Below are 115,001 nucleotides of genomic sequence, written 5' to 3'. Positions count from 1 at the left end.
TTGTTTTGGATAGTATGTGTGGTTGGGGAAGGAAACATTTAGAATATATAAATAGAGATAAACTATAAATTTATTATGTAAACAAAAGTGTGGAAAGCTACTATTTTGATAATCTATATTTTATAATAAAATGATGTTATCGTACATAAAGTATTAATTGCAGCGGGATAGATGAAAACGTGTATTGCTCGAGGTAAGTACTTGTTCGGGACTGAAAAATGTGTACCAGATATAAAAAGGGATTTACAAAAATATAAATTATGAGTCTATTTCGGGGATCATCATGATTAAACATTTCATGTATAGTAACAAGGGGGAAATAATAAGATGAACGAATTAGAGTACAAAAACTTTTATGATAAAGTAGGAAGATTAAATGGATGGGATTTTAGTAAGGTAAAATGTGAAACTGTAGGAGATACATGGGACTTTTATGGAGAAGTGAAAAAAAGATGTAAACCATCAGACACTCTACTTGATGTTGGTACAGGTGGAGGAGAGAATGTGCTTAACATAGCACCTTCAGCTAAATTTTTAATTGGAATTGATAATTCTAATGGGATGATTGAAACGGCACATTCTAACTTGAAAAAATCAGGTATACAAAATGTCGAGTTTCTTCAAATGGATTCTGAAGCGTTAACGTTTCAGAATGCCTATTTTGATATTGCTTCTAATTGTCACGCACCGTTTATAGCATCTGAGTTAGCAAAAGTAATGAAACAAGGTGCTTTTTTCTTAACGCAACAAGTTTGCGAACATGATAAATTGAATCTTAAAGAAGCATTTGGAAGAGGACAATGCTTAGGTGAAAGAGATGGCACATTAAAAGAAAAGTATATGAATGAACTTATTAGTGTAGGATTTGAACTCGTGCAAGTACGTGAATATGATGTTATTGATTATTACAGTACGCCTGAAGATCTTATTTTCTTATTAAAACATACGCCTATTATTCCTAATTTTGGAGAAGAGGAAGAGGATTTTATTATTTTGCAAAAGTTCATTAAAGCTAATAGTTCTGAAAAAGGTATTCGTACGAATTCAAAACGGTTTATGATAATTGCTGTTAAATTATAACGTATTATAGCGTAAAAACTGCTTTTCTTGTATAGAAAGGCAGTTTTTTGTGTAAAAAAGAATGCAAGGAAAACATAAAAATGTACCCTTATTGATGGTAGATATCAAACAAAAAGACTTTTGGGGCTAGCATATTCATACTAAAGTTGTAGTTTTTATATAAAAAATCAATCCTTCCGTTTGATTTTATCTATTTATAAATGTAATACAATACGAATAGATAATAAGAAATGAGGGGGAATGTAACGTGATTACACATATTTCAGATATAAAACTACAAACGGTTTCTATAGAAGGGGTAAAACAAGTTTATAGGGACATATTATCTTTTCCAATAAAAAAAGAAACAGCATCGTTTATTCAATTTGAAGTAACACCTTATACAACAATTAGTTTCCAAGAAGTGTATGAACCAATTGCACCTGCGCACTTTGCTTTTGAAATTCCATATTCAAAATTTCATGAAACAGCAAGATGGCTTGAAAAGTCTGGATTACTTATTGTGAAATGGAAAGATGGAAATACAATTGGTGAGGAGAACGGTTTATTTAATTTATATTTCAAAGACGGTGATGGAAATCTTCTTGAAATTATCACACATAGTTATGTTAAAGAAGATGTATTAGTACCGCAGTCACCTTTAAACATTTTATATGTAAGGGAAATCGGTCTTCCCGTTAAAAGTGTACCTGTTTTTACGGAATGGTTAAAATCAAATCTAGATATGAGAACGATGGAGGATGGGGATATTTTCAACTTTGTAGTTGGCGGCACTGCATATATCGTCGCGACATGGTGGCAGCGACCTTGGATTCCAATTGCGATGAAAGCTTTACAACCGAAAGTACATGTTTCTTTCGGAACACCGGATCAAGATTTTTTATACCGAATCCAAAATAACTTTAAGGAAAATAGTGTTCCATTTGAATGTAAAGGTAATGAAGTATCATTTATTCAACAGGGATATGCATTTACTGTCTCGCATACACCAGAGTTGCATTCAAATATTCCTAAAGAACTAAACTTACCACTTTCTATTTAAGGATAGAAAGCGGTAAGTTTTTGTATCTTCGAGAAGAAGGTTTTTGTTATGTTTACAGTGAATGTAAAGAAAGGGAAAAGGCGCTATTCAAATTTATTTTATGGAGGTAAACAAAATGAATCTAGGTAATCCGATTGCAAAAGGGAATACAGCAGACATTTATCTATATGATAATAAGATTGTGAAATTATTTAAAGATTACCTCCCAGATACAGAGTCTATGAATGAAGCAAAAAAACAAAAATATGCTTATTCATGCGGATTATCAGTTCCAAACGTATTTGCAGTGACAAAGATAAAAAATAGACAGGCAATTATTATGGAATACGCAAAAGGTGACAGTATAGGTGATCTCCTGCTTAATAATCTAAATGAGGCAGAACATTACATAAATATTTGTGTTAATCAACAAAAAAAGATTCATGCTATACGTGTGAATACGGATGAAACGGAAGCAATGGGGGAAAGGTTAGAGCGTCAAATTAAATCTGTACATAAATTGGATGAAAACCAAAAGGAAAGTATATTGAATAAGTTACATTCAATCAAATTTGAACCTAGATTATGTCATGGCGATTTCCATCCATTTAATCTAATTTTGAGTGAAAAGAATGTAAATATTATAGACTGGGTAGATGCTTGTTCAGGTGATATTCGTGCAGATGTGTTTCGTACATATTTATTGTATGCGCAGTCTTATATAGAATTAGCAGAAATGTATTTGCAAATATATTGCAGTAATACCAATCTAACAAGAGATGAGATCTTTCAATGGGCTCCTGTTATGATTGCAGCTAGATTGTCTGAGAAATTATCTCCGCAAAATGAAGTGTATTTAAACAGATTATTGACTCAGTATTTATAAGTAATAAAACAAAGTTTGTCTAGTAGCTAATTAATAAATATAGTTGTTTAACTAAAGTTGCCTTGTGGTTAAACAACTGTATTTTTAAATATTGATATAGGTATATTTAGTTTCAATCTTCATCCTATAAAGGTTCATAATCCGTACTTGTTCCTCAGTTAATTCTTCTTTATTCCAATACATATGCATTAAACTATATTCAAAAAGCTCCTTTAATTTTATAAACAATGGAAACTTGTCTATTATCTCTTTAGGTAGTTCATTTTCCTCTTGATACCCTTCAAATAGTGCTTTTGTAATAGAATACTCATAGTCAACAATATTCCCATTTCCAGCAAATGAATATTCTATCGCACTATAAATAGGAACGGCTAAATCGAATATATAAAAATGTTTTTCGCAGTCTTGAAAATCTATCATTGTTAAGTTTGAATTATTTTCAACTAAAATGTTTTCTAACCATAAATCTCCGTGTATTAAGCCGTAATTTGAAGGGGATTTTTGTAGTTCCTTTATGGAAGTTAAAACGTCAGATGCCATCTCTCTTATAGTCGTCTCTTCTTTAGGGATATATTTAAGAAAATTATATTCTTCATTTTCATACCAATCGTTTATATGTTTTACTGGTTTAATCTTTTCAAAGCTTTTAGAAATACGATGTAGTTTTCCAATTTGTTTACCAAGCTTTCTAAATATATTAGAATTCCATTCGCACCTTGGTAAATGTATTCCTGGAGCAGCTTTATATAATACGGCAAGAATCTCCTTGTCTAATGTTAACCTTTCTACTAAATTCCCATTAAGAGAAGGTATGATTGGAGGAACCGCTAAACCATTTTCATATAAAAAGTTCGTATATGTAACTTCTTCTAACTGTTCTTCATATGTTTTGTAGTTTGTAATTCTAATGAAGTATGTATCTAGTTCTGTAAGACATTGATACATTTCATTCGTTATTGGTTTAATGTTAATAAAATTTAATGGATATCGTTCATTTAGTAATCTAAGTATTCCTTTTTCTAACTCGTTCATTGTAACGCCCTTTCCAAACTTTAATTTTTTACTAGAGAATTAAAAGAATCTTAATTTACAACATTCGTGTTTTATTTTTGATATCCTTTAAAATGAAGCATTTTGTAATGAATGGCCCATGTTATAAAACACAAGAAATATCAAAAGAAAGAAACGAATCTCTTTTATACTTTTATATAAGGAGTGAAGGAAATGAATGAACATATACAGCAGATGATTGATTGGATTGAGAGCAGTTTAAAAGAAGAATTTTCATTAAATGAATTATCTCGTTATATGGGTTATTCTCCGTATTACTGTTCTTTTAGATTTCACCAAGTAACAGGCATTAGTATTAGACGCTATATTCTTTTGAGAAGATTGTATTTATCTACGGGGGATTTGACGAATGATAGAAAGATAATAGATATTGCATTGGATTACGATTATTCTTCTCAAGAGGCTTATAGTAGAGCTTTTAAGAATGTTTTTGGAATGAATCCAAGAGAATTCCAGCTTAACAAAATGCCTATTCAGTCATTTATTAAACTAAAAATAGAAGAGGAGTTAAAAATGAATATTTCTAGAAAATTAGAGGTTGAGCAGTTACGTAGCAATAATAATGAGTTGTTTGATAAAGATGTACTTAACATATTGAATGGTCAAATGATGTATGAAGAATTTAAAACGGAGAAACTAATGGGTGAGTCTGATTATGTCCCATTTAACGAGGCCATGTGTGTAAATAGGGCTACTGCACAAGTTTTTGATGAAGAGTTTATTAAAAAAAGAGCAGAAGGTCATAACAGTTCAGTAGAAAGTTATACAAAAAAGGTCATAGATCCGTTAAAAAATCTTTTTACAAAAAAGTATAAATGCATTGTTTTATGGTTTGGTGAAGATATGTTCTGTCAAATGAACCTACTTACCATACTTTCTTACCTTGAACAGTCCTCTTATGAAGGGAAGGTATACTTAAATAGCTTTAGAGAAGATGAATTTAAAGTAAATCAAATTGAACTTGGATTGGGAAATTATTCTTCGGTATACAATGAAGTATTAGTAAACCATAAAAAGGCTTCCCATAAGGTACCACCAGTAATGTATCAGTCTATAGACTTATATTTAGAAATGCTAAAACAAGATAATACTTTAATGAAATTTATCTCTAAAAATAAAGATTTATCAACTCAAGAATTATTAACAAAGTTGTTTCAGCTATTTCCAACAATCGGATATGGGGATTCTCAGTACATAGAACTGATAAATAAAATAAAGAAGAAAGCTGCACCTAAAATATAGGAACAGCTTTCTTTTTACAATTGTTCAAGTAACTCTAATTCACTCTCTACAAATAACATTAGTTCTTTAATCGTTTCTCCTGTAAAATCAAAACGAATTCCAGCAGCTTCATATACTTCAGTTAAAGGTTTAGAGCTACCTAACGATAATGCTTTTTTATAATTTTCTATTGCTTGTTTAGGGTTTTCTTTATATTGTTTATACATTTGCAGCGCACCAAGTTGTGCGATAGCATATTCGATGTAATAGAACGGTATTTCGAATATGTGTAATACAGGTAACCAGCCAGTTGCAATCCAATCTTCATACCCTTCAATATTTACGACGCTCGATTGGTAAGTGTTATGTAATTCTAAATACTTTTCGTTTCTTTCCTTAGCAGTATGATTAGGATTTTCATACATCCAATGTTGGAATTGATCAACGATAAGCATCGGTGGTAAATACTTAACAATATCTTTAAAGAAATCTAATTTTGCTTTTATAAATTCTTCTCTATTCTCATAAAATGTATCCCAATATTCCATCGAAAATAATTCCATTGTCATGCTAGCGAGTTCTGCTGATTCAGAAGGGATTTCCAAATATTTTTGAAGTTCTAACTGCTTCATACATTCATTATGAATACTATGGCCCATTTCATGGAGGAAAGTAGTAACATCATAATGTGTATGATTGAGATTCATGAAAATGAAAGATAATTGAGAAGCAGGTAAATATTCGCAAAATCCTCCTGGTCCTTTTCCTTTACGACTTTCTAAATCCAAGCAATTATTTTTATGCATACGGTCCAGTAATGTTGAAAATTCAGGGTCTAGTTTGTGTAAAACGTGAGAACTTTTTTCGATTAAATCGCTCGCGTCTTCGATAGGTTTTAATGCTTTTTGATTTGGTGCGGTTGCTTTTACATCCCACAGACGAAGGAAATCTACTTGAAGTTCAGATTTTTTCTCATTCAATATTTTATCGATAAGTGGTACAACGTATTTACGAATAGATTCAGCCAGCTCATAGCAATCATCAGGTGTATAATCAAAACGTTCATGTTTTTTAAACATATAATCACGATAATTATGTAATTGAATGTTTTTTGCTTTTTGGTGACGGATTGCGATTAATTCATTTAATATATTTTGTAATGTATCTTCAACAGATAAGAATGTCTCAGAAATGAGTGTTTTTGCTTTTTTTCGAATATCACGATTCGGATCTTGTAAGTAAGACTGTAGTTCGGTAATTGTCTTTTCTTCACCGTCCCATAGTGCAGTTAAACCACCTGTAATTTCGAAGTACTCTGTTACTAGTTTGTCTTCAGTTATCTCTAAATCAATGTTCTTTTCACAAAATAATGTTTGCGCATTCTTAATTTTTTTATCTAGTAAGCTATACGTTTTTGGATCAAGTTCCATTCGAAAAGGAGATTCTAAATATTTATTATCAAATGAATTTTGATAACGTTTCAAAAGTGGTCTCACAAATTGTTGATCATATTCAAAAGTATCTTTTATTTCTTTATTATCCGTATTACATTGAAAGGCGATGTAGTGTAATCTTAATTGTTCTTCAATTTCCAAAATGAATGTAGATTGTTTTTTTAACCAGTTTTCAAGTTCTAGTTTTGAAGAAATCACTTCATTTAATAAAGTAGAAAGAGCTTTTTCTAATTCTAATACATTATTAATATCAATCGTATTTACACGTTGCAATATTTATCCCTCACTTTTTATTTACTTAAGGAAGTATTCTTCTTCTTTACTACAATCCCTTTTTTTCCTAGGAAGTTTGTGCCCACAACTCCAAGAACAATCAAAATTGTTCCGATGATGTGATAGTATGCGATTTGTTCATGTAAGAATACAATACCCGCGATAATTGTAATAAGTGTAGATAAGTTGCTGAAAACACTTATTTTAGCTGCTTCAATATAAGATAACGAATAGTTTAATAACAATGCGGTTAGTAAAGAAGATAGCAAACCTAAATATAAAATGGAAATAAGAAATGTTCCGTTCATAAATGGTTTAAAGTATATAGTTAATGTCCCTTTGTTTATATGGCTGACGATAGCAATTAAATTAAAACTAATAAAACCAATCGCTGTCATTGTATAAGTTAAATCCATAAGCTTGAAATTATTTGCCATTTTCCGTGCTAATACATTATAGAAAGCAGATGATAATGCCGATAACAAAATAAGAATAACGCCGATGATACTAGTTTCATAAGCCCCTAGACCATTCATTATAAATATATAAATGACACCAATGACGGAGATGAGTACAGAGATTTTTTGTGATGTATTCGAATACTCTTTTAAAAAATAGGAAGCTAAGATCATCGTAAATATTGGGATCACCGCTTGTATAATTCCTGCTTCAGATGAACTTGTATACACTAATCCAAAAGCTTGAAAAGCAAAAAAAAGTGCTGGATAAAAAATCGCAATTGGTAAAAGAGAAAGTATATTTTTAAATGATATATTTAACTTTATGAATCCAAAAATAACCGGAATATTTGCTGCTATGAAAGCAACTGTAAAACGATGAGCCAGAGTATCAAGAGGGCTTGTAATGGTTAGTGTTAGTTTCACGAATAAAAAAGAAAACCCAATAATAAATGAATAGAGTAATGCTGATATATATGCTTTTGTTGTATTTTTCATAATTTCACCTCATAGTAGTTGATTTCTTACTGGCCAGTATACGTACATAGTAAACTTTCTGATCTAATGCTACAATGTGAACAAATACAAACTGTACCGGTACAAATTAAATGATGAGGTGGTAATGATGTATAAGTATTTACATGTTTTCAACGACTTAGAAAGTATGATTCAAAATGGGGAGATAAAAGAAGGTAAGAAACTACCGTCTATTCGGACACTAGTTACGCAATATGAGTGTAATAAGGCAACGGTTATACGGGCGCTACATGAATTAGAAAAGCGTCATATTATTTATTCTGTGCCTCAAAGTGGGTACTACGTTGTTAAAAAATCTGGGAATACCATAGAAAATAACGAGATAATTGATTTTGCTTCCTCAGCACCAGATCCAGATGTTTTCCCATATTTAGATTTTCAGCATTGTATTAATAAGGCCATTGATACGTATAAAAATGACTTGTTCGTATACGGAACGCCGAAAGGTTTACCGTCTTTAATTCCGGTCATTCAAAAACAATTAGCAAATTATCAAGTCTTCACGAAAGAAGAAAATATTTTTATAACGTCAGGTGTACAACAAGCGCTAGCGATACTAACTTCTATACCATTTCCAAATGAGAATGAAACGATATTAATTGAACAGCCAACATATCATTTATATATTGAGTATCTAGAAATAAATAAAATTCCTGTAATCGGTATTAAACGTACGAATGAAGGTATTGACTTGCATGAATTGGAGCGTATATTTCGAACAGGTAAAATAAAATTCTTTTATACGATACCGAGATATCATCATCCGCTTGGAACTTCTTATTCTAAAGATGAGAAAGAAAAAATCGTGTTATTGGCTAAGAAATATAATGTATTTATAGTGGAAGATGATTATTTAGCAGATTTAGAAACAGATTCAAAAGCAGATCCGTTATATAGCTTGGATAATTGTAATCACGTAATATATTTAAAAAGTTACTCTAAGATTATTTTTCCAGGTTTACGGGTTGGAGTTGCGGTCATTCCACCATCCATCGCAAATGATTTCCATACATATAAAAAGATATTAGATATTGATAGTCCGATGATTTCTCAAGCGGCTTTAGAAATTTATATAAAGAGCGGTATGTTTGAACGTCATAAAAACAAAATTAAATCTTCCTACTACAATAGATCAATAAAATTAGCGGAAACATTAAAAAAAGTGCAAAATGAAAATCCATCATTATTTGCATATAATAGAAAAAACACATTGGGAATACACACTTGTTTAGAAATAGAAAAAAACATAGCTATAGAAACAATCATAAAAAATTTAAGAGAAAATCAAATTAGTATCGATTCAGTTGATAAAAATTATTTAAATGATTTTCATAAAGAAAAGTTGCTAAAGTTAAACGTATCGAATGTAAAAGAAGATAAAATTGAAGAAGGTATTCGTAAATTGATTGAGGAAATCAAACAAGTGGGACGGATAACCTTTCAATTTAAAAAAGAAAAAAATAAATAAGGAGGTTTGTTGTGAGACGCAAAATAAATCTCTTGTTTGTGTGTATCGTTATAATAATTGGAGCTATCATTGTGACTAAATATTATAAAGAAGATGATCAATGTATTGCAGTTGGTAAGTATTCAAGAGGTATTATCGTAGATCAAAATAACGAACCTATATCTAATGTGAAAATTTATGAAGATTCAATTGAAAGTAAGGAACGTAGTATTTCAAATACACAAGGCGAATTTGAAATACTAAATGGAGTTTGTGGTGAGATTGTATTACAATTAGTTACTCCAGATGGAGAAATCTATACGAGGAAATATGATAGTAAGCATATACCGGAAGTGATAGAACTGAGTTATAAAAAGTAAGGGGAATTACATGCAACCAGTACAAGGAAAATGTGTTAAATTGATATTTTTTAGAGCACTCAATAGCTGCGTGTTCTTTTTATTTTGGACATAAGCAATTTAAATGGAAATAAACTACCAATATATGGTACTCTTTATGTATAGCATTTATTATGAATAGGAGGGTGATGGAATCTATGGGGGTACGTATAGTCGATGATTTACAGCAATTATCGCTATTACTAATGTTTTTAAGTACATTAATATTTTACAGATACTTAAAGAAAGTGAAACGAGAGAGAAAATTGACTGGTTTTGAATGGACCATGTATTTTGTCACTCAATTCGCGACATTAATTTGGGCATTTACTTATTTTATTAAACACTTAGCTGAATCGTAATTCCTATTCTTTTAATCTAATGTATTGTTATCTATTAGGGATATAAATATAGTCCGTATCTAAATCAATGACAACATCGCTCGTGACGTCTTCTCGTAGTAATTTTGGGATTTTTTTATAATGGTAATGTACACAAAATAAGCTTAGAAGATCTTCGTTAGATATCTCTTCATTTTTCACATTTAAATACATTGTTCTTAATTCGTTTAGAGAACGGTTAAGGCCAATAACATACTCATTAATTCCATATCCATCAAATTCAATTATCATATTATCACTTTTGGTTGCTAGCCAACTTTATAGCTTAAATTTTAGATGAATCTATTATACATTTTTTAAAATTTAGTGAGAATATATTTTTATAAAATGTGAGGGTCATAGATGGAACAAAATAAATTAGTTTTAGAAGGACCAAAACGTCTTAAGTGGGAAACTTGTAAAATTAAGTCTATACAGGATGAGGAAATTATCATTAAAACAATTGCAGGTGCAATAAGTATTGGAGCAGAGTTACCACAGTATAAAGAATCGGATGTTTCAGATACAAATCCTATGTATCCTAGAAAAACTGGATATGAAAGTTATGGTGAAGTTATTCAAGTTGGTAATAAAGTAACAAATTTAAACGTAGGTGATAGAGTAGTTTCTTTTTATGGACATGAAACGATAGGAATAGTTAAGGGGGATAAAGTAATTCGAGTGCCTAGTTATATAACACCTAAAGTTGCTTTATTATCTATTCTTTCGTGTGATGCTGCTAAAGGAGTATTAAAACTAAATCTGCGACAGGATGAAAAAGTACTTATAACTGGAATGGGAGTTATTGGTTTACTCGCTTGTTATTTTTTAAAATACTATGTAGGTGTTAAGCAGGTAGATGTTGTTGAACCTAATAAAAATAGAAGAGATTTTGCAAAGAAATTTGGTGCGAAAAACATATATGAATCAGAAGAACAAATAATAGAAACATATAATTACGGTTTCGAATGTTCTGCTACAAATAGTGGGTTTCACACATTACAAAAGGCTATTAATAGTAATGGAGAAATATGTATTCTTTCTGATGGTAATATAGAAGACCTAACATTAACCGCTGACTTTTATCGAAAAGAATTGCAAATCATTGGTTCAAGTGACGGATATGATTATCAAAAACATGCAGATTGGTTTTTTAATCAAATAGAACAGACGCCATGGATAGAAGAGATTTTTCAACATGAAATTCATTATTCTACACTCGAGCAATGTTTTGCAGAATTGAGTAAAGGGACAATAAATCCATTGAAAGTATTCGTTTCATATGAATAATAGGTCAACTTATAGCTTATAATTCATCCTTTAATGGAGAATGCTAGTAACATTCACCATTAAAGGATTGGGCTATTATGAATATGATTTTGGAAAGCATAATTTTAATTCTTACTGGAATGATTGCATTAAAAATGACAGGTAGTAAATCTGTTAGTCAAATGACGAGAGCGGAAATAATTATAGTAGTATCAATCGGCCGTATTATTGTAGAACCAGTATTAAGTAGGAAAGTAGTCCCATCTATATTTGCAGCTGTAATATTTGCAAGCGTACTTCTTATCATTCATTTCTTTGAATTGAAATCAAGGAAGGTGGAACAATTCCTAAATGGCAGTAGTGTTGTTATTGTTGAAAACGGAGAAATTGTAAAAGAGAATTTGATGAAAGCAAAAATGTCGGAACAACAACTATATATGCAATTAAGAGAAAAAGGAATTCATGATTTAAAGAGTTTACAACAAGTTACAGCTGAACCGAATGGGCGTATTGGTTATCAATTAATAGAGAAAGCTCAACCAATAACTTTAGAAGTGTTAGAAAAAGTAATAGATCAGTACAATATAAAAAGATAATTTCTTATGTAAAAATGCCAATATACAATAGAAGTATTGGTATTTTTTATTTTGTCTAAATGTAAAAATTAATATTTAGAATACATATTCAACCAATCTTTAAAATAGATATAGGCTTATTAATATGCTATATTCAATGGACCTATAGTGACTGTGGTGAAAAAAGCAGCGTTAAAATGAATAGGTCTTTCAGGTGATGCTATACAAGAGATAAGAATAAGGAGATAAAAATAAAATGGAATTTTGGGAATCAAGTTTTATTGAGAAACAAACAATGTGGGGATTTGAACCTACAGAATCTGCAATTTTGACAAAAGATGTTTTTCTGGAAAAGAACGTTAAAGATATATTAGTACCGGGTATTGGATATGGAAGAAACGCAAAGGTGTTTATCGATAATGGTTTAAATGTAACTGGAATTGAGATTTCAAAAACAGCTATTGATTTAGCGAAACAAAACGGACTAGAAGATGTTAGTATATATCACGGTTCGGTAAACGAAATGCCTTTTGATAACAAACTGTATGATGGGATATTTAGTCATGCACTTCTTCATTTGTTGAATGAGCAGGAAAGAGAGAATTTTATTAAAGATTGTTATAATCAGTTAAAACCAGGTGGATATATGGTTTTCACAACAGTTTCTCAAAAAGCTCCTATGTATGGAAAAGGAAACCAGTTGGATAAAGACTATTATGAGATAATGGAAGGCGTAAAAATGTTCTTCTATGATTCTGAATCTATAAAACAAGATTTTAATAAGTATGGATTAGTACAAGTTTCGGAAATTGACGAACCAAATAAGAATGTAGAAAATAAACCTTCAATTAATTTCTTAATGATAAAATGTAGAAAAGACCTGTGAAAAATTAGTATATATTGATTGTATATTCTGCATAAATAATAAAGGCAAACATACTAGGAATTATAAATGAACTAGAAGTCTTAATAGAGATAAATCTAGAGAAACAAGACTAGATAGCGCTTAAAATATGGGGAAATACAGTGATAAAATTAGAAATAAAATGCGTTTGATATTTTTTGTGGAGTTTTAATGTCAGAAAAAGAAGAAAAGGAGAAAAAATGGTTTCCTAGAAGGTGGGGGAAAAGAAAAGTTTCAGAGCATTTATCTCAACTAAACAAAAAAAGGATTTGGGTTACAATCTATGTTATAGATTTGTATATCGTAACTATTCCTTGTACAGTAAAAAAATATAAATCTTAATACATATATATTTATAGAAGCGACTGTTTCTTATAAAAGATACGATCGCTTCTATAAAATTGTCAATTTTATGCAATTAAGTGATGCCTAAGAAGTCGTATCGTTATCTCAAAGTATCGCCTTAAATACTTTTAATGAGTTTTATCCCCTCAACAAAGAAAAGTATTAAGTGTATAGTGTTCATTACAAACCATAACATGAGCTTTGAGTTCTTCACAGTTTTCAACTGACTTGATTTTGTATTAGACAATTCTATCTTTAAAGACATTAATATAATAGTATTAGACATAAAGCCTAACAATATAAATCCGAATAAAGGTAAGTTTGTAATAGCGCCTATTACCATAATTGCTATGTATACTATAGTTAGCTTTTTAATATACTGTTTATCTTCTTTTAATTTATCTATATTTTTGGTTTTGAACCAGTTTCTTACTATTCTTACAAAAATAATAGTTTGAAATACTAGTACAATTATACTTACAAAGAGAAGGAACAAAGTTCTTAAATTATTTTCCATTAAACCGTTCATTTCGTATGTACCCCTTTTATTTATGTTTATAGTATGAAAATGTAATTTTCAAAGAACCTGCATGTGATTAGTAACGGTACTCGTTCTCTATTTTCATGTTACTCTATCCTTGTTAATTATGGCAAAGGACAAATCTAAGCATTTAACTGTTAGTATGGTATACCCTTTATATATTTTAGGTTAATTTTGATTGTTTGCATATAATTTTATATTGGAATAAGTAATACGTCAAAATGTTTTGTGAAAATTACGGCTATTAATTGCTTGTACAAAAGAAAAAGATTAGTAGGTAGTCATATCGTAACGGGCGAGGTATACCTTATCTGTTGTCTGTTTAAAATGAAGTTTAACCATGTTGAAAATATGATTTTCATTTAGTATTTCTAGAAACAATAATGTGGTTAATTTTGGTGAAATTTAAAATGGAGGAAAAACGTTAGACCACTAGAGTGAATATATTCAAAGCCATATCATGTGTAGTGTTTAATATAATTAGGGGGAACTACATGACAAGAAAACAGATAATCATTACCTTATTTTCAATTACAGCGTTCATACTAATTTTAGTATCACTTGGTGTTTTTGAGGAAGAACTAAAAGAAACAGATTATAGTGAAGTTGTACAATTCATGGAAGATATGAAAAACAAAGAAGAAGTTGAGATTGATGTAGTTACTTACTATTCAGATAAGGCCTCTTTAGAGAATAGTGTACTCAAACAACCAAATGGTTGGATTATTTATCGTTTAAAAGCTCGTTATGATAAAGTAACAAATCAAAGTTGGATAGATGTGACGCCTGATCTTAGCCGTTTTAAGAATGTGGAGAAAATTTCTGAGGATATCATTACCTCGCACCAACAATGCGGCTATATTAATCATAATACAGACGAGAATAAAGGAAAAGTAGGATACATGTTAACAGAATGCTTCCATAAGTGGGAATACGATGTGAAGCCATCAGGGTTTGAAGGATATAGGATTAATTACACAATCTTACCGATTTTAGGTTTAAAATAAATTTAGTATTTGTTAATCAATTAGCTGATAATGTAGCTGAACAAGTAATGTATGATATTAAACTTATATTTTAATAATAGTTTTGGCTTATCTTTTTTAGGCTATTTGCAATGAGTTGAATAACCTTTATTCTAAAACAGTAATTAATAAAATTATTTAGTGTTAATATAAATTCTTATATATGGATTATGCACAAATAAAAAGGACAAGCATATAATAGAAATACCTATTAACTTTAAGTAACCTTAACTTTCTTTAATAGGATATCTCAAAATCCCCAAAAAGAGCACTTGCGGAAACAAGTGCTCTTTTATTTTTTTGTTTATTGAAGATGATTAAATTTCGTCCGACTAATATGGAATTTTAAACCACTATTTTATATAAAGTGGTAAAATAAGTAAGGGGAATTTGTAAGGGGGCGAGGGATTTGAAACTAAAAGAGCTGGCGGATTTGTTATTGATTAAAGATACCAATGGAGATATGAATGTAGAAATTACGGGATTAGAAATGGATTCTAGAAAAATAACTAGTGGGAATTTATTTATATGTGTATCAGGTATCGATGGTTTTCTTGAAGATCGACATCAATTTGTTGAAGATGCAGTGGAAAATGGTGCTGTGGCGTTAATTGTAGAAAGAGATATAAATATTGAAATACCTAAAATAATTGTTAAAGATGCTAGGTATGCTATGGCAGTTATTGCATCACATTTCTATGGTTACCCATCTAATAAAATGAAGCTAATTGGAATTACAGGAACAAATGGTAAAACAACTACTTCCTATTTACTTGAAAAGATTTTGACTGATTATGGATTTCAAACAGGGCTTATGGGGAATAACGGAGTGAAAGTTGGTTCGAAATGGTATCCTACTAATATTAATACGCAAGAACCACCGATACTTCAGCGGAATTTGCAAACGATGAAAAATCATAATACAGATTATTGTGTTATGGAAGTTACCTCACAAGGTTTACACATGGAAAGAGTTAAAGGGTGTAACTTTAAAACCGCTATTTTTACAAATTTAACGCAAGATCATTTGGATTACCATGGAACATTTGAGGAATATAAGCATGTAAAAGGCCTTCTATTTTCAAGATTAGGAAATGATTTTTCTATTACAGATAAAAATTTTGCTATATTGAATGCAGACGATCCATCGGTAGAATACTTTAAAAAAATTACTTCAGCTGAGGTTATTACATATGGGATACATAATGGAGCAGATGTTCAAGCGAAGAACATAACTTTAAGCCCAAAAGGTATTCGTTTTTTAGTTTCGTCCTTTAATGGAGAAATAGAAATCAATCTAAATCTAGTAGGCCACTTTAATGTATATAATGCATTAGCAGCAATAACAGCTGCATTGGTTGAAGGTATTCCGCTTACAAATATTAGTGACAGCTTATCTGATTTAAAGAGCATTGGAGGTAGAATGGAAATCATAGACGAAAATCAAGATTTCCTTGTAATCGTGGACTATGCTCATACGCCTGATGCGTTAGAAAATGTCCTTACTACAATTAGCGAGTTTTCAAAAGGTAAAATCATTACTGTTTTCGGCTGCGGTGGGGATAGAGATGCAAAAAAACGACCTATAATGGGTGAAATTGCTGGAAGTTATAGCGATTTTGTTTATATTACTTCTGATAATCCACGTTCGGAAGACCCGCAGGCAATAATGAAAGATATTGAAAAAGGATTTTCACAGAATAATAATTTGAATTATAAAGTTGAAGTAGATCGTGAACTTGCTATAAAACATGCAATAAACATGGCATCTTCTAATGATATTGTTTTGATTGCAGGGAAAGGGCATGAAACGTATCAAATTTTAAAGGATTTGACTATTCATTTTGATGATAAAGAAAAAGCTCGACAAGCAATTATAAATAATAAATAGATTATCTTTTAGAAAAGATTAGATTAAGTTGTGAATGGAGTGTTATTGAATGCAAACTAGAAAAGCTTATTTATATGTATTTCATACGATGTCCGATTGGGAATACGGACATTTAATTGCTGAACTTAATACAGGTAGATATTTTAAAAAGGGTTTAGCACCTTTTAAAGTAGTTACAGTTGGAATAAATAAAGAAAGGGTTATTTCAATGGGAGGCTTGAACGTAAAGCCAGATATTTCCCTAGATGAATGTGTACTTGAGAGTAATGATTTATTGATTTTACCTGGAGGAAATACTTGGACTGAAAACATACATAAACCCATATTGCAAAAAGTTGAAGAAGCTTTAAAGATTGGTACTATTGTGGCTGCAATTTGTGGTGCAACAATAGGCCTTGCAAATTACGGATACTTAAATTCTAGAAAGCATACAAGTAATAGTTTAGATTATATGAAAATGGTTTGTCCTACATATAAAGGGGAAAATTTATATGAAATGGGATCTGTAGCGTCTGGTGAAAATCTTATTACTGCATCTGGAGTAGCTCCTTTGGAATTTGCAGTGGAGGTACTGAAAAAATTAGATGTATTTGCGCCAGATACACTCCATTCATGGTATGAATTAAATAAGACACATGAACCTGAACATTTCTTCCAGTTAATGAATTCATTAAATAGCTAAGCAATTTAGTATGATCAATAATAAAAACCATGTTTCTAATGATACTGAAGCATGGTTTTTGTGTTTTGATTAATAAATATATAAAGTAACAAATTTTGTACAATAAAAATGAATTTGAGAGAAAGAGTCACATCTTAATTATACGATTATTTCTGAACGACAAACGTAATAGCATTTGTTTTTAATTGAATGTGTCTTTCGTTTCGGACTATATTATAAGCTATTTCTTTTATTTCAACTTTTATTTCTTGCCATTCCTTATAAATGCTTTTTAATAGATATATCATATGTTCAGTTGGAAGGTTAATTTCAATTAAAGCATCTAATTCTTCTTTCGTATGTAAGTCAATTTCTTGTATGTTCGAGTTAATAATTAAACAATTGATACCACCAGTCTTTGTACCTTTTTTCATAGAATGGAGCACGTTTTTTAAATCTTCTTCTGATTGAACATGCTCTAAACTTGATATTGCAACGATATAATCAAAAATATCAGGTTGGATGTAGTAGTTTTCAATTGCTGCTTGTTCTGTTTTTATAACTTCAAAAACATCATGTTCTTTACTATAAATTTGTAATTTTGTTAAAGCGGAATCCAGTAAGTCCACACAAGTAACAGTGCCGTTATTATTTTTTATTATTTGTGCAATTGGAATGCTATTTCTTCCAACGCCAGAGCCTAGATCAAGTACTTGTAAGTTATTTTGTCCTTCAAAGTACTCCATTAAGTCCATAACTGTTTTAACCGGTTTGTAAAGCCAAGAGCCAGTTTCAAATAGTTTGTATTGTTCATAGCAAAGGTCATGATATTTCTTTTCTTCTTGTCTTATGTAATTAATACGATTCATTGTATTTCAACTCCAATACTTTCATTCTAACGAGGTCCTTTAGCAAAACTTGCTAAAGCATCTAAAACTAATTCTATATTACTAATCAAGATTTTCACCTCGCTTTATAAGATATTTATATAATTCGATTAGAATAGAGATAAACCTTTTAGTCAGAAGATATTAAGATTTGTACTGTAGAAAATTGATTTTCTCAAGAGATAAAAAAATGTATAAACATGGAGAGGAAAATGCATATGATGTTTTATGAAATTGTTTGCTTTTCTTGTAAAAATATATTTCGTGTTTACGAAGGTAGTGAAAAATATAAGCGATTTAAAGAGAAACCGAAAGGGACATATTGTTGTGATGAATGTATCCATAAAATTCAATTAGAAGCGATAAAACATTTTTTTAGATAGCTATTTTTTAGAAAAGTTTGACAATAAAAGTTTTATAAATTATCATATAAAAAAATAATATTTAAAATGGCATGGAAGAGAAGAGTAGTTAAGAAAGGATACGTACAGAGAGCTCTGGTAGCTGAGAAAGAGCAGTATACATCTTAATGAAAAAAGACTTGGAGCTGCGCAAGGAACTAATTTGTTTAGGGATGGTGCGACGGATTCTCCCGTTATAGAGATAGGGTATAAGCATATTTTGCCGTACCTGAAGAGGTTAATATGGCGACGTATTAACAAACTGAGGTGGTACCGCGAAGCTAACAACTCTCGTCCTCAAGATGAATAATCTTGGGGGTGGGAGTTTTTTTATTGCATAAATTTGAAAATATGAAAACAAATAATAATTGAGGTGAATAACATATGCATTGGGCGTATGAAGTAGCACATGAATTAATTAGAAAACATCCAAATAAAGAAACTTTTGTTTGTGCATCTGGAATCAGTCCATCTGGTTCTGTTCATATCGGGAACTTTCGCGAAATAATAACGACTTATTTTGTTGTAAGAGCACTTCAAGATTTAGGGAAAAGGACTCGTTTTATATTCTCATGGGATGATTATGACAGGTTTAGAAAAGTTCCTAAAAATATTGATCCATCTTTTGCAAAATATATTGGTATGCCATACTGTGATATTCCAGATCCGTATGGATGTCATAATTCGTATGCAGAGCATTTTGAAAAAGAGTTTGAGAAATCGCTTCAAGTATTTGGGGTTGATGTGGAATTCATATATCAACATGCTGAATATAGAAGCGGAAGGTATAACAAAAACATATTAGAGGCTTTATATAAAAGAAAAGAAATATATGATATATTAATAAGATTTAAAACTGGAGAGTGTAGTGAAGAAGAGCGAGAGAGCTTTTATCCGGTTACGTTATATTGTGAGAAATGCGGGAAAGATGCAACAACGATTACACATTTTGATAAAGTATTAAAAACAGTTCAGTATGAATGTGTATGTGGAAATCAAAATGAATTATCAGTATTAAATACAAATAAAATGAAACTGAATTGGAAAATCGATTGGCCGATGAGGTGGATGATAGAGGATGTTATTTTTGAGCCGGGCGGAAGAGATCATTCATCGGAATCGGGTAGTTATAATGTATCGAAGGAAATTGCAAGGGAAATATTTAATCGTGAAGCTCCTCATTACGTTGCTTATGATTTCATTGGAATTAAAGGGAATCATGAAAAAATGTCTAGTTCTTCAGGGAATAGTATTACACCTAGTGAGTTGTTGAAAGTGTATTTACCAGAAGTGATTCTATTTATGTTCGCTAAATATAGACCGAACGCAGCTTTTCATATCGGTCTTGATGAAGATGTGATTCGCAATTATACAGAATATGAACGATTGAAAGATAGTTATGAGAATAAAACGCTCAAAAACGAAGATTTATTTGATGCAATTAAACTCTCTAAAGTTGATAGTGGGTTTAAAGAGTATCCAAAGTTTAATCAGGTTGCTGGAACGTTACCGCTATTAAATTTTGATTCATCTATTTTACAAGGTATATTAGAAAAAACAGATAGGAGTTATGCAATAGATGCTATGATAGCGATATGTAACCGTGCAGAGTATTGGATAAGAAACTTTCAATCTGAAAAATTAATTGCGGTAAATCAAGAGAGAAATACAGAGTTTTACAACACATTAGATGAGAGGCAGAAAGAATGGCTAGTAGAAGTTTGTAAAATACTTCGTTCTAATAAAGATTACTCTAACTTAATGGAACAATTGTATTCGATTTGCCATCATGAAAATAAAAAAATAATGAAAGAAAATCAAAAACAATTATTTATTATAATTTATAGGCTCATTATGAATCAGACTAGCGGCCCACGTATACCGTTATTAATACATGTAGTAGGCGTTGAAAAATTCATCACATTATTAGATTTCTAAAAAATAAAGGAAACGCAAGTACTCAGTGGTCTAAGTACTTGCGTTGCAAACTTTACTATCGTGAATACATTTTCGGACATTCATCACCACGTGGTTCATAAAAGCAATGGCTTTTAAATTGCCCTGCAAATGGCTGGTTATACCATTCAGGCGGACAAGCTCCAGTTGGACGGAAATACCAAAGAGCCCATCGTGCAGGCCATCTCCACTCACCTTGTAAAACTTTTCTTGCAATTTCTTTTTCTGAATCACGAGCTCGCTGATAAAAATATCCGTATTGCACGGCTTCGAATCCGCCGGGGCTTTGATATACTGCATCACGTACAGACCGAAGTTGTTTAAAATCTAAGCAATCACAAAATACACGATTTACTACTACGCAACCGACAAGTTGTTCACCTTGTCGACCTTCTCCTTCAGCTTCAGCGCGAATTAAACGAGCTAGTAAATCAACATCACTTTCGTTATACGGAATAAGGGGCATAGTGATACCACCTTTCTTTACCTGTTATAGTAAAGAGTGTATGTATGAAAATAAGCTAAGTGCTTTTCTATATGTAAATTCAATAATTATTAAAAGGAGCTTTTATGAAAAAAGCTAATTAGTAATTGTAGACCAATATAAAAGGAGAGAGATACTATGTATCGAATTCATAAAGAACATAGCATTTACGCAATGTCACCAGAAAATAAACCATGTATGGAAGTGGAAATTGGGAGTCGCCTTGTATTTGAAACATACGATTGCTTTGAAAATCAAATTGATTCTGAAGATGTTGTGTTTCAAGAATTAGATTGGAACCGGATTAATCCAGCGACTGGCCCAGTATATATTAATGGTGCAGAACCTGGTGATATATTAGTTGTAACAATTGAAAAGATAAAAATTGCAGAGCAAGGTGTTTTAACTACAGGGGCAAATCTAGGCGTAATGGGTGAAGAGCTACATGAAAATACAGTGAAGATCGTCCCAATACATAATGAACATGTTTTGTTTTCAAATGAACTACAAATCCCGATTAATCCAATGATCGGTGTAATTGGTACTGCGCCGAAAGAAGAGAGCATTTCATGTGGCACACCTCATGATCACGGCGGGAATATGGATTGTAAAGAAATAAGAGAAGGGACAACATTATTATTACCTGTAAATGTTCCTGGTGCTTTATTAGCATTAGGTGATTTACACGCAGCGATGGGTGATGGTGAAATTGGTGTTAGTGGAGTAGAGGTTGCTGGTGAGGTGACAGTAACAGTTCAGATTATAAAAGGAAAGAAATGGCCATTACCAATGGCTATCCAAAAAGAAAAAGTAATGACGATTGCTTCAGAGAAATTATTAGATGATGCAGCGAATCGTGCTGTACGTAATATGGTGACATTTTTACATGAAGAATTAGAAATGTCTAAGGCTGAAGCAACTCTTTTATTGTCAGCTGCAGGCAATTTAAAAGTATGCCAAGTTGTGGATCCACTGAAGACTGCTCGGGTGGAACTAGGTATGAATTATGTGGAGAAACTGGGATTTACTTTGAGTGAATTTCATTTTAAATAAGAATAATGGAAGAAGGGTGCTGTTGTATAAAAGTATCCTTTTTTAATTTACGAATTAAATAAAAAAAGGTAGTATTTAATTTATATAATTGTATATAAGATTGTGGAGTGAAAAAGGAGTTAACAAATGGTTAAAATTATGATTGTAGAAGACGATATGAAAATTGCAGAACTATTATCAACACATGTTGCGAAATACGGGTATGAAGGGATTATCGTATCGGATTTTCAAAATGTATTAAACATTTTTTTAGAAGAACAACCAGAGTTAGTTTTATTAGATATTAATTTACCGAGTTTTGATGGGTACTATTGGTGCCGTCAAATTCGCGGAGTTTCTACATGTCCGATATTATTTATCTCGGCCCGTGAAGGTACGATGGATCAAGTTATGGCGCTAGAAAACGGTGGCGATGATTTTATTTCAAAGCCCTTCCATTACGAAGTTGTAATGGCTAAAATTCGTAGTTATTTAAGACGTGCTTACGGGGATTATGCACCGAAAGTAGAAGAACGGATGGTTGAGCAACAAGGACTTTGTTTATATCCCGAAAGGCTTGTATTAAAGCTTAAGAATCAAGAGATTGATATAACGAGAAACGAAGCCATTTTATTAGAAATGTTAATGAAAAATTATCCGCGTGTTGTGAGTAGAGAAGTGTTATTAAATAAATTATGGGATAGCGAATCTTATGTTGATGATAATACATTAAGTGTAAATACAACACGTGTGCGAAAAAAGTTAAAAACGATGCAGATTGAGGATGCGATTGAAACGATTCGTAGTGTTGGATATAGATTGCATATTACTTGGGATACTGGTATGGAAAAATGATAAGGCTGTTTATACGTGATCATATACCACTTATTTGTTTTACAGCGATCCAACTACTAGCCATATTCCTCGTATATTGGTTTGATGGACATAATCACATTTCAACTGCATTATATGCAATGTTTTTAGGTGTTTTCTTTATGGGAAGTTATTTAGTATTTCGTTATTTTACACATCGTTCTTTTTATGAGCGCTTAGCAAACCCAATGCAATCTTTAGATGAATCTGTTCAAAAATCTGATTTTGCAGCTGTATCGATTGCTCTTCAAGAACTACTTGAGGTGCAATATAGACATTATCAAAATCAGCTGCAAATACAAGAGAGAAAAAATAATGACCATTTAACCTTTATGAATCAGTGGATCCATCAAATGAAAACACCTTTATCTGTAATAGAATTAATTACACAGGATGAAGTAGATTCGCGTTTTGAAAGTATAAATGAGGAAACAGATCGATTAAAAAAGGGATTAGAAATGGCTCTGTATGTCGCACGTTTAGAAGCATTTACACAAGATTTTTATGTAGAAAGAGTACAACTACATAAAATAGTGAATGATTCCGTACATGAACATAAACGCCTCTTTATCCGGAACTTTGTATATCCAGAGCTTAAAATTGAGAAGGATATTACTGTAGAGAGTGATGCGAAATGGTTACAATTTTTAATTGGACAAATACTATCGAATGCAATTAAATATTCATCAGGTAATAGAGAGAAGATCAAAGTGAAAGCTTGTAAGGAAGATAATACAGTTATACTTGAAATTGCCGATAATGGTGTAGGGATACCGAAGCAAGATTTACCAAGAGTGTTTAAACCTTTCTTTACAGGAGAAAACGGTAGAGCTTTTAAAGAATCAACTGGTATGGGGCTCTATCTTGTATATGAAATTACGAAACAATTAGGACATAATGTAGAAATTCATTCAGAAGTTGGTAAAGGTACCGTTGTACGAATTAAATTTTGTAATGTGTAACAAGTGAACAAGGCTAAAGAACTTTGGAGATAAGTTTTTTAGCCTTGTTTTGTACCACTTAAAAATAAAAAATTATTTACCTAACAGAAGTAAAAGCGAATTGTTTATTATTCGTTTATGGTAGGGGGGATTGTAATGGATATTCGTAAAATGACATATTTCATAACAGTGGCAGAAGAATTAAACTTTAGTCGTGCAGCAGAGCGTCTTATGATGGCACAACCACCTTTAAGCCAAGAAATTCGTAAATTAGAAGATGAATTAGGGGTTCAACTTTTTCATCGTACAAAAAGAATAGTTGAGCTTACCGATGCTGGGAAAATATTTTTAGAAGGTGCGCGACAAACGCTGCTGCAAGTAGATAGAACTATTAAAGAAACACAGCTTGCGGATGAAGGAAAGGTAGGACATTTAATCATCGGTTTTGTCGATTCTACAGAAACCGTTATAGACATATTAAAAACATTTCGAGAACGGTTTCCTAAAATTCAGCTTATATTACGCGAGATGACAACAGACCAGCAAATAAAAGCACTCTATGAAAAACAAATTCATATTGGATTTATTCGTTCTAAGCAGAATAATGAAATATTGTCTTCCGAAGTTTGTTCTAAGGAACGTTTAAAATTAGTGTTACATCAAGATCACACTTTCGTTTCGTTACCTAATATTTCTATTAAAGAACTAGTGGATGAACCATTTATTTTATTTCCTCGTCATTTTGGTACTAACTTTTATGATTTAATTATTAGTTACTTTTGGGAACATGGAGTAAGTTTAAATATTGTTCAAGAAGCGATTCAAATGCAAACGATTGTGAATTTAGTTGCTGCAGGAATGGGGATTTCTGTCGTTCCATCATCGGTAGAAAGTTATAAAAAATCGGGAGTCATTTATAAAGAGATTAAAGAAAAAACACCAATAATAAATTTATATGCCGGATGGAGACAAGATGAAAAGTCTGTCGTGTTAGAGAACTTCTTAGCAGTTGTTAGAGAGGTTTATATGACTTCACAATTTGAATTTGAAAAGTAAAGGCCCATCTTGATGGGATGGGCAGTAGGTAATTTGGAAAGGTATTATTTTTATTGTAAAGTCACTGACGATTTAACCTGTTTTACTTGGATCGTACTCAATGAAACTTTTTAGCACGCTATCAATTTGATCCATACTTTCTGGTGATAATTTTACACTAGAAGCAATTACATTTTCTCTTATTTGCTCCGGATTGGAAGCGCCAATAATAGCAGAGGAAACAGCTGGATTTTGTAGTACCCATGCAACTGCGAGTTGAGGTAGGGTGAGATTATTTTCTTGTGCAATAGGATTAAGTTTCTGGATACCAGTAAGTACATCATCATTCATCCAGCGTTGTACAAGTTTATTGAAAAATGGTTTTCCAGCATCTGAATTAGCACGGGATTGAGTTGGGATTGGTTTACCAGGTTGATATTTTCCAGTTAGAATACCTTGTGCGAGGGGAGACCAAACAATTTGACCAAGTCCTTCACGTTGACATGTTGGTATTACATCAGTTTCGATTACTCGCCACAACATCGAATATTGAGGTTGGCTAGCAATAAGAGGGATGTTCAATTCTCGTGCAAGTGCTGCACCGCGGGTGATTTGTTCCGATGTCCATTCACTTACACCTAAATAAAGGACTTTCCCTTGTCTTACAAGATCTGAGAAACCTAACATCGTTTCCTCAAGGGGAGTTGTTGTATCGAATCTATGTGCATAATAGACATCAATGTAGTCTGTATGTAGCCGTTGTAACGATGCATTACAATTTTCTATAATATGTTTTCGTGATAAACCTCGATCATTTTTTCCTGGTCCGGTCGGATGGCATACTTTTGTACAAAGTTCTATACTTTCTCGGCGAACACCTTTCAAAGAGCGGCCAAGTACTTCCTCGGCTATCGTGTCAGAATAAACATCAGCAGTATCGAACGTTGTAATTCCGACATCTAGTGCGGCTTTTACACAATCATTTGCAGTATCTTCATTTACTTTTCCGCCATGGTTTATCCAGTTTCCGTATGCAATCTTACTTACTGTTAATCCACTGTTTCCTAGTTTGCTAAATTCCATTGTAGAATCCCTCCTAAAAAATGATAACTTTATTATAAGAACTGAAATGTAGTATGTATAATATATAATTAATCATAAATTTATATAAAAATTATATAAGAGAGGGTGCTTAGAATTTTTTCTGCTAGGGAAATCTAAAGGAAGTAGTACAACAAATGTAGTTTATGCTTGTTCAATATGAAGTTAAGAAATGATAAATAGACCTAAAAGAAAGCGATCTTTTTAGCAGCACAAATAATTGCATTTACTCATACAGTACTATCATGGTACAATATGGTTACTAATGACGGAAAGGAATGATGGGTGGACGATGATTAACTAATCTTATTTTTAAATGTTGAAATGAAATAAATTTCAATTTCTAAAAAATAGGATTAGTCTGCCCAATTTCCAAACAACGGTATCGCTATTTATGTTGCGCAATAGCTTATTTGGGTATAAATATTTTAACGACTAATCCTGCCAAATTTATTTGGGAGGATTTTTTTATTCTCCCTTAATGAAAGGGATCGGTATTATGAAAGAACTATTAAAATTAAATGATGTTTATGTTGAAATAAAGGAAAATATGTTGTTAGAGAAAATGAATGTGACAGTAAAACAAGGGGATGTTATCGGATTAATTGGTAAAAACGGTGCTGGTAAATCAACGTTACTTCAATTAATAAATGGAAAGATTGAACCGACAAAAGGTACTGTTGAATGGATGCAAATGAATATGACAACAGCATATGTTGAACAAGAAAAAGAGTCTTTTGTTAGTAAGGATATGATTGCAAAAGAAGCAGAACTTCTTGCGAAATGGGGCGTGCCAACGAACGACTTTCATACTTTAAGTGGTGGCGAAAAGCTAAAAGTACGATTAGCAAAAGGATTTGCTGAAAATCCTAATGTCTTAATATTAGACGAACCGACAAATCATTTAGATGAGATGAGTACGGAATTTCTCATTAAGCAAATTAAAAATATGAAAGGTACAGTTATCGTCGTATCGCATGATCGATATTTTTTAGATGTTGTCGCGACTAGAATATGGTCAATTGAGGATAAGAAATTAATTGACCATAGCGGTAATTATACAAGTTATATGAAAGCACGTGAGCATAAAAGAATGACGCAGCAGCGTGAATATGAAAAACAACAAAAAAAGATAGAACAAGTAGAAACTCATATAAAAGAATTAAGTTCATGGTCACAAAAAGCACATGCGCAGTCTACAAAACAAGAAGGAGTGAAAGAATTTTATCGTGTAAAGGCGAAGCGAATGGATGCACAAGTTAAATCGAAACGAAAACGCCTCGAAAAAGAGCTGGAGAAAACGAAAGTAGAACGTGTGAAAGAGGAGTATTCAGTTGAATTTTCTATACAAGCGAGTAAAAAAGTAGGAAAACGTTTCTTAGAAGTGAAACAATTGCGGAAAGAATTTAATAGACGAATATTATTTGAAAACGTTAATTTTACAATTCAGCATGGTGAGAAGGTCGCGATTATTGGACCAAATGGTAGCGGGAAAACAACTCTACTGAAGATGATTATGGGAACAGAAACTGTTGAAGGAGAAGTATGGATTTCACCTTCAGCAAACATCGGTTATTTAACACAAGAAGTATTTGATTTACCACTTGATAAAACACCAGAAGATTTATTTTATAAAGAGACATTTGAAGAAAGAGGAAAAGTTCAAAATTTAATGAAACATTTAGGATTTGAATCTTCCCAATGGACAGAGCCGGTTCGACATATGAGTATGGGGGAACGAGTAAAATGTAAGCTCATGGCTTATATTTTAGATGAAAAAGATGTACTTATTTTAGATGAACCGACGAATCACCTTGATCTACCTTCGCGTGAACAACTTGAAAATACATTAGCTGAGTATAACGGAACACTCGTTATCGTTTCTCACGATCGATATTTTCTGGAGAAAACAACTAACACAAAACTCGTATTTTTAAACAATACGGTACAAAAGCAGCTCGAAGAATCTACGAAAACAAGAGATGAAATTGAAGAGATACGTTTAACGTTAGAAACAGAAAGACAAGAAGTATTAGGGAAATTAAGCTTTTTAACTTCTAAAGACAAAGAATATAAAGAACTAGATGAACGGTTTATGGAACTTACGAAGCAGATCAAGGCGCTTTAACGTAAATAAGGGGGATTAAAATGGGAGAAGAGAGTTTGACTAAGTTATTTAGAATAGATTATGGAGACATATACTTGCAAGAGTTTACGGTCAAAGATGCAGAGAGTATTTATAAAATAGCAAATCAACCAGAAATAGAAAAATTTTTACCCGACTGGAAATCAACGAAAGAACAAAGGGTTAATTGGGTTACAAATGATGAAATACCAGCAAACAAAGCATTTCTTGACGCAGTGACAACTACGACTAACATAGATGATCATATATTAAAACTAGGAATATTTAAGAAATCGACTAATGAATTTGTTGGATGGTGCTGCACAGGTATGAAAGATGAGCTTCCTGCACCGAACAGAGAAATCATGTATGCTATCTCAAATGAACATCAAAATCATGGCTATGCTACAAAAGCGACTAAAGGCTTAATTGACTATTTGTTTAAAGAAACAAATTTAAATGTCCTCAACGCAATCGCTTTAATTAACAATGTACCATCAAATAAAGTCATTAAAAAATGCGGGTTTACTTATTTGAGTGAACAGAAGATAGAAAATCAACTATATAATCATTATTTATTGAGTAAATCTGAATGGAAAGAAAATATTTCTCTGTAAAAGGAATTAAAACGAAATCATTAAAAAGCTTAGAGCTAAAACTCTAAGCTTTTTTACATTCATTTTATACCTGTTAACATATGAAGGGTACAATTGTAAGGAATTCTTGATAGAATTGCTTTTCAACAAAATAGGGAGATCAAGCTGTACATGTGATAACCAGTTTAAAAAATCATTTATGAAAAGGGAATTGGAATATTTTGTCGAATTCGTGTATCAATGATAATACAAATTTCTTACTCAAATCATACTACAAACGAATTACTTTAAGCTCAATTAGAAGAATGGAAGGGGAAAAATGGGGTGATATAAAGAAGAATTTGGTCTTAGTCAACAAAAAATGCAGCTAAGTCTATTAAAGAGCTGCATATAAAACTTACGGTTGATTGCTATTAAATTAAATCTTTAAGCCAGGAATTAGTTTAAATGAGGGAGGGGAACACATATTATTATTTGGTTTCGTCACTTACCACAAATAGGTATGGATTATTCAGAATGGACGCCGTTTATACAGAATAATTGGTACCAAAAACATTATATGAAGTTTGTATATTTATTTCAGATTATCATTTTTATGATACCTTATTTTTTTGAAACAAGTTTCACTCATATTAATATATTCTATCTTATCATAATAGGTATCCTAGTCTTCATCATTCACGAATGTCTACACATTTTAGTAATAAGTAAAAAAGGAGATATTAGCTTAACATTTAGTGGGATATTCTTTTGGCTAAATACAAATGCAACCTTATCCAAAATTAGATTTTGGGTCTTTATGAGCTTTCCTGTTATTGCATTATCGGTAGTTCCTGCCATGATGTCTTTCTTTGCATCAGGAAATATTAAATCAATTTTATTATTTATATGTTGGATAAACACATTCATTTCCGCCTCAGATATTTACAATTCATTTTTGATTGCAATGAAACCGAAGAACTCATTTTTTTGCAGAGGGTATTATCAAGTGAAATAGTATTTAATGGGTAACTCAAATATGCTTCAAATAATGCAATAGTTAAAAATATAATATTTGAAAATAAAAAGACCGATAAAAAATCGGTCTTTTGTTATTAATAAAATAAATATTAGAAAATAGAATTGTAATTTAAACCAATATGCAAATATTATAAGATAGATATGCTTTGTTTATAGATTGAGAATAGGTTTATTATCAGTTTTTTTAGAAATCTTACAAACGTGTAAGATAAATGAAAGATGAATCAATATGAGCTATAAGACAATTCATTTACACTTTATTGTGAGCAGTGGAAATGAAGGGAGAATATACATGGAAATTTTACATGCAAAAAGTATTAGTAAAGTATATAAAGGGAAAGTACCTTATAAAGCATTAGTAGATATTGATTTATCAATTCAAGAAGGTGAATTCGTAGGAATTATGGGTCCATCAGGTAGCGGGAAAACAACGTTATTAAATATGGTATCTACTATTGATTCTCCATCATCGGGAGAAATTTTAATTAATGGCACAAATCCTTTTCAATTATCATCAGAAGAATTAGCGTTATTCCGCAGAAAACAATTAGGATTTGTTTTTCAATCATTTAATCTTCTTAGCACACTTACTGTAAAAGAAAACATTTTATTACCGATGACTTTAGATGGTGTTTCTGTGCAAGAAATGAACAAACGAGTGGAAGAGATTGCTGAGAAATTAAATATTACAGATATATTAAGTAAAAGGACGTTTGAAATATCTGGAGGGCAAGCTCAGCGAACAGCAATCGCTCGTGCGATTGTTCATAAGCCGCAATTATTACTTGCGGATGAGCCAACAGGGAACTTGGATTCTAAATCTTCAAATGATGTAATGGAGATGCTCGATACGCTTAATAAAGAAGAAAAAGCAACGATGATGTTAGTGACACATGATCCGTATGCAGCGAGCTTTTGCAGCAGAGTAATTTTTATTAAAGATGGTCAACTATATAATGAAATTTATTGTGGCGAAAGCAGGCAAGCGTTTTATCAAAAAATTATGGATGTCCTTTCTTTGTTAGGAGGGAAAAGGCATGACTTTTCGTCAGTTCGCATTTAATAATATTTTTCGTAATAAGCGTACATATGCAGCTCATTTTTTGAGTAGTGCATTTTCTATTATGATTTTCTTCACGTATGCTCTTTTATTATTTCACCCTGATTTACAAGGGGAATTAAAATCGACAAGTGCAACAATAAGTGCATACGGTACATTGGGATTTTCAGTTTCGCAAGGCTTGATTTTTGTATTTTCATTTTTCTTCATTCTATATTCAGTGAGTTCATTTTTAAAAACGCGTAAGAAAGAATTTGGCATATTAATGATGCAAGGTATGTCAATGAGACAACTTAAGAAGTTATTGTTAATTGAAAATATGTTAATTGGACTTGGTTCAATTTGTATAGGGATTTTCATTGGACTCATATTTTCTAAACTAGTCTTATTGATAAGCGCAAGTGTATTAATGATTAATAATGGTTTACCTTTTTATATACCAGTGCAGGCTGTATTTTTAACAGTTATCACATTCCTTTTCTTGTTTTTAATCGTTTCACTTTTTACATTTAAAATGGTAAAAGTAACAGAACTTGTGGAACTTATTCAAGCGGAGGAAAAGCCAAAACCTGAACCGAAATCTTCAATTTTATTATCACTATTTTCTTTAATTAGTATAGGATATGGATATTTTTCAGTATTTCGTTTCATCCCAAGTTCCAATTTTATTACACTTGGAATAGGTGTGATCCTAGTAATTATAGGAACGTACTTTTTATATACACAGTGTAGCGTTTATATATTGCATCTTGCGAAAAAGAGTGAATCTTTCTTTTTAAAGAGAACAAATATATTAACATTTTCTGAATTAATTTACCGTATGAAAGATAATGCAACGATGTTTTTTATAGTATCTATTGTTTCAGCAGTTGCATTTACAGCGATTGGTACAACAGCTGCAATTGGAAATAGGGATTTGGTAAGGATGACAAATCCGTATACCTTTTTGTATGGAAGTTTTGAAAACGACAAAGTATTAAATAAAAATCTTTCTATTATAAAAAAACACCTTTCTGATGCTAATATTCCGTATCGAATGGCTTCATCTTCATATATATACACAGAAAGTAACGTGAATATAATGAAATTAAGTGAATATAACGATCTTGCAAAAGCACTTGGGTATCAACAAGAAACGATTGAAAAAGAAGATGAAATTATATTAATTCCTGGAGTTGTATCACAAAAACAAGAATTTAAAAATGGCGAGTATAAAAAGAATATAGAAGTCATTCAAGGTGACTGGACAAAGACATTTCATGTGAAAAAAGCTGTAGAAAATTTAGTTTTACCACATGATTCTAGAACTATTTATATCGCTGTTCAAGATCAGGTATATGATGGAATACCTCTTATTAGTGACCCAGTTAATCAAGACAGTCCATTTCGTACTTACGGATTTGTTGTAGACGATTGGATGAAAACGAAAGAGATTTCAAACCAATTAAATAATATATTCGATAAAGATCCAAGAGACACACATTTCGAATTTAGAGCTTTAACAATCGAGTTGCTAAGTGCAAAACAAACGAATGGGTTATTACTTATGGCAAGTGTTTTAGTCGGAATCGTCTTCTTTACATTTGCCGCTAGTTTTATATATTTCAGATTATATACAGATTTGGATCGTGATCAACAGCAATATAAAATGATTTCGAAAATGGGATTAAGTAAACGGGAATTAAAAAAGGTTGTAACGAGACAGTTAGTATTAATGTTCTTCTTACCAATTATTGTTGCAGTAATTCATACTATAGTCGCTTATATGGCATTACAACAATTAGTAGACTTTTCTATTTTAAATAGTTCTATCGTTATTTTAATTTCATTTATATGTATACAGGTATTATATTTCTTTATAACCCGTTGGCGTTACCTGCAAAAGCTGTATAAGGTTATGGAGCAATAGAGTATATTAGCTTGTAAGATTACACAAAAATATGTGAAAAAATGAACTGTATGATGAAAGGAAACGCGATGAAAAGAACTTTAACTATTTTTATGTTAACGATACTATTTTTAATAAGTTTTAGTGCATGTTCTAAAAAGGAGAATTCATTTCCTGCAAACGGTTTAATAATCATTGGGGATGAAAATAAAGCTTCACCAATTATTAGTCGTTATCAAGAAATTACGAAAGAAAATGAAGTGTTTTCTGTGAAAAAAAGTAAATATGGGAATGGACAGGTATTAATTTTAAATGAATCCACAGCACAAGCGATGATTAAAGCAAATGTTTTTCGTAAACGAGATAATGGATCCAATTTAAAACTAATAGATAAGTTACCGAAATTCCCGAAAGAGGGCTCGCTGTTGTTTACACATGAAGATGAAAAGAGTATGAAAAGTATTGAATTAGAAGGAAAAGAGATTCCTGTTTCATACGATAGTGACGCTTGGATAGGTAACACTCGTAAATATCCAACGCAATGGTATGTAATGGTATCAAAAAATAGTGTGTATAAAGAAATAAAGGCAAATGAAACGAAAATGCACCTTCTTCATTTGAAACAATCACTAGGTGACGAAAAGCCTAAAATGTCGACAGATAATACCTTGGTTAATGAAAATGTCAAAGTAAAAAAGCTAATTAAAGGTTTGGAAGAAGAACTATCTTTTCAGTTTGTAACGATTGAAGAAAAACCTTAAAAAAGAGTTCGAGGCTGATAGAAACTTTATCAACCTCGAACTCTTTTTAGTGTATAGGCCATTCATATAACATATATTACATTACTTCATTTAATCGAGTCTCATGCGTTTCTTCAATCGCATTTGAATGTTGAACTGAATTATTTTGAGCTTCTTTTTCTTTACGGACTTTTTGTAGCATTTCAAGGATGATCCATAAAGGAACACCTTTATCCTTTAACGTCTTCCATAAATCTAATTCGTTAAATTTATGCTCAGGTTGTTTCATTTCTTTTTCAGATGAACGAATATCAAATTTGATAGGATCATTTAATTTTTTAACTTCAAGTTTAGTAGAAGGGATAGTATTACGCTCAAGATTAGATGGAGTTATTTTAGTAGGTTGAGATAATGTATGAATATTTAATTCGATTTGCATGACTTTTCCTCCTTCTTAAGTAATGAAATTAGTTTTCTTATGATTTTTAAATCCATTTAACATGAAGAAACTAAATCTAATTATAAATTCAAATAATCGGATTTACAAGTTATATTGTAAAAAGTAAATGTTCACTTGAATTAATATTTATCAACATTTGTGTATGTTTTCTATATATACAATGTATATAAAATACTTTACATTATGTTTAAGTTATAAACTAAATATGTATATCTTATTTACAGAAAAATGTAAACGTTTTATTAGGGGGAGGAAGCATGGGGAAATTATTTTTAAAAATATGTTTATTCGCAATAGGGACTGTGCTTTTATTCGCAGCAAAAACAACTCACGCTGAAAAGAGACAACAAAATAATTATCCTATCATATTAGTGAATGGATTTGCTGGGTGGGGTAGAGAGGAAATGTTAGGGGTTAAATATTGGGGTGGTGTTCATGATATACAAGAAGATTTAAAAAGAAATGGTTATACAGTACATACTGCTGCAGTTGGACCTGTTTCTAGTAACTGGGATCGTGCATGTGAATTATATGCGCAAATAAACGGTGGTACAGTAGACTATGGTGCCGCACATGCTGAGAAACATGGACATAATCGTTTTGGCAGAACTTATAGTGGTTTTGCACCAAATTGGAGTGAAACAAATAAAGTTCATTTAGTTGGGCATAGCATGGGTGGACAAACGATTAGAACATTAGTACAGCTATTAAAAGAAGGCAGTTTTGAAGAAAAAAATTATGTAAACAATCATCCGAACACGAATATATCACCACTATTTGAAGGCGAGAAATCATATGTTCATAGTGTTACAACATTAGCAACTCCTCACAATGGGACAACACTTGCGGATGGTAGTCTTCTACTGCCGTTCGTCAAAGATTTACTCATTACAGCTGCAAGTTTTGGAGGAAACAATAATTTATCGTTATATGATTTTAAATTGGATCAATGGGGTATAAAGAAGAATACTGGAGAGTCTTTTTTCCAATATACTGATCGCATCCTAAATAGTTCACTTTGGAAAAATACAAAGGATATAAGTCAATGGGATTTAAGTACAGATGGTGCAAAGGAGCTCAATAATTGGGTAAAGACGCAATCAGATGTGTACTACTTATCTTATAGTGGACATGCATCACAAGCGGCGCCTATAACAGGTTTACATTTGCCTCATATAACAATGAATAAAGTGTTAATGGGGAATGCATTTTTCTTAGGGTCCTATGCAAGATATGAAGAAAATCGTCCATTAATTGATACTTCTTGGTGGCAAAATGATGGTGTAGTAAATACAAATTCTATGATTGCACCATCATCTAATGCTACTGTAAATAGTAATGAGCCTTTACAGATTGGAAAATGGAATCATATCGAAACGAAAACAAATTGGGATCATCTCGATATGGTAGGACTTAGTGTTTCAGACACGTTAGGTTTTTCTAGTATTCAAGAGTTTTATAGAACAATTGCAGAAAAGCTATCACGTTTACCAAAATAGGTAATAATAAAGCGCTCTCGATGGAATTCGAGGGCGCTTTATATTATATTGAAAGAGGGATATGGTAGAAAAAATGGGGGGATATTATGAAAATTAAAGTTGTATTATCAGGATATGGAACAGTAGGAAGAGAGTTTATAAAATTATTAAATGAAAAATATTCATATATATATGAAGCATATGGAATAGAGTTAGTTGTAAGCGGCGTATTAGGTAGAAATATTGCAATACATAATGAGGAAGGTTTGTCTATTCATCATTTATTAAAGTATGGTGGCGGTAGCGCTGCAATTGAAGAATATATTGAACATTATCCGGAGGAACGAGCGACAGATAACATAAGTGGTACTGTACTAGTAGAATCAACCATTACAAATCTTAAAGATGGAAATCCAGGGAAACAATATATAAAACAAGCGATTGAGAAACAAATGGATATAGTAGCAATTTCAAAAGGCGCACTCGTTACAAACTGGAGAGAAATAAATGAAGCGGCAAAAATCGCAAATGTACGAATTCGATATAGTGGTGCAACTGCGGCCGCATTACCGACGCTTGATATTGGTCAATTTAGTTTAGCTGGTTGCCATATTGAAAAAATAGAAGGAATATTAAACGGGACTACAAATTATATTCTTTCGAAAATGAATGAGGAGGATATTACGTTTGAAGAAGCACTGAAAGAAGCACAAAGTAAAGGAATTGCTGAAACGAACGCAATATTAGATGTAAGTGGTTCTGATAGTGCGTGTAAATTGATACTTTTGACAAACAGTTTAATGGGAACAGAGAATACACTTGCCGATATACATATAAAAGGAATCGAACAGGTTACAAAACAACAAATTCGAAAAGCTAAAGAACATAATAAATATATTAAATTAATAGCTTCAGCATATAAGGATAAGGATGGTAAAGTGGCTCTTCATGTGGAACCACACGAAATAGATAAAGATCATCCGCTAGCAAATGTAAATGGGACAGAAAAAGGGATTACGTTCTTTACAGATACGATGGGACAAGTTACTACAATTGGTGGTGCTTCTAATCCACGCGGAGCCGCAGCAGCAGCTTTAAAAGATATAATTAACTTATATCGTAAAGATTTGTCACGTATTAACGGGTAGTAAAATTATCAATTGGTGAAGGGTAATAATCAATGGTCGGGACGAATCACCATTGATTAAAGTTTCACTTTATAAAACCGTACCGCCCTTAATAAAAAATACATATGTAGTGGACCTTTTGAGAATGAAATTAATATGCAAAAATAATTGCAGGGGGTAAGGATTTGTTTAAAGATTTTAAAGTTGTCAAAGATCGTCCCGTTTATATTCAATTGAAAGATTATTTAAAAAAGATGATTATGAAAGGGCACTTGCTCGGGGAACAAAAAATACCTTCAACGAGGGAACTAAGTGAATTATTAAGTGTGAGCAGAAATACTGTACTCGCTGCCTATGCAGATTTAGAGCAAGAAGGACTCATTTATGCAGTTAAAGGAAAAGGGAATTTTGTTGCGAAGGTTGATATTTCAAACACTTCGTCTGTTGAAATAGATTGGAAAAATAAACTTAATACAGTTACCTTATTAGCGGATGAATTAGATTTAATGAAACATGGTGTTCGCTGGGAAAAAGGAATGATTGTTTTTAACAGCATCGCTCCAGATGAAAAGCTATTTGATGTGGAAAATTTCAAAAGAGCTTTTCTTACTCGTATGTCCATTGAAGGTGATGTCGTATTAAACTACGGTTACGCAAAAGGGTATAGACCGCTAATGAATTATCTACTTCATTATATGGAAATGAAAGGTGTAGATATTTCAAATAAAGATATTTTAATTACAAATGGATTTACAGAAGGATTAGACATTGTACTATCCTCGTTATCGAAGAAGTCAGGGCGGGTTATTTGTGAGAATCCGACTCATCATGCTGCACTAAAGCTTTTCCGTTTACATGGACTTGAAGTGCATGGAATTAATATGAATGAAGATGGCATTGATACGAACGAAGTTGAAAAAAGCTTGCGTGAAAAAGAGTTTGATTTTGCGTATTTAATTCCTTCCTATCATAATCCAACCGGCATTGTTACGAGTTCGGAGAAAAGAACGGAACTGATGAGATTATTTTCAAAATATAAGATTCCTATTATAGAAGATGGATTTAATGAAGAGCTACGTTATTCAGGATCACATTTAGCACCATTATTAACTTTTGCTGGCGCTGGTAATAATGTGATTTATATTAGTAGCTTTTCAAAGGTACTTTTCCCTGGTTTACGTGTAGGCTGGATCATTGCAGATAAAGAACTGATTCATTATTTAGAAAGTGTAAAAAGAGCAAGAACAATTCACACATCTACTTTAGATCAAGCTGTTCTGTTTCAATATTTACATGAAGGATATTTTGAAAAATATTTAAAAAAGGCAAGATCTGTTTATAAGAAAAAATATGAGTTAGCTGTTAGGGCGTGTAACGAGTACATTCCGTTTCAAAGAATGACCGGTGATGGTGGACTTCATTTATTTATAGAGTTAGAAGAAAAAATTCATGCCCGTACTCTTTTGCAAAAGTGTTATGAGCAGGGGGTTACATTTTCTCCTGGAGATGTTTTTTATTCTAATGGAGAAGGAACGAACACTTTTCGATTAGGATTTTCACGTTTGAAAGAAGAAGAAATTGTTCGGGGAATCAAAATAATCGGTGATACAATAAAAAATGAAATTTGGAGTTGAGGAAATGAGAATTGGCGTTATTATGGGAGGAGTATCCTCTGAAAAACAAGTATCAATTATGACTGGAAATGAAATGATTGCACATTTAGATAAAAGTAAGTATGACATTGTTCCAATTACGTTAAACGAAAAAATGGATTTAATCGAAAAAGCGAAAGACATTGATTTTGCGCTGCTTGCATTACACGGAAAATACGGAGAAGATGGGACTGTTCAAGGAACGCTTGAAAGTTTAGGTATTCCTTATAGCGGGAGCAATATGTTATCTAGCGGTATATGTATGGACAAAAACATTTCGAAAAAGATTTTACGTTATGAAGGAATAGAAACACCAGATTGGATTGAACTTACAAAAATGGAGGATCTAAATCTTGATGAATTAGATAAGTTAGGATTTCCGTTAGTGGTAAAACCAAACTCTGGTGGCTCGAGTGTCGGGGTAAAGATTGTATATGATAAAGACGAATTAATTTCAATGCTGGAAACTGTGTTCGAATGGGATTCTGAAGTAGTAATAGAGAAGTATATAAAAGGTGACGAGATTACATGTTCCATTTTTGATGGAAAACAGTTACCCATCATTTCAATTCGACATGCGGCGGAGTTCTTTGATTACAATGCGAAATATGATGATGCTGGTACTATTGAAGAAGTTATTGAACTTCCAGCTGAATTGAAAGAACGTGTAAACGAAGCGTCACTGGCTTGCTATAAAGCATTAAAATGTAGTGTTTATGCAAGGGTTGATATGATGGTGAAAGACGGTATTCCATATGTAATGGAGGTTAATACATTACCAGGGATGACACAAGCAAGTCTATTACCAAAAAGTGCAGATGCAGCGGGAATTAATTATAGCAAACTATTAGATATGATTATTGAAACTTCATTAAGAGTAAGGGAAGAAGAAGGGTTTTAAGTAGCAGTATCATGAATACTTTTGACAGTAACATGAAGTATGTTATGATGAATACAATACGAAAATTAAATATTTATCCACTAGGGGGGCCTATTATAGGCTGAGATCAAATGGGAATTTGAGACTCTTAGTACCTGATCTGGTTAATGCCAGCGTAGGGAAGTGGGAAAGACATTGCTATTTCATGAATAAATACTGTCAATTTCACTTTCTTTACGCCTGTAAAGAAAGTTTTTTTATTTTACAGATTTAATAATTGTGGGTAAATACTTAAATTTTATACATTATGGGAGGGATTTAAATGAAATTTTCACAATCATTACGTCAAGAAGTAGATTCAATTTGGGAAGCTAGTTTTCATCACCCTTTTGTAAAACAACTTGGTGAAGGAACGTTAGATTTAGCTAGTTTTCGCTATTATGTGCTGCAAGATTCATATTATTTGAGTCATTTTGCTAGAGTACAAACTTTAGGAGCTGCAAAAGCACTGGAATTAGAAACGACAGCTCGTATGGCACATCATGCTCAAAATACATACGAGGCGGAATTATCTTTACATGAGAATTTTGCGAAGAAACTAGGGATAACTCAAGAAGAAAAAGATAGTTTTATCCCTGCTCCAACTGCATACGCTTATACTTCACATATGTATCGTGCTGCGTATGAAGGACATTTAGGCGATATCATTGCAGCAATTTTACCTTGCTATTGGTTGTATTATGAAATTGGTGAGCGTTTAAAAGAGTGTCAGCCAGAAGAACCAATTTATAACGAATGGATTTCTGCTTATGGATCTGATTGGTTCCGTACGCTAGTTGAAGAGCAAATTACAAGATTAGATACTATCGCTGAAAACGTAACAGAGTCTGACCGTAAGCGAATGAAACAGCATTTCATTATTAGCAGTCAATATGAATATTCATTTTGGGAAATGGCTTATACTTTAGAAAAGTGGCCAGTGAATACAGAAGTAAAAGATGTAATCGGATAAAGAATGGAAGTAATGTTATAGATAGGTATGGATAATACCTATCTATATATTTTTTCTTGTCAGATTTGCGTAAAGTCGATAGTGCTGCGGATATAGCAAAATGGCATATCGATAAGTTAGTTAATTTAATTTTCTACGCATTAACTGGATAAACTTCTGCGACTTTTATTTTACAATCAAACTTCGTTACTGCTCCAACTTCAGATGCACAACGTAATGGAATGAAATTCTACCTTGAACGTAAAGATTGGTGGTTTGAAGTTAAACAAGAAAGAAATCGGCTCTGTTAACTGTAACGGAGTTGTTTTTTCTTGCAGGAATTTCTAAATCATTATGGAATGCTGTTAATACAATATGTAAATATGCATATTGTATCTTTTGGAGTTCTTGATGTGTTAAAATTAAATATATAGATGCATAAATGAAAAAGAAGCAAAAGTAGGAATATCCAATGAATTTTGAGAGGTGTTACATGTTTACAAATAAGAAATTAATTCGATTTGGTCTATCGTTGTTTGTATTTTTAGGGATAATTAATTTTACGATTAGTTATTTTCAAACATATCTTGAAACAGCAGCAAATATTAAATGGGTAGTTCCAGAAATTTGGAAAACTATTTTGATAGATGTTCCTCAAGGTATACTTGTTCTTTTAGGCGCAATTGCTTTATATGATTTCACAAAAGAGGTATCACAAAAAGACGCATCAATCTAAGTGCGTCTTTTTTCAATTTTTTTAATTAGCAATTTCATGGAGAGCTTGCTGGAAAAGTAGAATGAAAAGCCCTAATCAGGGCTTTTTTTGTAGGAATTTCTTCACCGTCATTGAATTCCGTAACTAGTAGTTTTTTTGATGATACGACGGACGAGATTTTTTATTCTGCTAGTGTGAAGTATATAAAAGGTTAGGAATATCAGATGGTACGCTCAGTAAGTATATGGGAGTGTTATAACGAGAGGTATTTACAGTACAGAAAAATCTAAGCGGCAGACGGGAATACATAGGATACGGCATCATGGTTATTGAGAAATGAATTGAAATTAGTAAGCATGAAGATATGATGCTAGAATTCACATTTTATAATTTCTATTTATAAAAATGAGCCCATAGTAAAAATAGGTATATGAACAAGGTGCATCATCTAGTGATAAGTCATACTTTGTTGGTGTATGTATTGAACTTAGTTTATAGCGCTATTTTTACTTAGATTTAACGATCAGAAATATAGGACAGCATTGATAGGGTTGTATTTTATAAACGGAGGTCATGAAAATGAATAAGTTTCAACAAGAATTACAAGCGTTAAGCCTTAATGATTACCGGTCTGGAAATATTGTGTATTGGGACCAGCAAAACCAATATCCATATTACTATTTTGAAGATGCTGCTCGTCGCTGTGGTGGTTGTGGCGGTCGTTGCGGTGGTTGTGGCGGTCGTTGTGGTGGATTCCGTTGTGGTGGATTCCGTTGTATTGGTTGCTTCGGTTGTTTTGGTTGTGGCGGTTGTGGTGGCTGTGGCGGTTGTGGTGGTTGCTCTAATTGTTTTAATGGTACTTCTGATACTACTGGTACTATTGTAACATATGAATATTGACTACATTTATTAATTAAAAAACATTAGCTTTATACATGTACATGCCGACAAAGAATATAGCCATCGTTAATGGAAATATTCAGTCATTCAAACGAAAGGGGAACAATAAGATATATAGGTGTAAATCAAGATGAGATAGATAAAGCAATGACTAGATTTAAAATCTAATCGTTGCTTTTTTCTTATAGTTTTACCATCAAATGTATGTCTAATTTAAGGATTGACTTCTTTTAGTTAGTGTGTAGCTCATGAAATTATTACAACTGTGTAAGTTTAATGTAATGTTAATCGATAGTAAATTAAGATGTTTGAGTGTATTTTAAATAGGATTAAAAAGTACTGTTTATCTATAGAATAATGGGTAAATAATATTTAATTAGGAAGTGTATTAAAATGATTGAATTTAAATCTATTATCCATTCGTACAAAATAAAGAGAAAAATAGCTAAAGATTTATACGGAAAAAGAGATGAATTGACAATGTTATTAAATGAACTTAATAACATGAAATGTACAGTAACATCTGAAAAAAAGAAAAATAATCTATTATCTCGTTTAGAATTAATTTATCAAAATATGAAATTAGATAAGCTGTATCCTCTTCCAGTTGCTTTTAATAGTAAATTATTGGAGCGATTAGAAAAAGAATCTCTACATACTATTGAGGATGGTGTAACATGTCTACATTTCATGTTAGATATGAATTATGAAAAAATAAAAAAATATGGATCGAGTACAAGTAGGTCATTTGTTCCATTATCGCAGTCTTCCATTTGTCTAGCCGATTGTATTTGTTTAACAGGATTTGTAATAGGTTTAATAGGAGCAATTTCATTTGCAGGATTAATGTTATCTATATGTTCAATTACATAATGGTTGATATTTGAAAGGAGAGCATCGACTTAAGGTGTTCTTTTTTAGTTTTATTGTAAAGTTATTGTAAATGATAAATACAATACATTATATATATTGTATAATTCGTATGTATAAAAATAATGATTTAGGAGGTGCTGTATATGATAACTACTTTTAATTTTTAAAAGAGTCGTTTTGGTAATGTTTTATTTGGATAAATAGTTTTTACTTTTCTTTTAAATACTTGGTTTAAATTGATTAGATTAAGTAACTGTTTTTCTAGTTTTTGATGATCAAGATAAATGAAGAAAGGAAGTAATCATTTTATGGAAAAATTAAAGTTGTTAACATTTGATAATATAGTAGAACCTCTATTAAACGAAAGCGTATCATTTATATATTTCCCTATTGAATGGCTCGATATTGTAGAAATACATTATAAAACATTTTTATTAACGAGTAAGTTGAAACGATTGAATGAAAGATTATATGATATGTTTTCTGATATATTATTTATTCAGCATAATCCATATGTATTAAATGAAAATACACCGTGGATTGTATCGAAAGAACCTATTAGAAAAGAACAACTCGATTATATTTTTCAAAGTTGGTATGAGATTATTCATGATTGGAAACCTAATAAATTAATAGAATCGCCAAAATATGAATGGCATTACGATTTAATTTCTAATTTAACAGTACTACATGATAATGAAACATATTCTAAATGGGTGCCCGCTTTAATTTCACATATTTTTTGTGAGAGTCCCGTACAATTAGAAAACATAAACGAAGAAGATATATACTTTTCTCCACTTAGATCACAAAATATTTGTGAGGCTATGTCAGAGCCTATTAAAGATGAAAAAACACAAGATTATTTCGCCTACGTATATCGGTTCGAATGTATAACGCGCGGAGGCGAGAATATTCCATTATTAAATGTTTCAATAGGCATTCGGAGGTTTTATCAAGAATATAAGATGTTGGGTCAAACAAACCTTGATATAACAACGTTTGTTTGACTTATTTTTATAAAATGCAAACATTTTGCAAACATAAGTTATCCAAAGATGCTTTTACCGAAGTTTTTAACAGCTTCTTCTTGCATATTCGGTAAAATATGCGAATACACACTTAATGTCATTGAAATGTCTGTATGACCTAATCGCTCACTGATAATTTTAGGGTTAACTCCTTGTTTCAATAGTAGGGTAGCGTGTGTATGTCTTAAATCATGGAATTTAATTTCTTTTATACCCGCTTTGTGTGTATCTCTAATGAAGCTTTTTCTGAAATGGGCTTTTTTTATTATTCTTCCAAACTCATTACAATTAATTAAATCTTGATCCTGATAAGCAGAGCCAAACCTTAATTTCTCTTTATTAATTAAAAGCTTATGTCTTTTTAAGGATTCTATAGTTTCTTTAGGTACAGGAATAGTACGCTTTGATGAATTTGTTTTTGCTGTTTTTTTGATTTTATTGTCATGGCCAGATGTTTGGTTTATTGTAACAGTGTGTTTTTCAAAATCAACGTCCTGCCATCGTAAGCCTAGAACTTCTCCCATACGCATACCTGTAGTTATTGCAAGTAGATACCCAATGTGATATCGTGATTCTTGTGAATGCAAAAGAAACTTTTTTACTTCTTCCTCTGTCCAAGTTTGGATAGAGGTTCTTTCTTTTTTCGGTATCTCTGCAAAAGTAGCTGGATTTCGAGAAATAATATTTTGTTTTACAGCTAGATTTAAAGCGCTTTTTAATATTCTATGCATAAGCAGAATAGAATTGTTTGCAATACCTTTATCTATCGCAGTTTTATAGCATTTTTGAATGTGCATAACATTTAATTTATGGAGTGTGACCATTCCAATGCTAGGTATAACATGTTGGTTGATAAATGCCCTATAGCCGACAAAGGTACTCCTTTCTATACTCATACTTTTAATTTCTAGCCAATGGTTTAGGTATTCCTTTAACGTAACTTTAGATGGTTCTATAAAAGTTCCTTCATTTAATTCCGTAATCTTTTTCGCTACATCTTTTTCAGCTTCTTTTTTTGTCTTATAACCAGAGAACCACTTCTGTCTTCTTTTTCCTGTCTCTGGATCAGGTCCAATGTCGACCACAATACAATATTTATTTCCTCTTTTTCGAATATGTCCTTTCACTTAAAACACTCCTTCATTTTGTTTTGAATCATGGTGTATAAGTCTAGTTGTAATTTTGCTGCTATGAAAATTACAAAGTTGGACATATCAGCGATGGATACATTTTACCATATATGAACAAATTCAGTTATAGGATATGATTGTCAGTCGATGTTAAATAATAGTAGAATATTAGTAGATTCAGATAAAAGGAGGGGAGAACATGGGAGAATTCACGAAGGACCCTGGTGGTCACAGAGTAACTGATCCAGGAGGATGGAAAGTGATTTTTGATCCAGGTGGCACAGGTGGAAGTCCGTTATCTTCAAATCCAGAAACATGAGTATAAAAAAGAGGGCTATGAGCTCTCTTTTTTATACTCATGGAAATAAAATTAAAATCGTCTTATATGCAGCTGCCATAGTACACATTGTCGCAATCACACTAGCTAACTGTTTAGGAGCATGGATTTTTAACAGTGTGTAGTAAACTAAGCTACTGGTAATTATCATGATAACAACCATAATAGCCGCCTGCATAGCAAGGTGATTAACTGGTGATTGTATAGAACTAAAGTCAATTTGATTCATATAATATACTCCTTATAATCGTTTTATAAATATATTAATATATTTAATTTATCAATGGAAGTATATACTCCTACAAAATACCAAAATAGTTAATTTACAGATGCAGAACGTATGAGCTAAAATAATTGCAGATTCAAATTAGGAAGGAGGGAAGAAATCATGAGAAATACATATACAAAAGATCCAGGCGGATGGAACTACGCTCAAAAGAATAATGAAGCAGGTCCTGGAGGTGGTGCAGGATATGCCGATCCAGGAACGGGAATATAAAGAGAGAAAAAAGCACAGTGCTTAATGCTACTGTGCTTTTGATTTACAGAAATTTATTTTTTAAGTAACCAATCTTGAACTTCGTCTTTCAAATCAATTCCTACAGTTATAACGCCTAAGATAACGCCCTTACCTATAATGTTAAGGTCTACACTCATAGATTCTTTTACAAATTGTAAACGGCAAATGTTTGACGTTTACTGTCAGAGTATAGGTTACAATTAATATACTTGCTAATAGTTTTGGGGCATAGACTTTTCGAAAAAACTTTCTCAACATGAATTGACTTTAAGTGGAATGAAGATTCTAAATCTTGTGATAAACTTATTTTAAGTGAAAAATAAGAACAAAAAAGACCCATAGCGCAGCAAAAGTAGTGTGCAGCCACTCTTTCGCTGTTCCCTAATACGGATAGGGAAAACTTTTGCCATGAGTCAGCCCAAGTATAACATAATATTCCAAAAGAAATCCCCTATGGTACAGTTTTTCTATTGAGAAAATTCGGGTAGGTGTCTCGCGTTCAAGGAGGCGTTAGTATGAATAAGGCAATTGGCTTTGGAGGTATTGTTTCAAGTGATGATTTGAATTCAGCGAAATTATCAAAAATAACAAATTTATCGCAGTCAAATTTATGGAAAACATTGAATGGGAAAGTTCCTATGACTTTCACAAAACTAATGAAAATCTTGGGTGGACTTGATTCTGAAGAGAAGAAAATGGAAGTGGTTCAGGAATTTTTAAAGTGTACTGATAAAGAAGCTGATGTACGGCTTGCTATGTATTACTTATATTTATCAGGTTATACAGAATTACTGCATGATCTTATTGGGAAAGAGTATAAACAATCAGTTACTAATAATTATAAAGAGATTTTTCGCGTTTGTTTAGAAAGACAAACTGGTTTATTAAGGTCAGGAGAATTTCTTAAAGAAATAGAAGAGTTACGCACAAAAGTCAATTTAAATAAACCAGGGGTGAGCATACTTGTGAACACCCTAAGTATATATGGTTATTTTGATTTAGGAGCATACAATGTTTTAACAGTGTTACAAGGGATGATACAAGATAAAATAAATGATATGCCAAAAGGTTTGGAAAGAACCTTAAATGAGGTAGAGTTAAACATAATATGCTCATATGCGTATTTAATGCAGGATGAAGTAGGTATGGCTAGAGAATTATTAAAAAAAGTGCTAGAAGAAGAAGGGGTTCCAAGTCTATTAAAAGCTACAGCATTAAGTATATTTGCGGAAAGTTATATTTTCTGCGACCCTGATAAAGCATTGTATTATTTTGAGCTTTCACTTGTAGAATTGAAAAAAATAAAAAATAACAAATCATTACTTAAAAGAAAATTAGTGGAAAATACCATCTCTTTTTGTTGTATTATTCATAATTTTCCCGTAAAATCAGAATATATACATCATAACGCTGAAAGGGCGTTACAGTATATTCGTCAGAATAAGAATAGTAAAGCTTCTGCAATTTTACATCAAATTGATAATCGAACTGCAATTCAAGACTTTTATTTATCAATAGCAACAAAGGATGAAGTATTGCGCAGAAAAGCATATCATCGATTCTTAAAAGACGGCAATTTATTCTACATAAAAATCTTTGATATCTTAAAGTGAGGGACAATGAGAATGAAAAAAATAGTAGCTAGTTTAGTTATTGCATGTACGCTTACATTATCAGTGTTATCTGTTAGTTCGGTATCAATTAAAGATAATCAAGCCACTGAAAAAGTAAAAGAAGTACAAATGATGAGAATGGACCCAGGCACTTTAGGATAATAAATGATTTAAAAATGCCATTGCATCTAAAGATGCGATGGCATTTCGTACGTTTAGGAGATTATTCATTTTCTTCATTTTGGCATTTTTGAATAATTAAGGGTGATGGGGGAAGGGTTATATGGGGCATCTAACAAAAGGAAAATCAGAAATGATTATTGTTGAAAAGAGAATGGAATCATTATTAAAAAAGGTTTATCAAGGTGATAAAGAAGCTTTAGAAAAGCTGAATAAAATAAAAAAAGCGATGGTTAGCAATTAAGCTATCTATCGCTTTTTTCTTATAACTCATTTTTGATCATATTAATTATTTCTTCACGTTTCTTCGGATTCAGGTCATTTATCTGTTGCATTATTTCTTTGAGGTCATCTTTTATTGATTTCGAATCTGTTGAATTTAAATTTTTATATTCAGAAATCCCCATGATGTAGTCTGCTGACACTCCGGATATACGAGACATCTTTTCAACGGTCTCTCTAGATGGGTTTCTATGACCATTTTCATATAAAGAAATCATTGATTTTTTAGCTTTTATAGCTTCTGCGAATTCAAGTTGACTCATTTTAAGAAGCTCTACTCGTATCTCTTTAATTCTAATACCAATTATATTTTCGCTCATTAGTAAATCCTCCCCTAAAAATTCATTGAGTTCAGTCAATGAATTCCCTATATAGAATGTAACAAAAAGGTTTGCTACAAGACAACTAAAATTTTTTGAATAAAAGGTTGCTTGAAGCAAACCTTTAATATATAATCAAATTAACAAACAAGATGAAGGTGATAAAAAATGATGGTACTTGATACCGAAAAAGTTAAAGCCTTACGAACACAGCTTGGATTTAGTCAGAGTTATGTTGCTGAAAATGTTGGTTATCGAAACAAATCAATCTACTGCAATTTGGAATTGGGTAACAGACAGCCAAGCATTACAAAGTTGGTTAAAATAGCAAAATTGTTAAATGTAAACACTGAAGAAATTTTAAAGGAGTCAGTATAAGACGACTTTATTTTTTACCTAATGGTTTGCTTGAAGCAAACCATTAGGTATACTTTATGAGATATTTTTGCCTTAAATAAAAATTTCATAAGTAAATCACAGTTATAAAGGAGCGAAAGAAAATGGGATTAGATCAAATAATTAAAGAGTCAATCCGTGAAGTGATTCGTGAAGAAATTAGATTAGCATTAGCTGATTTACACCAACAATCACAACCAAACAAGGTATTACGAGTGAAAGAAGCAGCTGCTTATCTCAACATCGCAGTTTGCAGAGTGTATGAACTTGCAAACCATCCGCAGTTTCCGGTTATCCGAGAAGGGCGCAAATTACTCTTCTTACAGAAAGATTTGGAAGCATGGTTAGAAGCGCAAAAGGAGGAACCGTACGTTGGTTGAAAGTACATTCAGCCTTTTAATCACAGCGGTGGTTATCGTGTCATTCGTGGGTAGCGTAGCGCTATTTGATACATTTGCAAAGCTTATCAACGAGAACGAGCAGCTCAAGCAAGAAAATAAGCAATTAAGGAAGGTGAAAAGAATATGAGCATTACAGCGCCAGTTTTACAAAAGGACATGCAAAAGAAACAGGTGTTAGATGAGTTCTTAAAATATTGTAATCAAATGCAAATTGAAGCATTAATGCAACATGATCCAATCGCACTATGTACATGGATTAAGGAAGCACGATTAGCAAGAAGGGAACTTGCAGCACTGTATCGGGCGAAAGAAAAACATAATGAGGAACGTGAAAGAGATCGTAAAAACATCTTAGGGATTATTAGGCGGTTAAGAAGCCAGGGAGTAAACGCGGACGTGGTGGAAAGAGCTCATTACATTACTCTTTCAGAGGAGGTGAGTTGAATGTTAGAAAATCCAATTGTATTAGGAAATCAACAAGATTCATGCAAAAAAAACTTCGAACACTATTGTAGCGATTGTGAAGGTGAATTGTATTTTGGAATGACCTATTACGAATTCGAAGGAAGTTTAATTTGTGAAGAATGTGCCGAAAAGTTTTTAGAACGGCACGCAACGAGGTTTGTTGCAGGGGAATAAAAAAGAACCCACGGCAATGGGTTCCCTTTGAAAAATAAGTCAGAGCTAGTATATCACAGGAAGCGAGTGAATAGAACATGCAAGCAAAAGTATTGGTTAATACACTCAACATGGACCGCGCTCAGTGGCTACAAGCACGTACACAAGGTATTGGTGGTTCAGATGTTTCTGCTATCGCAGGTTTAAATAAATGGAAATCAGTGGTTCAAGTATTTTTTGAAAAAACACAAGCGATTGAAAAAGAAGATATACAAAGTGAATCGGCATATTTCGGAAACGTTCTAGAAGAAGTAGTCGCAAAAGAATTTTCCAAGCGTACTGATTTAAAAGTTCAACGTAGAAATGCAATCCTTCAACACCCTGAATATCCGTGGATGTTAGCAAATATTGACCGTTTAATTGTCGGCGAGAAGATTGGCCTTGAATGCAAAACGGCGTCGGAATATTTAAAAAAAGAGTGGGAAGATGAAGAAGTTCCAGCTGCTTATCTTTTACAGTGTCAACATTATATGGCCGTAACTGGCTATGAAGCATGGTGGATTGCAGTACTTATAGGTGGTAATAAATTCGTTCATAAAAAAATCGAACGAGATGAGGAATTGATTCAGTATCTTATCGATATAGAAAAAGACTTTTGGATTAACAACGTTGAGAAGAACGAACCGCCGATGTTTGACGGTTCAGATGCATCAACAGAATTGCTTAAACATTTATATCCAGAATCCATTACAGATAGCTTTGTAAGTTTAAGTAAGCAAGAAGAACTTCTCATTGAAGCGCGTGATCAAGTGGATAGAGAGATTAAAGTGCTGCAAGAGCAAAAGGCAGAGTACGAAAACAAAATCAAAGCGAAACTCGGTACCAATGAAGTTGGCGGGACTGAGAACTATAAAATTTATTGGAAGTCATATACAACAAATCGTTTTGATAGCAAGCGATTTAAAGCAGAACACCCTGATTTATTTGAGCAGTATGTTAAAGAATCTAAATCAAGAAAATTCACGGTTAAATAAGGGAGGAAATAAACAATGGCAACTAACAAAGATGTAAAAAATCAATTAGCAAATCGTAAAGCAAGCGCACCAGTAACACCTGAACAAACAGTAGAAGCGTATATGAAGAAGATGGCGCCACGTTTTGCGGAAGTATTACCAAAACATATGAGCATGGATCGTATGAGTCGAATTGCATTAACAACAATCCGTACAAATCCAAAGTTACTTGAATGCAAAGTACCATCGCTTATGGGAGCTGTTATGCAAGCCGTACAATTAGGGCTTGAGCCAGGATTATTAGGACATTGCTATATCTTACCGTATAAGAGTGAAGCTACTTTCATTATCGGATATAAAGGGATGATTGATTTAGCAAGACGTTCGGGTCATATTCAAAGCATTTATGCACATGCAGTATACGAAAATGATGAATTTGAATACGAATTAGGTTTACACCCTCAACTGAAGCACAAACCATCATTTGGTGATCGTGGCGAGTTTATTGGAGCGTATGCAGTCGCACATTTCAAAGATGGTGGGCATCAAATGGAATTTATGCCAAAGAGTGAAATTGAAAAACGAAGAGGACGTTCAGCTTCAGCAAATTCCAACTACAGCCCGTGGAAGACAGATTATGATGAAATGGCAAAGAAAACAGTGGTTCGTTACATGTTTAAATACTTACCAATCAGCATTGAGGTTCAGTCACAAGCGCAGCATGACGAAGTGGTTCGTAAGGATATTACGGAAGAACCAGAATTTATCGAAGTGGATCAAAGCGAAGTGGAACAGTCAGCTGAAGGAGACGTGAAAGATGACTTCGTGATTGAAGGTGAATAACAAATCAAAGGTGCTTCTCTCTCGCAAATTGTGGGAGAGAGCACAATCAAAAGATGAATTGAAACAGTCAATTGCACGTTATATACAAACTGGTTATCCAGGTTATCGGATAGAGAAAGTTATTAAGGAAAATGAATCTTACATCGCGATTTGCACAAGGGGGTAGACACTTTGGGGATTTTTCGAGTCAAGAAAGATAACAATTATTCGGTTATAAACAACACTGGTTTGAAGGATCAAACTTTGTCGTGGAAGGCTAAAGGGATTTTAGCGTATGCACTTACACTACCTGATGATTGGACATTCCACATCAGTGAATTAGCCCAACACGCTAAAGATGGTGAAGATTCATTGAGGACAGGAATTAATGAATTGAAAAAGGCAGGGTATGTAAAGCGTTATCCAGTTAAGGATGAAAAAACAAAGAAAATAACAAGTTGGGAAACTGAAATACATGAAACCCCACATAGGGAAAAGCCACTTGTGGAAAAACCACATATGGAAAACCCAGAAGTGGAAAAGCCACTTGTGGAAAATCCGACACTACTAAGTACTAAAGAACTAAGTACTGAAATACCAAGTACTAATTTAACTAATGATGATGTAGATAAGCATCCTCTGACAGATGAAGAATTTCAAAAAAGTTATAACTACCTTTTACGAAACAATATTCCATTAAGTGAAACGGCAATGCAGGATCTCGGAGAATTCAGCGATGTATTAGGTAGCCAAATCATTATGGAAGCTGTCGATAGAGCAGTGGATCAGAACGCAAAACGGTGGAAATACATTAGCGGTATTTTATTCAACTGGCAAAAAAGCAACGTGAAAACATTGGCAGATGTTATCAAGCTTGATGAGGATTATAAAAACCAAAGAGGTGGTGTAAACAATGCAACACGTAGGGCACGCACTGGCAGAGGTTATGGTACGAGCAGAAGCTATGAGGAAGAAAATGCAAGCCGAGAACGCAACATGCCAAGCTTCATTAAAAGAGTTTAGATGTGTAACGTGTCAGGATTCGGAAGTGGTTTTTTACGAAGAAGTGAATGAATTCGGTATGAGAGTATCTATGCAAAAGGATTGTGAGTGTAAAGCGCAACGAGTGCTGGAACGCAGGTTGAAAAACGCGATGATTCCAGAAGAATTTACAAATGCTCGATTTGATTCGTACAAACGAGAAACAGAGCAACAAAAGCTTCTCTATAAAACGATGGTGGAATATCTGCATTACTTTAAACAAATTAAAGAGACAAAACAAAATAGCTTAGGTTTTGTAGCTACATTTGGAGAGTTACGAATCAAGCAATTAGAACCAGCTAAGCGAGCACAAGCCAAGAGAGAACATAACAGTTTTGGACTTGGTAAAACGCATCTTCAAGTAGCTGCAGCAAAGTATCTCATGAAGCGAGGGTATAGCGTACTGCTTATATCAGACGGGAATTTCATTGATGATCTTATTGCAGCCAAGATGATGAACGATGATAAGAAAGAATTTAACCGATTGTTAAACCACGCAAAACAAGTAGAAGTCCTCATCTGGGATGACTTAGGGAAGTCAAAATGGTCAGAAGCGAAAGAGAACCTCTACTATCAAATTATTGATTATCGGTATCGTCATAATTTGCCGATTTTATACAGCTCTAATGAAGATGATGAGACATTACCTGAAAAGATTGGTTATGCAGCAAAGAGTCGTTTGTTCGGCATGAGTAAACATTATTTAATCGCCGTAGAGGGCGAAGATTATCGTGAGAAGGAGTGAAGAAAATGTGCAAAACATGCAGTAACACTGGCGTAGTTCATACGGAAATTTATCCTGGGATGATAACGATTGAAGGTTGTACTTGTGAGGTAGCAAAACAGCAAGAAGCCACGCAAAAAGAAAATTGGGATGCTTGGATACAAAAATTTGAAGAATGGAAAAGGGGGTTACTGCATGAGCAACGTGTCGGTTGAGAAAAAGCGTGAGTTTATGCAATTTGTTTTAAACCATATCTTGCCTAGAAGACACGAGGGCTTTCCATTTGTCTACACATTTCATAAACATTTAAGGTTTGTAACGAGAATCCACTTTGTTGAAAATGCAAATTCATAAACATTTAAGGTTTGTAACGAGAATCCACTTTGTTGAAAATGCAAAGAAGTATCCGTATGGAATTGAAATTTCAGCCGATTTTGCAGAAGGTAAACTGTTCGCGTTTTATAAACCAAATTTAACTGTTACAGATGGGATGTCAGCATATCATCATTTCAATGTGAATGATGCACCGATATATATTCAAATCAATTTTAAAGGTAAATACAAGGAACCTTTGTACATGGAAGTACTTGAAGATGATGAGTGCTCACTTGAAACGCATATCGATGGGGAAGATCATGATGAAATTGATCAGCTGATTAAATACAATCTAATTGACCATGCACTAGACACAAGAAACGAAGAACTGTTCCGTAAGTTGATTGCAAATTAAGGGGGAGATGAAGGGATGGCGGTGCTTTACAAATATAAATTAACAACCATTTTCGAACATTGGCCAAACGAAGAATTTGTAGTAGCGGAAACCGAAGGAAAGGCGAGATTCTTGTACTGGCAAAAGTTCAGAACAAAGCTTCTAACGATGCCAATGGCTGAATTCATGAAGTTTGTAAAGTGCGAGAATCAAGGTGTTTTTGACATCAAGCGTATGTACAGTGCGGAAAAGGCTTTTAAGAAAATACAAAATTTTAGAAACCTACACTTTGCTTACATGGGTATGCGAGTAAACGTAGCTGGCATGTGGGGTACGATCGTTGGAAACTGGAAAACTCATTTGTTCGTTTTGTTTGATGGGGAAATTGAGAAACACAACTGTCATCCTTTTTGGGAAATTGCTTACTACGATGATGAGGGCAATGTGGTTCGAAATTACCAGAAGGGAGAGTATGCGGTATAAGTAAAAAAGGACGAGCAGTCGTACCTGCCGTCCTTTATAGGAGAAAAATTATTCTGGATTAGAACTACGAATAACCAGAAAACGCGCTTTAAAACAGTGTTGTCAAAGATGTAATAATCTATGCAACAAAAACGCTTAGTCGGAATTCAAAACACCAAATGGCTTGCATTGGTAACAGGCTCAAAAGTAGTATATGTAAAATGAAAAATTCCATACAAAAAGCAGACAACATTTTTGGTTGTCTGCCAGTGAGTCGAATGAGTTAGCTAATTGTGATAAATTGCATTCCCATTACGAGAAGAGTGAAGCTGCTAGTTCAAACAGCTTGTTGGTAGTATTTTCGATATTTTAAAAAATATACAGAGAAAGCAGATAAGTGAAGAACCTACCTGCTTCTGCTGTAACAAAAGAAAGAAGTATTAGCCGTGGATACGGCGGCTTGAAAATAGTATGTATTGATTTTTGAAAAATATTCAAGGGGTGAAGAAACATGGAATGTGCACAAAATGCTGTATATGAAATCACTCAGTTAATTAGTGAAGCAAAAGAGAAAAACAATGAGTAAGTACAATAATAAGAAAGTTTCTGTAGGAAAGCGTTTTGGAAGATTGGTCGTATTAGAAGATACAGGGAAAAGAAATAATTCACAAAGAAAAATATTTCTTTGTGAGTGTGATTGCGGAAAGAAAGTTGAAGTGGATATTGCTGGACTTAGGACAGGTGACAATCAATCGTGTGGGTGTCTACTGTTGGAGAAGGTAACAAAACATTCCAGCAGTTGCACAAAGCTATATAAAAAAAGGGCTGATATGCTGCAACGCTGTAATAATCCAAATTCAACAAACTATAAGTACTACGGTGAACGTGGGATAAAAGTTTGTGATGAGTGGTATGATTTTGTCGTTTTCAAAAAATGGGCTGACGAAAATGGATACAAAGAACCGTTGAGTATTGATCGAATTGACCCGAATGGGAATTATGAACCTGAAAATTGTAGGTGGGTTACTAGAAAACAGCAAGATCGAAATAAAAGGGATTCGATATTTGTATGGATTCACGGAGAACATTTGAATTTGATGGAAGCAGCAGAGAAATATGATGTCAGCTATGGTTGTTTGAAATATCGATATCATAAAGGAATCCGTGGAGAAAAGTTAATTTCGCCATCCCAAAGGGGGAAGAAACTTGAATAAGTATAACGCAAAAAAAGTAGAGGTAGATGGCATCATTTTTCATAGCAAAGCAGAAGCGGATTATTATTCCGGATTAAAAATACGCCAAGCTGCAGGTGAAATTACAAGTTTTGAATTACAACCAAGATTCACCTTGCAACCAGCGTTTACAAAGAACGGTAAAAAGTTTGTGGCCATTACATATATCGCTGACTTCATGGTTTATTTGCCAAATGGTGACGTGGAAGTCGTGGACATAAAGGGTATGGTTACCGAAACATTTGCTGTGAAAAAGAAGATGTTCGAATATAAATACCCACATTTACAGCTCATCTTGCTAAAGCATGTGAGGAAATACGGTGGCTTTATCACACTTGATGAGTACAACAAATTAAAGCGTGAAGAGAAAAAACTAAAACAAGCTAAATAAAGGGGGCGGATTATATGTCATATATCGAATTCAAACCAACTTTAAAGAAAGTAAATCTTAAGCCAGGTGGTAAAAAGGAAATCGTTTTGGAAGTAACAGATGATTCGTTAAATGGAAGTATGGAAGCACTATCTGAAATGATTGATATCAAAGTGGATGTTTCAATCGAATCTCTTGTGGTGAATTACAATGTGAAATTAAACGTGAAAACAAACAAGCCATTAACAGAATATGAAGTAGATGATAAAGGCGTTGTACAAGAAGTGAAACCATCGCATGAGCAGTTAGAGGCTGATTTTGATATCCCGGAAGAAAAAGTGCAAACGCGCGAAGAGAAAGAGCAAACAGATCGTGAAATTGTGGATGCGTTTATTATCAGTGGCTTAGCACCAAGCTTTGACGGAATGCCAAATAAGCTACCTGAAATCGTGAAACGTCGTATTGATGGTGAGTCTTACTTGAAACTTGCAAATGAACTGGATATGTCATCAGGGCAAATTATTGAAGTCATCGATGAATATCGTAAACGTGTTGCTCCATTAGCGATTAAATGGAATGAGTGGAAAGAAAATCAAACAGATACAGTAGAGCAGCCAAAGGCAGAAGAGAAACCGAAGGAAGAAACAATGGCAGAAGAACCGGTTGTAACGGAAGAAGAGCAGGTGCAAGAGAAAGAATCGCAATCTTCAGGGGAATCAGAAGTCACTGATGAGGACAAGCCTTTCAATGAAAAATTAGAAGATTAATAAATACAGGTTGGTAGTATGACAAGTTCGTTGTACTACCTGCCTTTCAATCTTATATGGGGTGATGGATTGAACAAAAAGGAAAAAAGCAGGTCCGACTTTGGATTTTAAATATACAAGATAGTCACTGTAAAGCGTGTAAAACTGTTCCGAAATCGATTGGAAACAATTATGCAATAGCACGTTGGTGTTCAGAAAACTGTGAAATCGGTAAAAATCTACAAAGCTTAGGTGAGAGCCTACTCGAGGGGAGAACGGAACATATGGCTGAACAAAAAAACTGGGATCAAATTTGTGCGACTGCTGAAAAATTACGTGCTTCTGATGAAAAGAAATGGACTTGGGGGAAAATCGGAGCAGAGTTCGGAGTAACAGAAGGCAATTTATATTATCACGTTGCAAAAAGACGTGAAATAAATGCAACGCCTGATAAGTGTGTAGGCGTATTAAAGAATTCTCAGAATACAAAACTATCACCACAACCTCAAAACGTTGAAAAATCGAAATCTGAACCGCCAAAATTAAAATATGTAGTAACTGAACATATTGAGAAAGCAAAAACGCTGGATGTTTCTTGGAAAGAGCGATTAAATGACGTTCTCGATGAAAAAGATACACTTCGAAAAGAGTTAAGTGAAGTATCGAAACTGTACGAAGAATTAAAAGATATAAAAGAAAAACTAGCGCAAGATCTTATCGCGGAAAAGAAAGCACGTTTTGAAGTAGAAGATGCATTTGAAAGCATGAAGCAACAATCGCAAGCTCGTGAGGAAGATTACAACTCGTTGCTCAATGAATTTAACGCTGTTACGGAAAAGAATCATGAGTTAGGACATGACCTACAAAAAATGCATATCAACGTACGTGCAGCGGAAGAAACTGCTGCGAAAGAACGTGAACACCGCCTTGAGTTACAAGGCAGATCACAAGCGCTCGGTATAGCGCTCAAAGCAGTTTTATAGGTGAGCCATATGAAACTTACTAAAGAAGAACGAAAAGAACTCACATACCAAATTGGCGATATTATCGAACAGAAATGTAGACGTTGTTATTACAATCGTACATCAAACGAATGCTTCAGTATCAATGAGTGTAAATCATGCCCGACTGGTGAAGAATTACGCCAGTTGGGTAGGTACTTGGATACGCAGCCTAAAAAGAATGGTGGACCAAGAATGGAAAAATCGAGTGGTTTAACGCCTGAGGTTGTTAGGAATTTAAATATACAAGGTATACCGGATAAGGATATTGGTATTATGTATGAACTTAGCCCCTCGTATGTTGGGAAAAAGAAAAAACAATGGAAACGAGCGGGTATCTGGAACGGGCCAACTGATATGAGAGAAATCAAAAAAGGCTAGGATTTCTCCTAGCACTCAAGCAACTCGCTATTTATAAGGAAGGCGCTAACGTAGAAGTAGAACGTTTGCCACACCTTTACTTTATAACAACTATGGGACGAATAGTGCAAATTACAGGAATCTTAACAAGTGTTTTACGTTAGTTTTATATATTTTAAGTTTTTGGTAAAAATTTATAATATAAATTGATGTTTGTGGTGAAAGTAGTGGGCTGAGTGGAATGTTTGCGTAAGGATGTACAGAAGTTAGCTTATGAATTGTGGTGTAAGTTGGATACCGCATAAGAACAGTCGGTCCTTTATAAAGGTATAGATACTTTTAATAAAAAAGAGATGGAAATATATACTATTATTAGAATGTATTTAATAGATGGGAGTATTTTTGTCGATGGTAGTTTGAGAGGGAAGTGTAGTGATGTGAAGTTACATAACCTACAATATTCCAAAAAAGACCCAACCAATCCCCTTGAGCCATGAGATTGATTGGATCAACTTCTTGAAAAATCAATTATCTCTGTCAACAGAAATTAAGCATCAAATCTAAGAATTGTTAATCCTCTAACTTCTGCTGACGTTGAAGCATTGACATTGGTAGAAATAATGCTAACAGTGTAATCATGTGAGTTGACAGAAGGGCTATTTGTAAATACCTCTGCTACTTTTATTGTTTGAATACCAATGTTAGTATCATCGGATAAGTGATAAGTCTGTGTGAGGAGAGTTCCATCAATGGTGCTGGATAATACGACGGTAAGGGCAACTGACCATATTGGTAATGTAGGAGTTACTAAAACTTGTACAGTGAAATCAAATTTCAATTGATCACCTGCTGTTATAGGTACAGCTGTTACCTGAAGAACATTTGTTGACGAAGCACCTAATGATTGCGTTCCCGTATCTGTATCACTAAATAATATTGAACCAGGTCCCGTGTTACCTTGAGGCCCTTGAGCACCCGTGTTACCTTGAGCACCCGTGTCGCCTTGAGGCCCTTGAGCACCTGTGTTGCCAGTAGGTCCCTGAACACCCGTGTCGCCTTGAGGCCCTTGAGCACCTGTGTTGCCAGTAGGTCCCTGAGCACCCGTGTCGCCAGTAGGTCCCTGAACACCTGTGTTGCCAGTAGGTCCCTGAACACCTGTGTTGCCTTGAGGCCCTTGAGCACCTGTGTTGCCAGTAGGTCCCTGAGCACCCGTGTCGCCAGTAGGTCCCTGAACACCTGTGTTGCCTTGAGGCCCTTGAGCACCTGTGTTGCCAGTAGGTCCCTGAGCACCCGTGTCGCCAGTAGGTCCCTGAACACCTGTGTTGCCAGTAGGTCCCTGAACACCTGTGTTGCCAGTAGGTCCCTGAACACCTGTGTTGCCAGTAGGTCCTGGAGCACCTGTGTTACCTTGAGGTCCTGGAGCACCTGTGTTACCTTGAGGTCCTGGAGCACCAGTAGGTCCAGTAGGTCCTGTAGATCCAGAATTAGCGACAGATAGAAGGGACACATCATCAATAAATACATCAGCACTTCCTAATTCGGGGAACTTAGCGATAACTATAGATGCTGTATTAGCTGTAGCCGGCACTGGAGAAGTAGTCCCATAAACTTCTAACCAATCTTTTTCGTTGCCATCGGGGATACGATTAGAAAGTATAAAAGTAACTAAGCCATCACCCAAAAAAGTAGTGCCATCATAATATTGGACATTGATAGCTATCAATGGGCTAGGAAATGGTCCGTTTTTAGTAAGGGACACAAAAAGTTCGAACGTTTCATTTGGGGATACCGGAACTGCTTGAGCAATAATGGCGTTAGTTAGACCACCAGATAATTTAGCGCTGTAAATACCAGAATGGCTATTAAGGCTATTAATAGAAACAAAAGAGGGATTGTTTACAATAAATGGAGAAAGAGTTCCCGTCTCGAATCCTCCATTTACAATGCGATTTTTAATCAAAAGATCACCACCTTTTTTAAGTTAAGTTCTTCTTTGAGATTTCTCTATATTTTATTGAACAAAAGGAACGAGTGCTTGTACAAAATAATAAAATCCACTCTAGTAAATAAACAAAAACGCTGTTTTAGTAAAAAGGAGGGAGTGAAATAGAACAATTATCAATATTTAAAATAGATGAAACGAAAAATAAGCTGTATGAAGTATTGGGAGCTAACAACTACCATTACGAGATAAAAAGTTATTATCTACACAACGATTACAGGGGTGAGGTTAAGTATTTCTATATTAGAACAACAGATGACACGATTATTGATATGTGTTTAAGTGAGTTCCAGAAGTGTTTGCTGTGTACGAGGGATTCACTGAAGCGCAGGTCAAGAAAATATACAGAGGAAGACTACAATGAAAATTTCATTTTGTATAAGGAACAATTGAAACAACAATACTTAGTGTATTAGATATACTAAGGAGCGGATTGGATTGGCTTGATCAGAGGTAGCTTAAGTTTTATTAGAAGAGTAAGGTATTACAGTTGAGAGATGATTATGAATGGAAATGGTGTTTATGTGGGGAACTTGCTTTCCTATACTCACCAGATAAACGCGAAGAGCGGATATTTCAGTGTAGGGAGTGTTATGAAAAGGACAAGCAATAAAAAAACAGCTAGCAAAAGCTAACTGCTTGTTAAAAAAAGAATCCACTCTAGGTTATTAACTGCTAGAGTTTCAAGAAATAAATGATTAAATTAATTTAATTTTTCAATTACAATCGAAGCATTTATATTTGTTTGTGTTCCACCTGCCAAAGTCTGCAAAGTAACAGCAGCAGTAGAAGTATGATTATTAAGGGTAATAATATCACCTGCAGCTAAAGCGAGGATTGTTTGGCCGTTGTTTGGTTGAGTTCCTGCACCTGATCCATAAACTGCGCTGGTAACCGGAGCACCATTTAAAAAAAGTGTGAATTGATTAGGCTCAACTCCTGATACAGAAAAAGAAATTTTATAATCTCCTGCATTAAGAACCATTAATTGAGAAGTTCCCAGCGTATGAGTAAAACCAGATGTCATTCTACCATGTGAATTAAAAAGAATAGGTGCTTCTAAGGCAACAACTTGAGCTGCTGTATTGAAAACATAAGCATAATGAGATAACCCGGATACTGTAAGTCCGGTAGGTCCAGTAGGCCCCGGAGGTCCACCAGAAGGTCCGGTTGCTCCGGTTATGCCGGTAGGCCCAGTAGGCCCTGGAGGTCCACCAGAAGGTCCGGTTGCTCCAGTTATGCCGGTAGGCCCAGTAGGCCCTGGAGGTCCACCAGAAGGTCCGGTTGCTCCGGTTATGCCGGTAGGTCCAGTAGGCCCTGGAGGTCCACCAGAAGGTCCGGTTGCTCCAGTTATGCCGGTAGGTCCAGTAGGCCCTGGAGGTCCAACAGTTCCTGGCAATCCGGTAGGTCCAGTAGGCCCCGGAGGTCCACCAGAAGGTCCGGTTGCTCCGGTTATGCCGGTAGGTCCAGTAGGCCCTGGAGGTCCAACAGTTCCTGGCAATCCGGTAGGTCCAGTAGGCCCCGGAGGTCCACCAGAAGGTCCGGTTGCTCCGGTTATGCCGGTAGGCCCAGTAGGCCCTGGAGGTCCACCAGAAGGTCCGGTTGCTCCAGTTATGCCGGTAGGTCCAGTAGGCCCCGGAGGTCCACCAGAAGGTCCGGTTGCTCCGGTTATGCCGGTAGGCCCAGTAGGCCCTGGAGGTCCACCAGAAGGTCCGGTTGCTCCAGTTATGCCGGTAGGTCCAGTAGGCCCTGGAGGTCCAACAGTTCCTGGCAATCCGGTAGGTCCAGTAGGCCCCGGAGGTCCAACAGTTCCTGGCAATCCAGTAGGTCCAGTAGGCCCTGGAGGTCCACCAGAAGGTCCGGTTACTCCAGTTATGCCGGTAGGTCCTGGAGGTCCAGTTATTCCAGTAGGCCCTATTTGAGGCAAAGGAAAGGAACATGGAAAGGGTATGTGACAATTCTTTTTAAATTTACTCATTTTTACACCTCCCTTATAAATTAACTAACAATTTATATTTATACTTTAACAACTTATGAGTAAACAGACACACGGGTGTAAGGAAAAACCCCACAATAATTACATAAAAGGTTTTAAGAGCAAGCCTTTATTTCACATTCCATACCAAAAAGAGCACTATATTATATATAAGTGCTCTTCGGATCAAAGCTCTTAGTGTAAAAGAGTACGTGTTACCAAATGTAATTTTTTCATGGGCGTGAAGTATTTGAACAAAAAAGCTATTTTAGTAGGGAACAAGTTTAAAAGGCCCTGGTTGACACAGGACCTTTTAAAAGGGAACAACACTTGACATGTTAATAATTTTGACTGAAAGTTACTTTCATATTACCATTATTGGGATTTTAATTCCAATAATGGTTGTTGAGAAATAAAAAATTATTTGGCACAACAAAGCAGCTAGCAGAAGTAGCATAGTATAAACGGATATAGAAATGTTATGCAGGAAAGAAAACTAAACAAAAATTTCATTTTGTAGAAAAGAGGAATGGATATGGAGAAGTGGCCTGAGGAAAGAATTGCAGCTTATAAAAGATTTGTAACAAATGAAGAAAAGGACATTGAATTATTTGAACGACAATTGAAATACAAACAAAAAGAAATTGAAAGTTTACAGAGAGCAATCGAAAACGCTTCAAAAAGAAGAGTGTCATATATTTTAGAATTACGCGGTCAGGGATGGAAAAGAACAGATGATAGTTGGGAGAACAATGCACAGTAAAAGAGCAGATAGCAAAAGCTAACTGCTCACCTAAGAAAAACAGAGGAAAGATAACCATGTGTCTATAGTATTTACGGAATATTGAGTTTTATCCCATTTGAATCCAAAAAATGAATTTAATAATTACGATCCGATTAAAGATACTTAAAACACACTACTAATATTAAGTACAAAAGTAAGAACAATGTAAGTGTGATTGTAATTATACTTCTAATCGTTGTTTTCGCAGTAGTTGACGTATTCATTCCTATAAGGCCACCAATGAAGGTCCAACCTGTTAATATCAGTAAAAAAATTATTGGGTCGGTAGAGCTCCAATTCATCGCTGTATTAATAGATTCATTTTCAAAGTATAGGATAAGTAAACCAACACAAATAAATGAAAAAATAAAAGACCATAAGTTTATAGTATGCTTCATGATTGCTCCTTTATTAACATGATATTTTTTACTGAATTTTAGCAAATAGTAAATGGAATTAAAATAAAATAATCTTTCGAAAGCGAGGTTTTGAAAATGGAAGATAACATAAAGTTTTTAGGTGATGATGGAATGTTAGGGGTGGAGTTTAAGGAAAGAACGATTCGTGTTTATAACACAGAAGGACATGAGATGGAATTACTCTCAACAAAAGAACAGGTTCAAGAGGCTATCGATTTTCTTGAAGAATGTAAAATGGAAATGAAGTAAAAGTTCAATAGAGTAGATCGAACGGAGGGAGACCGTATCATATAAATAAAAAGGGAATTCCAGATAAGGAAATGAGCATTATGTACGATTGTAGATTTACTTACGTTGGAAAGCTCAAGAAGAAGTGGGTACGTGAAGGGAAATGGGAAGGCACAACTGATATGAGAGAAATAAAAAAAGGCTAGGATTTCTCCTAGCACTCAACATAAGCCCTATGGAAAGTAAGCTTTGTGCAAATCGGGTATTTGCAAGTTCATTATATAACGTTTATTGGGTAGATAGGTTGAAACAAAGTAATTTTTACGTAGGTTTTACATTAGCTTGAAGTTTTTGATAAAGACCAAATTTGAATTTTTATGAAAAAAGGGGAATGGATATGGACAAAAAAATCACTTTTAAAGCTAAGAAGGATATTTATTGAGAGGACTGGGAGCATTTAAGGTTAGTTTTTTCAAGAGGAAATGTGTATCCAGGTACTCTTCATAAAGATGGAAGTGTAACAGCAGAACCCCCTTACTATGAAGGGGGTTCCGATTATATAGATATAGATTCTATAGAAATAATTTAAACCAAAGCGTTATTTTATTATAGATAAATAGATGACTCAGCAATTTTGCAAGATGAGTCACCTAGTACTATCGAACTAAATAATGTTCTTTTTCTATATGTAGTTATGTTGAGTTCCTAGAGGCTAGCCCCAAAAACAGTTAAAGGACAAAGAAAATCATTTTAGAGAGTTTTAGATCTTATTATGTTAATGCAACGACAGCAAGAGTTAAGCCCAATGTATTTAATGGACTAGAATATGGTCCTACATTAACAGTAAGTGTACTTGGTAGACCTGGAGGTGTAGTGAAAATTGCGGGTGCTGATACAGAAGTAAATCCTGCAGTATATCCTAGAGAAGTACCTGAGCCAGTGATTGAATTATTATTAAGATACATGGTGATACCTGCCGCATTTCCTCCTGGTTGAATTATAACTTGCACTTCATAGATTGCCAAATAGGTTCTTCCACCTTCGAGTAAAACAGTTGTTGGTGGTGCGAATGAGATTGCTGTACCATTAGAATTTACCACGGTATCTAGTGGAATCGCAGAATTTACAGAAACTATTGCTGGGGTAGTTTGAACAACATTTAAACTGTTAGCCGTGGGGGATGGACAAGAACAAGGTTTGTGAATTTTAGAATTGTTATCATTTTGGTAATTCACAAATAATCATACTCCTTTATGTAAGATAATTTTTTATCCTATAAAACGTAACTTTTTGTGTATCTATGTTATTTTTAACAAGTTTGTGAAAATTAGCTGAAAAGTGTCGGTCAGTCAATTCTTAAAAGTATTTAATACTTAGGGGTTTCAAAAGGCATCCGATAAATATATATGAATGTTTTTTCAAGAACATTACTGTAAGTTAGGAAGTGCAATAAAATAGTTATTTAATAATAAAATCGTGTACAAAAAATGTACACGATTTTATAAAAATTATGTCTTGCGTGCTCATTTCAATCTATGTTTATTGTATGTAAAACGTGATGTCATACATTGCAATACATTAAAAGAGCACTCTTAAAAGTGCTCTCTAACCAAAACTAATATTGAAAAAGAATACCGCATTATATTTTATGTATGTTCTTAATACATGTGCATTTAAAAAAACTCTTTCTTTTGCACAACAAAGCAGCTGGTTAATAAAACTAACTGCTTGTTGTACAAAAGAAACGCTGCGCTTACAGCAATAGTTTGTAACTTTAAGTTACAAAAATAGTATGGACACGGTTAAAAATGTTATTCAGTAATGAAAGGAAACAAAATAAAAAAGAGCACCATATATAAGTGCTCTTTATAATAGGAGGTAACACTTTGAGCTGGATGTTTAGGTTAAAAATATATGACATAGAAAAGAAATAAGACCTAAAATTTATTTTTAACTAAATACAAAAGAGCAGCTAGCATAGGCTAACTGCTTTAAGAACATTACATCCACGAATTTAAGGAGTATAAATATTTCGTGAGTTTTGTATAGTATGGACGAAAATATCAAGTTTATGTAATGAAAATTAAAATAGAGCAGTCATTTGCATTAACTGCTCTAATCTTAAAGAAATATTAACTGAAATGTCTTAGAGGTTTCTGTATTTAAAGTATGTATCAAAATTTAAAGTATATTTAGTGTATTAAAAAAGGGGTCTTCGAAAAATTTCTTTTCTCGGAGTAAATAATCAATGATATTATTTGAGGTTTAAAGAAATTTTATTGGAAATTGGTCAAAAAAGTATACAGATTTCATATGAAATTTTTGAAATAAAAAAGAGCACCATTATATGGTACTCTTCTGTGAATCAGTACACCATTCATATATTGTTAATGTTTGTGAGTCATGAACAATTAAATGGTTTGAAAAGTAAGGATTCAAGATAATGTATGTAAGATGAGTATAAGTTGTTACAAAAAAATAAAAAAGAGCACCATTCTTGGTACTCTTCTATGAATCAGTACACCATTCATATATTGTTAATGTTTGTGAGTCATGAACAATTAAATGGTTCGAAAAGTAAGGATTCAAAATAATGTATGTAAGATGAGTATAAATTGTTACAAAAAAATAAAATTAGTCAGCAAAAGCAAAATAATTAGCTCTTAATGGAAAAAAATGCTTTATTAGAAACTCATGATACAAATAACTAGGCTGTGAGGATTAAACTTTTTCAAAAAATTTCATTTGATATTACTCTAGAATGGAATTTTTGAACTGATAAATTAATATGTCTTTTCGTTTATTGATATAATAAACACGTTGATAGGAGTAATAATGTATTCCTTTAAAAATATGCGTTTTTATTAGGAAATTAATCTAAGCATTAGATAAATAGATGCGTATACTTATATTATGTGAGTTGTGAAAGTAATTAAACTGAATTTTTATAGTTTAATTATTAGTAACTATTTTTATTCTAAGAAAAATGAATATTTAAAAATATTCAACGCTATTACAATTGAGTGTTTCTTAGTATAAGAGTATTCTCTCAAAATTATTAAATAAGGAGGAAATAAATGAAACATAATGATTGTTTTGATCATAATAACTGCAATCCGATTGTTTTTTCAGCAGATTGTTGTAAAAATCCACAGTCAGTTCCTATTACTAGGGAACAATTAAATCAATTAATTGCTTTACTAAATTCATTAGTATCAGCTATTTCAGCATTTTTTGCAAATCCAAGTAATGCAAACAGATTAGCGTTACTCGATTTATTTAATCAATTTTTAACTTTCTTAAATTCCTTATTACCTTCCCCAGAAGTTAATTTTTTGAAACAATTAACTCAAAGTATTATAGTTTTATTACAATCTCCAGCACCTAATTTAGGACAATTGTCAACATTATTGCAACAATTTTATAGCGCCCTTGCACAATTCTTCTTCGCTTTAGATCTTATCCCTATATCCTGCAACTCAAATGTTGATTCTGCAACTTTACAACTTCTTTTTAATTTATTAATTCAATTAATCAATGCTACGCCAGGGGCGACAGGTCCAACAGGCCCAACAGGTCCAACGGGCCCAGCAGGAACCGGAGCAGGTCCAACGGGAGCAACGGGTCCAACGGGAGCAACGGGTCCAACAGGTCCAACGGGAGCAACAGGTCCAGCAGGTACTGGTGGAGCAACAGGAGCAACAGGCCCAACGGGAGCAACAGGAACAACAGGAGCAACAGGTCTAACTGGTGCAACAGGAGCGACAGGTCCAACAGGAGCGACAGGTCCAACAGGAGCGACAGGCCCAACAGGAGCGACAGGTCCAACAGGAGCAACAGGTCTAACAGGAGCAACAGGTCTAACAGGAGCTGGAGCGGTTATTCCGTTTGCATCAGGAACACCAGTAGGATTAGCTACTGTTTTAGGTGGATTAGCAAACACAGGAGCACTTCTTGGATTTGGAAGTTCATTCTTCCCTGTAATTATCCCACCTGGTGGCCCAATTACTATAGGTCCTGTACCTCCAGTATTTGACTTCGCATTTGTAGCTCCTCGCGCAGGTACAATTACTTCGTTAGCAGGATTCTTTAGTGTAACTGTGGCGGTTGCTGTGGCATTAGGAAGCATACAAATTCAAATGCAGTTGTACAGCGCACCAGCAGCAAGTAATACTTTCACTCCAGTGGGTACACCGTTACTATTAACACCAGCATTTAGTGGTCTAATTGCTATCGGTGCTACTTCAAGTGGTATTGTCGCAGAAGCAATTGGGGTAGCTCCACAAGATAAGATATTACTTGTTGTTTCATCAACTACACCTGGTTTTGATATAGCTACTGCTATTACAGGCTTTGCAAGTGCAGGTATAACATTCGTATAATCACTTGTAAGTTTTGTAGTTGAAAATTTTGATATAAGAAAAGAGATTGTCAAAAAAGTATCCACAGATTAACTTTTGAAGACAGTCTCTTTTCTTTAATTGTTTTTATACTTTATGCCAGGTGAAAACCATTAAATATGCTTAGAGAATCTGGTGAGATTTTGTTTAGTTAAATGATCACTGCTAGTAAATTACATAATAATAGACGTAAAAAAATAAAGGTTTATAGCCGATTGTAGATTACGAACTAATTTCATACTCATATAAAGGTACATATCTAAAATATTTAAAGTTTTAGCCTTATATATGTAAGGATTGAGACGTGGGAGGATTATATTTGGACCAATTATCATTTTTCAAGCATATAGAGGAGAAAGAAATCCGCCCTTTCGTGATAGAAGAGTTGCGGAAATACAGAGTGTTACGTGTTAGATTCCAAAATCAGCAAGAAAGAACGGAATTGGGAGCAGAGTTGCTGTTTCCTGAGTTAAAGCAAGTGGACAAACATGAGTTGAAGTATAGACAGTTAAAACGAGCTTTTGAGGAAGCTCTCGATGAGGATGAACAAAGGATTCTTGAAATGAAGTATATGAGCATTAAAGAATTGAATGATGATTATATTTATACTGTTCTTGGTATGAAACGAGGAAAGTTTTATAGAAAAAGAAAATCTGGAATCGTTAATTTGGCTACAGCATTAGGTATGATATAAAAAAATAGAACTTTTGGGGCACTGTTTTGGGCACTAAAACGGGTACCTTTTTACATTGAAATCGACGGTATGATATTCCTACGATTAATTGTTCTTTGAAAGAAGAATAGTGTGGGGATAACGTATCTATGCGCTCATAAACTATAATCATAGCCCCTTTATCAAAACGTTACCGGAGAACGGGCAAGGGCGGTAAGAATCCGCAAAAAGGACGAAAAGACCAACTGAATTTATATATTCAGCCACGGTACATAAATGCCGTGGCTTTTATGTTTCTTATTGAGTTTAGTATACCTTTGCTAAGTTCAAAGGTGACATAAAAAATGTTTGAAATTTGCTCTTGACTTCTTCCTCGCAAGTGGTTTCAATTGATGAAACTAAACCAAAGGAGGAATAGATATGGTTAATCGATTCAATAAGTATCTTAATCCGCAAGAACATCCAGTCAATGAAATGAATGTGAACTGGAATGCAATTTGGAAGGTATCTCCTGCTGTTCAATGTGTACAAGTTTATAACAAGCGTTGCAAATTTTGTGGTGGAATTTGTGATCAAATGAGAGATTGGGTGAAAAAACCAAAAGGGGATGGAAACGGTCAGGTGTTTTATGGAGCACCAGTTGCCTTGCATGAGTGTCGGGACTGTTATGTGAAACAAGAATTATGTAAGTGAGAGTATGAAAGCATCCAAATGGATGCTTTTTCATTTTACGCAAAACAAACTCGAACGCGAGGTGGCAGGTGAAATGTAGATGGCGAGACAGCGTAGTCCGAATCGTGATAAAGCATTTGGCTTATTTACACAAAATATAAGATATGGGTAAGTGATGGGGGATTTTTACTATAAAATAATGAGCGAATAATAATGTTAATCCAATGAACCCATTGGCTACTAGGTTAATACGATGTAACGGGAAGGAGATGGAAAAATGAATAATGGTCATTATGAATACGAAAATTCTTTTCACCCGTATTATCCAAACGAGTCTTATCGTTTTGTAATGGACAACAGAAATATAGATATGAGTAGAGGGATAAGGCCACAACAATGGCAACACCAGCAACAACACCAGCAACACCAGCAACAACAACCACAACAGCAACAACAGCAACAACCACAACAACAATCGCAACAATATAAGTGCAAATGTGATGGAAAAGAAGCTCTTTGTGTTTCAATTCCAGTTCCAATTACAGTTGTTCTTTTGGGAACGAAACTCCAAGTTGAATTACCGTGTATTAGAATAACTTCCGAAGAAGATATTAAACCAATATTGAAAAAGTTGATAAAGTCTCTTGGCGGTTTACTTGGCGGTTCAGGTAGCACTTCGTCTTAAAAATACAAATTTACTTATTTATTCGGATAATACTAGTGTTCGTTTAAGCGAAGCAAAGTAGACTAGAATGGCAATAAGCAACTTTTGTGTGATTTGAACTATAACTATACACTTTTGCAAGGTTATGGTTCTTTTTAATTGTGGCAAAATAACGCCTCTTATTAAAACTTTCGGCCAACTCATGAGTAAAGTGACAGCGTTATTGATTTTAAAAAATAAAAAATCGCCTTATTAAAGGCGATTTATAATTTATTCATTTTGCATTCTTTTGATAATACATAAATATTTTTAAAAATTAAATGCAATGTTCTACATTAACGTGTTTCTGGATCTTTGTCTTTTTTTCTAAGACCAAATAATCCTAGTAGTCCCAATAAACCAAGCCAAGTCCAATTATTATTTTTATTACGATTATCATTTAAATCATTTGTCGTATTTACATTTCGAGTTCTTACATCATTATTAACTCTATTCATGTCATAGTCATTAACTCTATTCGTGTTATAGTCATTAACTCGAGTTGTACTATTATTATTGTTAACTCTATTCGTATTATATCCATCGTATTCAGCATGGACGCCTGTACCAAAAAACGTAATAGTTAGTAATAGGGCACCTAAAATAGATGAAAGTTTTTTCTTCATGGTTCTCCCTCCTTTCGTATTTAGTAATGTCTCCAGTTCTTTTAGACAATATTCGGTTGAAAATATATAAAACCATTTGAATTCAAATTATGATAAAAATCTTTAATTTTTATTATTAAAAGTACTTAATAATAATGGATTAAGTTAATTAAAATGTATTTATTCTTTATAAGCATAAATTTTTGGTAACGGTACATTCTATGAGAGGTGATTACTATATTTAGGTAAGGTGTTCCTTATGAGTTATAAGAACTTATTTTCTTTAATCCAGAACATGGTTAGGAAAATTTTTTCTATAGTAAGTATTGTTGCTAAAAGTCTAATTTCTTTAAGGAGGAATAATTTTATGGGTATTTTAAGTGGAAATCCACAAAATGAACCAATGCATTATGGAGAAGTCTTTGGGATTTGGAGTTATCTTGCAGCGGCACAAGGTACAATTGCTGGATATCAAGTTCTTATTAACCACACAGGAGACGAGGATTTAAAGAAATTTTTAGAGAACCTTGTAGAGAATGATATCCAAGCAGAAGTTGAAGAATTAAAAAATATCTTAAAATTGAATGGTGTTGCATTACCACCAGCACCTCCAGAGAGACCAGTTGCATCTATTGAAACGATTCCTCCTGGTGCTCGTATTAATGATGCAGAAATTGCCGCAAAAGTTTCTATGGATCTTGCTGCTGGGTTAGTAGCATGTAGTCAAGCTATGGGACAATCTCTTCGAGAAGATGTTGGAATGATGTTTGGTCAATTTCATATGAAAAAAGCACAAGCTGGAGTTATATTACTTCGTCTGAATAAGAAAAAAGGTTGGATTATTCCGCCTCCATTACATGTTCTACAATCAGATCAAGCATAATTACTAAAAGAAAATCCAATCTATTTACCGTGGTTTTTAAAGCGAAGTAATCTAGGAAATTGAAGATTATTAGCGAATTAAAATAAGTGGCAGATTCGTGACCGCTTTTTGGCAATAAGTGTGCCGGTTGTTTTGGAATCAAAGTAATATATTTGTATTGTGAGAATTGGTGGAAAAGAGAAAAAAGCATCTATTCAGTAGGTGCTTTTTCTTTTGTGCAAAACAAACGAACACAACGAATGAAAAAAGCAAGAATCAAATGATTCCTGCTTGGTGGAGAGCTCGGATTAATTCCGCAATAGCTAAAGTGAATCCGGTAAGATCGAATTCTTGTTCTGAAATCCTAGTTCCATTTTCTAATTCTGTCTTTTTGAATTTCATTTTCATACCCCCCTTCTAAAAAGGTAGGCGCACTCGATGTAGGAGTTTTGGTCTACATGGGTATATACAAACTAGAAGGAGGTTCTCCACGAAAACTGAACAAAAACAGATGGATTTTTTTAAAATAAGATTTTTTTCATAAAAAAGTATGAAACTTTTCAAAAGTAGCTATTTTTATTTTGTATAATAAATCTAAGGCGAATTGAAAGAGGATGTTGATGTGAAGAAAATAAAACGCGGTACTGAACCTTATTTTAAAACGTTAGGTGAACGAGATAAGAAAAGCTATATAGTTGTTGGACATAAAGATGGAATTGAACACCCTCTTGGTAAAGGGTTCAAAACGTTAAAGCAAGCAAGGATGTTCAACGATAAATACGCTCATGATAATCCAAAATGGCTAAATGAAAATGGAGATATAAGCGAATTTAATGTGAAAGATAAAAGAGAAAACGCTAAGAATCGTTGGCACGGAAATGCAACCGAAACAGCTTATAGTAAATATACCGATTTTAAAGATTGGAACAAATAAAAGTAGCGAATCCGCTGCTTTTTTATTTTACATAGAAAAAGGAACCGTAATAGGCTCCTTAATTCGATTCAAAAGTTGTGTAGTTTTTCTTGATGATATCTTTTATGTTGATAATTAAGGATATAAGAAATCCAGTAGCTAGGATACCGTTTACCCAGTAATATGTATTCCCTGATGTAAATTTATTATAAAAGGAATTGACATTATAAAATACTAGGAGAGCTGAAAAGATAGTGGAGATTACTAACATACCAAAACTTTTCATTGTGTTCACCTCGATTCAAAATGTTAGAACTTATTTACAATTTTACATTTAAATAAATAGATTTAAAAGAAGAGGAATAAAAAAAGAACCTGCAAACATGCAGATTCTCCTGATAATGATTTATGGAGCAAGACCCGAAAATATAATACAATAATTCGAAAATGAGTTCAAGTAAATAAAAAGAACCCGCTAGAGTTCGGGTCCTGTCACAAGTGATGATGTATTCTCGGCTCGGGAACTGAGAAAAACACAAAAATATAATACATCGAGTTTTAGAGAATTTCAAGAATAAATTAGGAATTATCATAGGGAGGAGTTGGACAAATGAAACTAACTAAACAAGAACAAGCGGTTGCAATAGGTACATTCATTTCAATGTTAGGACAAGATCTTGTAAATGAGCGTATCGATAAACAGAAGTTAGAAAACGCAATTCCAATCTTTAATGAGTTGGAAGATAACACAACACCAAAGCAAAAGAGAGAAGCAATGATTAGTTTGCTTGGTAAAACGGTAGATGAATTCTTAAAACAATAGGCATAAAAAAGGAAAAGCAACTCGCTTGGGAGGCGAATTACTTCTCCAGATGGCAATGTTAATTTTATTATAGCAACTTGGACATATTTGTGAATTGATATTTTGAATTTTCCGTGAAATAATTCAGGGATTACCGCGAGGTGGTGAATATGGCTAGGCAACGTAGCCCAGATCGTGACAAAGCATTTGAAATATATAAAGCAAGTAAAGGAGAGAAGCCATTAATTGATATTGCAGCTGAGTTAAACCTCAAACCTTCGCAAATCAGAAAGTGGAAATCACAAGATAAATGGGACGAACAATTAAAAGGTAACGTTACTATTGCGAAAAGGAGCGTTACCAATGTTAAAAATCCCAAGACAAAAGCCAAGTTAAAAAAGATGCTAGATGATGAAGAGCTGACAGAACAAGAACGGCTCTTTTGTTTGTATTACATGAAGTATTTTAATGGTACGCAAGCTGCACTGAAAGCTGGCTATGCAAAGAGTAGCGCGCATGTTACGAGTAGCCGGTTACTGAGAAGAGAACGTGTAGCATCGTACATTCGAGAGATTAAAGGTGAAATGGTTGAGAATATATTTGTAGAAGCGATGGATGTATTGAATGAGTATATCAAAATTGCTTTTGCTGATATTACAAATTACGTAACCTTTGGTCAAAAAGATGTAGAAGTTATGGGGCCGTTTGGGCCTGTAAAGGATGAAGATGGAAAGCCAGTCATGAGAACCATTAGTTATGTTGATTTTAATGAATCAGATATGGTTGATGGCTCTATCATTGCGGAAGTGAAAAAAGGCAAAGAAGGCATTTCTATCAAGCTTGCTGACAAGATGAGAGCACTTGATAAACTAGCGATGTACTTCGATTTAGTGCCTGATAACTTCAAGCGAAAAATTGAAGAAGAACGTCACAAGATGCATATGGAAGTACAGAAAGCGAACATAAAGAAAGCTAATGCTGAAATTGCAAATTTAACTGGTGATGAAGATGATGATAATGCAGAAGCAATTCAAGATTTCTTACAAGCAACTGCTCCTGATCCAGAAAAGATGAAAGAAGTATTTGGTGATGCAGATGGCGAGGATTAAAAAGCGGAAAACCAAATCATTTAAGTTCCAGCCGTTTTCAAATAAACAATTACAATTATTGTGGTGGTGGCGAGATGGTTCGCCATATGAGAATCATGACATCGTTATTGCAGATGGAGCAATTCGTTCTGGTAAAACAATTTCGATGATCTGTAGTTTCTTGCAATGGTCACAAGAAAAGTTTAAAGGTGAGTCATTTATCATTGCTGGTAAATCAATTGGCTCATTAAAACGTAACGTAATCAACCCTATGATACAAATACTTACCGCATGGGGTTGGCGATATGATTACAACCGTTCTGAAAACTATCTGCAAATTGGGTGGAATACGTACTACTTGTTTGGAGCTAATAAGGAGAATTCGCAGGATACGTTACAAGGTTTAACTGCTGCTGGCTCATTTGCTGATGAAGCTGCACTATTTCCTAAATTATTTATAGATCAAATGATTGGGCGGTGTTCTGTTGATGGCGCAAAGATATTTATGAACTGTAATCCTGGTTCGCCATATCACTTTGTAAAAACAGAGCTTATCGATAAGAAAAAAGAGAAGTTAGTTTGTCATTTAAAATTCACAATGGACGATAATTTATCTCTTTCTGAGAAAGTAAAAGACCGCTTTAAACGTATGTTTAGTGGTGTGTTCTATCAACGCTATATATTAGGTTTATGGGTAATGGCGGAAGGTTTAATATATAGTATGTTTAATGAAGATGAACATGTTGTACCGTCGCATCCAAGAAAATACGAACAGTACTATATATCCTGCGATTACGGTACACAAAACCCTATGGCTTTTGGTTTATGGGGCTTATGTGGTGGTATTTGGTATAAGGTGAAAGAGTACCATCATGACGCTCGTAAGAAGAATTTACAAAAGTCAGATGAACAATATTATGATGATTTAGTTGAGTTTGCAAATGGTCTAACCAAGCGTATTATCGTGGACCCTTCGGCAAGCTCATTTATTATTTTACTGAAACAAAAAGGCTGGAAAGTGAAAAAGGCGAAGAACGATGTATTAGATGGAATACGTAATGTAGCGACTGCATTGACAACTGAATTAATTAAATTCTGCGATTGTTGTAAAGAAACGCTGCGTGAGTTCTCTTCTTATGTATGGGATGAGAAGGCAATGGAGCGCGGTGAAGACAAACCGATTAAGCAGAATGACCATCAAATGGATAGTGATCGTTACTTTGTGAATACCGTAATTATGTCTAATAACAAAGCAAGAGCTGTTAAGTCAATCTATTAAGGAGGTGAGACGATGTTTGAACACTACATTCCGTTACTGGATGAAAATAATGGGGAGCCTACACCCAAGCTGCTCAAAAAGATTATTGATGAATTTGAACCGTTAAAAAAACGAATGATTAATAGGTATGAACGATACAAAGCAAGTGAAAAAGGCGTACCTATCTTTACTCGTGAGTTTAAAGGTGATGGAAATAAGGATAAGGTAAATAATAAGCTAAACAATGACTTCTTTTCTGAAATTATCGATACGAAGATTGGTTATATGTTTGGATTACCTATTTCATATAGCTTAGATCATGAAGATGGAGAAGTGTTAAAACGAATCCAGGACTTCTTAAAAGCGAATCATACTGAAGATGCTGATGCGGAAACAGGTAAGTTTGCTTCTATTTGTGGATATGGGGCGAGACTGCTTTACCATGATAAAGATGGTGAAGAAAAGGTTATGAATATCAAACCTTATGAAGCTATCTTTCTTACGAATTTAAGCATTGCAGAGCCTAAATACGCTATCCGCTGCTACTCAATTAAAGTAATTGATGGTGACGATTTTAAAGATGGATACAAGGTGGAGTTTTATAACGAAACTCATATCATTGAGTACACTGGTGAAGATTTAGATAAGCTGCAAGAAACAAATCGAATCACTAATTTATACAAAGGTGTACCACTTATCGGATTTCCAAACAATGAAGAATTGCAGGGGGATGTTGATAAAGCTATTGCGCTTATTGAAGGGTACGACAGAGCACTTTCTGATGTGAACAGTGAAATTGAGCAGTTCCGCTTGGCTTATATGATTTTTAAAGGTGTTGATATAGATGATGATACTATCGGGAAGTTAAAACAAACTGGAGCTCTTGATGTAGGTGAGAATGGCGAGGCTTCATTTTTAACTAAGGATCTTAATGACAACATCTTGGAACACCATCTAGATAGATTAGAAAAGAATATATGCCGTTTTACAAAGCATGTTAATCTTTCTGATGAATCATTCGGTGGTAACCTCACGGGGGTTGCTATTCGTTATAAGCTACTAGCATTAGAAACGAAATCAGGAACGTTAGAAATGAAGTTTACCAAGTCATTGCGACAACAATTCAAGTTACTATTCGACGCTTGGAATTTACGTTCAAACAAAGCTGAGCTTGATTATCTTTGCATGACATTCCAATTCACTCGTAATCTTCCAGCCAACTTATCTGATGAAGCTGACGTTCAGTCTAAACTACAAGGTTTAATAAGCGAAGAAACACGATTATCTATGTTATCTGTTGTTCCTGATCCAAAGGCAGAATTACAAAAGATGAAGGAAGAAGAGGTTGATTCTATCGATTTAGACACTGTACATAAAGGCGGTGAAAACGATGGAATGGAACAAGAAGCAGAAACACCTCCAAAAGATAGAGGACGAACTGGAAAAGGCGATTCTCTACCTGTATAAAGATGCTTTAGAAGAAGTCAGGGGAATACTGGCATTTTATTATGCAAAATATGCGGTGAATGAGCAGTTAAGTATGCAGGAAATGCGTCGATTCAATCGATATAAAAACATGCAAAGCGAACTGCAGAAAGTTATTAATGAAATAACATATGAGAAAAAGAAAACTCTCAATGAAATGCTCTCTAACCAGTATGGAGAGTCTTTTTATTATACGAGTTATCTCATCGAGAAAGAAGTCGGCGTGGATCTTTCGTATGGTCTTCTTGACCCGAACGTCATTAAGCGCGCGGTACAAATGCCAATCGATAAAATGACACTCAATCAAAGGTTAAGTACACATCGAGTACAGATAATTAGCCGAATACGTAAAGAATTATCCATCGGCCTTAGAAAAGGTGAAGGATATGCAACAATGGCCAATCGTATTAAACCAATACTTGATGGTGATGCAAAGAAAGCACAAATGGTTGCTTGGACAGAAAGTGCTAGGGTACAAAACTTAGGTACTTATGACAGTGCCTCTCATGCTTTTGATGAAGGTGTAGCGATGGAGAAGATTTGGATTTCTACATTAGATAAACGTACACGACCTACTCACCAAGCAGCAGATCATCAGAAAGTACCGTTTAAAGGGTTGTTTAAAGTAGGTGGTTATAGCTGTGAATACCCGCATGACAGTAATTTACCTGCTAAAGAAGTCGTTCGTTGCCGCTGCACATTCATTACTGCAGTAGCAGATGTCAGTCCATTCATTGAGAGAAGGGCTAGAAACCCGACAACAGGCAGGAATGAAGTGATTGGTTCAGTTAGTTACAAAGAGTGGAAAGACTCTCTTGAATAATAAAAACACTTGAGGGCTTATAGATTACGAACTATATAGGGCGTATTCATAGGAACTCAAAGGAGGAAAAAATGATGAGACAATATTTAGTTAAAGATTTGCCAGTAAAGTTTGTTAAAGAAACAATAAAAGCGCCATTACGCTTGAAAGGTATGCAGTTCTTCTCTGACCCTAATACACCACCAGCAGAAGATACACCACCGACTGAACAAACGCCACCTGCAGATGATAAAGAGGAAGCGCCAATTGATGGACAGAAAGAGCCGAAATTAGATGATGCAACAAAAACATTTATCGAGAAAATGGTGCAATCAGCAGAAGATAGAGTTCGTTCAAAATATTCGAAAGAACTTAATGCAACCAAGAAAGAACTAGAGAACTACAAAACCGCTTCTATGACAGCTCAAGAAAAGGCTGAGTATGAGATGAAGCAACTTCAGGAACAGCTAGAAGAGCGAGAAAGAATACTTCATCAGAAAGAAATGCAAAGTGCGGCAGCAGATGGATTATCAGCGATTGGATTAGACCTTAAATTTGTAGATTTTGTTATCGGTTCAGATGTAGAGGATACAAAATCTAGAGTATCAAAATTTAATGATTTGTTCTCTTCGGCGTTAGAAGCAAAAGTAGTCGAAAGATTTAAAGCTGCGGGCCGAGAAATTCATGTTAGTGGCGGAACTGGGACTGGATTTACAAGAGAACAAGTAAATTCAATGAATCAGGATGAAATAAATGCAAACTGGGCACAAATTCAGAAAGATATGCGCAGTTGGGGTAAGTAATAATAGAAAAGTTAAGTAGTATAGTTAAAAAAATTATAAAACGAACAAACGAGATTGCTATTTTAGTGATCTCTTTTGTTATGGAAAAACATTAAGGAGGAATTAATATATGTCAGTAGCAACTTTTATTCCAACAATTTGGGAAGCTCGTTTAATGGCGAATTTCCACAAGCGTTCAATCGCGGATTTAATCACAACAAAACCAGCAAAAATTGAAGGTAACAAAATTATTTTTAACCGTGTCGGTGCAGTGAATGTAAAAGACTACTCAGGTTCTGTTGAATGGGATGATACAAATCCATCTAAAGTAGAAATCAATATGGATCAGAAGAAGTACTTTGCGTTCAAAGTAGATGATGTAGACGCTGTACAAGCAGCAGGAGACTTAATTGACCCACATACACAAGAAGCTGGGTCAGTGCTTCAGGAAACGGTAGATACATTTATATTAGGCCTTTACACAGGTGCTCATAAAGACAATGTAATCGGTACTGATGCTGCAGCAATCGAATTATCACCTAAAAACACATACGACTATATTGTTGACCTGAATACAAAATTAAACATGAAGAAAGTACCTAAAACTGAGCGTTTCACAATCATTAACTCTCAAATTCTCGGATTACTATCTAAAGATGACCGTTTCACAAAACAACCTGTCATTTTAGAGAATGGTGTTGTAGAAGGACAAGTGATTAACGGTTCACAAATCGTTGTATCAGAAGAGACTCACAATACATCTGGTAAATATAAAATTCTTGCTCTTCATAAGTCAGGTATTGGCCATGGTAAACAGTTAAATGAAACAGAAGCGCAACGCCTTCAAAATTCATTTGCAGATGGCGTTCGTGGTCTTATGGTTTATGGTGGTGGTGTACTTCGCCCAGAATCATTAGCAGTACTTACAGCTTCAATTGCACCAACTACACCATCAACAGGAGGAGGGGCTTAAGCCTTTCCTCTTTTCTTTTGAAAGGAGAGATAATATGCCTTGGTTTTTAAATACAGACACAGATGTCACATGGGAAGTAACGGATGCAGATCATGTAAAACGTTGTAAGAATGACCCTGTATATGAAGAAGTAGACGAACCGAAACAAGAAACGGTTAAGAAGAAAAGACAAACACCTGCAAAGTCGAGTGAGTAAATGGATATGAAAGCAGAAATTCTAAAACGTGTAAAACTACAAGTACCTAATATAAGTGATGAAAAATTATTAATAAGTATTGAAGATACAATGTTTATGGTCGCTGAATACACGAATAGAACTATTCCTGAATTCCCTCCTGCTTATCCTGGTATCATCGCAAAGATGGTAGTTTACGAGTATAAGGAGCAGGAAAGAGAAGGTAAGAAAAGTGAATCATTAGGGAACTACTCTGTTACTTATGACGAAATAGGAGATTACCCAGCAAGTATTACAAAAGGGCTGAAAGTGAGGCTGCGTGTCTTATGATTCAATCCATGATTCGTAAGTTTGGTAAAGATGCTTCACTACTTCGTAATGCTGGTTCTGATGATGGCCCATATCCAACGGACGAATGGAAAGAGATTAAAGCTGTAACAGGTGTATTGGATGCTATACAAGGAACAAAGGACGCTCGCAATAAGAAGGTAGAAGAGAAGAGTACACATTTCTTTTACTGCTTACCATTCGATGTAACTATTCAAGATAGATTAGTAATTGATAAAAAGGTATACAGCGTTACTTATCCAGGTGATCCAATGAATGCAGGAAGATTCCTTCAAATAGAATTGGAGATGTTGCCATATGAGCCTGAAATTCCAATCAAATAGAGCTGCTGTTATGGCAAGGCATTTAGCTGCAAAGAAAGCGGCTCATACTGCTGTAGGTCAATTTGTGTCCTCTAAAGCTAAATTACTTGCTGCTGTAGACACTGGCAATCTAAGAAGAAGCATTAGTTCCAAAGCAGAGCAAGAAAAGGTTGTTATTGGTACATCTTCTGATTACGGCATTTACGTTGAGAAAGGCACAGGAATCTATGCAGTTGATGGGGACGGTCGTAAAAGTCCTTGGATGTATCGCGATCCCAAAACAGGGAAGATGGTTAAAACGCAAGGACAACACGCACAACCATTCCTTAGACCAGCGGCAGAGAATAATAAACCACAAATTACACAAGTTGGCACACGAACTTATTCGTCATTAATGAGGTAGATACCATGAATGACCTTATCAACATATTGCACGGTGAATTGAAACGAATTCACAAAGAATCGTATTATGAGAGTGCTAGAACAACGGCTGTAATGCCTTATCTGGTGTATACAGTGAGCGATGATAAAGAACCATGGGGGCGGAAGAATATCATGCTTACAATTGATATTTACGGTACTTCTGCTCATATAGCAAAGATTGACAAGTTAATTACTGATTTAGAGAATAATCTTCATAGAAAAAGATTAAACAGCGCTGAATTTGGTGCTGCTATTTCTTATCTTTCGAGTCAGAAAGTACCGGATCCAGACCCGAATATTAGACGTAAAGAAGTACGCTTCATTTTACGAACTTATTTTAAACAATAGAAAGGATTGAGTATATGGCAGCTCCACAACCAAAACCAGAAAATGTCCTCTTCGGAGATTGGGGTGCATTCTTTTTTAATTACGGGGAAAAAGATGAACTACCAGTAGGGGCTACACAAGGTGGTGGTTCGTTTAAGTATGAGCCAGAGTTTAAAGAAATTGAATATGATGGTTCTCCAGGTGACACTATGGGGATGAAACGTATTACAAAATCAAAAACTCAAATCAGTTTTAAAACGCTTGAATTCCTTGATAAAGATAAAATTAAAAACTTTATTGCTGGATTAAAAGTATCAGAAGAGACTGTTACAAAAGATGGGAAAGCAATTAAGTACGACGTGATTGAAGCTACAGAACGTCTAACAAAAGAGAGTTATTTAAAAAATGTGGCATGGGTAGGCGAAACATTAGGTGGCGATATCGCTGAGATTATCGTATATAACGCGTTATCTGACGGTTCTTTAGAAATGGGGTTTGAAAATGAAAGTGAAGTAGTTCCAGAGGTTACATTCACTGGACACCGTGACCCAGACAATATTCGAAAAGTACCATGGAAGATGCGAATTTTAACTGCAACAGAAGCGGCTAAATTTATTGGAGAGTAGGGAATAATCCCTACTCTTTTTATTTTAAGGAGGAATCAATATGACTATTTCTATTCAAGAAAAAGAATACAAAGTGAGACAAATTCATGGCGGAGATTTATTTTCCGTAGTTCGCATTTTAAAGAAATCGAAATTTAAGGTCGATATTAACTTACTAAAAGATTTAATGATGGGTGTACGAAATAAAGAAGGTGCAACGCAAGCGGATGTATTAGCTGCACAAGAAACGTTCGGTTATGACATCATCATGAAGTTTATCTTCGGATTAGAAGAAGCGGAGCAAGAATTCTTTGAATTTGTAGCTGGACTGTTTGTTCATGAAAATGAAAATGGTAAAAAAACATCTCCAGACTGGGAAACGATTCGAACTTTAAATCTAGAAGAGTTAGTTCGATTATTTATTACAATCAAGGATTCAGAAGTGGGATTGGTTAAGCTTTTTTCCAATGCGGTGAACTTGATGAAATAGACTTCATCGATACGTTAGCTTCTCGCTATCCAAATATGGAGTACATAAGGAGTTTGGATGCAGAGATAGTTATTAATTTGTATCTCACCGTAAAGAAAAAAGAAATGGACCGCATGCTATGGGAGGAATGGTGTGCCCTACAACCGTACTGCGATGAAACATTTCCTCAATTTAAACATAAGCGCGAAAATCCAACGCAAGAACAGGTAAAACAATACAACAATTCAATCGAACAAACATCGAAACAGAAACTCACAAAAGAAGAAGTGTTTGCTCGAGTTGCGAAAATCCGCGGAAAGGCGGGTGAATAAATGGAACTATTTCGTATGTTTGGTTCAATATTCTTGCGTGATGATGAATTACGAGGTGGATTGAACCGAGCAGAACAGCACGGTCAACGAACTACAGGGATTTTAAATAGAGGTTTTAGTAGCGTAGGTAGAATGGCTGGTTCAATGGGGGCAGCTGTCGGGACTTCCGCTATAGCTATTGGTGGTATGGCAGGTATGGCATTAGGGGCAGGAGCCGCACTTGTTGGTATTGTTTCCGCAGGTGCTAACTTTGAACAAATCATGTCAAAAGTAGCAGCTGTTTCCGGTGCTTCCGGAAGTGAAATGAAGCAATTGGAAGCTCAAGCTAAAGAATTAGGTGCAACAACTCAATTCTCCGCTACACAAGCTGGGGAAGGGATGATGTACCTTGCGCAAGCTGGTTTTAAAACTGGCGATATTATGAAAGCAATGCCTGGCATGTTAGATTTAGCCGCGGCAGGTGCACTTGATTTAGGTACAGCAGCAGATATAGCGTCTAATATCATGAGTGGTTTTGGATTGTCAGCTGATAAAGCGACCCATACAGCAGATGTATTAGCGTTGGCTGCTTCTAACTCAAATACAAATGTAACACAAATGGGCGAAGCGATGAAATATGCTGCTGGAACAGCCCATACTGTCGGTTTCAGTATGGAAGAAACATCAGCGGCAATTATGGCGATGGCAAATAGTGGTTTGCAAGGATCAGTTGCAGGACAAGCTTTCGCTACATCTTTAGGGCGTTTAGCTAAACCGACAAAAGAAATGCGAAAAGTTATGGATCAGTTGAATTTATCTTTCTTTGATCAGCAAGGTAAGATTAAACCTTTACCAACGATTATAAAAGAATTAGAAGATAAAACAGGTAGTATGACAAACCAACAAAAATCAGCTACATTAACAACGTTATTTGGTGCAGAAGCATATAAAAACTGGGCAGCTTTAATGCAAGAAGGTAGCGAGAAATTAGAGAAAAATACAAAAGCATTAGAAAAAGCTGATGGTGCAGCTGCGAAAATGGCTAAAACTATGAATGACAATCTAAAAGGAAAGTGGATTGAATTCACATCTGCGCTAGAAGGTTTAGCTATAACGATTTTTACACTTATCGCTCCTGCATTAGCTGCTATTGTCCTTGGATTAACTCAGGTGGTCCGGTGGGTTGACGGTACAATTAAAAGATTTGTAGATTTAAACAATTATATAGGTAATATCCAGTTAATAACCAAAGCAATTCAAGATTTTTGGCTCGCGGCTTCTGGTGATAGAAATGCCATGGTTGAGGGATATGACATTCTTACTAAACTTGGTTTCTCTGCTAATTCAATTCAGTTTATACAAGAAACTACAGCCGCAGTGCAATATGGGGTAGAAACTATGAAAGCCCTCGTATCTGGTGATTTGGGAGCTGCTAGTAATTTCTTGGATAAGTTAGGTTTTTCGCCTGAGAAAAAGGCTGACATTATTATGTTTGTTCAGGATGTGCATGCCCAATTAAGTAACTTTATAGAAAATGTACAAAACTTAATCTCAGCTGCTGCTCCTGTAATTATGGGAATAATCGGCGCTACTTGGGAATTTATTAAAGGTGTATTTAACACGATAGCTCCTTATTTAATGCCTTTGCTGACGGATGTCCTTAACTTTGTGAACGGAATAATTTCTCAAATTGCTGCATTTTGGAAAGAAAACGGAGATCAAATTGTACAAGCTGTAAAAAATGCCTTTTCAATCATTCAATCTATTATAGCTTTTGTAATGCCAGCTGTAATGATGATTGTAAAAAGTGCATGGGACGCTATAAAAGATATTATTCAGGGTGCCGTTAATCTCATTATGGGAATTATCAAGTTTTTTGCATCTGTTTTAACTGGTGATTTTTCTGGAATGTGGGCAGGGATAAAACAAATTTTTAGTGGCGCAATCCAATTAATCTGGGGGCTTATCCAGTTTTCGTTTGTTAAACAAATTTTCGGTGCAGTAAAAGGGCTTGCATCTTCTTTTGGTTCTACGATTAGTAGCATGTGGTCTACTGTCGTTGGATATTTCAAGACATTTATCAAGGAACCAATAGCTTCTGTAGTTCGTATGGCAATCGATATAGGTGAAGCTGCTATGAAAATTAAAGATAAACTGATTAATCCTATTAAAGAGGCTTGGAGTGGGATTATGGGTTGGATTGATAAAATACGAAACGGAATTGCTAATATGTTTAGCGGTATTCATATTCCTGTCCCTAAGATTAGTGTGAAAGGTTCATTAAACCCTGTTAATTGGGCGAGTGAAGGTCTGCCATCATTCGATGTTAAATGGGCTGCGAACGGAGCGTTAATTAAACCAGGTAACCCTACATTAATTGGCGTGGGCGATGCCCATGGGTACGATGAAACAGTGTTGCCCCTCCGTAAACAAACATTCGATGCGATTGCCAATGGAATAATGGGATCATTACCATTAGCACAACAAGTAGGAGCGCGACAATATGCATCACAAGGTCCAACTATTTTGCAAGTTAATTTAAACGGACGAGAAATAGCTAGAGAGATTTACCAAGATGTTAATGAGTTTCAAGAACAAGAAAAAGAAAGACGTAAAGTATTTTAGGTAGGTGACGATATGACCGGAATTAGTTTCTTTAGTTTTAATGGTAAAAGAAATCCAAATGTAATTCCATTGCAGGGTAAAAAACGCCCTGCATGGGCTCCTTTGGAGCGTACATTCCTTGAAGTACCTCACTATCCAGGTGGACGTTTGATAAGAACGCAAACGAAAATGAGAAAAATAATTGTACCGGTTTCATTGTTATATGAATCTATGGAAGAAGCAGAAAAATTAAAGGAAGAGATAGCTGATTGGCTTATTACGGACCAACCTCAGGAACTTGTTTTTGATGACGAAAAGGATCGTATTTACTTAGCTGTTATTGATGAAGCATTTGACCCAGAACAATTAGTAAATTTAGGAGAAGGAGTACTCACTTTCATTTGTCCGATGCCTTATAAATTGGGAATAGTACAAACTTATCCATTTGTACAAGAATGGTCTACAGAGACAACTTCTTATTTTACTAATAAGGGGAGTGTAGAAGCTCCAGCATTAATTGAAATGACTGTAAAAAAACCAAGCACCTTTTTAGATGTATGGTTTGGAGAGTATCCTAATAATCGTAATTATTTCCGTATTGGATCAATCTTGTCTATAAATGATAATCCTGTGCAAGAAAATGAGCGTGTGCTATGGAGTGAAATGAACAATATCGTTGGTTGGACTGACGCCGGACAAATTGGAAGTATGAAAAGTACTGGTAGATTTAAAGTTAATGAGGGTAAATTCGCATTTGAAGTTGGTGAATGGGGAGATCAGAATAAATCAGAATTTACGGGCCCTATATGGAAACGCTCGATACCTGGTGGCCCTCTTACTGATTTCAAGGCTGAAATATATGTCACTCTGATAGCTAAGAACTATTGGGAAATGGGAAGAGTTAGTATGTTCTTGTTGGATGAACAAGGCGATATAGTAGCCGATGTTAACATGAATGATCTTTATTGGACAGCTAAACAGACACACGCATTTGCACGCATCGGAGACGTTTCGCAACCAAATAATACAAGAAAGCTGTTTGACTCTGGAGGTAGTGGTAATACAGCATTTAATGATTTCTACGGTCGTATGGCAATTGCTCGTCGTGGTAAAAAGTGGTCTGTTTACTTTGCTCGATTCCGAGACGGAACAGAAATAGACGACTATAAGGCGGTTGAATTCTTTACAGATGATGAAAAAAATCCAATGACAGTAACAGGTAGAAGGGTTGCACAAATAGCTATCGGTATTCAACGATGGGGGACTAGTGATCCTACTAACTTAATGAGGATTGATGATCTGAAGGTTTGGAAGATTAATAAGGTATCTGACCAAAGTAAGCCATACTTAGTAGATACTGGCGACAAAGTTGTAATTGATACTGAGAAAAGCCTTGTCACGATTAACGGGAAAAATGCAATCAATTTAAAAGAAATATTTAGTAACTTTCCTATCGTAATACGTGGTGAAAATCGTATCGATATAATGCCACCTGATGTAAATGCAACAATCAGTTATAGGGAGAGATATAGATGAGAAGACCAAGCGGGATTTTGCATGTTGTGGATTTTAAAACGGATCAAATCGTCGCAGCTATCCAGCCAGAGGACTATTGGAACGATAAAAGGCATTGGGAAATTAAAAACAATGTTGATATGTTGGATTTCACTGTTTTTGATGGAACTACTCATTCAGCTACATTACAACAACAAAATCTTGTTCTAAAAGAAGTTCGCGATGGAAGAATTGTACCATATGTCATTACAGAAACAGAGAAGAATTCAGATAAACGATCCATTACCACATATGCTTCAGGAGCTTGGGTTCAAATCGCTAAATCAGGCATTATAAAACCACAAAGGATAGAAGGTAAAACAGTAAACGAATTTATTGATATGGCTCTTGTAGGCATGAAATGGAAACGTGGAAAAACAGATTATGCAAGTTTTCACACTATGACCATTGATGAATTTATGGATCCGCTAACTTTTTTAAAGAAAATAGCTTCTTTATTCAAATTAGAAATTCAATACCGCGTTGAGGTTCAAGGGTCACAAATAGTTGGATGGTATGTTGATATGATTCAAAGGCGCGGCCGAGACACTGGGAAAGAAATAGAGTTGGGTAAAGATTTGATAGGTGTTACACGTATTGAACATTCAAGGGATATTTGTACAGCGTTAGTCGGATTTGTAAAAGGTGAAGGCGATAATGTAATTACTATTGAAAGTATTAACAATGGGCTTCCATATATTGTTGATAATGATGCATTTCAACGCTGGAACGAACGAGGCGAGCATAAGTTTGGTTTTTATACACCAGAAACAGAAGAGTTAAATATGACGCCACAACGTTTAATGACGTTAATGGAAATGGAACTGAAAAAACGTATTAATTCTTCCGTTTCGTATGAAGTAGAGGCACAATCGATCGGTCGCATTTTCGGGCTAGCACATGAACTAATCAATGAAGGAGATACAATCCGAATCAAAGATACAGGCTTCACACCTAAGCTATATCTTGAAGCGCGTGTGATTGCTGGTGACGAATCCTTCACTGATCCTGCACAGGATAAATATGAATTCGGGGATTATCGAGAGATAGTAGACCCAAACGAGGAATTACGAAAGATTTACAATCGAATCCTTAGTAAATTCGGTGAGAAACAAGAAATGCTGGATCAGCTAGATAAATTGGTGAAAGAAGCTAATGAAACAGCAAGTAACGCTAAGAAAGAATCAGAAGCAGCGAAAACACTTGCTGAAAAGGTACAAGATAATATTAAAAACAATACTGTTGAAATTATAGAAGCTAAGAATCCACCAACAACAGGGCTTAAACCTAATAAAACGCTTTGGCGTGATATTAGTAACGGAAAGCCCGGCATTTTAAAAATATGGACAGGTACAGCTTGGGAATCGGTCGTACCAGATGTTGAATTAGTTAAGAAAGAAACACTTGAGCAGGTTAATAAAGATATTGAGTCCACGACAACAGAATTAAACCAAAAGGTACAAGAAGCGCAAAATCAAGCTACAGGACAATTCAATAAAGTACAGGAAGGTTTACAAGGTGTCAGCCGTACAATTTCTGATGTACAAAACGAACAAGGTAATATTAATAAAAAAGTAACTCAAATAGAGCAAACTTCAGATGGATTCAAAACCTCAATTGAATCGTTAACGAAAAAAGATAGTGAAATTAGCAATAAATTAAATACAGTTGAATTAACTGTAGAAGGTACAAAGAAGACTATTTCTGATGTGCAGCAAACAACAAGTGAGCTTAAGAAAACAACAACTGAAACTAAAGAAGAAGCTGGGAAAATCAGTGAGAAGTTAACGAGTGTAGAAACAAAGGTTAATAGTAATAAAGCTGGTGGACGTAACATTTTATTAAAATCAAATGTTAAATATGAAAATACAGACTATCTAATCAATCAATATTCTCTAACTGAAAATTTCTTTCCGGGTGAGGAATATACCTTTGTAATTAAAGGGAGTGTTCCGCAAGGGCAGAAATTTGGAATTTGGCAGAATGGTGGGTCTAGCAATGTTGGATATGCAACAAGTGTTTACGCTAACGGAATAACTTACGTAACCTTCAAAGCTGTTGCGGCTACAAGTGGAAATGAACGAAAGTTAAGCTTATATAACTATCCGAGTAGTAGTACGAAATCTATTGTGGAATGGGTTGCCTTGTATAAAGGAAATAAGCCGCAGGATTGGACGCCACCACCTGAAGAGCAGGTAACAACTGATGATTTTACCAAGAAAACAAATGAGATTGAAAAAAGTGTGGATGGTGTAAAAACTACTGTAACAAATGTTCAAAACAGCCAAGCTGGATTTGAAAAGCGCATGACTACAGTAGAACAAACCGCAAATGGATTATCTTCCACAGTAAGTGATTTAAATAATGTAGTATCAGATCAAGGCAAAAAACTTACTGAAGCAAATACAAAACTCGAACAACAGGCAACAGCAATCAATGCAAAAGTTGAGCTTAAACAAGTTGAGGATTATGTTGCGGAGTTTAAGATTCCAGAGTTGAAGCAAACAGTTAATCAGAATAAACAAGATTTATTAGATGAATTAGCTAACAAGCTTGCAACTGAACAATTTAACCAGAAGATGACTTTAATCGATAACCGCTTCACTATCAATGAACAGGGTATCAATGCAGCAGCGAAAAAGACAGAAGTGTATACGAGGATGCAAGTGGATGGACAATTTGCAAAAGACTCTTACGTAAGAGATATGGAAACGCGTCTTCAGTTAACCGAAAAGGGTGTTAGCATATCAGTAAAAGAAAATGATGTAATCGCAGCATTCAATATGAGTAAAGAAAACATTACTTTGAATGCGAACAGGATTAACTTAAGAGGTTTTATTACAGCGGATCATATCAAAGGGCAAGTTTTAGAAGGGGTAACACTTAAAACTACTGGAAGTAAATTCGTTGAAATTAACAATCAAGACTTTAAAGTTTGCGATACAATCAAACCGCGTGCTTATATGGGGTTTGCAGAAGCATCAGACGGAAGCGGAAGCATTCACCCTACATTGGTTCTTGGTTCTGATAATAGAAAATTTAATGGTGCTGGTTCATTTTATATTTTCCAGACAACGCCACGAATAAATGGTACCGAACAACCTTCTAAAGCTTGGGCTACCCTAGGGGTATCTAAAGGGAATAACGCTGAAGGAAATAATGTTTGGTCAAATTATATTCAAATGATGAACGATGGCGGACATATGTATATGTATTCAGACGGAAAGTTTTACTTTGATAATTTGAATGACATTGTTTTTAACTCAGTAGGATATGCACCAGGATACGGGAAATTTATGGTGACTACAACGGAACCACATTATTTTAAAAATAACTATGGTGAGTTTCATTTCGATAGAAAAAGTACTGGTAACAGTATATACTTTGCCAATGGCGTCAATGATCATGATTTAGTCATGGGAAGAGTAATGATAAGAGCAAGTCTTGTATCAAGCTATGATAACGGATTACAGATTAGAGATACGTATGGAAATGCATGGCGAGATATAGAATTAAGAACGCTAAGAGCACAAGAGAATATAGGTGCTAATGGTCAAATGTGGGCGAAAGCCTTTAATCCTACATCAGCTAGAAATATGAAGGAGAACATAAAAGACATTCCTTTCTCAGCTCTCGAGAAAATTATGAATTTGGCCATCAAACAATACAACTTTAAAGATGATATGTTTGATCTATATCAAAAGCGTGTCAACAAACCAGATGAACTAATAGAACCATACACAACAAAAGAAATTGAAACGTATTTCGGTATGATTGCAGACGATACGGACGATGTATTTACAGATAAAGAGAAACGGGCCATTAATTTATATAATACTGTTTCTATTTTTATTGTAGCTTTTCAACAACAGTATGGTGAATTTATACAGCTAACTGAACAGGTTAAAAAGAATACCGAGGAGTTAAATGTAGTTAAAGAAGAAAATAAACAATTAAAAGAGCAGGTTAATATACTTACAATTAACGTGTCCACATTAACTGATTTAGTTCAAAAATTAATAAACGAGAAACCAGAGCAGCCATAAGCTGGTCTTTTTTTATTATCTAAAAAAGGAGTGAAAAGATGGATCGTATTGATGTGTTACTGAAAGCATTTATAGCTACGTTTGGTGGCTTCTGTGGGTATTTTTGGGGAGGATGGGATGCAACATTGAAAGTTCTAGTTATCATGGCAGCTATCGATTATATCACAGGAGTATTCGCAGCAGGATATAACGGAGAGTTAAAAAGTAAAGTTGGTTTCAAAGGCATCGCCAAAAAGGTGGTGCTTTTTCTTGTGGTTGGAGTGGCAGCACAGTTAGATTCAGCGTTTGGAAGCAATAGCGCCATTCGTGAAGCGACGATTTTCTTCTTTATCGGGAATGAGTTGTTATCTCTTTTAGAAAATGCAGGACGTATGGGAATCCCTTTGCCTTCAGCATTAACGAATGCAGTTGAAATTTTAGGCGGTAAACAAAAACAAGAAGAGAAAAAAGGAGATGATCAATAATGGGTCAAATCGTAGATATTTCAAAATGGAACGGTAATATCAACTGGCCAGTCGCAAAACAGTATTTGGATTTTGTAATTGCTCGTGTGCAGGATGGCTCAAATTACGTGGATCCATTGTATAAAGGATATGTACAAAGCATGAAGCAGTATGCCATTCCTTTTGGTAATTATGCATTCTGTCGTTTTGTTTCAATTGCTGATGCGAAGAAAGAAGCACAAGACTTCTGGAGTCGCGGTGATAAAAATGCTACGGTTTGGGTTGCGGATGTAGAAGTGAAAACAATGTATGATATGAGAGCCGGCACACAGGCTTTTATCGATGAATTATATCGATTAGGTGCTAAGAAAGTCGGATTATATGTTGGACATCATATGTATGCACCGTTTGGTATGGCAAACGTAAAGTGTGACTTTGTATGGGTTCCGCGTTATGGCGGTAACAAGCCAGCATATCCTTGTGATATTTGGCAATACACGGAAACGGGGAATGTACCTGGTATCGGGAAATGTGACTTAAATTCACTTATAGGGAGTAAGTCATTGTCTTGGTTTACGGGAGCAGTACAAGAGCAAGTGGAAGTGGAGGTGCCTAAACAAAATATTATTCAATCAGGTGCTTTTTCGCCGTATGAAACTCCTGAAGTTATGCAAGCATTGACATCGGTCAAAATGACAGCAAACTTCAGATTACAATCGGATGGATTAACGTATTTTGTTACTGAACCAACTAGTGATGCGCAATTAAATGGTATGAAAGACTGGCTTGAACGTAAAGGCTGGTGGTTTGAAGTTAAATAAAACAAAAGAATAGTTTATACCAAAACAAGTTTAATACACGTGAAAATAAATTAAAAGCAGGCTCCTAATATGGAGGCCTGCTTTTTTATTTTGGGAATTTATTGTGATATGATTTTGTTTGTATATAAAAATATGCTAGTGATGGAGTTGAAGTGAGTAACGTGAATAAAATACAAATTGAACAATTTTCAGAACAAATTTCTATGCGCAATACAGGGTTAATTATTGGTAATGGATTTAGTATGAATTTTGATAGCTGTTTTAGGGGGATTTATGATTCTTTAAAAGTAGGTAACGATGCTTTGAATAAATTAGGGGAATTTACTATTTCTCCTACAGTTTATCTAGATACCAAACTAATACTCACTCAGAATTACAAAAATGTAGTGAAATATGTACGTAAGTTTAATCAAAAACAACTAGAGAAAATTTTTGAAGACGCTGTGGATTTTGCAGGGTTTATTACTATGAATTCTAAGATTAATAATTTTCTAGAACATAATAGACATCTGAATAAATCTAAAGCCGCGCCCAGTATGTTAGAAATAACAAAAGGGATATATGAAATTGGTAATAAAAAAGGGTTTAAATCGGTTAATATTGAGAATTGGCCGACGCTTATATGGTTGTATCATCTTATAGAAAATCTGCCTGAATTTAAAAAATACACGCAAAAAAGTAATCGTTTCATAAAGCTACTAAGAAAAGGATGGGAGAAAAGCGTAATGCCTCAGGGGCAAAATACAAATGTGATGTATAAAACAAGATATAATGGGTTTTCTATTTATTATCGTTTGCTTATGATTACCATTATCTTTGGGAATGGTAAAGCTATTGATATAAAAAAATTAGATAAAATAGATGAGATTAACCATGATTCCATAAAACAATGGCTGGCAGGATTTAAAGAACTGTTTAGTTTGAATTATGATTTAATTCTAGAACAGATTACTAATCGATCTGTTACATATTTACACGGACATTTTCAAAATAGATTACATGGTTTTACATATCATCAGTCTTACGCTTTAAAACATGGTAATGGTAAGTTTTATACGAATGACATAATATTGGGTGACTATACTACCACAAAAATGTTGGACAGTATAATGTATTCACTTGTACTGGGCAAACAAGCATTAACTCAGCCAAGGGTTGATGCTTTAGAAGTACTATCTTATAAAATGCGATGCTCTGAAATTGACCATATTGTTTTCTTTGGAGTTCATCCGGAGAATGACTATCATATTTTGAGTGGATTATATCATTACTTTTTAAATACGAATGTAGATAATCCTGCGATTACATACTGTTACTATAATGAACAAGAAATAGAGGATTTTACGAATACTTTATATCATGTTGTAAATACAATTTATAAGGACAAAGAGTTTATTAATTCTATTTCTTTATCGTTTGTAGATTCAAAAGAGATTGTTAATAAGTATTTTTATGTAAATAATCAATCTGTTAATACTAAAACTGCTCTTATGAGATGAAAAAAGGCTCCTATATAGGAGCCTTTTTATTTATTTAGTATTAAAATAAACTTTTTGCATACCTAATGTTTTATAAACAAATTTGAAATCATCATTCTTTTTTATGTATTGTACAGAATAACCCTCGGCTTCAGCACCTTTAAATACTTCACTTTGTAATGGTGTCGCAATAACCGGATGATGTTCTGTATCCATTTGATATACTTTTCCATCTGCAGAAACATATTCTGTATTCATAATATCAGTAGAATTATACGCGAAATCAGCTGTATCCGCATCAACTACTTTAGTTTTTACTTTTACTAGAACATATTCCATATCATCAGCAGGAGCTTTATTGAATTGATTTTCCTGTTGAATTAATTGCCATGCTTGTTCCCCTCGGAGAACCTCTTGAATAGAAACCTCTACTTTTGCCTTATAAGCTTTTGAAGTTGCTTGATCAAAAATTTTGTCTTCAAAAGTTGCTGATTGCCCCATAGCTACAGGATTTGAGCGAGAGCCAGCCTTTGATTCTTCTTTTTTCTCTTCTTTAGGTGAAGGGCTTGATTGTTGTTCCTGTTTTGGTTCAGAATCCTTCTTTTTAACTTCTACATTTGAAGATTCTGAGCAAGCGCCAAGTACACTTGTGATTAATGCACCTGCAGCTACTACCTTAATTAAATTTGTTTTCATCCAATTTCCCCCTAATTTATGTATAACATCGATTATAATTATATCAGATTAAAGAGAAAAATTTTACAAAAAGTTACTTAATAAAAAGATTTTTGTAAGAAATACTACCTCTAAGGAGGTTTGAATATGTTATATGGTTTTCTAGTGATAGCAGGTATACTTTACATTTCATGGTATGTCTATAAAAGAAGAAAAGACCATCATTTATACCAACTCATTGCTCGTTTTAATAAAGATGAAGAGTTTAAACGTACTTTAGCAATGGGGCTTTATTATCGATTTATGAAGCCATTAGAAAATGAAAAGTGCTCATCAGTATTTATACGTCAAACACCCTTGGAATTTGAAGCCTTTGTAGCAGATGTAATTGAAAAGTATTATGGTGGTTCTGCATTTGTAACGGTAGCTACAGGTGATTATGGTGTAGACTTTGAACATACAGTAAACGGTGAACTTTATCTGGGGCAGGTGAAGTGTTTGTGCAATGACATGTCCTATAAAGCAATTGCCCTGGTGCACAGTAATATTGCCAAAAGAGATGCAAAAGGTGGTTATGTAGTATCAACAGGTGGCTTTTCGAAAAATGCAAAAAAATATGCTGAAGAATTGAATGTACAGCTAATCGATGGATCGAGTTTGGCTGAAATGTATATGGAGTCTATTGAGGGACAACCTTTACCTCAATACGTGTTAAACCCTGCTAGTAATTAATCAGCAGGGTCTTTTTCTTGTACCTCGTATAAATCATCGACCCTACAATCGAATATTTTGGCTAACTCAAATGCTTTGTCTACTGGTGGATAAGATTTACCAGTTACATAATTACTCATTTGATTCTGGCTTATATTTAATCGTTGAGCAATCCACTTTCCTTTTAATCCACTGTGTTTTAATAATTCTCCAATATTACTCTTCAAAATAATCAATATCATCACCTGTTGAACTATTCCATATGGTAAAGGGAATTACCTTCAAAATATAATTTGTAAAAAAATCATAATTAAATTTGTATAGACAGGCAAAATCTTTTCTTCTAAGTCATATACCTATATCAAGACCACGTGGAATACCAAGTGGAATCAAAGACACCAAGAAGGGAGAGGGCGCAAATGCGTTGGCAATATTCACATTTAAACGAAACACCTTACCTGTATCCATCAAAAGAATTAAGAAGTATGTATAAAGCTTCTAATGGTAAAAAAGAAACGAATGCAATTGTGGATCACATGGCAAGACATGAGGTTTTTGATAATCGTGAGTACAAAGGCTATTACCGTTTATCAAACGATATAATGGATGATTTATATGAAGACGAGGATGAAATGCTTGATTGGGAAGATGTCATTAATGAGTATCAACCGGTTATGACACCGAAGGGATTACAACTCATTCGAAAAGAGGGATTCAAATGACAATTGTTGGTGAAGCAGTAGTAGTATGGACGGCAACTGGCTTGTCAGTTATTACGATGAAGGTTGCAGAGAAAATGGGCCAGAGTGTTCCACGTTGGCTTCCACGAATGACCATGTACACTACGCTCACAGGCTCGTTCTTGTATCTTCTACGTTATGTTCTTTTCGCGTTTCTATAGGGGAATACCAACATGGAATTGTGGGACATTTACAGGTCGTTAACATATAGCACGTACGGGAGTCTTCCAAAAACAAGGGATATATACCCTTATAAAGGGTATATGGGGAGTGGAGAAAATGATTGAATTATTACTTGTTCCAGCTGCAGGTTTGACAGTGGTTTTATTCGGCGAAAAGTTCAAAAGTAAAAATGATGATAAGCGAAAAATACAGGTGTTTTTTGAGGTGGCTGGTATTGCGATTAAAAGAAATAACGAAGAAAAATTGCAATATCCAAAGTTCCAAAAACAAATCGATGATGATCGTAGTACGACTTATGTTTACACCTTACCGTTAGGAATGCCGAGTAAAATTATTCAGAAGGTAGAAGATGTGGTGAGCGAGGGGTTAAGTAAGCCGGTGCGGATCCAGTACGATAATTATAAATTGAATATCCGTGTATTCCATAGAGAGATACCGAAGAAGTGGAATTGGTCAACAGGATTAGTGAAGAAAGGGAAATGGCGCGTTCCAATAGGTCAGAGTTTGGAAAAACTTATTTATCACGACTTTGATGAAACGCCACATATGACGTTAGGTGGATTAACAAGGATGGGGAAGACAGTCTTTTTGAAAAATGTAGTTACCTCTCTTATTACAGCACAACCAGATCATACGCATCTATATATTATCGATTTAAAAGGAGGGCTAGAGTTTGGGCCATATAAAAACTTGCAGCAAGTAGAGCAGGTAGCCGAAACGCCTGTGCAAGCATTTGTAGTATTGGAAAACATTTTAAATAAGATGGAAGAGAAATTGAAGTACATGAAAGACAATAGATATACGAATGTTGTGGAAACAAATGAGAAAGAACGGTTCTTTGTAATCGTAGATGAAGGGGCTGAATTATGCCCGGATAGAAGTATGAAGGAAAAACAAAGAAAATTATTAGGCCTTTGTCAGCAAAGACTCTCCCATATTGCACGTATAGGTGGCGCTCTTGGTTTTAGATTAATCTTTTGTACACAGTATCCAACAGGCGATACATTACCACGCCAAGTGAAACAAAATGCAGATGCAAAATTAGGTTTTCGTTTACCGACACAAACTGCATCCGAAGTAGTAATTGATGAACCAGGACTAGAATCGATACAGAGTATTCCAGGGCGTGCGATTTTTAAAACAGATCGGCTCACTGAAATTCAAGTTCCTTATATTAGCGATGAAATGATGTGGAAACATCTAAAAGAATATGAGGTGGAAAAACATGAACATCCAGAGCCACATGAAAATCAACCGTCAGATGGCGATACTTGCGACGATTAGAAAGCTTCAGTTTGCTACAAGAAGACATTTGATGAGTGTGCATGATATGGGTGGTATCCGAAACGCAAACCGTATTATGGGAGATTTAAAACCATACGTGAGTAAAACCATGCAAGGGAAAGAATACGTGTATTATTTGAATAAAGAAGGGCATGCCATGTTCGGTGATGATGGAAAGGTTGTATCAAGAGGAAAACTAGCTCATGCATTGTTACGGAACGAAGCATGGCTGCATTTGTTTTGTCCAGACGAATGGCAGATAGAAACGGACATACGTTATATAAAGAATAAAGAGAAAAAGAAAATAGTTCCTGATGTGAAGTTCAGGGATGAAGAAAGTATACTTCATGCAGTTGAAATAGACCGTTCGCAGAAAATGAAAGTGAATGAGGTGAAGTTAAAAAAATATGAAGAGCTTACGCAAATTTATAAACAGAAGCATAACGGGAAAATGCCAGTTATTCATTTTTTCACGGTTACGAAATATAGAGAAATTAAATTGGAGCAGTTAGCAGCTAAGTATGATGTATTTGTGAAGGTTTATGTAATAGAAGAAATATAAAAAGTAATAAAATGTTATAAAATGAACTGGTTAACAATTGAATTAAGAGTGCTGTTACATATTTAACAGCAAATGAAGCCTATGTGTATGTGAATTGAACAAGTGTGTCTACTCAACTATGAGCAGACACACTTGTTCAATTGGTCATTTCGTTATTTTATCGAACTTAAATTTGGTCTTTAAACTAAATGCATCCCTAAAATACAAAGTAAACTGTAGAAAGGGTAATTTAAACGTAAGTTTATCTTTAAATTTCTTGATATACTGTGCTTTCATAAAAGTGCAGTATTTTGTAATTTCTATAAATATATTAATGGTTATATAGATTTAACAAAAATTATGAAATATAATTATATTGATTTTAAGAGGAGGCAATAAGATTAATGACTGTGAATAGAATTGATGAATATTTAATAAAAGGAAAAGAGTATGCTAGAGAAGAGATTCATCAAAATTGGGGAGGAAGAAATGATACTGGTATTTCGGTGTCTAAGAAATATAATTATATTTTTCTTTTTACAACTGATAATAAAAAACAGTGGAGATATGAAAATGACGAAGAAGTATTTTACTATTCTTCTCCTGAAGATCATAGCCTTGAAAAGGGATTTACTGGTGGAAATAAGGTTATTTTTAATCACGAATATACAGGCAAAAGGATATTTTTGTTTGAAAGTGTAAAACGTAGAATTGTTAAATTTATAGATGAGATGGTATATATTGGGTACCATAGAATGTTAACTAATGATAATCGTGACATAATTGTATTTAAATTAAAAAGAAAAAAGAATAAAATAAGCACAATAAATGTAAAACAAAATACAGAAGAACGAGCGCAGATAGAAGCAGAGCAATGGGAAGACGCAGAAGCAAAGCAATATAGGCTAATGGAAGAAGAAGAGGAATTTTGGAACGAAGTGAGAAGAAAGGAAGAAAAGGAATTAGAAAATGAGCAATGGCTAGAAGAGCAAAAATGGGAAGACGCAAAAGCAAGGCAAGATAGACTAATGGAAGAAGAAGAGGAATTTTGGAACGAAGTGAGAAGAAAGGAAGAACAAGAACAAGAACAAGAACAAGAACAAGAACAAGAACAAGAACAAGAACAAGAACAAGAGGATGAAAGGAGAAGAAAGGAATTAGTAGAGGAATTTGGGTGGAGGGATGAAGCAGAATGGTTAGAAAATAGTATGAGGGAAGACCTTATGGTGGATATACAAATTGAAAAAGGAAATCCACAAGGAAAAGACGCGCAAAGTGATGGAATAACGGAAACAGATTTATTAGGAAGGGATATTCTAGTTAAAGAGCTCAGTGATTTTTATACGGAATATACAGATAGTAATCAGTCTTCATTTTATTTAGGTATATTTGCTAGATGGGGGATGGGTAAGAGTTCTATATTGCAAATGTTGTCTAACGCAATTAGAGAAAGAAAGTCAGAGAAAAACGAATACTTGGTTTGTAAAGTAGATTGTTCTGTATTTGATAAGAAAGATCAACTATGGATTAGGATACTTAATCAATTGATAGATGAAATTTCTAAAGATGGAAAAAATACATTTAACTTTAAATGGAAATTTATTTCTTTTAAAACGAGATTTTTTGCTCGGAATTTTTGGGAATGGTTAAAAGGTAAAAATAGATGGATAAGTATTTTAGGGATTGGTAGTATCTTTGGATTTATTATTTATAAATTTATGCCTTTACTAATGGGAGAAAATCAAAATCTAAGAGAAGTTACTTTTCTCATTACGATAGTTACCGCTTGTTATACTTTAGTGAAAAGCATGTCATCAATATTTAAAGAAAATGTGTTTTTAACAGATAATAGAAGTATAGATAACACGTATTCGAGAAGTATTAATGAATATAGACTTTTGTTAAATTTGTTAAACGATGTTCCGAAAAAAAAGGATATTAAGATTTTATTAATATTAGATGAATTAGATCGGATTCATAAAGATTTATTACCAGATATAATCGAGTGTATTCAGTTATTTAAATCGTTAAATGAAGAAAGGGTATTAGAAAAACAAGAATATAATAATAATGAGATGAATAATAAGTCCACAATCTCGTGTATATTTTCATTTAACCATGATGTGCTGTTTCCAATTATAGGACGAAATATATCTTTAGAAGATAAGCAATTATTTATTCAAAGCTATAAGAATTATAAAGGATTTGTTGAAGGAAACGATAAAGATGCTTATGTAGATTATTATAAGTTAGGAAAGGAGTACATGGATAAGTATCTAGATTTGTCACTTTACCTTGAAGATAGTATTGATTATAGAAATTTGGTAGATCATTTATTTGATGGAAATGATATAAAAAGAGATAATCAGGGTACAAATAAGGCATCAACACGATTATTTGAAGAGCATGAGGAATTAGAGGCCGAAGAAATACTACGACAATTCGGGAATCAAGAAGAGTTTGAGGGGGCAGAAACAAAAGAACAGTCTGAATATCAAGAAGAATTAGAGACATCCGAAGAGCAGGATGCCCCGTCATTTACATTGACAGAACGACAGGTTATTAAAGATACAATATGTATGTATGCTGCAGATGTAGAGCCCCGAAAGATTATAAGATTGAAGAACGCTTTAATCTTATTAAAAAAATTAAACAAATTAAACAAAGAAAAGGAAGATGTAATTGATATAGAAAAAAAGAAAGAATTACAAGAATTTATTATCAACTTCCTTGAAATTGATATTAGTGATAAAAATACTGAGATAGCAGCAACTGTCGAAGAGTTACCAAGTAGTAAATATTTAAAATACACGAATTATTTTATACATAATAAAGATTAGGAAAGAAAGTTCTCTAGATAATATTTTTAGAAGAGTTTGGCTACTTAGCTAAGCTCTTTTTTATAATGAAAATTAATTGAAGCTACCATGTTTGTGTAGGTTTATGTAATAGAAGAAAAATAAAAAAGTGCTAACAAGTTTGCAAACGAACTTGCTAACACGTATACGGAATAGACATAAATTATCGCTGATATGTCGTTTTTGAAAATAGCTTTAATCAGTTAAATCAAACTTATACGAAATGCTCATAAAATCATTCTTAATATCAAGAATATAACCATCCAGACATTCCTTTGCTGTTAAGACGAAAACGGGGCATGGTATTAATTTCTACTCCAGAATTTGCATCGAATAATAAAAAATCACGGTTTGTAAAACTAAAAGTACAACAAACTACAAACGGCATAAAATGGATTAAGATTTTTAGAAATTTAAAAGATGATTTTCATATAGGTGGAGAAGTTGAATTAGAGCACATTCTTCAATATCCGAAAGATTATATGTTAGGAGCAAATCTTAGGGTGTTGCTTCCATACAATGAGAGAATATATAAAGTTCAAGGTACTAAAATAAAACCTGGTATAAAAGTAAAGGAAAGAGAGTATTTATTTAAAGGGTTTCAGCAAAAATTCTCTTATTTCACATTACTACCAGAATGTAAAAAGCTAGCAACAAATAATGAAAATGAATTATTCCCTTTAATTGCTCCAAAAGGATTAGAGACTATAACGTTAGAAATATGGTCTAAAAAAATTTCAATGGAAGTAGAACAAGCGTTATTTGAAAGTGAAATTGTGTTAGCTCAAATTGGTGAGTCTTCATATGTATTAAATGCAGATTCTCCAGTATTATTAAAAATAGTAAGATATAATATTGAAAAAGTTTTGCAAAACCCATATAAAATGCAATATTGCCAGAAATATAAAACAAATTTAGTAGAGGATGTTATGAAAGCGGTCTATGCTACTGCAGGTGAGCGTAATGATGCGACATTGGCGTTAATCGCAATGAAAAATTGTGATGGGCGCGAAAAAATTGATCCAAAGCAAATCGTTAGAGAAGGGTTCGCACGAACAAACCGTATTTCGGCATTTATTAATTTATTTATAGGCCAAAGTGTATCTCGTAAAACAATTATAAATTGTGTTCTTAGTTTATTAGAACAAAAAGGATTTTTGAAACGTAGTTGGAATAAGATAAATTTACCTTGTACATATGTTAATTTATCAATTGAACGAATCTCAAAATTTGATTTCTTACCTATTATTTCACAAATAAAAGGTAAAGAAATTTCATATAAATTATATGGGAATACAGAATGGCAAACGATTGATCGTTTATTATTAAATATAAATAAACATAATAGTTTTTTACCACAGCCTTCAAAAAGAAATGATATGGGGGTTCAATTTAAACAATTTGTCTCTGAAACACTAACGGGAATTTTACAACACGCAAAAGAGCAAAATGAGCAAGTATATTTCATTATAGATGCGAATGTAAGAAAATATTGGATAAAAGAGTTGCAAAATAAAAAAATTGATATAGATATTTTACCAGAGATTGTCCCTGATGTGCTAAAGGTACCAAACTTAAACATTATAAGAATAAATACATCTTTTGATGTACCAAAATACGGTGCGATAGAATGTGATGATGTACTGGATGGCACAAGTTTATACACAGATCAAAAAGGAATGTATTATAGCACTGGTGAATATTTATTTAATGGTAATCAAACATTGCAGCGATACATACTTGAAATTTTACCGCTAGGTGTAAAAGCGGTTGAAAGGAACTATATTGCCAAAATGGTACATTATATGTGCTGTAATTCAAGTATGCTTTTGGAAAAGAATATACACATGCCATATTCTATGCATATGGCGAAAATAATAAAGAGCTATATGACGGATATAGATGCAAGAGAGTTTAAAGAGTTTGATGATGAATTGGATGTAGATATAGTAAAGATAGAAAAGAAAGATTCAATCGCACTGCTTTAAATAATAGTAGACAAATCCTGTTCATTATATCGATCAGGATTTGTCATTTTTTCATGTAAATAAGGATATCTTTTGTCATGTATCTTCTCTTTTACGTATTTACTTTATTTACATACAGGATTAAGATGTTTTTTAGAAATATAAAATCTACATCATATGGAAAAGCAATATGAATTGATTCAAAAGAAATTTGAAAGGAATGAGGAATTGTGAAGAAATTAGATGTGTTATTGATGCTATTGAGCGGCCTCTTTCCAGTTGCAGGAATAATAAAGCAAATCCCACTAGAACAATCTTTATATATTGGAGGCCTTTTATTTTTTACTAGTTTCGGTAGTTATTTTGCGAAAAAAATATATTCACGTATATGTAGCTGGATAGCATACGCGCCATTCATAACACTACTGTTAGTCATTTGGCATCAGGATATTTCAACAAGCTCCATAATAGCGAATGCGAAAATTGCCGCTTGTATCGCTTTAATTCCATGTTTATTCCGTTTTCGTACATATGGACTGACTTTAGGTTTATTCTCATTATGGGCCGCTTTACTTTGGGATATTAAAGAAGTACAGTCGTTAGTTATACTTGAACGTATGTCGAGTTTAATGACAAGCAATTTCAAATATCTCATGCTTTTAGTTGGTGGACTTATATTAGGTGGATTACTTGCGATGTTATTACACCGTAAAGAAAAGGATGTTAATAAAGAAAATATAAATCTATTTCAACAAAAAAAGAAGCGTAAAAAATTATCATTTAAGATTCCACTTCCAAGATTACCGAAATTTAAGATGAAATTATTTAAGTTTGGTGGAAAAGTATCAAAACGAAAAACACCAGAAAAAATACGTGAGCATAATTACGAGGAACCAGCTTCAGCTGCAACTTATGAAATGACAGAACAAATACATCAATTTAAAGAAGGTACTGCTCAAGGACAAACGAGGATGGAACGTCGTAGAAATAGGTATAATGCATAATAAATTTCAGTAAACCCTTTAATGATTTATCATTGAATTGATAAATCATTAAAGGGTTTTTTATGTAATTACATATTGCTAATGAGGAATTCATAGCATACTCTAAAGTTGAGGACTTAAATAAAATAATGGGAGGACAAAATGCTGATCATTACATATATTTCTGCTTGTATATTATTCTTAGTTAGCTTTTTACATGTTTACTGGGCTTTCGGAGGTAAGTGGGCGACAAATAGTGTCATTCCAACAAAATCAGGAGAAAAGGCGTTTACACCAGGTGTAGGAATGACATTGTTCATTGCGTTGTTATTAAGTATGGCAGCAATGATTTTATTACAACAAGCAGATGTTGTTTATTTTGCAGTTCCAAATATTATTATTCAAATAGAATCCTGGGTTTGTATGGTTGTTTTTTTCATAAGAGTAATTGGTGAGTTTCGTTATTTTGGTATTTTTAAACGCGAAAAAGATACGCATTTTGCTAGAATGGACACTGTTTTATATATACCGCTTTGTGCATTTCTATCTTTATCATTCTTATTGGCAATTATAATGTAAGTATATAAAGAAATGGATATCAAATAAAAGGTTTCTGTGCAATCAAAAACCGTTTGTTTTGTGTGATTACATTTTATTACAAAAATATAACCAACAATATTTTAATACTTAATTACGAAGTAAAGAGAACGGTTAATAAAATAAATTGAAGTTATTTTTATTAATAATTGCGCTTTCTATAGAGATGTATATCAGTCGATGGGAAGATGTGATATATGGCAGTTTAAAAACAAATTTAGCAATAGATGTCTTGACAGGATTATATCATAGTATGTGAGGGAAATAATGATGAAAGAAGAAAAAATACAAGGTAATATAAAGTGGATTGCGTACAATAATTTAAGATTTAGAATAGAGAAGGTTAATGATGAATCATCCGTAATTTGGATTTCTGATAATTTTGTGAATTTATATTTTACCTTAGTAATGAATGACTTTTTAAGTAAATGTGAGGATGAGTTGAATATAAATATCGAAATTGATTTTACTTGGAATAATCATAGAGGTTTGATTATAAAGAATCATGATATAAATCTAATTTTAGGAGAAATAATTAATTTTATTAGCGAATGGGAGTTAGAAGGAGATCCAAATGCTGATAATTTTTCTACGGAAGAGTGGTATTTAGCATAAGCTTACAGGGTATGCTAGCTTTCCATCATTCTTAGGGATTTAAAAAATATGGAGGGTAATTTAAATTTAATGTATGTTTAGGGTATATTGAATGCGAATTGAACCTAAAGAGTTAGACAAATATTTTAAGCAACTAGTGAGGAATGAATTCTGTATTGTAAAGAATTCATTCCTTTTAAGTCTATTTTAATTTATTTGTAATTATAGTTGTTAATATTTGAAGAGGCAATCACCTTAAGTCATAAAGAGACGAAAGCCTATACTCAAAGTAAGATTTCAAAGCTTGAGGAAGAAATTGGTTGAGTTAAAGGGGCTAAGGATGGTACTCAGGGTACGGAAAAATATAAAACTGATACAATGAAACACATTTATCATGAGGAAATTAATAAACGTGGGAAAGCAGTTGGGTATCATCATGAGAATGTGATGGGTGGAAAGATTATTCCAGGGACTGAGAGTGTACCTGATAAAAATGGGTTTTATAGGGCCAAAATTGAAATTGATGGGGTATTAAAAGGTCCAAAATCCACATTCTTTCCAAGGGAGTGGACACCTCAATAAGTAATAGATGAAGTGAATGAGGCTTTTCATAACAAAGTAAATAAAAAAACAATAGATATCTTGGAAAAACAAGTGATGGAATGACAATAGAGATGATTTTGAGGAATAATAAGGTAATCTCAGCTTATCCAGTATATTGAGTTGGAGGAAGTGTTCTTAATGATTAAATACAATTATGAATTTAAATATATAGAAGAATTCAATGTGGTTGTTATGGATTTTGATGAAGAAAAATCGTTGAAATTTGCCAATATGATAAATGATCCTTTAGGCTCTGATATACCTTGGAGGTTAAGAGATTTAAAAAATGATATTAACAATTTTATTGATTTGTTGAGGGGAAACATATCCGAATATAGACATGGAGGAAACGCTTCTAGCATAATATCCTTTAGAGATTTTACCATAATTGAGGATCCATTTTATGATGAAGAAGATGAATTTGAGCCGATATGTAAATTAGAAACAGTTGAATTTGTTAAAATCATATTAGTGTGGGCTTATGAAACACATAAGTATAAGAGCGAAAGAGGAGAAATTGCTCAAGAAGATGCAAAAATGGCTATGGATTGGATTGAACAAAAGGTGGAAGAAATTAATAGTATAGAGGATAGTAATCAAATATAAGAAACACAGATTAGTAATAAGTGAAGAATTTAAAATTAATTATAAAAGTGAAAATTATGGGTAGATAAAAGAAGCATCTGTGACTTATGGAATGAAATAGAGGGTTCTGGTGTGAAAATCTATAAAATTTGGACATACTGATACTATTACTCTAAAAAGGATGGAATTGGTATGGAAAAGCAATGTTTATTCAAGTGGAAACAATATCAACCAGATATTATTCTATTAACCGTGAGATGGTAACTACGGTATAACCCTCATTTCCATGGTTGGTGGGAATGAGGGGGGACGAGGCTTATCCATTTCGTATACAACGATTACGTGTTGAGTTCATCAATATGGTCCTTCATCATATTAAAAAAGAGCCACATATGAAGTGACCCTGGTATTGCACCGGGCTCATTTTTAATTTTGCCTTTATCCGTTTCTTATTATAATAATCTATATATTTTTCTAATTCTATTTTAAAATGCTTTACACTTTCAAACTCTTTTAAGTAGAGGAATTCTGACTTCATGATCCCGAAGAAATTCTCCATGACTGCGTTGTCATAACAGTTTCCTTTTCGGGACATACTTTGCACAATACCTCTTGATTCAAGTGTCCGGACATATTGTTTCATTTAATAATGCCACCCTTGATCGGAATGCATCAATAGTTGGTGGTTTTCAGGTAATCGTTCTAATGCTGTCTCTAACATTTCTGAAACAAGTAAATACGTCGGTCTAGAGCCAATTCTATAGGTAATAATCTCACCATTATACAAGTCTAATACAGGTGATAAATAAAGTTTCTCTCCAAATAATTTAAACTCTGTGATGTCTGTTATCCATTTTTGATTTGGTGCATCTGCATGAAAACTGCGCGCTAAAATATTCGGTGCAGTTTAACTTTATGTGTTCTTTTTTAGTTACTTAGGAGACCTTTTGAGATAAGAAGAACGATACGTTGGTCATGACTATTGTGTTGTGTAACCCAAAAAGGAAAGTACCAAAAAATGCTTATTTTGTATGAGTATAAATATCGGCTATTTAGGAGTCCTAATAGAATGTTTAGAATTAGACGAAAATGACGTGTGAAATGTAAATAAAAAAGGACAAGTAGTCGAATTTACTGTCCTTTAAAGGAGAAAAGTCTTTTGATTAAGAACTACGAATAAACAGAAAAACTGCTTGTACTTAGTTTTACCTTAAATATACATATCTATACAAAAAAGGGATAAGTAAAAAATACTTATCCCAGGAAGGGAAATCCAAAACACCAAAATGGTTTGCATTGGTATGCAGGTTCAAAAGTAGTATATGTAAAATGAAAAATCTCATACAAAAAAGACAAGACAGAGTGTTGTTTACTAAAGAATCTTAAAAAAAAGAATAAGAGGTGTATATTGGCTGTTTTTCTCAAAATCATTTTAAACGTATTGAGGAAAGTGATAAACCATACCTTAATAAAAAAGGATGTAAGCGCATTCTTATCGAATTATAGATAATTAAGAGAGGCGGTGACACTATGAAGTATGTAAAAGTCAGTATGAATGGTGGAAGTGAGCACAAATTCTCAATGACTTTAGAACGATTTGAAGAACTTATTACTACAGAGAAAGGGTTATTAGAGAATAAATTAGTTTGTATTGAAAATGTAATGATTAATCCCACTAATATATCTTCTGTAGTTGAAAAAATTGGTGTACCGGCTAAGTTTATGGAAGCTTAAAAGTGTGTACATAAAAAACATCCATGGGGATGTTTTTTTATTTATAATTGTACAATGAAAATTTGAGTAGGATTTTTAGTGATACTTCATATGTGCACAATAAAATAAGTACAAGCATATATTAAATAGTAGGACAAGATCTTCGTGTCCGAATCAATACTCAGAAAAAACCTCTAATCACAATAGGGCATCCAATAGCAGGGTGCTCTTATTTTTTATGAAAAATGTAGCTCTACAACGGTTTCGTTTCAATTATAGTTTTTTTTAACCTTTGATTCTAAATTTATCTTTTACGTTAATAAATATTAAGAATAAAATGACAGCAATAATTAAATTAGACAAATAGAAATTTTGGTGAAACAGTAGTTCAAAGATAACATCAAATGTGTATAATAAAGCGACGGCAGGTAATATACAAATAAATATAAATCTCCAATTTTTTAAATGATGTTTATAATTAGTAAGTATTTTCTCCATTAATATTGCTCCTGTATTTTTTATTTTCTATATAATTATACATTTAAATAAAAAGATTTACAAAGTATTTAAAATTTATTTAGCAACTATTGTGATTTCGTATGATTGATAACGGGGAAGCAAAAAATATTTTAGGTCTATAGCTTGAGGAAAAGATAGAGAAAGATTTTATTAAAAACTTAGATAGCTGCATTAATCTGTGTAAGAAATGATTTGACTAAAAAAACTTTTAAAGAGTGATACTTAAATGGTACACTATTATCTACGTTATTTTTGAAATGAATAGAGGGATTTGTGTGATAGATAAAATCAAAAATGTGGTAGAGGCTATGTACGAAGATGAAGCGAAACATTTACTTCAAAGTATTCTGATTCAATTAAATTTATTAGAAGAAAGTTATAGTGAAGATTCAATTAAAAATTTGATAGATATTCCTAAGCAACTAACGAGTAATACATCATATAAAAGGAATGTAAAAGAAAGTACGCACGTACATATAGCTTTTGATGATTCAACTGCTGGGTGTTTAAAATATATGCTAAGTCAAGAAGAACGATTGGAAGAGATGGTTGTCGCTTTTTCTGAATTCTTTTCAATCGGACCGATAAATAAGATACATATGAATGAGGGGCAACTAGCAAGACAGAAATGGTTAGTAAACAACTTAACTGCATATGATAGTTATTTTGAAGAGGAGTATTTACCAAGGTTTATAGAAACTTTGGAAGAACTACACACTATTCCTATTGAAACACCTATTACAATTTGGAAAGCCAATAACGCACATGAACATGTAGGCCTATGTTTTGTAATGGCGCAATTAAAAGATAAGAAAAATATTTGCATTATTAATACATCTGAAGCAAGTAAAGAAATATTAAAACAAGAATATGATATTCGTGGAACAGGGGAATTATCACCTGAAAGTTTAGCTCTACTTCAAAACAGTTTTGCAGAATTATCGTATGTAACGGAAGAAAAGCGGATGAGGCTTGAACATGAGTGGGATAGATTATCGAATAGCATAGAATGTTTAAGAGTATGGAAAGAAAATGAAGTGCATTCTGTACAAGAAGATTATTTTGATCAATTTATTATTGAATGTGCGAAAAGTGTAGGTGCTGATCGAGAATTCTTAAAAGCTCCTAGAGTGATTGGTGAAGCACTTGGGCTTGTAGAGCAGTTAGTTGGCGATACATTTTTAGAATATCGCTTAAAGGAATTAATTAAACAAGAAGTTTTTGAATTTGTAGGTTCACTAGACGAAATGCGCTTTTATAGTGTGAAGTTGAAATAGCAATTAAACAAAAAATCCCTTCTAATTCTCTTAAAGAGTTAGAAGGGATTTTTTGGTGAAATAAAACAGAAGTTTTTCCTTTATGGAAGTTTCATATAATATATAGAGTTTACTAATAAATAAGAGGAATAGTTCATTGAACAATCAGTTCTGTTCATGTCAATCAGACGATGCTCCAAAGTTACTACCTCCATCTAACCCTCCCAGTATACCTTCTACATTTGCTACGCCTATATCAACAGCCCAAATGAGATCATGGATGTGTAATTGTCTAGGAAGATGGGGATATTTAAGGTTATATATACCTGGTACCTTTGGGAGAGATTTATGGTTTTTTTCAATAGAAGTTCGAAGATTTGATGTATCAGGATATACTTGGCAAGATGGTCATCGTTTTAAAGTAACTTACCAATATAAACAAATTAGTAATTACATGTGCTTTGCTTAGTGCAAATAGGAGAGATTTATTATGGATCTCTTCTATTTGTAATTTGCAACATTTTTTATGAATTTAGGCTATACATAAGCTTCCTATAGGGGGCATATCGCATATGAATGTTAAAGGTACTGAATGAAAAGAAGGTGATTTGTTAATATGTATAACCAACAAAATTATCCATATGATCAAGGAATGTATTATAATCCACAAAACTACGGGTATGAATCTACAAATGAAGTGAGAGATATGGAACAAGAAGATTATAGACCAGATGATGCGGAAGATGCTCCAACGTCACCACCGCCGTCCCAAGCGCCATCGTTACCATCCACATTTGCTTCTCAAGCACAAGCAGGGAATATGAAATCATGGATGTGTAACTGTCTAGGAAGATGGGGATATTTACGTTTACATCGTCCTGGTCCTTTCGGAAGGGACTTATGGTTCTTCCCGACTGAAGTGAGAAGAAACGGGGTATCAGGATATACTTGGCAAGGTGGTCGTCGTCGTAAAGTAAGTTACCGCTATCAACAAATTAGTAATTTTATGTGCTTTGCATAAAGAAGAGTGAGAGAGTGGAAGTATTTTACTCTCTCACTTTTTTATTTTTCAATATATGAAGTAAGATTTTGATTAAAAATTTACAATTTTCACGTTTTTATTAGAGTATAATGCATATGTTGGGTGGTTTTCAAAAACAAATGAGAGTGAGGGAATACAATGTCAATGAAAAATAAAGTTGGCCGAAGAATAGAAGATGGCATTAATTTAGCTTCAGTTCAGTTTAAAGAAGATGCATATGAAATTTATAAAGAATCGCGAAAGATGCAACCTATCTTATTTGTGAATAAAACTGAATTAGGGGCAGAATGGCTTATTACAAGATATGAAGATGCTCTGCCACTTTTAAAAGATAATCGTTTAAAAAAGGATCTGGCAAATGTGTTTCCTCAAGATACAAAAAACATGTATCTTTCCGTTGACAATAGTGATCATTTAACAACGCACATGTTAAATTCAGATCCACCTAATCACAGTCGTTTACGATCTTTAGTTCAAAAAGCTTTTACACCGAAGATGATTACACAATTAGACGGAAGAATTCAGAGAATAGCGGATGATTTAATAAATGAAATAGAGCGAAAAGGTACATTAAATCTTGTTGATGATTATTCGTTCCCTTTACCAATCATTGTAATAAGTGAAATGCTCGGCATTCCAAAAGAAGATCAAGCGAAATTTAGAATTTGGTCTCATGCTGTCATTGCATCGCCAGAAACACCTGAAGAAATTAAAGAAACCGAAAAACAACTATCTGAGTTTATTACATATCTTCAATATATAGTTGATATAAAACGAAAAGATCCAAAAGAAGATTTGGTTAGTGCGCTAATACTTGCTGAAAATGATGGGCATAAACTTAGTGCTCCAGAGCTATATTCAATGATAATGCTGTTAATCGTAGCAGGACATGAGACAACAGTGAATTTAATTACAAATACGGTATTAGCATTTCTTGAAAATCCAAATCAATTACAGTTATTAAAGGATAATCCAAAATTAATTGATTCAGCTATTGAGGAAGGATTGCGTTATTATTCTCCAGTTGAGATTACAACTGGAAGATGGGCGGCTGAACCGTTCCAAATTCACGAACAAACAATCGAAAAAGGAGATATGGTTGTCATTGCCTTAGCTTCTGCAAACCGTGATGAAACAGTATTTGAAAACCCGGAAGTATTCGATATTACACGCGAGAATAATCGTCATATTGCCTTTGGTCATGGTAGCCACTTTTGCTTAGGCGCTCCACTTGCTAGGTTGGAAGCAAAGATTGCTATTACTACTTTGTTTAATCGAATGCCTGAACTACAAATAAAAGGGAATCGTGAAGAAATTAACTGGCAAGGTAATTATTTAATGCGTTCTTTAGAGGAATTACCATTAACATTCTAGAATATTTATTTTTAGACATGCATACATAGAAAATGATTTACATAGAGTATGTATGTGTTGTTTAAATTCGAAACGGAAGGGTGAAAACATCCCAATGATCAACTAATTCTATTTGTAAGAGATCTTCGTTAAAAAACGAAATATTCTTCTGAATAGGATTAGTCTGTACATTTATAGAAAAGGGATGTATTTCGCTCTGCGAATATATAGTCTTTTTATATGATTTGTGCTGCCTCCTGTTCAGAACATGAAATAGGAGGCTTTTTTATGTCGACAAATGTAGTAATGAAACAAAACAATGGGGTATCACAAGTGTTAAAAAATCGGTTTGTGCAAGGAATTCTTGCATCAGCATTATTTTTACAAATAGGAATATGGGTCCGAAACTTTGCAGTATTACTATATGTAATGGAAATGACGAAAGGTGATGCTTTTGCTATTTCGATGATTTCGGTTGCTGAATTCGCTCCCATTTTTATTTTCTCATTTATTGGTGGAACCTTTGCTGATAGGTGGAAGCCAAAAAAGACAATGATATGGTGTGAGACTTTAAGTTCTATTTCAGTATTTGCTGTATTAATTACTCTTATGTTTGGTACGTGGAAAATTGTGTTTTTTGTCACGCTTATTTCTGCAATCCTTTCGCAGTTTTCTCAACCATCTGGAATGAAATTATTTAAACAACATTTATCAACGGAACAAATCCAATTAGCGATGTCTATATATCAAACAATATTTGCGATTTTTATGGTGTTAGGACCGATTCTTGGAACATTTATTTTTCATAGTTTTGGAATATATATTTCAATCATCATAACAGGTATCGCTTTTTTACTTGCGGCAGCTGTGTTGTTATTTCTTCCTAAAGATCTTGAGAATGATAATGAGAAGAAAGAAATCACTCTATTACAGGAAATGCTGGACGGTATTAAATACGTAAAAAAGAAAAAAGCATTAACTTTGCTAGGGCTTTGTTTTATGGCAGCAGGACTAGGTATAGGATTAATTCAGCCATTAGGTATATTTATTGTGACTGAGCAGTTAGGGCTGTCAAAAGAGAGTTTACAATGGTTACTAACAGTCAATGGTGCGGGAATGATTGTTGGCGGCGCTTTAGCGATGGTATTTGCGAAAAATGTTGCTCCGCAAAAGATGTTAATTGTAGGGATGCTCGGTCAGGCGATTGGCATTGGTATTATAGGCTACTCCACAAATTTATGGGTGACACTTACAGCACAACTTTTTAGCGGTTTAGCTCTTCCTTGTATCCAAATTGGTATTAATACGCTCATTATTCAAAATAGCGATACTGATTTTATTGGTCGTGTAAATGGTATTTTAAGTCCACTATTCACAGGTTCAATGGTAGTAACGATGAGTATTGCTGGCTCATTAAAGGAGACGTTTTCATTAGGCACGATGTACGAGGGAACGGCATTGTTATTTGTTATTGGATTATTGTTTATTTTACCCATATACAACCTAAAGCCAACGATAGCAGTAGAAAGTGAAATGAATAGGAAAGGAAGTGCTGTACAACATGAATCCTAATCCAAATATTAAATACCCTATTGAAGGAAATCAAAACGTTCAATTTATAAAAAATACAATAACGAAATCTAATATACTTGTTGGTGACTATTCTTATTATGATGCGAAAGATGGAGAAACATTAGAAGATCGAGTATTACATCATTATGAATTTCTTGGTGATCGCCTTACCATTGGAAAGTTTTGTTGTATTGCAAATGGAGTTACCTTTATTATGAATGGAGCAAATCATCGAATGGATGGATTTTCGGCATATCCATTTAATATATTTGGAAATGGGTGGGAGAAGTATACACCTAGTTTGTCTGATTTACCATATAAAGGTGATACAGTTATAGGAAATGATGTTTGGATTGGTATGGAAACAACGATTATGCCAGGAATAAGAATAGGGGATGGTGCAATTATTGCAGCTAAATCTGTTGTGACTAGAGACGTCGCACCATATACAATTGTTGGCGGAAACCCTGCAAATAAAATAAAGGAACGATTTACAAATACAATAATAGAAGAATTATTGCAAATTCAATGGTGGCATTTTGAAATTGAAAAAATAACTGAAAATATAGATGCTATTGTACAAGGAGATATTGAACCATTAAGAAAGCTAAAAAGGGAATAAAAAATGCATGACAAAGAGTATCATACCTCCGAATTTTGTTAATGATAATAGAACAAGGAGGTGTGATACTATGGCACAAGACGTTTTATGTGAAGTAAACAACTGTAAATTTTGGGCTAACGGTAATAAATGTAGTGCAGATGCAATTTATGTAGTAAGTAATAAAGGGAAACAGGCATCAACTACGGAAGAAACAGATTGCAAAACTTTTGATCCAGAATTATAAAATTTTGAAGGGTAGCCAAATCGTGGTTGCCCTTTTATTAATTATAGTATTGATAATAAATCTCATTTTCATTCATTGTTTTTAATTTTTTCTTGTTATTTTTCATATTTTCTTCATAAGTGAAGTAATCCAGAGCAATTCATGCTCAATACGTGATTTACTAAATTCAATGACTTCTGTAATGAAAGATGAGCTAACATCTAAAGTGTGAATAGCAGTAAGTTGTTTATGTAGTACGTCTTGGCGTATTGTTAAAATTTCTTTTCTAGCATCGTAATCAAGTTTTTCAAATAGCGCGATACGTACAAGGAATTCAGCGTTATTTGTCGCAAGTTTTTCGGGAAACTCTCTTAACATTTCAGAAAAAATTTCTTCTCCTGTTTCAGTTATGTCGTACATATTTCGGTTTGGCTTTCCGACTTGTTTGTGTATTTTTTTCGTTATAGCACCCATATTTTCGAACCGTCGAAGAGCGGGATACAGTGTGTTATGATTTAATTCGAAATTCTCACCTAACCGATTTTGAACATTTTTCTTTATTTCATATCCATGTTTTGGTCCAGTCATTAATTCTGCTAGTAATAAAATGTCAACGTACATAAAAATCCCCCTTATATATTTCTCAAGTTCTCCAATGAAAAATCTCTTTTTGTATATGTTAAAATAACATATGTTAGATTATACAACTTTGAACTACCGACCTATCACTTTTATTGTAAAAGAAAAGGGAGGAAAGAACTATGGCTTCGCCTGAAAATGTAATTTTAGTTCATGAAATTTCAAAGCTGAAAACAAAAGAAGAATTGTGGAATCCGTATGAGTGGTATCAATTTATGAGGGATAACCATCCGGTTCATTATGATGTGGAACAGGATGTATGGAATGTTTTTTTATACGATGATGTAAATCGAGTTTTATCGGATTATCGCTTATTTTCAAGTAGAAGGGAACGAAGACAATTCGCAATCCCACCATTAGAAACTAGAATAAATATCAACTCTATTGATCCACCAGAACATCGTAATGTACGTTCTATTGTTTCTAAAGCATTTACTCCCAGAAGTTTAGAACAATGGAAACCTCGA

The 115,001-nt window shown here is 33.8% G+C and carries 127 protein-coding genes, 9 pseudogenes, 1 riboswitch and 1 other annotated feature (2 of these 138 only partly in view); of the genes and pseudogenes, 113 read left to right on the top strand and 23 right to left on the bottom strand.

All coding sequences use genetic code 11. The annotated features are described in order from the left end of the window. From QCI44_RS15680 to QCI44_RS15665, 4 genes are all read left to right on the top strand, one after another. Nucleotides 1–68 carry the 3' end of a winged helix-turn-helix transcriptional regulator gene (locus tag QCI44_RS15680; protein ID WP_088083762.1) on the top strand. 271 nt of this gene lie to the left of the window's left edge, so the window shows 68 of its 339 coding nt (coding positions 272–339); its start codon lies off the left edge, out of view; it ends in the stop codon at nucleotides 66–68. A 259-nt stretch (nucleotides 69–327) separates the two neighbouring features. Further along, complete coding sequence (locus QCI44_RS15675) at nucleotides 328–1,080, top strand: class I SAM-dependent methyltransferase (RefSeq protein WP_016134554.1); 753 nt, start codon at nucleotides 328–330, stop codon at nucleotides 1,078–1,080. A 247-nt stretch (nucleotides 1,081–1,327) separates the two neighbouring features. Beyond that, entirely contained in the window at nucleotides 1,328–2,122 is a 795-nt protein-coding gene (locus QCI44_RS15670; protein ID WP_016134555.1) for a VOC family protein, read from the top strand. A gap of 115 nt (nucleotides 2,123–2,237) precedes the next feature. Continuing rightward, nucleotides 2,238–2,987 carry an aminoglycoside phosphotransferase family protein gene (locus QCI44_RS15665; protein ID WP_016134556.1) on the top strand — a complete coding sequence of 250 codons (750 nt, stop codon included), beginning with the start codon at nucleotides 2,238–2,240 and terminating at the stop codon, nucleotides 2,985–2,987. 84 nt (nucleotides 2,988–3,071) lie between these two features. Here the strand turns inward: QCI44_RS15665 and QCI44_RS15660 are convergent, their stop codons facing one another. After that, nucleotides 3,072–4,019, bottom strand: coding sequence for a phosphotransferase enzyme family protein (locus QCI44_RS15660; RefSeq protein WP_353811306.1), 948 nt, complete (start codon nucleotides 4,017–4,019; stop codon nucleotides 3,072–3,074). 192 nt (nucleotides 4,020–4,211) lie between these two features. On the opposite strand from QCI44_RS15660, the gene QCI44_RS15655 reads away from it, so the two are divergent. Beyond that, complete coding sequence (locus QCI44_RS15655) at nucleotides 4,212–5,300, top strand: helix-turn-helix domain-containing protein (RefSeq protein WP_116363443.1); 1,089 nt, start codon at nucleotides 4,212–4,214, stop codon at nucleotides 5,298–5,300. 14 nt (nucleotides 5,301–5,314) lie between these two features. On the opposite strand, the gene QCI44_RS15650 is transcribed toward QCI44_RS15655, so the two are convergent. Further along, the gene (locus tag QCI44_RS15650) at nucleotides 5,315–7,006 is read right to left on the bottom strand and encodes a M3 family oligoendopeptidase (protein ID WP_088083764.1); all 1,692 of its coding nucleotides are present in this window, start codon (nucleotides 7,004–7,006) and stop codon (nucleotides 5,315–5,317) included. Between the two features lie 17 nt (nucleotides 7,007–7,023). Next, on the bottom strand, nucleotides 7,024–7,962 hold the full coding sequence (locus QCI44_RS15645) for a DMT family transporter (protein ID WP_016087756.1): 939 nt from the start codon (nucleotides 7,960–7,962) through the stop codon (nucleotides 7,024–7,026). A 127-nt stretch (nucleotides 7,963–8,089) separates the two neighbouring features. Here QCI44_RS15645 and QCI44_RS15640 point away from each other — a divergent pair, with 127 nt between their 5' ends. The 3 genes from QCI44_RS15640 (at nucleotide 8,090) to QCI44_RS15630 (ending at nucleotide 10,208) form a co-directional block, all read left to right on the top strand. Beyond that, nucleotides 8,090–9,469 (top strand): aminotransferase-like domain-containing protein, encoded by a 1,380-nt coding sequence (locus QCI44_RS15640; RefSeq protein WP_088083765.1) that lies wholly within the window; start codon nucleotides 8,090–8,092, stop codon nucleotides 9,467–9,469. 11 nt (nucleotides 9,470–9,480) lie between these two features. Continuing rightward, complete coding sequence (locus QCI44_RS15635; RefSeq protein ID WP_016134561.1) at nucleotides 9,481–9,828, top strand: hypothetical protein; 348 nt, start codon at nucleotides 9,481–9,483, stop codon at nucleotides 9,826–9,828. A 176-nt stretch (nucleotides 9,829–10,004) separates the two neighbouring features. Beyond that, complete coding sequence (locus QCI44_RS15630; RefSeq protein WP_016087753.1) at nucleotides 10,005–10,208, top strand: hypothetical protein; 204 nt, start codon at nucleotides 10,005–10,007, stop codon at nucleotides 10,206–10,208. 27 nt (nucleotides 10,209–10,235) lie between these two features. On the opposite strand, the gene QCI44_RS15625 is transcribed toward QCI44_RS15630, so the two are convergent. Next, entirely contained in the window at nucleotides 10,236–10,478 is a 243-nt protein-coding gene (locus QCI44_RS15625; protein WP_016087752.1) for a hypothetical protein, read from the bottom strand. A gap of 111 nt (nucleotides 10,479–10,589) precedes the next feature. Between QCI44_RS15625 and QCI44_RS15620 the strand changes: the two genes are divergently transcribed. The 4 genes from QCI44_RS15620 to QCI44_RS15605 all read left to right on the top strand — a co-directional run bounded on the left by QCI44_RS15620 (nucleotide 10,590) and on the right by QCI44_RS15605 (nucleotide 13,316). Continuing rightward, on the top strand, nucleotides 10,590–11,516 hold the full coding sequence (locus QCI44_RS15620) for a zinc-dependent alcohol dehydrogenase (protein WP_088083766.1): 927 nt from the start codon (nucleotides 10,590–10,592) through the stop codon (nucleotides 11,514–11,516). A gap of 77 nt (nucleotides 11,517–11,593) precedes the next feature. Next, the gene (locus QCI44_RS15615) at nucleotides 11,594–12,091 is read left to right on the top strand and encodes a DUF421 domain-containing protein (RefSeq protein ID WP_088083767.1); all 498 of its coding nucleotides are present in this window, start codon (nucleotides 11,594–11,596) and stop codon (nucleotides 12,089–12,091) included. 235 nt (nucleotides 12,092–12,326) lie between these two features. Further along, on the top strand, nucleotides 12,327–12,956 hold the full coding sequence (locus QCI44_RS15610) for a class I SAM-dependent methyltransferase (protein ID WP_088083768.1): 630 nt from the start codon (nucleotides 12,327–12,329) through the stop codon (nucleotides 12,954–12,956). 189 nt (nucleotides 12,957–13,145) lie between these two features. Further along, nucleotides 13,146–13,316 (top strand): hypothetical protein, encoded by a 171-nt coding sequence (locus QCI44_RS15605; RefSeq protein ID WP_170771155.1) that lies wholly within the window; start codon nucleotides 13,146–13,148, stop codon nucleotides 13,314–13,316. A 121-nt stretch (nucleotides 13,317–13,437) separates the two neighbouring features. Here the strand turns inward: QCI44_RS15605 and QCI44_RS15600 are convergent, their stop codons facing one another. Then, nucleotides 13,438–13,848, bottom strand: a complete 411-nt coding sequence (locus QCI44_RS15600) for a hypothetical protein (RefSeq protein ID WP_001013789.1) — start codon at nucleotides 13,846–13,848, stop codon at nucleotides 13,438–13,440. A gap of 506 nt (nucleotides 13,849–14,354) precedes the next feature. Between QCI44_RS15600 and QCI44_RS15595 the strand changes: the two genes are divergently transcribed. The 3 genes from QCI44_RS15595 (at nucleotide 14,355) to QCI44_RS15585 (ending at nucleotide 17,458) form a co-directional block, all read left to right on the top strand. Beyond that, nucleotides 14,355–14,867, top strand: coding sequence for a hypothetical protein (locus QCI44_RS15595; protein WP_016134567.1), 513 nt, complete (start codon nucleotides 14,355–14,357; stop codon nucleotides 14,865–14,867). A gap of 427 nt (nucleotides 14,868–15,294) precedes the next feature. Continuing rightward, entirely contained in the window at nucleotides 15,295–16,776 is a 1,482-nt protein-coding gene (locus QCI44_RS15590) for a UDP-N-acetylmuramoyl-L-alanyl-D-glutamate--2,6-diaminopimelate ligase (RefSeq protein ID WP_088083769.1), read from the top strand. 49 nt (nucleotides 16,777–16,825) lie between these two features. Then, the gene (locus QCI44_RS15585) at nucleotides 16,826–17,458 is read left to right on the top strand and encodes a type 1 glutamine amidotransferase family protein (RefSeq protein ID WP_001194783.1); all 633 of its coding nucleotides are present in this window, start codon (nucleotides 16,826–16,828) and stop codon (nucleotides 17,456–17,458) included. Nucleotides 17,459–17,604: 146 nt separating this feature from the next. Here QCI44_RS15585 and QCI44_RS15580 read toward each other — a convergent pair whose 3' ends face one another. Further along, the gene (locus tag QCI44_RS15580; protein ID WP_001079955.1) at nucleotides 17,605–18,306 is read right to left on the bottom strand and encodes a class I SAM-dependent methyltransferase; all 702 of its coding nucleotides are present in this window, start codon (nucleotides 18,304–18,306) and stop codon (nucleotides 17,605–17,607) included. Between the two features lie 230 nt (nucleotides 18,307–18,536). Here QCI44_RS15580 and QCI44_RS15575 point away from each other — a divergent pair, with 230 nt between their 5' ends. Together QCI44_RS15575 and lysS are read left to right on the top strand one after the other, a co-directional pair. Further along, nucleotides 18,537–18,707, top strand: a complete 171-nt coding sequence (locus QCI44_RS15575) for a DUF2197 domain-containing protein (protein WP_016087744.1) — start codon at nucleotides 18,537–18,539, stop codon at nucleotides 18,705–18,707. A gap of 63 nt (nucleotides 18,708–18,770) precedes the next feature. Continuing rightward, nucleotides 18,771–19,027, top strand: a binding site (T-box leader). Nucleotides 19,028–19,109: 82 nt separating this feature from the next. Then, nucleotides 19,110–20,663, top strand: a complete 1,554-nt coding sequence (gene lysS, locus QCI44_RS15570; RefSeq protein WP_353811305.1) for a lysine--tRNA ligase — start codon at nucleotides 19,110–19,112, stop codon at nucleotides 20,661–20,663. A 55-nt stretch (nucleotides 20,664–20,718) separates the two neighbouring features. On the opposite strand, the gene QCI44_RS15565 is transcribed toward lysS, so the two are convergent. Continuing rightward, on the bottom strand, nucleotides 20,719–21,147 hold the full coding sequence (locus QCI44_RS15565) for a cell wall hydrolase (RefSeq protein WP_016134573.1): 429 nt from the start codon (nucleotides 21,145–21,147) through the stop codon (nucleotides 20,719–20,721). 156 nt (nucleotides 21,148–21,303) lie between these two features. Between QCI44_RS15565 and QCI44_RS15560 the strand changes: the two genes are divergently transcribed. The 4 genes from QCI44_RS15560 (at nucleotide 21,304) to QCI44_RS15545 (ending at nucleotide 25,067) form a co-directional block, all read left to right on the top strand. After that, a complete protein-coding gene (locus tag QCI44_RS15560; RefSeq protein WP_016134574.1) occupies nucleotides 21,304–22,218 on the top strand; it encodes an acetamidase/formamidase family protein in 915 nt (304 codons plus the stop codon). Nucleotides 22,219–22,344: 126 nt separating this feature from the next. Beyond that, on the top strand, nucleotides 22,345–23,052 hold the full coding sequence (locus QCI44_RS15555; protein WP_016087740.1) for a response regulator transcription factor: 708 nt from the start codon (nucleotides 22,345–22,347) through the stop codon (nucleotides 23,050–23,052). After that, nucleotides 23,049–24,032 carry a sensor histidine kinase gene (locus QCI44_RS15550; RefSeq protein WP_016087739.1) on the top strand — a complete coding sequence of 328 codons (984 nt, stop codon included), beginning with the start codon at nucleotides 23,049–23,051 and terminating at the stop codon, nucleotides 24,030–24,032. Before QCI44_RS15555 ends, QCI44_RS15550 begins: the two co-directional genes overlap by 4 nt. A gap of 135 nt (nucleotides 24,033–24,167) precedes the next feature. Beyond that, complete coding sequence (locus QCI44_RS15545; RefSeq protein WP_016134575.1) at nucleotides 24,168–25,067, top strand: LysR family transcriptional regulator; 900 nt, start codon at nucleotides 24,168–24,170, stop codon at nucleotides 25,065–25,067. A gap of 72 nt (nucleotides 25,068–25,139) precedes the next feature. Here QCI44_RS15545 and QCI44_RS15540 read toward each other — a convergent pair whose 3' ends face one another. After that, nucleotides 25,140–26,129, bottom strand: coding sequence for an aldo/keto reductase family protein (locus tag QCI44_RS15540; protein ID WP_353811304.1), 990 nt, complete (start codon nucleotides 26,127–26,129; stop codon nucleotides 25,140–25,142). Between the two features lie 517 nt (nucleotides 26,130–26,646). Between QCI44_RS15540 and abc-f the strand changes: the two genes are divergently transcribed. The 6 genes from abc-f to QCI44_RS15510 all read left to right on the top strand — a co-directional run bounded on the left by abc-f (nucleotide 26,647) and on the right by QCI44_RS15510 (nucleotide 33,597). Beyond that, on the top strand, nucleotides 26,647–28,275 hold the full coding sequence (gene abc-f, locus QCI44_RS15535; RefSeq protein WP_016087736.1) for a ribosomal protection-like ABC-F family protein: 1,629 nt from the start codon (nucleotides 26,647–26,649) through the stop codon (nucleotides 28,273–28,275). A 20-nt stretch (nucleotides 28,276–28,295) separates the two neighbouring features. Continuing rightward, a complete protein-coding gene (locus QCI44_RS15530) occupies nucleotides 28,296–28,889 on the top strand; it encodes a GNAT family N-acetyltransferase (RefSeq protein WP_088083772.1) in 594 nt (197 codons plus the stop codon). Between the two features lie 481 nt (nucleotides 28,890–29,370). After that, the gene (locus tag QCI44_RS15525) at nucleotides 29,371–29,865 is read left to right on the top strand and encodes a DUF3267 domain-containing protein (RefSeq protein WP_088083773.1); all 495 of its coding nucleotides are present in this window, start codon (nucleotides 29,371–29,373) and stop codon (nucleotides 29,863–29,865) included. A 315-nt stretch (nucleotides 29,866–30,180) separates the two neighbouring features. Next, complete coding sequence (locus QCI44_RS15520; RefSeq protein WP_016087733.1) at nucleotides 30,181–30,951, top strand: ABC transporter ATP-binding protein; 771 nt, start codon at nucleotides 30,181–30,183, stop codon at nucleotides 30,949–30,951. Then, nucleotides 30,926–32,857 (top strand): ABC transporter permease, encoded by a 1,932-nt coding sequence (locus tag QCI44_RS15515; RefSeq protein ID WP_088083774.1) that lies wholly within the window; start codon nucleotides 30,926–30,928, stop codon nucleotides 32,855–32,857. Before QCI44_RS15520 ends, QCI44_RS15515 begins: the two co-directional genes overlap by 26 nt. A 53-nt stretch (nucleotides 32,858–32,910) precedes the next feature. Beyond that, on the top strand, nucleotides 32,911–33,597 hold the full coding sequence (locus QCI44_RS15510; protein WP_240523622.1) for a lipoprotein BA_5634 family protein: 687 nt from the start codon (nucleotides 32,911–32,913) through the stop codon (nucleotides 33,595–33,597). A gap of 76 nt (nucleotides 33,598–33,673) precedes the next feature. Here QCI44_RS15510 and QCI44_RS15505 read toward each other — a convergent pair whose 3' ends face one another. Next, the gene (locus tag QCI44_RS15505; protein ID WP_016134581.1) at nucleotides 33,674–34,015 is read right to left on the bottom strand and encodes a DUF3914 domain-containing protein; all 342 of its coding nucleotides are present in this window, start codon (nucleotides 34,013–34,015) and stop codon (nucleotides 33,674–33,676) included. A 278-nt stretch (nucleotides 34,016–34,293) separates the two neighbouring features. Between QCI44_RS15505 and QCI44_RS15500 the strand changes: the two genes are divergently transcribed. The 12 genes and pseudogenes from QCI44_RS15500 to QCI44_RS15445 all read left to right on the top strand — a co-directional run bounded on the left by QCI44_RS15500 (nucleotide 34,294) and on the right by QCI44_RS15445 (nucleotide 43,662). Continuing rightward, nucleotides 34,294–35,535 (top strand): esterase/lipase family protein, encoded by a 1,242-nt coding sequence (locus tag QCI44_RS15500; RefSeq protein WP_016134582.1) that lies wholly within the window; start codon nucleotides 34,294–34,296, stop codon nucleotides 35,533–35,535. Between the two features lie 86 nt (nucleotides 35,536–35,621). Continuing rightward, nucleotides 35,622–36,662, top strand: coding sequence for a homoserine dehydrogenase (locus tag QCI44_RS15495; protein WP_016134583.1), 1,041 nt, complete (start codon nucleotides 35,622–35,624; stop codon nucleotides 36,660–36,662). Nucleotides 36,663–36,826: 164 nt separating this feature from the next. Then, nucleotides 36,827–38,275, top strand: coding sequence for a MocR-like pyridoxine biosynthesis transcription factor PdxR (gene pdxR, locus QCI44_RS15490; RefSeq protein ID WP_016134584.1), 1,449 nt, complete (start codon nucleotides 36,827–36,829; stop codon nucleotides 38,273–38,275). 4 nt (nucleotides 38,276–38,279) lie between these two features. Continuing rightward, nucleotides 38,280–39,194 carry a D-alanine--D-alanine ligase gene (ddlB, locus tag QCI44_RS15485; protein ID WP_016087726.1) on the top strand — a complete coding sequence of 305 codons (915 nt, stop codon included), beginning with the start codon at nucleotides 38,280–38,282 and terminating at the stop codon, nucleotides 39,192–39,194. A gap of 72 nt (nucleotides 39,195–39,266) precedes the next feature. Beyond that, nucleotides 39,267–39,372: riboswitch (TPP riboswitch) on the top strand. Nucleotides 39,373–39,495: 123 nt separating this feature from the next. Next, on the top strand, nucleotides 39,496–40,185 hold the full coding sequence (tenA, locus tag QCI44_RS15480; RefSeq protein ID WP_016087725.1) for a thiaminase II: 690 nt from the start codon (nucleotides 39,496–39,498) through the stop codon (nucleotides 40,183–40,185). Nucleotides 40,186–40,340: 155 nt separating this feature from the next. Continuing rightward, nucleotides 40,341–40,475, top strand: a pseudogene (locus QCI44_RS15475) (N-acetylmuramoyl-L-alanine amidase C-terminal domain-containing protein); the annotation flags it as partial. A gap of 161 nt (nucleotides 40,476–40,636) precedes the next feature. Continuing rightward, nucleotides 40,637–40,900: a DUF3937 family protein gene (locus QCI44_RS15470; RefSeq protein WP_016087724.1), complete on the top strand. Its 264-nt coding sequence runs from the start codon at nucleotides 40,637–40,639 to the stop codon at nucleotides 40,898–40,900. Between the two features lie 110 nt (nucleotides 40,901–41,010). Then, nucleotides 41,011–41,216 (top strand): annotated as a pseudogene (locus tag QCI44_RS15465) (hypothetical protein); the annotation flags it as partial. 242 nt (nucleotides 41,217–41,458) lie between these two features. Further along, entirely contained in the window at nucleotides 41,459–41,779 is a 321-nt protein-coding gene (locus QCI44_RS15460) for a heterocycloanthracin/sonorensin family bacteriocin (protein WP_016134586.1), read from the top strand. A 17-nt stretch (nucleotides 41,780–41,796) separates the two neighbouring features. After that, nucleotides 41,797–41,947, top strand: a pseudogene (locus QCI44_RS15455) (site-specific integrase); the annotation flags it as partial. Nucleotides 41,948–42,172: 225 nt separating this feature from the next. Continuing rightward, nucleotides 42,173–42,652 (top strand): hypothetical protein, encoded by a 480-nt coding sequence (locus QCI44_RS15450; protein ID WP_016087722.1) that lies wholly within the window; start codon nucleotides 42,173–42,175, stop codon nucleotides 42,650–42,652. Nucleotides 42,653–42,960: 308 nt separating this feature from the next. Then, a complete protein-coding gene (locus tag QCI44_RS15445; protein WP_353811303.1) occupies nucleotides 42,961–43,662 on the top strand; it encodes a pPIWI_RE module domain-containing protein in 702 nt (233 codons plus the stop codon). Between the two features lie 38 nt (nucleotides 43,663–43,700). Here QCI44_RS15445 and QCI44_RS15440 read toward each other — a convergent pair whose 3' ends face one another. After that, nucleotides 43,701–44,810, bottom strand: coding sequence for a site-specific integrase (locus QCI44_RS15440; protein WP_353811302.1), 1,110 nt, complete (start codon nucleotides 44,808–44,810; stop codon nucleotides 43,701–43,703). A 359-nt stretch (nucleotides 44,811–45,169) separates the two neighbouring features. After that, nucleotides 45,170–45,379, bottom strand: coding sequence for a hypothetical protein (locus tag QCI44_RS15435; protein ID WP_353811301.1), 210 nt, complete (start codon nucleotides 45,377–45,379; stop codon nucleotides 45,170–45,172). A gap of 806 nt (nucleotides 45,380–46,185) precedes the next feature. Here QCI44_RS15435 and QCI44_RS15430 point away from each other — a divergent pair. From QCI44_RS15430 to QCI44_RS15420, 3 genes are all read left to right on the top strand, one after another. Next, nucleotides 46,186–47,283, top strand: a complete 1,098-nt coding sequence (locus QCI44_RS15430; RefSeq protein WP_353811300.1) for an AimR family lysis-lysogeny pheromone receptor — start codon at nucleotides 46,186–46,188, stop codon at nucleotides 47,281–47,283. Between the two features lie 12 nt (nucleotides 47,284–47,295). Continuing rightward, nucleotides 47,296–47,445, top strand: a complete 150-nt coding sequence (locus tag QCI44_RS15425; protein WP_088046583.1) for a hypothetical protein — start codon at nucleotides 47,296–47,298, stop codon at nucleotides 47,443–47,445. A 121-nt stretch (nucleotides 47,446–47,566) separates the two neighbouring features. Beyond that, complete coding sequence (locus QCI44_RS15420; RefSeq protein WP_176373009.1) at nucleotides 47,567–47,707, top strand: hypothetical protein; 141 nt, start codon at nucleotides 47,567–47,569, stop codon at nucleotides 47,705–47,707. 19 nt (nucleotides 47,708–47,726) lie between these two features. On the opposite strand, the gene QCI44_RS15415 is transcribed toward QCI44_RS15420, so the two are convergent. After that, nucleotides 47,727–48,065: a helix-turn-helix domain-containing protein gene (locus tag QCI44_RS15415; RefSeq protein WP_353811299.1), complete on the bottom strand. Its 339-nt coding sequence runs from the start codon at nucleotides 48,063–48,065 to the stop codon at nucleotides 47,727–47,729. A 168-nt stretch (nucleotides 48,066–48,233) separates the two neighbouring features. On the opposite strand from QCI44_RS15415, the gene QCI44_RS15410 reads away from it, so the two are divergent. From QCI44_RS15410 to QCI44_RS15325, 18 genes and pseudogenes are all read left to right on the top strand, one after another. After that, nucleotides 48,234–48,443, top strand: a complete 210-nt coding sequence (locus QCI44_RS15410; RefSeq protein WP_088046585.1) for a helix-turn-helix domain-containing protein — start codon at nucleotides 48,234–48,236, stop codon at nucleotides 48,441–48,443. A gap of 122 nt (nucleotides 48,444–48,565) precedes the next feature. After that, nucleotides 48,566–48,841, top strand: a complete 276-nt coding sequence (locus tag QCI44_RS15405; protein WP_088060326.1) for a helix-turn-helix domain-containing protein — start codon at nucleotides 48,566–48,568, stop codon at nucleotides 48,839–48,841. Then, nucleotides 48,834–48,989, top strand: coding sequence for a hypothetical protein (locus tag QCI44_RS15400; RefSeq protein WP_353811298.1), 156 nt, complete (start codon nucleotides 48,834–48,836; stop codon nucleotides 48,987–48,989). The genes QCI44_RS15405 and QCI44_RS15400 overlap by 8 nt, the downstream gene beginning before the upstream one ends. Beyond that, a complete protein-coding gene (locus QCI44_RS15395) occupies nucleotides 48,986–49,306 on the top strand; it encodes a hypothetical protein (protein WP_353811297.1) in 321 nt (106 codons plus the stop codon). Before QCI44_RS15400 ends, QCI44_RS15395 begins: the two co-directional genes overlap by 4 nt. Further along, a complete protein-coding gene (locus QCI44_RS15390; RefSeq protein WP_088060329.1) occupies nucleotides 49,307–49,501 on the top strand; it encodes a hypothetical protein in 195 nt (64 codons plus the stop codon). 77 nt (nucleotides 49,502–49,578) lie between these two features. Beyond that, nucleotides 49,579–50,514, top strand: a complete 936-nt coding sequence (locus QCI44_RS15385; RefSeq protein ID WP_353811296.1) for a YqaJ viral recombinase family nuclease — start codon at nucleotides 49,579–49,581, stop codon at nucleotides 50,512–50,514. Between the two features lie 15 nt (nucleotides 50,515–50,529). Continuing rightward, the gene (gene recT, locus QCI44_RS15380; protein WP_353811295.1) at nucleotides 50,530–51,336 is read left to right on the top strand and encodes a recombination protein RecT; all 807 of its coding nucleotides are present in this window, start codon (nucleotides 50,530–50,532) and stop codon (nucleotides 51,334–51,336) included. 171 nt (nucleotides 51,337–51,507) lie between these two features. Further along, nucleotides 51,508–52,338: a DnaD domain protein gene (locus tag QCI44_RS15375; RefSeq protein ID WP_353811294.1), complete on the top strand. Its 831-nt coding sequence runs from the start codon at nucleotides 51,508–51,510 to the stop codon at nucleotides 52,336–52,338. Further along, nucleotides 52,292–53,101 carry an ATP-binding protein gene (locus tag QCI44_RS15370; protein WP_353811531.1) on the top strand — a complete coding sequence of 270 codons (810 nt, stop codon included), beginning with the start codon at nucleotides 52,292–52,294 and terminating at the stop codon, nucleotides 53,099–53,101. Before QCI44_RS15375 ends, QCI44_RS15370 begins: the two co-directional genes overlap by 47 nt. A gap of 5 nt (nucleotides 53,102–53,106) precedes the next feature. After that, nucleotides 53,107–53,295: a hypothetical protein gene (locus QCI44_RS15365; protein ID WP_353811293.1), complete on the top strand. Its 189-nt coding sequence runs from the start codon at nucleotides 53,107–53,109 to the stop codon at nucleotides 53,293–53,295. Between the two features lie 125 nt (nucleotides 53,296–53,420). Continuing rightward, a complete protein-coding gene (locus tag QCI44_RS15360; protein ID WP_353811530.1) occupies nucleotides 53,421–53,810 on the top strand; it encodes a YpiB family protein in 390 nt (129 codons plus the stop codon). Nucleotides 53,811–53,825: 15 nt separating this feature from the next. Continuing rightward, on the top strand, nucleotides 53,826–54,272 hold the full coding sequence (locus QCI44_RS15355) for an MFS transporter (protein ID WP_353811292.1): 447 nt from the start codon (nucleotides 53,826–53,828) through the stop codon (nucleotides 54,270–54,272). A 557-nt stretch (nucleotides 54,273–54,829) separates the two neighbouring features. Further along, nucleotides 54,830–55,465 (top strand): hypothetical protein, encoded by a 636-nt coding sequence (locus tag QCI44_RS15350; protein ID WP_353811291.1) that lies wholly within the window; start codon nucleotides 54,830–54,832, stop codon nucleotides 55,463–55,465. Continuing rightward, nucleotides 55,458–55,874 (top strand): DUF1064 domain-containing protein, encoded by a 417-nt coding sequence (locus QCI44_RS15345; protein WP_353811290.1) that lies wholly within the window; start codon nucleotides 55,458–55,460, stop codon nucleotides 55,872–55,874. Before QCI44_RS15350 ends, QCI44_RS15345 begins: the two co-directional genes overlap by 8 nt. Before the next feature lie 14 nt (nucleotides 55,875–55,888). Beyond that, nucleotides 55,889–56,620, top strand: coding sequence for a 2-methylcitrate dehydratase (locus QCI44_RS15340; protein WP_353811289.1), 732 nt, complete (start codon nucleotides 55,889–55,891; stop codon nucleotides 56,618–56,620). A gap of 68 nt (nucleotides 56,621–56,688) precedes the next feature. Next, nucleotides 56,689–56,850 (top strand): annotated as a pseudogene (locus QCI44_RS15335) (zinc-finger domain-containing protein); the annotation flags it as partial. 33 nt (nucleotides 56,851–56,883) lie between these two features. Continuing rightward, nucleotides 56,884–57,582 carry a hypothetical protein gene (locus QCI44_RS15330; RefSeq protein ID WP_353811288.1) on the top strand — a complete coding sequence of 233 codons (699 nt, stop codon included), beginning with the start codon at nucleotides 56,884–56,886 and terminating at the stop codon, nucleotides 57,580–57,582. Between the two features lie 9 nt (nucleotides 57,583–57,591). Continuing rightward, entirely contained in the window at nucleotides 57,592–57,981 is a 390-nt protein-coding gene (locus QCI44_RS15325) for a hypothetical protein (protein ID WP_353811287.1), read from the top strand. A 526-nt stretch (nucleotides 57,982–58,507) separates the two neighbouring features. Here QCI44_RS15325 and QCI44_RS15320 read toward each other — a convergent pair. Beyond that, entirely contained in the window at nucleotides 58,508–59,920 is a 1,413-nt protein-coding gene (locus QCI44_RS15320; protein WP_353811286.1) for an NTTRR-F1 domain, read from the bottom strand. 146 nt (nucleotides 59,921–60,066) lie between these two features. On the opposite strand from QCI44_RS15320, the pseudogene QCI44_RS15315 reads away from it, so the two are divergent. Next, a pseudogene (locus QCI44_RS15315) lies at nucleotides 60,067–60,326 on the top strand (hypothetical protein). Nucleotides 60,327–60,665: 339 nt separating this feature from the next. Here the strand turns inward: QCI44_RS15315 and QCI44_RS15310 are convergent. Continuing rightward, nucleotides 60,666–61,940, bottom strand: a complete 1,275-nt coding sequence (locus QCI44_RS15310) for a BclA C-terminal domain-containing protein (protein ID WP_353811285.1) — start codon at nucleotides 61,938–61,940, stop codon at nucleotides 60,666–60,668. Between the two features lie 532 nt (nucleotides 61,941–62,472). On the opposite strand from QCI44_RS15310, the gene QCI44_RS15305 reads away from it, so the two are divergent. Together QCI44_RS15305 and QCI44_RS15300 are read left to right on the top strand one after the other, a co-directional pair. Then, complete coding sequence (locus QCI44_RS15305; RefSeq protein ID WP_353811284.1) at nucleotides 62,473–62,700, top strand: hypothetical protein; 228 nt, start codon at nucleotides 62,473–62,475, stop codon at nucleotides 62,698–62,700. 515 nt (nucleotides 62,701–63,215) lie between these two features. Continuing rightward, entirely contained in the window at nucleotides 63,216–63,389 is a 174-nt protein-coding gene (locus QCI44_RS15300; protein WP_353811283.1) for a hypothetical protein, read from the top strand. A 749-nt stretch (nucleotides 63,390–64,138) separates the two neighbouring features. Here the strand turns inward: QCI44_RS15300 and QCI44_RS15295 are convergent. Continuing rightward, complete coding sequence (locus QCI44_RS15295; protein ID WP_353811282.1) at nucleotides 64,139–64,603, bottom strand: hypothetical protein; 465 nt, start codon at nucleotides 64,601–64,603, stop codon at nucleotides 64,139–64,141. A 1,842-nt stretch (nucleotides 64,604–66,445) separates the two neighbouring features. Here QCI44_RS15295 and QCI44_RS15290 point away from each other — a divergent pair. From QCI44_RS15290 to QCI44_RS15270, 5 genes are all read left to right on the top strand, one after another. After that, on the top strand, nucleotides 66,446–67,750 hold the full coding sequence (locus tag QCI44_RS15290) for an exosporium glycoprotein BclB-related protein (protein ID WP_353811281.1): 1,305 nt from the start codon (nucleotides 66,446–66,448) through the stop codon (nucleotides 67,748–67,750). Between the two features lie 337 nt (nucleotides 67,751–68,087). Further along, nucleotides 68,088–68,462, top strand: a complete 375-nt coding sequence (locus tag QCI44_RS15285) for an ArpU family phage packaging/lysis transcriptional regulator (protein WP_353811280.1) — start codon at nucleotides 68,088–68,090, stop codon at nucleotides 68,460–68,462. Nucleotides 68,463–68,861: 399 nt separating this feature from the next. After that, nucleotides 68,862–69,134, top strand: coding sequence for a hypothetical protein (locus tag QCI44_RS15280; protein ID WP_353811279.1), 273 nt, complete (start codon nucleotides 68,862–68,864; stop codon nucleotides 69,132–69,134). 79 nt (nucleotides 69,135–69,213) lie between these two features. After that, nucleotides 69,214–69,285, top strand: coding sequence for a phage terminase small subunit-related protein (locus QCI44_RS15275; protein WP_353811529.1), 72 nt, complete (start codon nucleotides 69,214–69,216; stop codon nucleotides 69,283–69,285). 105 nt (nucleotides 69,286–69,390) lie between these two features. Further along, nucleotides 69,391–69,798, top strand: coding sequence for a hypothetical protein (locus tag QCI44_RS15270; protein WP_353811278.1), 408 nt, complete (start codon nucleotides 69,391–69,393; stop codon nucleotides 69,796–69,798). A gap of 314 nt (nucleotides 69,799–70,112) precedes the next feature. Here QCI44_RS15270 and QCI44_RS15265 read toward each other — a convergent pair whose 3' ends face one another. Next, on the bottom strand, nucleotides 70,113–70,442 hold the full coding sequence (locus QCI44_RS15265; RefSeq protein ID WP_353811277.1) for a WGxxGxxG family protein: 330 nt from the start codon (nucleotides 70,440–70,442) through the stop codon (nucleotides 70,113–70,115). Between the two features lie 346 nt (nucleotides 70,443–70,788). Between QCI44_RS15265 and QCI44_RS15260 the strand changes: the two genes are divergently transcribed. Then, nucleotides 70,789–71,304 (top strand): DUF3231 family protein, encoded by a 516-nt coding sequence (locus QCI44_RS15260; RefSeq protein ID WP_353811276.1) that lies wholly within the window; start codon nucleotides 70,789–70,791, stop codon nucleotides 71,302–71,304. A 255-nt stretch (nucleotides 71,305–71,559) separates the two neighbouring features. Here QCI44_RS15260 and QCI44_RS15255 read toward each other — a convergent pair whose 3' ends face one another. Further along, nucleotides 71,560–71,685 carry a hypothetical protein gene (locus QCI44_RS15255; protein ID WP_353811275.1) on the bottom strand — a complete coding sequence of 42 codons (126 nt, stop codon included), beginning with the start codon at nucleotides 71,683–71,685 and terminating at the stop codon, nucleotides 71,560–71,562. 220 nt (nucleotides 71,686–71,905) lie between these two features. Between QCI44_RS15255 and QCI44_RS15250 the strand changes: the two genes are divergently transcribed. Next, a complete protein-coding gene (locus QCI44_RS15250; RefSeq protein ID WP_353811274.1) occupies nucleotides 71,906–72,217 on the top strand; it encodes a hypothetical protein in 312 nt (103 codons plus the stop codon). Between the two features lie 58 nt (nucleotides 72,218–72,275). Here the strand turns inward: QCI44_RS15250 and QCI44_RS15245 are convergent, their stop codons facing one another. After that, nucleotides 72,276–72,482 (bottom strand): hypothetical protein, encoded by a 207-nt coding sequence (locus QCI44_RS15245; protein ID WP_353811273.1) that lies wholly within the window; start codon nucleotides 72,480–72,482, stop codon nucleotides 72,276–72,278. A gap of 324 nt (nucleotides 72,483–72,806) precedes the next feature. Between QCI44_RS15245 and QCI44_RS15240 the strand changes: the two genes are divergently transcribed. From QCI44_RS15240 to QCI44_RS15140, 21 genes are all read left to right on the top strand, one after another. Next, nucleotides 72,807–73,019, top strand: coding sequence for a hypothetical protein (locus QCI44_RS15240; protein WP_000778969.1), 213 nt, complete (start codon nucleotides 72,807–72,809; stop codon nucleotides 73,017–73,019). A gap of 149 nt (nucleotides 73,020–73,168) precedes the next feature. Then, the gene (locus tag QCI44_RS15235; protein WP_098348121.1) at nucleotides 73,169–74,107 is read left to right on the top strand and encodes a terminase small subunit; all 939 of its coding nucleotides are present in this window, start codon (nucleotides 73,169–73,171) and stop codon (nucleotides 74,105–74,107) included. Beyond that, the gene (locus QCI44_RS15230) at nucleotides 74,094–75,365 is read left to right on the top strand and encodes a PBSX family phage terminase large subunit (protein WP_353811272.1); all 1,272 of its coding nucleotides are present in this window, start codon (nucleotides 74,094–74,096) and stop codon (nucleotides 75,363–75,365) included. The genes QCI44_RS15235 and QCI44_RS15230 overlap by 14 nt, the downstream gene beginning before the upstream one ends. Nucleotides 75,366–75,377: 12 nt before the next feature. After that, the gene (locus QCI44_RS15225) at nucleotides 75,378–76,811 is read left to right on the top strand and encodes a phage portal protein (RefSeq protein ID WP_353811271.1); all 1,434 of its coding nucleotides are present in this window, start codon (nucleotides 75,378–75,380) and stop codon (nucleotides 76,809–76,811) included. A 73-nt stretch (nucleotides 76,812–76,884) separates the two neighbouring features. Continuing rightward, nucleotides 76,885–77,652 (top strand): phage minor head protein, encoded by a 768-nt coding sequence (locus QCI44_RS15220; RefSeq protein WP_353811528.1) that lies wholly within the window; start codon nucleotides 76,885–76,887, stop codon nucleotides 77,650–77,652. A gap of 71 nt (nucleotides 77,653–77,723) precedes the next feature. Beyond that, entirely contained in the window at nucleotides 77,724–78,434 is a 711-nt protein-coding gene (locus QCI44_RS15215; RefSeq protein ID WP_483299559.1) for a DUF4355 domain-containing protein, read from the top strand. 109 nt (nucleotides 78,435–78,543) lie between these two features. Continuing rightward, a complete protein-coding gene (locus QCI44_RS15210; RefSeq protein ID WP_353811269.1) occupies nucleotides 78,544–79,386 on the top strand; it encodes a hypothetical protein in 843 nt (280 codons plus the stop codon). 34 nt (nucleotides 79,387–79,420) lie between these two features. Then, nucleotides 79,421–79,582, top strand: coding sequence for a hypothetical protein (locus QCI44_RS15205; RefSeq protein ID WP_176536121.1), 162 nt, complete (start codon nucleotides 79,421–79,423; stop codon nucleotides 79,580–79,582). Then, nucleotides 79,583–79,891, top strand: a complete 309-nt coding sequence (locus tag QCI44_RS15200) for a head-tail connector protein (protein WP_353811268.1) — start codon at nucleotides 79,583–79,585, stop codon at nucleotides 79,889–79,891. Next, nucleotides 79,888–80,232: a head-tail adaptor protein gene (locus QCI44_RS15195; RefSeq protein WP_353811267.1), complete on the top strand. Its 345-nt coding sequence runs from the start codon at nucleotides 79,888–79,890 to the stop codon at nucleotides 80,230–80,232. Before QCI44_RS15200 ends, QCI44_RS15195 begins: the two co-directional genes overlap by 4 nt. After that, a complete protein-coding gene (locus QCI44_RS15190) occupies nucleotides 80,207–80,614 on the top strand; it encodes an HK97-gp10 family putative phage morphogenesis protein (protein WP_353811266.1) in 408 nt (135 codons plus the stop codon). Before QCI44_RS15195 ends, QCI44_RS15190 begins: the two co-directional genes overlap by 26 nt. 5 nt (nucleotides 80,615–80,619) lie before the next feature. Next, a complete protein-coding gene (locus QCI44_RS15185) occupies nucleotides 80,620–80,982 on the top strand; it encodes a hypothetical protein (protein ID WP_353811265.1) in 363 nt (120 codons plus the stop codon). Nucleotides 80,983–80,996: 14 nt separating this feature from the next. Further along, nucleotides 80,997–81,587 carry a hypothetical protein gene (locus QCI44_RS15180; RefSeq protein WP_353811264.1) on the top strand — a complete coding sequence of 197 codons (591 nt, stop codon included), beginning with the start codon at nucleotides 80,997–80,999 and terminating at the stop codon, nucleotides 81,585–81,587. Nucleotides 81,588–81,627: 40 nt separating this feature from the next. Further along, nucleotides 81,628–82,056: a hypothetical protein gene (locus tag QCI44_RS15175; RefSeq protein ID WP_353811263.1), complete on the top strand. Its 429-nt coding sequence runs from the start codon at nucleotides 81,628–81,630 to the stop codon at nucleotides 82,054–82,056. A gap of 53 nt (nucleotides 82,057–82,109) precedes the next feature. After that, complete coding sequence (locus tag QCI44_RS15170) at nucleotides 82,110–82,367, top strand: hypothetical protein (protein WP_353811262.1); 258 nt, start codon at nucleotides 82,110–82,112, stop codon at nucleotides 82,365–82,367. Then, entirely contained in the window at nucleotides 82,368–84,971 is a 2,604-nt protein-coding gene (locus tag QCI44_RS15165; RefSeq protein ID WP_353811261.1) for a phage tail tape measure protein, read from the top strand. A 12-nt stretch (nucleotides 84,972–84,983) separates the two neighbouring features. Next, on the top strand, nucleotides 84,984–86,486 hold the full coding sequence (locus QCI44_RS15160) for a distal tail protein Dit (RefSeq protein ID WP_353811260.1): 1,503 nt from the start codon (nucleotides 84,984–84,986) through the stop codon (nucleotides 86,484–86,486). Further along, a complete protein-coding gene (locus tag QCI44_RS15155) occupies nucleotides 86,483–90,550 on the top strand; it encodes a phage tail spike protein (RefSeq protein WP_353811259.1) in 4,068 nt (1,355 codons plus the stop codon). The genes QCI44_RS15160 and QCI44_RS15155 overlap by 4 nt, the downstream gene beginning before the upstream one ends. A gap of 38 nt (nucleotides 90,551–90,588) precedes the next feature. Beyond that, a complete protein-coding gene (locus QCI44_RS15150; RefSeq protein ID WP_353811258.1) occupies nucleotides 90,589–91,014 on the top strand; it encodes a phage holin family protein in 426 nt (141 codons plus the stop codon). Further along, nucleotides 91,014–91,814 carry a GH25 family lysozyme gene (locus QCI44_RS15145; RefSeq protein WP_353811257.1) on the top strand — a complete coding sequence of 267 codons (801 nt, stop codon included), beginning with the start codon at nucleotides 91,014–91,016 and terminating at the stop codon, nucleotides 91,812–91,814. Before QCI44_RS15150 ends, QCI44_RS15145 begins: the two co-directional genes overlap by 1 nt. A gap of 161 nt (nucleotides 91,815–91,975) precedes the next feature. Further along, entirely contained in the window at nucleotides 91,976–93,313 is a 1,338-nt protein-coding gene (locus QCI44_RS15140; protein ID WP_353811256.1) for a hypothetical protein, read from the top strand. A gap of 30 nt (nucleotides 93,314–93,343) precedes the next feature. On the opposite strand, the gene QCI44_RS15135 is transcribed toward QCI44_RS15140, so the two are convergent. Continuing rightward, nucleotides 93,344–93,988: a hypothetical protein gene (locus QCI44_RS15135; RefSeq protein WP_353811255.1), complete on the bottom strand. Its 645-nt coding sequence runs from the start codon at nucleotides 93,986–93,988 to the stop codon at nucleotides 93,344–93,346. Between the two features lie 126 nt (nucleotides 93,989–94,114). Here QCI44_RS15135 and QCI44_RS15130 point away from each other — a divergent pair, with 126 nt between their 5' ends. After that, nucleotides 94,115–94,699 carry a restriction endonuclease gene (locus QCI44_RS15130; protein ID WP_353811254.1) on the top strand — a complete coding sequence of 195 codons (585 nt, stop codon included), beginning with the start codon at nucleotides 94,115–94,117 and terminating at the stop codon, nucleotides 94,697–94,699. Here QCI44_RS15130 and QCI44_RS15125 read toward each other — a convergent pair. Then, the gene (locus QCI44_RS15125; RefSeq protein ID WP_306648039.1) at nucleotides 94,696–94,905 is read right to left on the bottom strand and encodes a helix-turn-helix transcriptional regulator; all 210 of its coding nucleotides are present in this window, start codon (nucleotides 94,903–94,905) and stop codon (nucleotides 94,696–94,698) included. The genes QCI44_RS15130 and QCI44_RS15125 overlap by 4 nt on opposite strands. A 192-nt stretch (nucleotides 94,906–95,097) precedes the next feature. Between QCI44_RS15125 and QCI44_RS15120 the strand changes: the two genes are divergently transcribed. From QCI44_RS15120 to QCI44_RS15065, 12 genes and pseudogenes are all read left to right on the top strand, one after another. Further along, nucleotides 95,098–95,400, top strand: a complete 303-nt coding sequence (locus QCI44_RS15120; protein WP_353811253.1) for a hypothetical protein — start codon at nucleotides 95,098–95,100, stop codon at nucleotides 95,398–95,400. Then, the gene (locus QCI44_RS15115; protein ID WP_061674231.1) at nucleotides 95,397–95,579 is read left to right on the top strand and encodes a hypothetical protein; all 183 of its coding nucleotides are present in this window, start codon (nucleotides 95,397–95,399) and stop codon (nucleotides 95,577–95,579) included. Before QCI44_RS15120 ends, QCI44_RS15115 begins: the two co-directional genes overlap by 4 nt. A gap of 118 nt (nucleotides 95,580–95,697) precedes the next feature. After that, complete coding sequence (locus QCI44_RS15110) at nucleotides 95,698–96,885, top strand: FtsK/SpoIIIE domain-containing protein (protein ID WP_353811252.1); 1,188 nt, start codon at nucleotides 95,698–95,700, stop codon at nucleotides 96,883–96,885. Further along, a complete protein-coding gene (locus QCI44_RS15105; protein ID WP_353811251.1) occupies nucleotides 96,827–97,447 on the top strand; it encodes a replication-relaxation family protein in 621 nt (206 codons plus the stop codon). Before QCI44_RS15110 ends, QCI44_RS15105 begins: the two co-directional genes overlap by 59 nt. 383 nt (nucleotides 97,448–97,830) lie before the next feature. Then, nucleotides 97,831–100,266, top strand: coding sequence for a P-loop NTPase fold protein (locus QCI44_RS15100; RefSeq protein ID WP_353811250.1), 2,436 nt, complete (start codon nucleotides 97,831–97,833; stop codon nucleotides 100,264–100,266). A gap of 263 nt (nucleotides 100,267–100,529) precedes the next feature. Further along, nucleotides 100,530–102,272: pseudogene (locus QCI44_RS15095) on the top strand (RNaseH domain-containing protein); the annotation flags it as partial. A gap of 209 nt (nucleotides 102,273–102,481) precedes the next feature. Beyond that, on the top strand, nucleotides 102,482–103,255 hold the full coding sequence (locus QCI44_RS15090) for a DUF3959 family protein (protein WP_016087720.1): 774 nt from the start codon (nucleotides 102,482–102,484) through the stop codon (nucleotides 103,253–103,255). A gap of 141 nt (nucleotides 103,256–103,396) precedes the next feature. Beyond that, complete coding sequence (locus QCI44_RS15085) at nucleotides 103,397–103,813, top strand: DUF3995 domain-containing protein (RefSeq protein WP_016134587.1); 417 nt, start codon at nucleotides 103,397–103,399, stop codon at nucleotides 103,811–103,813. Nucleotides 103,814–104,101: 288 nt separating this feature from the next. Beyond that, complete coding sequence (locus QCI44_RS15080; protein WP_033659706.1) at nucleotides 104,102–104,446, top strand: hypothetical protein; 345 nt, start codon at nucleotides 104,102–104,104, stop codon at nucleotides 104,444–104,446. A gap of 357 nt (nucleotides 104,447–104,803) precedes the next feature. Further along, complete coding sequence (locus QCI44_RS15075) at nucleotides 104,804–105,007, top strand: EndoU domain-containing protein (RefSeq protein ID WP_353811249.1); 204 nt, start codon at nucleotides 104,804–104,806, stop codon at nucleotides 105,005–105,007. A 159-nt stretch (nucleotides 105,008–105,166) separates the two neighbouring features. Then, nucleotides 105,167–105,634, top strand: coding sequence for a hypothetical protein (locus QCI44_RS15070; RefSeq protein ID WP_016134590.1), 468 nt, complete (start codon nucleotides 105,167–105,169; stop codon nucleotides 105,632–105,634). 171 nt (nucleotides 105,635–105,805) lie between these two features. Beyond that, nucleotides 105,806–105,959: pseudogene (locus tag QCI44_RS15065) on the top strand (IS6 family transposase); the annotation flags it as partial. Nucleotides 105,960–105,983: 24 nt separating this feature from the next. Here QCI44_RS15065 and QCI44_RS15060 read toward each other — a convergent pair. Next, nucleotides 105,984–106,517: pseudogene (locus QCI44_RS15060) on the bottom strand (IS3 family transposase); the annotation flags it as partial. Between the two features lie 626 nt (nucleotides 106,518–107,143). Between QCI44_RS15060 and QCI44_RS15055 the strand changes: the two are divergent. Beyond that, complete coding sequence (locus QCI44_RS15055) at nucleotides 107,144–107,347, top strand: hypothetical protein (RefSeq protein WP_016087715.1); 204 nt, start codon at nucleotides 107,144–107,146, stop codon at nucleotides 107,345–107,347. 264 nt (nucleotides 107,348–107,611) lie between these two features. On the opposite strand, the gene QCI44_RS15050 is transcribed toward QCI44_RS15055, so the two are convergent. Continuing rightward, on the bottom strand, nucleotides 107,612–107,824 hold the full coding sequence (locus QCI44_RS15050; RefSeq protein WP_016087714.1) for a hypothetical protein: 213 nt from the start codon (nucleotides 107,822–107,824) through the stop codon (nucleotides 107,612–107,614). Nucleotides 107,825–108,120: 296 nt separating this feature from the next. On the opposite strand from QCI44_RS15050, the gene QCI44_RS15045 reads away from it, so the two are divergent. The 7 genes and pseudogenes from QCI44_RS15045 (at nucleotide 108,121) to QCI44_RS15015 (ending at nucleotide 113,916) form a co-directional block, all read left to right on the top strand. Then, complete coding sequence (locus QCI44_RS15045; protein ID WP_353811248.1) at nucleotides 108,121–109,122, top strand: DUF1835 domain-containing protein; 1,002 nt, start codon at nucleotides 108,121–108,123, stop codon at nucleotides 109,120–109,122. 163 nt (nucleotides 109,123–109,285) lie between these two features. After that, nucleotides 109,286–109,570: pseudogene (locus tag QCI44_RS15040) on the top strand (hypothetical protein); the annotation flags it as partial. A gap of 147 nt (nucleotides 109,571–109,717) precedes the next feature. Beyond that, a complete protein-coding gene (locus QCI44_RS15035) occupies nucleotides 109,718–110,122 on the top strand; it encodes a hypothetical protein (protein ID WP_353811247.1) in 405 nt (134 codons plus the stop codon). Between the two features lie 159 nt (nucleotides 110,123–110,281). Continuing rightward, entirely contained in the window at nucleotides 110,282–111,517 is a 1,236-nt protein-coding gene (locus QCI44_RS15030) for a cytochrome P450 family protein (RefSeq protein ID WP_016087710.1), read from the top strand. A gap of 267 nt (nucleotides 111,518–111,784) precedes the next feature. Continuing rightward, entirely contained in the window at nucleotides 111,785–113,068 is a 1,284-nt protein-coding gene (locus tag QCI44_RS15025; protein ID WP_016134594.1) for an MFS transporter, read from the top strand. Continuing rightward, nucleotides 113,058–113,690: a Vat family streptogramin A O-acetyltransferase gene (locus QCI44_RS15020; RefSeq protein WP_033659707.1), complete on the top strand. Its 633-nt coding sequence runs from the start codon at nucleotides 113,058–113,060 to the stop codon at nucleotides 113,688–113,690. Before QCI44_RS15025 ends, QCI44_RS15020 begins: the two co-directional genes overlap by 11 nt. A 70-nt stretch (nucleotides 113,691–113,760) precedes the next feature. Continuing rightward, complete coding sequence (locus tag QCI44_RS15015; protein ID WP_000046094.1) at nucleotides 113,761–113,916, top strand: DUF1540 domain-containing protein; 156 nt, start codon at nucleotides 113,761–113,763, stop codon at nucleotides 113,914–113,916. Between the two features lie 102 nt (nucleotides 113,917–114,018). On the opposite strand, the gene QCI44_RS15010 is transcribed toward QCI44_RS15015, so the two are convergent. Then, entirely contained in the window at nucleotides 114,019–114,516 is a 498-nt protein-coding gene (locus QCI44_RS15010; protein WP_016087707.1) for a helix-turn-helix transcriptional regulator, read from the bottom strand. 140 nt (nucleotides 114,517–114,656) lie between these two features. Here QCI44_RS15010 and QCI44_RS15005 point away from each other — a divergent pair, with 140 nt between their 5' ends. Beyond that, nucleotides 114,657–115,001: the 5' end (the start) of a cytochrome P450 gene (locus QCI44_RS15005; RefSeq protein ID WP_016134596.1), read on the top strand. The gene runs 870 nt beyond the window's last position; only the first 345 of its 1,215 coding nucleotides appear in the window; the start codon lies at nucleotides 114,657–114,659; its stop codon lies off the right edge, out of view.

It is taken from the genome of Bacillus cereus group sp. RP37, assembly GCF_040459695.1.
Classification (GTDB): domain Bacteria; phylum Bacillota; class Bacilli; order Bacillales; family Bacillaceae_G; genus Bacillus_A.
This window is presented reverse-complemented; position numbering and strand designations above follow the sequence as displayed.

Excerpts from the sequence above, each read along its gene's own strand:
- QCI44_RS15130 (WP_353811254.1), top strand. The coding sequence starts at position 94,115 with ATGTTATATGGTTTTCTAGTGATAGCAGGTATACTTTACATTTCATGG.
- QCI44_RS15605 (WP_170771155.1), top strand. The coding sequence starts at position 13,146 with ATGTCAGAAAAAGAAGAAAAGGAGAAAAAATGGTTTCCTAGAAGGTGG.
- QCI44_RS15230 (WP_353811272.1), top strand. The coding sequence starts at position 74,094 with ATGGCGAGGATTAAAAAGCGGAAAACCAAATCATTTAAGTTCCAGCCG.
- QCI44_RS15595 (WP_016134567.1), top strand. The coding sequence starts at position 14,355 with ATGACAAGAAAACAGATAATCATTACCTTATTTTCAATTACAGCGTTC.
- QCI44_RS15180 (WP_353811264.1), top strand. The coding sequence starts at position 80,997 with ATGGCAGCTCCACAACCAAAACCAGAAAATGTCCTCTTCGGAGATTGG.
- QCI44_RS15580 (WP_001079955.1), bottom strand. The coding sequence starts at position 18,306 with ATGAATCGTATTAATTACATAAGACAAGAAGAAAAGAAATATCATGAC.
- QCI44_RS15145 (WP_353811257.1), top strand. The coding sequence starts at position 91,014 with ATGGGTCAAATCGTAGATATTTCAAAATGGAACGGTAATATCAACTGG.
- QCI44_RS15625 (WP_016087752.1), bottom strand. The coding sequence starts at position 10,478 with ATGATAATTGAATTTGATGGATATGGAATTAATGAGTATGTTATTGGC.
- QCI44_RS15395 (WP_353811297.1), top strand. The coding sequence starts at position 48,986 with ATGAGCATTACAGCGCCAGTTTTACAAAAGGACATGCAAAAGAAACAG.
- QCI44_RS15200 (WP_353811268.1), top strand. The coding sequence starts at position 79,583 with ATGGATATGAAAGCAGAAATTCTAAAACGTGTAAAACTACAAGTACCT.
- QCI44_RS15055 (WP_016087715.1), top strand. The coding sequence starts at position 107,144 with ATGAAGTATGTAAAAGTCAGTATGAATGGTGGAAGTGAGCACAAATTC.
- QCI44_RS15210 (WP_353811269.1), top strand. The coding sequence starts at position 78,544 with ATGTCAGTAGCAACTTTTATTCCAACAATTTGGGAAGCTCGTTTAATG.
- QCI44_RS15445 (WP_353811303.1), top strand. The coding sequence starts at position 42,961 with ATGGAAAAATTAAAGTTGTTAACATTTGATAATATAGTAGAACCTCTA.
- tenA (WP_016087725.1), top strand. The coding sequence starts at position 39,496 with ATGAAATTTTCACAATCATTACGTCAAGAAGTAGATTCAATTTGGGAA.
- QCI44_RS15545 (WP_016134575.1), top strand. The coding sequence starts at position 24,168 with ATGGATATTCGTAAAATGACATATTTCATAACAGTGGCAGAAGAATTA.
- QCI44_RS15050 (WP_016087714.1), bottom strand. The coding sequence starts at position 107,824 with ATGGAGAAAATACTTACTAATTATAAACATCATTTAAAAAATTGGAGA.
- QCI44_RS15025 (WP_016134594.1), top strand. The coding sequence starts at position 111,785 with ATGTCGACAAATGTAGTAATGAAACAAAACAATGGGGTATCACAAGTG.
- QCI44_RS15390 (WP_088060329.1), top strand. The coding sequence starts at position 49,307 with ATGTTAGAAAATCCAATTGTATTAGGAAATCAACAAGATTCATGCAAA.
- QCI44_RS15370 (WP_353811531.1), top strand. The coding sequence starts at position 52,292 with ATGCAAGCCGAGAACGCAACATGCCAAGCTTCATTAAAAGAGTTTAGA.
- QCI44_RS15270 (WP_353811278.1), top strand. The coding sequence starts at position 69,391 with ATGAATAATGGTCATTATGAATACGAAAATTCTTTTCACCCGTATTAT.
- QCI44_RS15430 (WP_353811300.1), top strand. The coding sequence starts at position 46,186 with ATGAATAAGGCAATTGGCTTTGGAGGTATTGTTTCAAGTGATGATTTG.
- QCI44_RS15665 (WP_016134556.1), top strand. The coding sequence starts at position 2,238 with ATGAATCTAGGTAATCCGATTGCAAAAGGGAATACAGCAGACATTTAT.
- QCI44_RS15405 (WP_088060326.1), top strand. The coding sequence starts at position 48,566 with ATGGGATTAGATCAAATAATTAAAGAGTCAATCCGTGAAGTGATTCGT.
- QCI44_RS15550 (WP_016087739.1), top strand. The coding sequence starts at position 23,049 with ATGATAAGGCTGTTTATACGTGATCATATACCACTTATTTGTTTTACA.
- QCI44_RS15235 (WP_098348121.1), top strand. The coding sequence starts at position 73,169 with ATGGCTAGGCAACGTAGCCCAGATCGTGACAAAGCATTTGAAATATAT.
- QCI44_RS15420 (WP_176373009.1), top strand. The coding sequence starts at position 47,567 with ATGGGGCATCTAACAAAAGGAAAATCAGAAATGATTATTGTTGAAAAG.
- QCI44_RS15450 (WP_016087722.1), top strand. The coding sequence starts at position 42,173 with ATGATTGAATTTAAATCTATTATCCATTCGTACAAAATAAAGAGAAAA.
- QCI44_RS15645 (WP_016087756.1), bottom strand. The coding sequence starts at position 7,962 with ATGAAAAATACAACAAAAGCATATATATCAGCATTACTCTATTCATTT.
- QCI44_RS15185 (WP_353811265.1), top strand. The coding sequence starts at position 80,620 with ATGAATGACCTTATCAACATATTGCACGGTGAATTGAAACGAATTCAC.
- QCI44_RS15555 (WP_016087740.1), top strand. The coding sequence starts at position 22,345 with ATGGTTAAAATTATGATTGTAGAAGACGATATGAAAATTGCAGAACTA.
- QCI44_RS15260 (WP_353811276.1), top strand. The coding sequence starts at position 70,789 with ATGGGTATTTTAAGTGGAAATCCACAAAATGAACCAATGCATTATGGA.
- recT (WP_353811295.1), top strand. The coding sequence starts at position 50,530 with ATGGCAACTAACAAAGATGTAAAAAATCAATTAGCAAATCGTAAAGCA.
- QCI44_RS15425 (WP_088046583.1), top strand. The coding sequence starts at position 47,296 with ATGAAAAAAATAGTAGCTAGTTTAGTTATTGCATGTACGCTTACATTA.
- QCI44_RS15020 (WP_033659707.1), top strand. The coding sequence starts at position 113,058 with ATGAATCCTAATCCAAATATTAAATACCCTATTGAAGGAAATCAAAAC.
- QCI44_RS15495 (WP_016134583.1), top strand. The coding sequence starts at position 35,622 with ATGAAAATTAAAGTTGTATTATCAGGATATGGAACAGTAGGAAGAGAG.
- QCI44_RS15565 (WP_016134573.1), bottom strand. The coding sequence starts at position 21,147 with ATGCCCCTTATTCCGTATAACGAAAGTGATGTTGATTTACTAGCTCGT.
- QCI44_RS15515 (WP_088083774.1), top strand. The coding sequence starts at position 30,926 with ATGACTTTTCGTCAGTTCGCATTTAATAATATTTTTCGTAATAAGCGT.
- QCI44_RS15620 (WP_088083766.1), top strand. The coding sequence starts at position 10,590 with ATGGAACAAAATAAATTAGTTTTAGAAGGACCAAAACGTCTTAAGTGG.
- QCI44_RS15115 (WP_061674231.1), top strand. The coding sequence starts at position 95,397 with ATGACAATTGTTGGTGAAGCAGTAGTAGTATGGACGGCAACTGGCTTG.
- QCI44_RS15105 (WP_353811251.1), top strand. The coding sequence starts at position 96,827 with ATGAACATCCAGAGCCACATGAAAATCAACCGTCAGATGGCGATACTT.
- QCI44_RS15415 (WP_353811299.1), bottom strand. The coding sequence starts at position 48,065 with ATGAGCGAAAATATAATTGGTATTAGAATTAAAGAGATACGAGTAGAG.
- QCI44_RS15385 (WP_353811296.1), top strand. The coding sequence starts at position 49,579 with ATGCAAGCAAAAGTATTGGTTAATACACTCAACATGGACCGCGCTCAG.
- QCI44_RS15300 (WP_353811283.1), top strand. The coding sequence starts at position 63,216 with ATGGAAGATAACATAAAGTTTTTAGGTGATGATGGAATGTTAGGGGTG.
- QCI44_RS15505 (WP_016134581.1), bottom strand. The coding sequence starts at position 34,015 with ATGCAAATCGAATTAAATATTCATACATTATCTCAACCTACTAAAATA.
- QCI44_RS15015 (WP_000046094.1), top strand. The coding sequence starts at position 113,761 with ATGGCACAAGACGTTTTATGTGAAGTAAACAACTGTAAATTTTGGGCT.
- QCI44_RS15540 (WP_353811304.1), bottom strand. The coding sequence starts at position 26,129 with ATGGAATTTAGCAAACTAGGAAACAGTGGATTAACAGTAAGTAAGATT.
- QCI44_RS15165 (WP_353811261.1), top strand. The coding sequence starts at position 82,368 with ATGGAACTATTTCGTATGTTTGGTTCAATATTCTTGCGTGATGATGAA.
- QCI44_RS15135 (WP_353811255.1), bottom strand. The coding sequence starts at position 93,988 with ATGAAAACAAATTTAATTAAGGTAGTAGCTGCAGGTGCATTAATCACA.
- QCI44_RS15350 (WP_353811291.1), top strand. The coding sequence starts at position 54,830 with ATGAGTAAGTACAATAATAAGAAAGTTTCTGTAGGAAAGCGTTTTGGA.
- QCI44_RS15190 (WP_353811266.1), top strand. The coding sequence starts at position 80,207 with ATGAGCCTGAAATTCCAATCAAATAGAGCTGCTGTTATGGCAAGGCAT.
- QCI44_RS15155 (WP_353811259.1), top strand. The coding sequence starts at position 86,483 with ATGAGAAGACCAAGCGGGATTTTGCATGTTGTGGATTTTAAAACGGAT.
- QCI44_RS15655 (WP_116363443.1), top strand. The coding sequence starts at position 4,212 with ATGAATGAACATATACAGCAGATGATTGATTGGATTGAGAGCAGTTTA.
- QCI44_RS15010 (WP_016087707.1), bottom strand. The coding sequence starts at position 114,516 with ATGTACGTTGACATTTTATTACTAGCAGAATTAATGACTGGACCAAAA.
- QCI44_RS15600 (WP_001013789.1), bottom strand. The coding sequence starts at position 13,848 with ATGAACGGTTTAATGGAAAATAATTTAAGAACTTTGTTCCTTCTCTTT.
- QCI44_RS15120 (WP_353811253.1), top strand. The coding sequence starts at position 95,098 with ATGCGTTGGCAATATTCACATTTAAACGAAACACCTTACCTGTATCCA.
- QCI44_RS15220 (WP_353811528.1), top strand. The coding sequence starts at position 76,885 with ATGCAGGAAATGCGTCGATTCAATCGATATAAAAACATGCAAAGCGAA.
- QCI44_RS15100 (WP_353811250.1), top strand. The coding sequence starts at position 97,831 with ATGACTGTGAATAGAATTGATGAATATTTAATAAAAGGAAAAGAGTAT.
- QCI44_RS15150 (WP_353811258.1), top strand. The coding sequence starts at position 90,589 with ATGGATCGTATTGATGTGTTACTGAAAGCATTTATAGCTACGTTTGGT.
- QCI44_RS15290 (WP_353811281.1), top strand. The coding sequence starts at position 66,446 with ATGAAACATAATGATTGTTTTGATCATAATAACTGCAATCCGATTGTT.
- QCI44_RS15530 (WP_088083772.1), top strand. The coding sequence starts at position 28,296 with ATGGGAGAAGAGAGTTTGACTAAGTTATTTAGAATAGATTATGGAGAC.
- QCI44_RS15305 (WP_353811284.1), top strand. The coding sequence starts at position 62,473 with ATGGAGAAGTGGCCTGAGGAAAGAATTGCAGCTTATAAAAGATTTGTA.
- QCI44_RS15675 (WP_016134554.1), top strand. The coding sequence starts at position 328 with ATGAACGAATTAGAGTACAAAAACTTTTATGATAAAGTAGGAAGATTA.
- QCI44_RS15255 (WP_353811275.1), bottom strand. The coding sequence starts at position 71,685 with ATGAAATTCAAAAAGACAGAATTAGAAAATGGAACTAGGATTTCAGAA.
- QCI44_RS15280 (WP_353811279.1), top strand. The coding sequence starts at position 68,862 with ATGGTTAATCGATTCAATAAGTATCTTAATCCGCAAGAACATCCAGTC.
- QCI44_RS15460 (WP_016134586.1), top strand. The coding sequence starts at position 41,459 with ATGAATAAGTTTCAACAAGAATTACAAGCGTTAAGCCTTAATGATTAC.
- QCI44_RS15030 (WP_016087710.1), top strand. The coding sequence starts at position 110,282 with ATGTCAATGAAAAATAAAGTTGGCCGAAGAATAGAAGATGGCATTAAT.
- QCI44_RS15365 (WP_353811293.1), top strand. The coding sequence starts at position 53,107 with ATGTGCAAAACATGCAGTAACACTGGCGTAGTTCATACGGAAATTTAT.
- QCI44_RS15525 (WP_088083773.1), top strand. The coding sequence starts at position 29,371 with ATGGATTATTCAGAATGGACGCCGTTTATACAGAATAATTGGTACCAA.
- QCI44_RS15355 (WP_353811292.1), top strand. The coding sequence starts at position 53,826 with ATGGCGGTGCTTTACAAATATAAATTAACAACCATTTTCGAACATTGG.
- QCI44_RS15630 (WP_016087753.1), top strand. The coding sequence starts at position 10,005 with ATGGGGGTACGTATAGTCGATGATTTACAGCAATTATCGCTATTACTA.
- QCI44_RS15225 (WP_353811271.1), top strand. The coding sequence starts at position 75,378 with ATGTTTGAACACTACATTCCGTTACTGGATGAAAATAATGGGGAGCCT.
- QCI44_RS15035 (WP_353811247.1), top strand. The coding sequence starts at position 109,718 with ATGTATAACCAACAAAATTATCCATATGATCAAGGAATGTATTATAAT.
- QCI44_RS15080 (WP_033659706.1), top strand. The coding sequence starts at position 104,102 with ATGAAAGAAGAAAAAATACAAGGTAATATAAAGTGGATTGCGTACAAT.
- QCI44_RS15265 (WP_353811277.1), bottom strand. The coding sequence starts at position 70,442 with ATGAAGAAAAAACTTTCATCTATTTTAGGTGCCCTATTACTAACTATT.
- QCI44_RS15435 (WP_353811301.1), bottom strand. The coding sequence starts at position 45,379 with ATGAATCAAATTGACTTTAGTTCTATACAATCACCAGTTAATCACCTT.
- QCI44_RS15215 (WP_483299559.1), top strand. The coding sequence starts at position 77,724 with ATGATGAGACAATATTTAGTTAAAGATTTGCCAGTAAAGTTTGTTAAA.
- QCI44_RS15640 (WP_088083765.1), top strand. The coding sequence starts at position 8,090 with ATGTATAAGTATTTACATGTTTTCAACGACTTAGAAAGTATGATTCAA.
- QCI44_RS15615 (WP_088083767.1), top strand. The coding sequence starts at position 11,594 with ATGAATATGATTTTGGAAAGCATAATTTTAATTCTTACTGGAATGATT.
- QCI44_RS15245 (WP_353811273.1), bottom strand. The coding sequence starts at position 72,482 with ATGAAAAGTTTTGGTATGTTAGTAATCTCCACTATCTTTTCAGCTCTC.
- QCI44_RS15325 (WP_353811287.1), top strand. The coding sequence starts at position 57,592 with ATGAAACTTACTAAAGAAGAACGAAAAGAACTCACATACCAAATTGGC.
- QCI44_RS15575 (WP_016087744.1), top strand. The coding sequence starts at position 18,537 with ATGCATATGATGTTTTATGAAATTGTTTGCTTTTCTTGTAAAAATATA.
- QCI44_RS15075 (WP_353811249.1), top strand. The coding sequence starts at position 104,804 with ATGAAACACATTTATCATGAGGAAATTAATAAACGTGGGAAAGCAGTT.
- lysS (WP_353811305.1), top strand. The coding sequence starts at position 19,110 with ATGCATTGGGCGTATGAAGTAGCACATGAATTAATTAGAAAACATCCA.
- QCI44_RS15410 (WP_088046585.1), top strand. The coding sequence starts at position 48,234 with ATGATGGTACTTGATACCGAAAAAGTTAAAGCCTTACGAACACAGCTT.
- QCI44_RS15470 (WP_016087724.1), top strand. The coding sequence starts at position 40,637 with ATGAATTTTGAGAGGTGTTACATGTTTACAAATAAGAAATTAATTCGA.
- QCI44_RS15175 (WP_353811263.1), top strand. The coding sequence starts at position 81,628 with ATGACTATTTCTATTCAAGAAAAAGAATACAAAGTGAGACAAATTCAT.
- abc-f (WP_016087736.1), top strand. The coding sequence starts at position 26,647 with ATGAAAGAACTATTAAAATTAAATGATGTTTATGTTGAAATAAAGGAA.
- QCI44_RS15500 (WP_016134582.1), top strand. The coding sequence starts at position 34,294 with ATGGGGAAATTATTTTTAAAAATATGTTTATTCGCAATAGGGACTGTG.
- QCI44_RS15560 (WP_016134574.1), top strand. The coding sequence starts at position 21,304 with ATGTATCGAATTCATAAAGAACATAGCATTTACGCAATGTCACCAGAA.
- QCI44_RS15310 (WP_353811285.1), bottom strand. The coding sequence starts at position 61,940 with ATGAGTAAATTTAAAAAGAATTGTCACATACCCTTTCCATGTTCCTTT.
- QCI44_RS15195 (WP_353811267.1), top strand. The coding sequence starts at position 79,888 with ATGATTCAATCCATGATTCGTAAGTTTGGTAAAGATGCTTCACTACTT.
- QCI44_RS15330 (WP_353811288.1), top strand. The coding sequence starts at position 56,884 with ATGGCTGAACAAAAAAACTGGGATCAAATTTGTGCGACTGCTGAAAAA.
- QCI44_RS15360 (WP_353811530.1), top strand. The coding sequence starts at position 53,421 with ATGCAAATTCATAAACATTTAAGGTTTGTAACGAGAATCCACTTTGTT.
- QCI44_RS15510 (WP_240523622.1), top strand. The coding sequence starts at position 32,911 with ATGAAAGGAAACGCGATGAAAAGAACTTTAACTATTTTTATGTTAACG.
- QCI44_RS15110 (WP_353811252.1), top strand. The coding sequence starts at position 95,698 with ATGATTGAATTATTACTTGTTCCAGCTGCAGGTTTGACAGTGGTTTTA.
- QCI44_RS15160 (WP_353811260.1), top strand. The coding sequence starts at position 84,984 with ATGACCGGAATTAGTTTCTTTAGTTTTAATGGTAAAAGAAATCCAAAT.
- QCI44_RS15520 (WP_016087733.1), top strand. The coding sequence starts at position 30,181 with ATGGAAATTTTACATGCAAAAAGTATTAGTAAAGTATATAAAGGGAAA.
- QCI44_RS15660 (WP_353811306.1), bottom strand. The coding sequence starts at position 4,019 with ATGAACGAGTTAGAAAAAGGAATACTTAGATTACTAAATGAACGATAT.
- QCI44_RS15340 (WP_353811289.1), top strand. The coding sequence starts at position 55,889 with ATGTCATATATCGAATTCAAACCAACTTTAAAGAAAGTAAATCTTAAG.
- QCI44_RS15205 (WP_176536121.1), top strand. The coding sequence starts at position 79,421 with ATGCCTTGGTTTTTAAATACAGACACAGATGTCACATGGGAAGTAACG.
- QCI44_RS15240 (WP_000778969.1), top strand. The coding sequence starts at position 72,807 with ATGAAACTAACTAAACAAGAACAAGCGGTTGCAATAGGTACATTCATT.
- QCI44_RS15610 (WP_088083768.1), top strand. The coding sequence starts at position 12,327 with ATGGAATTTTGGGAATCAAGTTTTATTGAGAAACAAACAATGTGGGGA.
- ddlB (WP_016087726.1), top strand. The coding sequence starts at position 38,280 with ATGAGAATTGGCGTTATTATGGGAGGAGTATCCTCTGAAAAACAAGTA.
- QCI44_RS15585 (WP_001194783.1), top strand. The coding sequence starts at position 16,826 with ATGCAAACTAGAAAAGCTTATTTATATGTATTTCATACGATGTCCGAT.
- QCI44_RS15070 (WP_016134590.1), top strand. The coding sequence starts at position 105,167 with ATGATTAAATACAATTATGAATTTAAATATATAGAAGAATTCAATGTG.
- QCI44_RS15085 (WP_016134587.1), top strand. The coding sequence starts at position 103,397 with ATGCTGATCATTACATATATTTCTGCTTGTATATTATTCTTAGTTAGC.